The organism is Streptomyces sp. CWNU-52B (genome assembly GCF_047444975.1).
Taxonomy (GTDB): domain Bacteria; phylum Actinomycetota; class Actinomycetes; order Streptomycetales; family Streptomycetaceae; genus Streptomyces.
The window spans coordinates 225,808-340,076 of record NZ_JBLFJV010000011.1; the positions used below are offsets into that span (position 1 = coordinate 225,808).

The following is a 114,269-nucleotide window of genomic DNA, read 5'->3' on the forward strand; positions in this document are numbered from 1 at the left end:
TGGGCATCGGCGAGCTCGCCGCGCGGACGGGGACCACGGTCAAGACGGTCCGCTTCTACTCCGACCAGGGCCTGCTGCCCGAGGCCGGGCGCAGCGGCGGCGGCCACCGCAGGTACGGCCCCGAAGCGGTGGCCCGGCTGCGCACGATCCGCGCACTGCGCTCGCTCGGCGTGCCCGTCCCCGAGATCGGGCCGGTACTCGACCGCGAGGACGACGGCGGGGAGGGCTTGGAGGCCGTCGTGGCACGCCGCCTGGACGGCCTCGGCACCGAGCTCGCCGCCCTGCGCTGGCGCGAGGCCGCGCTGCGGGCGCTCCAGGACGGCGCACCGGAACAGCGCGCGGAGCGCCTGGAGGTGATCGGGGCGGTCGGTGTGCCGCCCAGCACCGCCGCCCTCGCGCACTACTGGCGCCGCGTCCTGCCGGTGCGGCTGTCCGCCCGCGTCCGCGGCGCCGTCATCGAGGCGGCCGTCCCGCAGCCCCCGGCCGACCCGACCGCGGACCACGTCCTCGCGTTCGCCCGCCTCCACGCCCTGGCCACGGCCGCCACGGACCACTGCCTGGTGTCCCACCGGCCCGTCACCGCCGCACACCCGGACCTGCTCTACGACGGTCTGCACGAGGCGTACCTGCTGGCGGACGCCGCCCTGCGGGCCGACCGCGCCCCCGGTCCCGGTGAGGCCCTCGACTGCTACGTGGCCGCCCATGCCCGCGATCTCGGCACCCGCGACAGCCCCGCCTTCCGCCGCTCCCTAGCCGTGCGCCTCGCCGCGGCGGACCATCCGGTGATGTCCCGCTACTGGCGGCTGGCCGGGGAACTCACGCCCGGCACGACCCTCGGCGGAGCGGACGTGTGGCTCCGCGAGGCGCTGACCGGGAGCCTGGCGGCGGGCTGATCCCCGTACCGCGTCGCGGCGTCCCGGGCGCTACCGCGTCATGGGCGGTAGCGCAGGGGGTGGTCCGCCGGGACCTCGCAGACGACGATCTCGGTTCCGTCGGGATCAGCGAGCCACATCTCGATCAGCCCCCAGGGCTCCTGCACCGGCGGCCGGCGCACCTCGACCCCCGCGGCCAGGAGCTCCTCGTACGTCGCCGTCACGTCGGCCACCTGGAGCCACAGCTTGACGGCGGGGGAGGGCGACCGCTCGGCACGGCCGGAGAGTTCGAGGAAACCGCCACCGAGGAAGTAGACGGTGCCCCGCTCGGGGCCCGTGCCGAACTCGCGGTAGACGGGCAGCGCGAGCTGCTCGCCGTAGAAGGCCCGGGAACGCTCGGGGTCGGCGGGGCGGAGCAAGGTCCGGCTGCTCAGTACGTGCACCATGTGCCCCGAGCCTAGCGGGAGCGGCGGGAGCGTTACCCTCGGCTGTGCCCGAGCCGCGCCGAGACCGGAGAACCTCCATGCACACCGCCTCCGAGGGACTGACCTTCCGTGACGCCGTCGACACCGACGTGGACGCCCTCGTCGCGCTGATCGAGTCGGCCTACCGAGGTGACTCCAGCCGTGCCGGCTGGACCACCGAGGCGGACATCCTGGAAGGGCAGCGCACGGATCCCGAAGGCGTCCTCGCCGTCGTCGAGTCGCCCGACAGCCGTCTGCTGACCGTCGAGCGCGAGGGCGCGGTGGTCGCCTGCTGTCAGCTCGAACACCGTGGCGCGTACGCCTACTTCGGCATGTTCGCGGTCAGCCCCGCGCTCCAGGGAGCGGGCCTCGGCAAGGTGATCATCGCCGAGGCGGAGCGGCTGGCCCGGGAGACCTGGGGCGTCACGGAGATGCACATGACGGTGATCTCCGTGCGCGAGGACCTCATCGCCTGGTACGAGCGGCGCGGCTACCGCCGTACGGGAGAGACGACTCCCTTCCCGTACGGCGACGAGCGGTTCGGTGTTCCGCAACGCGACGACCTGCGGTTCGAGCTTCTGGTGAAGCCCCTTGCACAGTGAAGCCCCTGCACAGTCGGCACGCCGCCGGACACCGGGCCGGTGCCACGGTCAGGCGGTGAAGCGGCCGGTGCGTTTGATCTCCGGGTAGTCGGTGGTCGCGCCGTCCAGCTCCAGGGCGCGGACCAGCCGCAGGTGGTCCTGGGTGTTCACCACCCAGCCGATGATCCGCAGATCCGCCTTGCGCGCGCGCTCGACGACCTCCAGGGTCAGCCGCCGGATGTTCAGCACGAGCGTGGTGGCACCGACCGCGGTCGCCCGCTCCACGACATCGATGCCATAGCGGCTGGCGACCAGCGCCGTACGGACGCCGGGCACGAGCCGGGCGATCTCGGCGACGGCCTCGTCGTGGAAGGACAGCACCTCGACCCGGCCGACCAGGTCGCGCCGGTTCATCACCTCGGCGAGCGCCCGGGCCGCGGCCACGTCCTTGATCTCGGCCTGGAGGGGGGCCGTGACGGCGTCCAGGACCTCCTCGAACACCGGGACGCGCTCACCGCGTCCCGCGTCCAGCACCCGCAGCTCGGCGAGGGTCTTCTCGGCGATCGGCCCCGAACCGTCGGTCGTACGGTCCACGTCGGCGTCGTGCATGACGACGAGCGCGCCGTCCTTGCTCAGATGCAGATCCAGCTCGATCAGGTCGAGGCCCGCCTGCTGGGCGGCGGTGAAGGAACGAAGGGTGTTCTCGGGTTCGACACCCATGATCCCGCGATGACCGATGGTGAGGAAGTTCAAGGGTTGTCTCCGCTTCCGTCGACGGCGGCTCGGCTGCCGCGCGCTGCGGTCCCGTGCCCACGCGGCAGGCCGCAGCTTAATGGCCCCGAACGGCGTTGGACCCGCCCCGGTGGCCGGGAATGAGGCCTGTCGGCCCCGCGAACGGGCTCTGTCGCACCGGTCCGGCTCACCCCCTCGTGGGCGAGTCCCCCAGCGGGTTGACCAGGCCCCGGCAGAGGGCGGGACGGGCTTCGGGGGAGAGGCGGCCGAAAGTCGACGACTTCCCGGAGAACGGCGGAAGTAACCGATCTCACGGTGTCACACAGGAAAAAACGCGGTGAAGTCGAGAGATGGCGGGACGATCTCCCGGGTCTCCACTTGTGGCGGAGAGTCTCCCATGCATACGGTGTTCGGACGCGAGGTTCTCCCGTGGAGGATGGGTCATGACGGAAATTCTTGTGCAGGTGGGTGCGGAGGAGCAGGTTCCTCCCAGGAGCAGGGTGGTGAGCCACCAGGCCTGGCCCGTGCTCAAGGATGCCGTGGAGCGGATTCGGCCATGGCAGTCCAAGGACGGGTCGATCGACTTCGACGCCGAGAGGGCCCCCGATCCGGCCGACATCGATCTGGCGGTGCGCCGGATCATGGACGCCGTACAGGAGCTGTCGCCGCTCGCCCCGCACGACGCGGAGTACCACACCGCGCTCGTCAACGACCTGCGACGCTGGGCCGACGGCGGCTTCCGGGTGCCCGACTTCCTCGACTCGCTGCTGGCCTTCCAGCCCGCGGCACACCGCGAGGACGGCCTCGAACACCTGGTCCTCTTCCCGATGTACACGCAGAACGGCAATCCGGACCGCAACTTCGAAGCGGTCGTCCTGCGCATGGTCTGGCCCGACTGGCTGGCCGAGCTGGAGCGCACCCGTTACGACAACCCGCTGTTCTGCGGCATCACCTTCGTGGACTTCACGGCCGGTTACGACACCAACTCGGCCGTGCTCTTCCCGGAGACCATCGCCGTGCGCGAGGCCCCGGAGCGGTTCAGCTGGGGCGGTATCTTCTGCGACCGCGAGGCCGCGCGCTTCCGCAGGGTCACCGAGGCCGCCGTCGACACGCTCGGTGTCGAACTGCCCGACGACATCCGCGAGATGATCGGCGACCAGGCGCGCTGCGAGCAGGCCTTCGTCCTGTGGGACATGGTCCACGACCGCACCCACAGCCACGGCGACCTGCCGTTCGACCCCTTCATGATCAAGCAGCGCCAGCCGTTCTGGATGTACGGCCTGGAGGAGCTGCGCTGCGACCTCACCGCCTTCAGGGAGGCCGTGAAGCTGGAGGCCGACGGCTTCCCGCAGGGCCGCGACGTCCAGTACGCGGTGCTGTTCGACCGGATGTTCCGCTTCCCGGTGACCGGGGACCGCGTCCGCAACTACGACGGCCTCGGCGGCCAGCTGCTCTTCGCCTACCTGCACCAGCACGATGTCGTCCGCTGGACCGACAACAAGCTGTTCATCGACTGGCAGCGCGCCCCGCAGGTCACCAACGAGCTGTGCGCCGAGATCGAGAAGCTGTACCGCGACGGCATCGACCGTCCGAAGCTGGTCCACTGGTTCGCCGCGTACGACATGGTGTCCCGGTACCTCGCCCCGCACCCGGGATCCCGCTGGGCCAAGGGCCCCGACGCCCTGGACGTGACGCAGCCGCCCCGGAAACTGGTGGACGACGTGCTTCCGGACGAGTTTCCCCTGAGCATGTTCTATGAGGCACTCTCCAAGAAGCTGAAGATGGTGATCGCCTCGACCCGGGGCATCACCGCCGCGAGTGCCGAGCGGGTGGCCGCGTGAGCGACCGCGTCCGGGACACTGCTCAGGAGGCAAGGACCATGGGGAACGGTAACGGCGGGGCACTGGGCGGAGCGGTGATCGCGGTGGCCGGCGCGGGTGGGCCGGTGGGCCGGGCGACCCTGCTGAGGCTCGCGGAGGCGGGGGCCGTGGTCGTCGGCTCCGACAACGATCCGGAGCGACTGGCGGAGGCCGTGGACGCGGCCCGCTACGCGCACGGCGGCGCCACCGTCGTCGGCGACACGGTCGACCTGCTGGACCGGGACTCGGCGAAGGAGTGGGCGGTCCGCGTCGAGAAGGACTTCGGGCGCGTCGACGGCCTGGTCCACCTCGTAGGCGGCTGGCGCGGCAGCGAGACCTTCACCAAGACCAGTCTCGACGACTGGGACCTGCTGGAGATGCTGCTCATCCGCACCGTGCAGCACACCTCCCTGGCCTTCCACGAGGCGCTCCAGCGCAGCGAGCGCGGCCGGTACGTCCTGATCAGCGCCGCGGGCGCCGGCAAACCCACCGCGGGCAACGCGGCGTACGCCGCCGCCAAGGCCGCCGCCGAGGCGTGGACGCTGGCCATGGCCGACTTCTTCCGCAAGGCGGGCATCTCCGAGGGCGCCGAGGGCCCCACCTCCGCGGCCGCCATCCTGGTCGTGAAGGCGCTGGTGCACGACGCGATGCGCGCGGAGCGCCCGAACGCGAAGTTCGCGGGCTTCACCGACGTCAAGGACCTGGCCGAGGCCATCGCGGGCGTCTGGGACCGGTCCGCCCCCGAAGTGAACGGAAAGCGTCTGTGGCTGACCGAGAAGCCGTGAACCCGCCGAAGACGGACGCCCGGCGCCGCCACGACCCGCAGGTGCGCGGCTTCGCCAGCGACAACTACGCGGGGGCCCACCCCGAGGTGCTCGCCGCGCTGGCCCTCGCCAACGGCGGGCACCAGATCTCGTACGGCGAGGACGACTACACCGGCCACCTTCAGCAGTTGATGCGCGGTCACTTCGGCGCGGGCGCCGAGGCGTTCCCCGTCTTCAACGGTACGGGCGCCAACGTGGTGGCCCTGCAGGCGCTCACCGACCGCTGGGGCGCGGTGATCTGCGCGGAGAGCGCACACATCCACGTCGACGAGGGCGGCGCTCCCGAGCGCATGGGCGGGCTCAAGCTGCTCACGGTGCCCACGCCCGACGGCAAGCTCACACCCGAGCTGATCGACCGGCAGGCGTACGGCTGGGACGACGAGCACCGGGCGATGCCGCAGGTCGTGTCGATCACGCAGAACACCGAACTGGGCACCGTCTACACACCCGACGAGGTCCGCGCGATCTGTGACCACGCCCACGGGCACGGCATGAAGGTGCACCTCGACGGGGCCCGGATAGCCAACGCGGCCGCCTCCCTCGACGTACCGATGCGGGCGTTCACCAACGCGGTCGGCGTGGACGTCCTGTCCTTCGGCGGCACCAAGAACGGCGCGCTGTTCGGCGAGGCCGTCGTCGTCCTGAACCAGGACGCGGCCGGCCACATGAAGCATCTGCGCAAGCTGTCGATGCAGCTCGCCTCCAAGATGCGCTTCGTGTCGGTGCAGTTGGAGGCCCTGCTCGCCAAGGACCTGTGGCTGCGCAACGCCCGCCACGCCAACGAGATGGCCCAGCGCCTCGCGGAGGGGGTGCGCGCGGTCCACGGGGTGGAGATCCTCTACCCGGTGCAGGCCAACGCGGTCTTCGCCCGGCTGCCCCACGACGTGACCGAGCGCCTGCAGAAGCGGTACCGCTTCTACTTCTGGGACGAGACGGCCGGGGACGTCCGCTGGATGTGCGCCTTCGACACGACGGAGGACGACGTCGACGGCTTCCTGGCGGCGCTCAAGGAGGAGATGGCCCGCTAGCGGCCTCTGCATAGATATACGATCGCCTGAAAAGTCATTGACTCTCGGGTGATCGTATTTCTATGCTCTGTCGGCATGGAGCTGATCCAGCAGAACTCCGACCTGTCCGCCTATCTGGCCGCCGACGACGTCATCGACCATCACCATTCGGCGGTGCGCGAGGTCGCCGCGCGTCTCGCGGGCCAGGTCGCCGACTCGTATGCCTATGCGCAGGCCGCGTTCGAATTCGTGCGTGACGCCATCCCGCACTCCCAGGACTCCGGTGACCTGCGCGTCACCTGGCGCGCCTCCGACGTGCTGGAGCGGGGTACCGGCATCTGTCACGCCAAGGCCCACGCCCTGGCGGCCCTGCTGCGGGCGGAGGACATCCCCACGGGGTTCTGCTATCAGAAGTTCGACGTGGTGCACGGGCTCGTCGCCGTCCGGTTCCACGGCGCCTGGCACCGGCAGGACCCCCGGGGCAACAAGCCGGGTGTGGACGCCCGGTTCTCCCTCGAAGGCGAGCGGCTGGCGTTCACGCCCGACCCGAAGTCCAATGAGCTGGACTATCCAGTGTTGTACGCTGAACCGCACCCGGCCGTTCTCAGCGCCCTCAAGGCCGCTCCCGACCGGCCGCGTCTGGGAGATTCGCTCCCCACCGCACTCTGACCGAGGCAGACAGGCAGGCCATGACTCTCCCGTTCACCGTCACCGTGTCCGAGGACGTGCGCGCTCTGGCGCCCGGCTTCCGGTACGTCACCGTCGAGGCGCACGGACTCGTCAACGGGCCCAGTACGGACGGCACCGCGCGGCTCCTTGACGACGCGGCCCGCCGTCTCGCCGTACGGCTCCGGGGGAGCGCGCCGCACGAGGATCCGCACATGGCCGCCTGGCGGAGCGTGTACACGGCGTTCGGCGCCAAGCCGTCGCGGACCCGCAACTCGGCGGAGGCGCTGGCCAGGCGGGCGCTCTCGGACGCCGGACTGCCGCGGATCAACCTGCTCGTGGACGTCTACAACGCGGTCAGCGTCGCCCGGCTGATCCCGGTCGGCGGCGAGGACCTCGACCGGGTCCGGGGCGGGATGCGGCTCGTGCGGGCCACGGGTGACGAGGAGTTCGTGACCGTCGCGGGCGGCGAGGAGGCTGTCGAGCACCCGGATGCCGGCGAGGTCGTGTGGTGTGACGACACGGGCGTGACCTGCCGCCGCTGGAACTGGCGCCAGGGGCCGCGCACCCGGCTGACGGAGGAGTCGACCTCGGCGGTCTTCCTGCTGGAGGGCATGGCCCCGATGCCGGTGCCCGACGTCGAGGACGCGGGTGGCGAACTCGCCGAGCTGCTGGAGAAGTTCAGCCCCGGGGCACGGGTCACCGTGCGGGCTTCCCGGTAGTGGTTCAGCGAGCCTCGGCGGCCTTGACCTCTTCGGGGGTCGGGGCCGTGCCGCCCAGGTGCGCCGGCATCCACCAGGTGTCGTCCGGGCCCTTGGGGCGTACCGGATAGGCGCGCTGCGCGGCTTCCAGGAGCTCCTGCACGCGCTCGCGCAGCTGCCGAGTGATGGCGCCCGCGTACTTGTCGCGCGAGGCCTCGATCGCCTCGCCGACGCGGATGGTGATCGGGGTGTGGCTGCGCTTGAAGTTGCGCGGGTGGCCCTTGGTCCACAGCCGCTGCGTGCCCCACACGGCCATCGGGATCAGCGGGACGCCCGCCTCCTGGGCCATGCGGGCGGCGCCCGACTTGAAGCTCTTCAGCGTGAACGACTGGGAGATCGTGGCCTCGGGGAAGACGCCGACGATCTCACCGGAGCGGAGCGAGTCCAGCGCGTGCGCGTACGCCGTCTCGCCCTGCTTGCGGTCCACGGGGATGTGCTTCATGTTGCGCATCAGCGGGCCGGAGACCTTGTGGCGGAACACGGACTCCTTCGCCATGAAGCGGACCAGTCGCTTCTGCGGCAGCGCGGTGAGGCCGTCGAAGATGAAGTCGAGATAGCTGATGTGGTTGCTCACCAGCACCGCACCGCCCGAGCGCGGGATGTTCTCCGTCCCCTTGAGGTCGATCTTCAGGTCCCAGGCCTTGAACAACGTCTGGGCGAGACCGATGGCGGGACGGTAGACAAGCTCAGCCATGGACGGAGTGGACCCTTCTTACTGGTCTGCCTGGGAAGGGGGGCTCCCGGCGGGAAACTTACGCTGCCGTAGGTTTACGGCATTGCGCAGATCGTGCCCCAAGAACGGACGAGTGACCAGTCCTGGTGCCGGAGATTGGCGAGATTCTCGTCACGTCAACCCTTGATCCACCTCGGCGTTTTACGCCGCCTTTACTCCGCGCGAACCGCGACTCGCCGTACGAGCAGGTACATCTCGCATCCGAGGCAGTACCCGAAGGCCGCGTTGAGGAACGCCGCCGCCAGGGCCGCCCCGGTCGCCGCGAGCCCGAGCCACTCGGGGCCCGCCGCGAAGCCGACGAGACCTACCGCCGCGAACACGAGCCCGACCGCCTGCGCGAACCGAGGCGGCTCGGGAGCCTCGAACTCCGTCGGCGCCCCGATCCGCGGCCGCACGACGTGCCGGAACAGCAGGCCGTACGGGGAGCGGCCGACGCCCAGGGCCGCGCCGAGCGCGAACGCCAGTGTCTGCCAGGCCAGCAGCCAGGCGCTGCCGGTGATCAGTACGGCTGCCAGGATCACGGTGGTCACGGCCGCTCCGAAGCGCGGCCCTCTCGCGTCGATGTTCATAAGTGAAGCCTTCCGTATGGAGATCTTTTCGGGAGTCCGGGAATCTTTGCATTCTTGTGAACGCTGAAGCGCACGATGACCGGACTCGTGGTGTGTGTGGCGGTGCTCGCGGCGGCGAGCGCCTACGGAGTGCTGAACCGACGTCGGAGCGGGAGAGTCAGAGTGCGCGGGCGTGACGACGGAAAGCGGCTGAGCGCGGCCGAGTTGGGCGAGGACCTCGGCGAGCGGGCCACGCTCGTCCAGTTCTCCAGCGCCTTCTGCGCCCCCTGCCGGGCGACCCGCAGGGTGCTCGACGAGGTGGCCAGGATGGTCCCGGGCGTACGGCACGTGGAGATCGACGCCGAGGAGCGCCTCGGCCTCGTCCGTGAACTGGACATCCTCAAGACGCCGACCGTGCTCGTCCTGGACGCCGGCGGTCACGTCGTGCGCCGCGCGACCGGTCAGCCACGCACGGCGGACGTCATCGCCGCCCTCGGCGAGGCGGTCGGAACACCCTGATCGATCGGAACCCCCTGATCATGAGGCTGGAGGCCCTCGGTGACGCAGCTCCCAGATACCGGGACGCACTTGACTGCATCCACCACCTATCGTCAGTGTGACCGTATGCCCATGGAACTCCTTCCCGTCGAGCGTGCACGGTTTCGGGCCGCGACGGCCCTCGTCCGCAGTGCGCGCGGGCGCTGTCCGGGCGCCTGAGCAGCAACAGGACCCTCCCCGCGCCCGGTCTCGCTCCGGCGGGGGCCCATGTCGTCTCGCGCAGAAGGACAACTCCATGACGGCCACACCCGATCTCCGTACCTCCCGACTCGCCTCCCCGGACCTGCTCCGCTCCGCCTTCCGGCAGCACGCCGCCGGTGTCGCCGTGATCACCGCGCGGGGCGACGACGGGCCCGTGGGCTTCACCGCCACCTCGCTGGCCTCGGTGTCCGCCGAGCCCCCGCTGGTCTCCTTCGGCATCGGCACCGGAGCCTCCAGCTGGCCCGCGGTCTCCCGTACGGACCACGTGGGCGTCCATGTCCTCGGCGAGCATCAGCGGGAGCTGGCCGCCACCTTCGCCCGCAGCGGGGCCGACCGCTTCGGCGAGCCCACCGCCTGGCGGGAGGGCCCCGAGGGCGTTCCCGTGCTCGACGACGTCCTGGCCTGGCTCGTGTGCCGGATCGTCACCCGGGTTCCGGCCGGGGACCACCGCATCGTGCTGGCCGAGGTGCTGCTCGGGGACCCGGCGGGTGCGGGGCGCCCTCTCCTGTACCACCAGGGGCGCTTCAACGGGCTGCGGGAATGATCACGTACCGGGCCGGCCGGGTCCCCCGCTGCGGGATCCCCGAGTTCCGATTACGCTGCGTTGCGAAGGTCACAGTTCAAAGCGCTTGCTTAGAGGGAACCAGCTACGGGAGCGTAGAAGCGCGTACTGGCGAGTAATATTTCGCTCGGAGCGCGGGTCGCCCCCACCGGGAACGGCCGCTTCAGGCGCCTATGCTGCCCATGAGCAGGCAGCCCAGAAAAGACGATGCAGTAGGAGAGCCGGCGTGAGCTTGAGGATCGTTGTCACTGTGAAGTACGTGCCCGACGCCACTGGCGACCGGCACTTCGCCGAGGACCTGACCGTCGACCGTGACGACGTGGACGGCCTGCTGTCGGAGCTCGACGAGTACGCGGTGGAGCAGGCCCTGCAGATCGCCGCCGAGGCGGACGACGCGGAGATCACCGTGCTGACCGTCGGCCCCGATGACGCCAAGGACGCGCTGCGCAAGGCGCTGTCCATGGGCGCGGACAAGGCCGTCCACGTCGAGGACGACGATCTGCACGGCACCGACGCCATCGGCACGTCGCTCGTGCTGGCCAAGGCCATCGAGAAGGCCGGCTACGACCTGGTCATCTCCGGCATGGCCTCCACCGACGGCACCATGGGCGTCGTCCCGGCCCTGCTCGCCGAGCGTCTGGGTGTGCCGCAGGTCACGCTGCTCTCCGAGGTCTCCGTCGCGGACGGCGTCGTCAAGGGCCGCCGTGACGGTGACACCGCCTCCGAGCAGCTGGAGGCCTCGCTGCCCGCGGTCGTGTCGGTCACCGACCAGTCGGGCGAGGCGCGTTACCCGTCCTTCAAGGGCATCATGGCGGCCAAGAAGAAGCCGGTTCAGTCCTGGGACCTCGAAGACCTGGAGATCGAGCCGGCCGAGATCGGTCTCAAGGGCTCCTGGACCAAGGTCGACGCGGCCACCGAGCGTCCGGCGCGCACCGCGGGCACGATCGTCAAGGACGAGGGCGAGGGCGGCAAGCAGCTCGCCGAGTTCCTCGCGGGCCAGAAGTTCATCTAGGACGCGGGCCCGCCGCGGGCTCCCTGACCGTCCCTCATCTTTCGCAAGCAGGAGAGAAGAAGTCCCATGGCTGAAGTTCTCGTCTACGTCGACCACGTGGACGGCGCCGTCCGCAAGCCCACCCTCGAACTGCTGACGCTGGCCCGCCGCATCGGCGAGCCCGTCGCCGTCGCGCTCGGCAACGGCGCCGCGGACACCGCCGCCGCGCTCGCCGAGCACGGCGCGGTCAAGGTCCTCACGCACGAGGCCGCCGAGTACGCCGACTACCTCGTGGTACCGAAGGTGGACGCGCTGCAGGCCGCGTACGAGGCCGTCTCCCCGGCCGCCGTGCTCGTCCCGTCGTCCGCCGAGGGCAAGGAGATCGCCGCCCGCCTCGCGGTCCGTGTCGGCTCCGGCATCATCACCGACGCCGTCGACCTGGAGGCCGGCGACGAGGGCCCGGTGGCCACGCAGTCCGCGTTCGCCGCCTCCTTCACCACGAAGACCCGGGTCTCCAAGGGCACCCCGGTCATCACGGTCAAGCCGAACTCGGCCGCCGTGGAGGCCGCCCCGGCGGCCGGCGCCGTCGAGGCGCTGTCCGTCACGTTCTCCGCGCAGGCGACCGGCACCAAGGTCACCGGCCGTACCCCGCGCGAGTCGACCGGGCGTCCGGAGCTGACCGAGGCCGCGATCGTGGTCTCCGGCGGCCGTGGCGTCAACGGCAGCGAGAACTTCGGAATCATCGAGGCGCTCGCCGACTCCCTCGGCGCGGCCGTCGGCGCCTCGCGCGCCGCGGTGGACGCCGGCTGGTACCCGCACACCAACCAGGTGGGCCAGACCGGCAAGAGCGTGTCCCCGCAGCTCTACATCGCCAACGGCATCTCCGGCGCGATCCAGCACCGCGCCGGCATGCAGACCTCGAAGACGATCGTGGCGGTCAACAAGGACGCCGAGGCCCCGATCTTCGACCTGGTCGACTACGGCGTGGTCGGCGACCTCTTCGAGGTCGTCCCGCAGCTCACCGAGGAGATCAACACCCGCAAGGGCTGAGCGCTCTCCGCAGGACGAGGCCCCCGCGACCGGTACGCCGAGTACGGTCGCGGGGGTCTCGCCGTGCCGGAAGCCCGCTCGCACCCCCACGCCTTCAGGCCGCCACGCCCTCACGCCAGGGTCAGTGACGCCTGTACGGGCAGGTGGTCGCTCGGGAACTGCCCGTCCACGGAGAAGGTGTTGACCGACGCCCGGTGCGTGCGCACGCCGGGCGAGGAGAAGATCCAGTCGATGCGGTCGCCGTCCGGGGTCAGCGGCCGGTAGCCGTGGAACGTGGCGTACAGCCTGCTCCGCTCGGCCGCCGTCTCCCAGGTGTCGGCGAGTCCGGCGCCGAGCATCGTGTCGTAGACCGGGTTCTGGTGGGCGGCGACGTTGAAGTCGCCGGTCACCAGCAGGGGCAGTGACCGGTCGAGCCCCGCGATCCGCTCGGCGATCAGGGCGGCGGCACGCGCGCGTGCGTTCTGGCTCGCGTTGTCGAGGTGGGTGTTGAGGAAGTGGAACTCCCGCTGCCCGTCCCGCAGATCACGGAAGCGGACCCAGGTCACCATGCGTATGGACCCGCCGCCCCAGGTGTTCGAGCCGATCACGTCGGGTGTGTCGGAGAGCCAGAAGTGGTCGTACTCGACCGGTGCGAGTCTGCGGGTGTCGTAGAAGACCGTCATGAACTCGTCCCGGCTGCCGCCCGCGCGGCCTGTGCCGATCCAGTCGTAGTGCGCGCCGAGGTCCGTCGCGATGTCGCGCACCTGCTGGTAGAGGCCCTCCTGGGTGCCGATCACGTGGAGCCGCTCCCGGCGGAGCAGTTCACGGGTGACGGGACGGCGGACGGTCCAGCTGTTGGGTTCGGCGGTGCTCGCGTAGCGCAGGTTGAACGACATGACCTCCAGCCGGCCGGGCCGGTCCGCCGCCGAGGCGGGCGACTTGGGGAGGGCTGCGGCGGCCAGGGGGAGGGCGACCGCGGCGGTGAGTGCGGCCTTCAGACCCACGCGGCGCGTGACTCGGCTGTGATGGGGCACGGGATGCTCCTTCTGTGGCGTGTGCCGGTTCTGCGGCGGATGCCGGTCGAGTCGTGCGTCTCGAAGTCTCAAAGTTGGGCGTGAACATGTCGAGATATCGGGATGGACCGCGAGGGAAGTCCGCGCGTGCGCCGCGCGGGGCCCGGGGAACTCCGGGAGGGTGTTGACCGGCCGGAAGGTCCATGGATAACTTCGTTCAACGGATTGTTGATTCCGTGGAGCGGAAAACGGGAGGGTACTCAATGGGTCAGGGTCAGGGCCAGGGTCGGCAGGAGAAGGTGGCGACGAGTCTCGCGGGCGCGGTCGGCGAGGAGATCAGCGCCTCCCTCGCCCCGGTCGACGCCGAGTTGGAGCGCCGCTACCCCGGAGACCCCGGAACCCGTCAGCCCGTCCACACCGTGTACGTCCCCGGCGACACCTTCGCCGCCGGCACCGTCCGCTCCTGGGGCGACCAGGCCCTCGCCGCCCTCGACCGGCACGCGCCCGACGCCGCGGCCTTCGCCGCCGTCCTCGGCCTCGCCGACGACCTCGCGGTGCCCGTGTACGACCGCGTACGCGCCAAGCTGGAGCGCGAGCCCGTGGAAGACCTGCGCGTCGACTTCGAGGACGGCTACGGACCGCGCCCCGACGCCGAGGAGGACGAGGCGGCCGCCCGCGCGGCCCGGCTGATCGCGGAGGCCTACGAGGACGGCACGGCCGCCCCGTACATGGGGATCCGGATGAAGTGCATGGAGGCGCCGGTCCGCGACCGGGGCATCCGCACGCTCGACATCTTCCTCACCGGTCTGATGGTGGCCGGCGTACTGCCCGCCGGGCTGGTGCTGACCCTGCCGAAGGTGACGTACGCGGAGCAGGTCACCGCGATGGTGCGGCTCCTGGCGGAGTTCGAGAAGGCACACGGACTGGACCAGGGCCGCATCGGGTTCGAGATCCAGATCGAGACCAGCCAGTCCATCCTCGCCACCGACGGCACGGCGACCGTGGCCCGGATGATCCAGGCCGCCGAGGGCCGCGCCACCGGACTGCACTACGGGACCTTCGACTACAGCGCCTGTCTCGGCGTGTCCGCCGCGTACCAGGCCAGTGACCACCCGGCCGCCGACCACGCCAAGGCGATCATGCAGGTCGCGGCCGCGGGCACGGGGGTGCGCGTCTCGGACGGCTCCACGAACGTGCTGCCGGTCGGCCCGACGCCGAAGGTCCACGACGCCTGGCGCCTGCACCACGGCCTCACTCGCCGCGCGCTCGCCCGTGCCTACTACCAGGGCTGGGACATGCACCCCGGGCACCTTCCGACCCGGTACGCGGCCGTGTTCGCCTTCTACCGTGAGGGGTTCGAGCAGGCCGCGGCGCGGCTCGTCGCGTACGCCAACCGCGTCGACGGCGATGTGATGGACGAGCCGGCCACCGCCAAGGCACTCAGCGGTCACCTGCTGCGGGGCCTGGACTGCGGCGCCCTGGACATCGCGGAGGTGGCACGGGCCACCGGACTCACGCGCGCCGATCTGGAGGGCTTCGCGGCACCGCGCCGGGCGGACCTCACTGTCTCGGCCAAGTAGCGGCCCTGCCACGGCCGTTGTCGGCGGCGCGCGCCGTCACCCGACCTGACGGAGGACCAGAAGCCCACAGGAGAGGGCGAGGAGAGGAAGTTCCCTTCACCGAGCGGCAACCCGGACCGCACCGAGGGCACCGAGCCGAAGCGCCGGGCCCGGGAGCCCTCGCCCGAACCCGTCGACGGCCGTACGACAGGCGGGAGTTCGGGCGTCGGCGACGGGCGAGAGGGCACGTCGGGCGAGGCCTCCGGGCAGTGGGCGAACACCTGGTGGGCGAAGGCCGACGACGATAGCGGGAACACCGGCGTCCACGTCAGCGACGTCTACATCGCGGGCGGCGACAACGACGCGCCCGCGCCGGGACTGCCCGTCTGCTGACCGTGTACGTGATCCGTCGCCCGCGCGGTCGGTACGTACTGCTCAAGGCCGGAAGCCGTCGTGCGCCCCTCCCGGGCGAAGAGCCGGGTCCCCTCGGCCGCGAGCCGCGGGTCGGCGCGTGTCCGGGAGCAGAACTCCTCGGGCGTGGACCCGAACAGCTTCCTCAACCCCGGTGACTCCGCCAGCAGTTCGGTGAGCAGCCGCCGTTCCCCGGGATGCCGGCGCGCGGCCCCGGTGCCGTCGTGGAGGACGCCATGGCGGTTCACGTACAGCTGGGCGTCGTCGAGCGGTTCGCCCGACTCCAGCTCGACCCGGAAGCCGGTGGCGGGCAGCGGCACACGATCGTAGGCGCCCGACGGCCTGGTGACTCCCTCGCTCTCGTCGACCGCGGCCAGCTGCGCCGCGTCCAGCCAGGTGACGAACAGGTCGCGGGTGTGCCCGGGTGCGCCGAAGGGCGACGCGGACACGTAGCCCATGGTGCTGACGTGCGCCGACACGCCGATCTCCAGCCCCGTGACGCGCGCCTTCACCAGCGGGAGCCGGGACGACGACAGTCCGTACTGCCGCAGCTTGAGGCGGAGTTGGGCGGGGGAGGCGTTGGAGCCGACCGCGAGGACGGGGACCCGGTCGGTGAAGGTGAGGCGGGTCAGCGGCAGCAGCCGGTCCCCGTCGAGGACCCCCGACTCCGCGGGCCAGACGCCGGGATAGACCAGGGGCCGGTCGAGCGGCGCCACGGCCAGGCCGAGGGCTTCGAGGGTGCGGTCGGCGGTGTCGTCCCGGGGATCCATGTACTTCCGTATATCAGCCGGGGTGTCAGCCCGTGGTCAGACGGAGGGCGGCAGTTCGCCCGAGCCGCGAGTGATCAGACGCGTCGGGAGCTCGATGCGTTCGGGCATGAGGAGGGAGCCCTCCAGCTGGCGGAAGAGGCGGTCGGCGGCCGTGCGGCCCAGCTGGGCGGCGTCCTGGGCGACGACGGTGACCCCGGGCTGGAGCAGGTCGGCGAGCTCGATGTCGTCGAAGCCGACCAGGGCCACGGGACGGGCGAGCTCGGCGATGACGCGGACGACGGTGACCGTCACGCGGTTGTTGCCCGCGAAGACCGCGGTCACGGGGGACGGACCCGAGAGCATGGTCTCCGCGGCCCGGCGGACCCGAACCGGGTCGGTGACGCCCAGGGACATCCAGCTGTCCTCCGCCTGGATACCGGCGTCCTCCAGAGCGGTGCGATAGCCGCGCAGACGCTCGGCGGCGGTGTGGATACGGGGCATGTCCCCGATGAACCCGATCCGGCGGTGGCCGTGCGCGACGAGGTGCGCCACACCGTCGCGCGCGCCGCCGAAGCTGTCGGAGAGCACGACGTCCGCGTCGATCTGCCCGGCGGGGCGGTCCACGAACACGGTGGCGACGCCCGCCTTTATCTCGGGCTCCAGATAGCGGTGGTCGTCACCCGCAGGAATGATGACCAGCCCGTCCACGCGGCGTGCGCACAGCGCGAGGACCAGCTCCTGCTCGCGGTCCGGGTCCTCGGCGCTGGAGCCGTTGATCAGCAGGGCGCCGTGGGAGCGGGCCACCTCCTCCACCGCCCGGCTCAGCGGGCCGTAGAACGGGTCCGCCAGATCCTCCAGGACCAGGCCGACGCTGGCGGTACGGCCCTTGCGGAGCACCCGCGCGCTGTCGTTGCGCCGGAAGCCCAGCGCGTCGATGGCCTCCTGCACCCGGCGCTCGGTGTCCGGGGTGACGCCGGGCTCACCGTTGACTACGCGCGATACCGTCTTCAGTCCGACCCCGGCACGCGCGGCGACGTCCTTCATCGTCGGGCGGTTGCCGTAGCGGCTCTCGGTTCGGCGGGCGGGCTCGGCCACGATGCGCTGTCCTGTCCTGTAGTCCATGGGGCTGGGTCGGTCCTGACGGGCTCGGTGAGCAGCCGGATCAGGATGTGGCGTCGAGCATAGAGCCTGGACAACGTTGTCAGATGCGGGAGAGGATGCGAGAAGGACTGTCCATCGCATTCTTCGGCCCGCCCACCCCGCACCGCGCGACCGGCCTGCCCTTTCCTCATGGTCCACATCGGGATCCGATCGGGAGAACTCACACTGATGCACACCGACCTCGTGGCCGCGCTCGACATCGGCGGCACCAAGATCGCCGGAGCGCTGGTGGACGGCCACGGCCGGATCCTGCTGCGCGCCCAGCGGCCGACGCCCGCGCAGGAGAACGGCGACGTCGTCATACGGGCCGTGGAGGCCGTACTCGGCGAACTGACCGCCTCACCCCTGTGGAGCAGGGCCGCGGCGGTCGGTATCGGCAGCGCCGGTCCCGTGGACGCCTCGGCGGGCACTGTGAGTCCGGTGAACGTTCCCGGCTGGCGCGACTACCCCCTCGTCGAACGGGTCCGTGCCGTGACGGACGAACTGCCCGTCGAGCTGATCGGCGACGGCGTGGCGATCACCGCGGCCGAACACTGGCAGGGGGCGGCGCGCGGGCACGACAACGCGCTCTGCATGGTCGTGTCGACGGGTGTCGGCGGCGGCCTGGTCCTCGGCGGACAGCTGCACCCCGGTCCCACCGGCAACTCCGGTCACATCGGCCACATCAGCGTGGATCTCGACGGTGACCTGTGCCCGTGCGGGTCCCGCGGGTGCGTCGAGCGCATCGCCAGCGGACCGAACATCGCGCGCCGCGCCATCGAGGGCGGCTGGCGGCCGGGCCCGGAGGGGGACACCTCGGCGGCCGCCGTGGCGGCCGCCGCCCGGGCCGGGGACCCGGTCGCGACGGCCTCCTTCGAGCGTGCCGCGCAGGCCCTGGCGGCGGGCATCGCGGCGACCGCGACCCTCGTGGAGATCGACATCGCGGTGATCGGCGGGGGAGTGGGCAAGGCGGGCGAGGTCCTGTTCGCGCCCCTGCGAGCCGCCCTGCGCGACTACGCCACGCTGTCGTTCGTGCAGCGCCTCACGGTGACGCCCGCTCAGATGGGTACGGACGCCGGTCTGGTGGGCGCCGCGGCGGCCGCGCTCAGCCGCAGGTCGAACACGCGGGCGGCGGGTGTGGTCGGCTGAGGTGCCGCGGTCATGAGGCGGTGCAGGCTGACGGGGTGACGGGGTGACGGGGTGACGGGGTGACGGGGTGACGGGTTGAAGGGTGACGGGGCGAAGGGGTGAGGCGTTGCGGCGGCCCGGCGTCGAAGCGCTGTTCGGGGCTTCCCGGTGGTCCGGCCGTGACCCAAGAGCGTGTCGGCAGTTGAACCGGGCATGAAGAAGCGCAGCATGCTCGCGATCGCGTCCCTCGCCGCCGGTTTCGTGGTGGCGGCCGTCACCCCGTCCCACTCCCTCGACGGTGACGCCCTCGGCAATCTCGATCTGCAGGACACCATCAGCGCCGTCGACCGGACGGTCAGCGACGGCAGCCTGGCGATGGAGGACACGCCGCAGGGGCAGCAGGGCTGACCGCCCGGCGGACCCGCCCTTACCGGTCCTGACCCGTTCTGACCTGTTCCGACCCACGAGCCCGGCCTGTCGAAGGCCGGGCTTTCGTGCGTGTTCGGCCCGTCGAACGCGACCTCATCAGGACCTGGTTTCCGTGGCAGTGTGGAGCGGGCAAGCCTCAGGGGGCCAACAGCAGAGGGGGGAACCGTGATCGTCTGGATCAACGGTGCGTTCGGTGCGGGGAAGACCACCACCGCACGGGAACTGATCGACCTGATCCCGAACAGCACACTCTTCGACCCCGAGCTCATCGGTGCCGGGCTGGCGCAACTGCTGCCCGCCAAGCGCCTCGCCGAGGTCGGCGACTTCCAGGACCTGCCGATCTGGCGGCGGCTCGTGGTGGACACCGCGGCCGCCATGCTCTCCGAACTGGACGGTGTGCTCGTGGTCCCCATGACACTGCTCCGCCAGGACTACCGCGACGAGATCTTCGGGGGGCTCGCGTCCCGCAGGATCGAGGTACGCCATGTGCTCCTCGCCCCGGCGGAAACGATCCTGCGCGAGCGGATAGCCTGCCGGGAGGTTTTGCCGGACCTTCCCGACGGGGAGATACGGGTGCGCCAGTGGTCGTACGACCAGATCGAGCCCTACCGCGCCGCCCTCGCCGGCTGGCTGACGGTGGACGCCCACCCCGTCGACAACAGCACGCTCACCCCGTACGAGACCGCCGTACGGGTCGCCGAGGCCGTGAGCGACGGATCCGTGCCGGTCTGCGACATCGTGCAGACCCCGGAGCCCACGTCGGAGACCGTCGCGGCGGGCGTGCTCCTCTTCGACGAGCAGGACCGGGTGCTGCTCGTCGACCCGACGTACAAGGCCGGCTGGGAGTTCCCCGGCGGGGTCGTCGAATCCGGGGAGGCGCCGGCGCGGGCGGGTATCCGCGAGGTGGCCGAGGAGACCGGCATCCAGCTCGCGGACGTGCCCCACTTGCTGGTCGTGGACTGGGAGCCTCCCGCGCCCCCTGGTTACGGCGGGCTGCGTCTGCTCTACGACGGCGGCCGGCTCGACGGCGGGGAGGCGGGGCGGTTGCTGCTGCCGGGGCCCGAACTGCGGGACTGGCGGTTCGTCACGGAGGAGGAGGCGGCTGTGCTGCTGCCGCCGATCCGTTTCGAGCGGCTGCGGTGGGCGTTGCGGGCGCGGGAGGGGGGCGCGGCCCTGTATCTGGAGGCTGGTGTGCCGAGGGGGTAGGGGTAGCGCCGGGGGTTTGAGTTCGTGCGCTGTCTGCGGGTGGGTGGGGGCTGGGCGCGCAGTTCCTCGCGCCCCTTGGGCGGGGCTGCGCCCGCGCCTCTTGGGTTGGCTGTCGGGTGCGGGTGGGTGGGGGTTGAGCGCGCAGTTCCTCGCGCCCCTTGGGGGCGGGGCTGCGCCTGCCCGTATTGCTCAGCCCTGTCGGTCAGTTCGTTGCGTAGTTCTGGAGGAACAGGGCCTCCGTGACGGCGAGGCGTTCCAGTTCGTCGGGGGACACGCTCTCGTTCACGGCGTGGATCTGTGCCTCCGGCTCGCTGAGGCCGATCAGGAGGATCTCCGCCCGCGGGTACAGGGACGCGAGGGTGTTGCACAGCGGGATGGAGCCGCCCTGTCCCGCGTACTGCATCGGCGCTCCGTCGTACGCGACACCCATCGCCTCCGCCATCGCCGCGTACGCGGGGCTCGTGGTGTCGGCGCGGAAGGGCTGGCCCTGGCCGATCTGCTCGGTGCTGACCCGCGCCCCCCACGGGGTGTGCGCCTCCAGGTGGGCCTCCAGCAGCTTGGTCGCCTCGACGGTGTCCACGCCCGGCGGCACCCGCAGGCTGATCAGCGCACGGGCACCGGCCTGCACGGACGGCGTGGCGCCGACCACCGGCGGGCAGTCGATGCCCAGCACGGTCACGGCGGGCCGCGCCCAGATGCGGTCCGCGACCGTGCCCGACCCGATCAGCTCCACACCGTCGAGCACCTTGGCGTCCTTGCGGAACTGCGCCTCGTCGTACTGCAGCCCGTCCCACCGTGAGGTGTTCGTGAGCCCGTCGACCGTCGTCGAGCCGTCCTCGGCGCGCAGTGAGTCCAGTACGCGGACGAGGGCGCTCAGCGCGTCGGGCGCCGCGCCGCCGAACTGCCCGGAGTGCAGGTTGCCTTCGAGGGTGTCCACCCGGATGCGGACCAGCGTCATGCCGCGCAGCGCGGTGGTGACCGTCGGCACCCCGACCCGGAAGTTGCCGGAGTCGCCGATGACTATGGTGTCGGCCGTCAGCAGTTCGGGGTGCTCCTCGGCGTACCGCTCCAGGCCGCCCGTGCCCTGCTCCTCGGAACCCTCCGCGATCACCTTGACGCTCACCGGGATCCCGCCGTTCGCCTTGAGGGCGCGCAGCGCCAGCAGGTGCATGAGCACGCCGCCCTTGCAGTCGGCGGCCCCGCGTCCGTACCAGCGGCCGTCCCGCTCGGTCAGCTCGAACGGCGGAGTCCGCCAGCCGTCCTCGTCGAGCGGCGGCTGCACGTCGTAGTGCGCGTACAGGAGAACGGTCTTCGCGCCCTCGGGGCCGGGCAGATGGCCGTACACCGACTGTGTGCCGTCGGGGGTGTCGAGCAGCGCGACGTCCTGGAAGCCCTCGGCGCGCAGCGCGTCGGCCACCCAGTTCGCGGCGCCCTCGCTCTCGCTCCTGGGGAACTGCTCGAAGTCCGCCACCGACTTGAAGGCCACCAGCTCGGTGAGCTCCGCCTTCGCCCTGGGCATCAATGAGGCGACGGTCTCGGCGACCGGATTCGACGACATGGGCACGCTCCTCGTGGGTGCGACGTTGTACGGGTGGGTACGGGCGCGAATGCACGCGCCGTACGGATGTGCGCGCTGCATACGCTGCCGATCCTCCCACAGCGGTCTTCACCGGACGTCGCCGTAGGATGCGTGGAGCAGGTGCGGCAGGCGGCTGGATCGGAGCAGCAGACCATCGTGAGCAGCAACAACTCTTCAGACGACGCAGAACAGGTATGGGACGTCGTCGTGGTCGGCGCGGGGCCGGCAGGCGCCTCGGCCGCCTATGCGGCAGCGGTCGCGGGGCGCCGCGTCCTGCTACTGGAGAAAGCCGAGCTGCCCCGTTACAAAACGTGCGGCGGCGGCATCATCGGACCGACCCGTGACGCACTGCCGCCGGGTTTCGAGCTGCCATTCCGGGACCGGGTCCACGCGATCACGTTCTCGCTGGGCGGAAAGTTCACGCGGACCCGGCGTTCCAAGCAGATGCTCTTCGGGCTCATCAACCGCCCGGAGTTCGACCAGCAGCTCGTCGAGCACGCGCAGAAGGCGGGCGCCGAGCTGCGTACGGGGGTCACGGTCTCGCGGGTGGAACAGCACGGCTCGGCGGTCCCCGACCGGCGCTCGGTGGCCGTCGTCCTCCAGGACGGCGAGACGCTGCTGGCGCGGGCGGTGGTCGGCGCGGACGGCAGTGCCAGCCGGATAGGGGCCCACGTCGGGGTGAAGCTCGACCAGGTCGACCTCGGCCTGGAGGCGGAGATCCCCGTGCCGGAGACGGTCGCGGAGGACTGGAAGGGACGGGTCCTCATCGACTGGGGTCCCCTTCCCGGCAGTTACGGCTGGGTGTTCCCCAAGGGCGACACCCTCACGGTCGGCGTGATCTCGGCGCGCGGCGAAGGCGCGGCCACCAAGCGGTATTTGGAGGACTTCGTCGCCCGGCTGGGCCTCGCCGGGTTCGAGCCCAGCATCTCGTCGGGACACCTGACGCGCTGCCGCGCCGACGACTCACCGCTGTCGCGCGGGCGGGTGCTGGTGTGCGGGGACGCGGCGGGGCTTCTGGAGCCGTGGACCCGCGAGGGCATCTCCTTCGCGCTGCGGTCCGGGCGGCTCGCGGGCGAGTGGGCGGTGCGCATCGCGGAGGCCCACGACGCCGTGGACACCCGGCGGCAGGCGCTGAACTACGCCTTCGCGATCAAGGCGGGCCTGGGGGTGGAGATGAGCATCGGCAAGCGCATGCTCGCCATTTTCGAGCGCAGGCCCGGGGTGTTCCATGCCGCGCTCACCGGCTTCCGGCCCGCGTGGAAGGCGTTCGCGGGCATCACCCGCGGCTCCACCACGCTGGGCGAGATGGTGCGGTCGCATCCGATGGCGGAGCGGGCCCTGACCAAGATCGACCGCTGATCGTCCGAGAGCGCTGAGTGTTCGAGACCGCTGGTCGTGCGAGACCGCTGGGTGTCGGGACAGGTGGTCGTCGGGACGGGCGGGCGGCGGCGGGGTCTTGGCGTCGGGTCCGTCGCTGTCGCCATCGCCGATGTCGGCTCCGTCGTACGGGGCGGGCGCCGCGCCGGGACATGGCTCGCGGGCCCCGGGCCCCGGGCCCCGGGTCACACCTGGGCACGGCTCGGCTCGGCCCGCCCGCCCGACCGGTCCGCGGGTCCGGAAGGGCGTGGGCCCGGCCGGTGCGTACAGCTGAGCGCGTACCCCGGAGCGGGTACCCCCGCGGCGCGTACTCCGCCGGGAGTACGAGTGATCACCACACTCGGCTGACGCCCCCGGCGGCCCGTGCCGTCTAGCGTGGCGGGCATGGACGAGCAGCACACACGCCGACGCGGCGGCCACCCTTCGCGCAGGGGCCGTCCACCACGGAGCCGGCGGCACGGGCCGCCGTGGTGGGTCCACCGCGACGAGGACGACGAGGGCGGCCGCCGCTCTCGTCGGCCGTGGCGTACGACGCTGCTGCTCACCGTGTTCGTCCTCGTCGGCAGCAACTTCGCGGCGGAGAACCAGCCGAACCGGGAGCAGCTCGACGTCCTCGCGCGCGCCCTGCTCCTCGCGGGCGGTCTCCTGCTCCTGTGGCGGCAGCGGCACCCGGTGCTCGTGCTGTGGGGCGTCGCGGCCTCGGCACTCGTCTACTTCGGCGCGGGATACCCGTACGGGCCGGTCTTCCTCACGGTCGCGCTCGCCTGCTTCAGCGCGATCGTCGCGGGGCACCGGCCGGCGGCCTGGGCCGCGCTCGGCACGTTGTGGGCGGGCCATCTCCTGGTGGGGCACTGGCTCTACCGGTGGCTGCCGCCGCGGGGCGACCAGGCCTCCCCCTGGGACGACGAGATCGCCGTCGCCGTCTGGGTGGTGGCGATCCTCGCGGTCTCCGAACTCACCCGCGTCCGCCGTGAGCAGGTGAACCGGGACCGGGCGGAGCGCCGGCAGGCGGCCAGGCGGCGTGCCGACGAGGAACGGCTGCGCATCGCCCGCGAACTGCACGACGTCCTGGCGCACAGCATCTCGGTCATCAACGTACAGGCGGGGGTGGGCCTCGCACTGCTCGACTCCGACCGGGAGCAGGCACGTGCCGCGCTGACCACCATCAAGGCCGCGAGCAAGGAGGCGCTGGGAGAGGTGCGTCAGGTGCTCGACACGCTCCGCGCGCCCGGTGACGCGCCGCGCGCGCCGGCGCCCGGCCTCGACCGTCTCCCCGAACTCGTGGAACAGGCCGCAGCCGCCGGACTGACCGTCGACGTGGAGAACCCGGGCGGCGGCAGGAACCTGGCGCCGGGCGCCGATCTCGCCGCCTTCCGCATCGTCCAGGAGGCGCTGACCAACGTCGTACGGCACTCCGGCTCACGGCACGCGCGCGTGCGGGTCGACCGGACCGGCGACGCCCTGCGGCTCCGTATCGACGACGACGGCCCGGCGACCGGTGAGGACGCGGGCGGCAGTGGCAACGGACTGGCCGGAATGCGGGAGCGGGCCGCGGCCCTGGGTGGCAGGATCGAGGCCGGGCCACGCGAGGACGGCGGTTTCCGGGTGCTGGCCGTGCTTCCGCTGAGGAACGCGCTCGGGGTGCCGGGGGCGTCGTCGGCCGAGGAGCCTTCCGCGTTCGAGGAACCGTCCGTGTCCGACACGTTCCGCCCCTTCAAGGAGGACCGGTGATCCGCGTACTGCTCGCCGACGACCAGTCACTGGTCCGCGCAGGCTTCAAGGCGCTGCTCGACGCCCAGCCGGACATCGAGGTGGCCGGGGAGGCCGCGGACGGGGTGGAAGCACTGCGAGGGGTACGCGAACTGGGGCCCGACGTCGTCCTGATGGACATCCGCATGCCGGTGCTCGACGGCCTCGCCGCGACCCGTCGCATCACCGACGACCCGGACCTGCGGGAGGTCAAGGTCGTCATGCTCACCACCTTCGAACTCGACGAGTACGTCTTCGAGGCGATCCGTTCCGGGGCGTCCGGCTTCCTCGTCAAGGACACCGAACCCGAGGAACTCCTGCGGGCCGTCAGGGCGGTCGTCGAGGGCGACGCGCTGCTCTCGCCGGGAGTGACACGGCGCCTGATCGCCGAGTTCGCGGCCCGCTCGAAGGAACCGGAGGCCGCGGACGCGCTCGCCGAACTCACCGAGCGGGAGCGGGAGGTGATGGCGCTGGTCGGCATGGGGCTGTCGAACGACGAGATCGCGCGGCGCCTCGTGGTCAGCCCCCTGACGGCCAAGACCCATGTGAGCCGCACCATGGTGAAGCTAGGCGCCCGCGACCGGGCCCAACTGGTCGTGCTGGCCTACGAGTCCGGGCTGGTACGGCCGGGCTGGCTGGGCTGAGGACCCGGTCGGAACCGCACCAGCACCGAGACCACCCGCAGGAGGAAGAGGACCCCGGCGAGGGCCTTCCCCGCGGCGAGCAGCACCATTTCGACCGTTCCCGGCAGATCGAAGAGCAGCGCGGGACCGGCGAGGGCTCCGAACAGCAGCGCCCCGGCGAACACGGCGCTGGCCAGTGCGTACATGATCTCCACGGTGATCGCGTCCCGCTCGGACTGACTCCGTCGCCCCCTGGCGTGTCCCATAGGGGGAGTGTCACAGCTGTGCGCCCGGCGGGGCAAGGGAGCCCGCCGGGCGCACGCCGCCGCTGCGGGGGACCGGTCGTGGACCACCGCGCGCCCCTCCTCCTGCCCTCTCGTCGGGCCGGGCCGGTAGTAGGGTGCGGCCATGGCGGCGGTGGAGAGGGCCGGGACGGCCGAGCAGGGGCTCGTGGACCAGTGGCGCGGCATCCTCGCGGTGCACGCGCGCACCCAGTGCGAACTCGACCGTGCGCTGCACCGACACGGCCTGGGCGCCAGCGACTTCGAGGTCCTCGACATCCTGGTCACGGGCGTGCCCGCGGACGGCGGACCCGCCCGTCGGGTGCAGGAGATCAGTGAGCGCGTGCATCTGAGCCAGAGCGCGCTGTCGCGGCTGATCGGGCGGCTGGAGAAGGACGGCCTCGTGGAGCGCTGCATGTGCGCGGAGGACCGGCGGGGCGTACGCGTGTCCCTCACGGACAAGGGCCGCGCCCTGCACGGCGAGGTGCTGCCGCTGCAACGGGCCGTGCTGGAGCGGATGCTGGCGGGCGCGGCGCAGGACCGGCCGGGTGCCCGCCCGGCGCGTCCGCTCAGGTCCAGCTGATCCCGGACCGCTCCCGCCACAGCGTCGCGAGTGACGCGTCGCCCGTCACGCCCGGGGCGGTCCCGCGGTTCCACAACGCCAGGTAGAGCTGCACGGCCGTACCCGTCAACTCGCAGTCGGCGTCCGCCGCTTCACCTCGCTCGGTGACGGGCCGTCCGGGCGACAGGCGCACGGTCCACCGGGCGTCCGAGTCCGAGGCCCGCACCCGGAGCACACGCGGCTCGTCCGTCCGCACTCTGCTCCTGCCGCGCGCGTGGAAGCCGAGCAGCAGTTCGTCGATGCCGTCGACCGCGAAGTCCACGGAGATCGAGCCCGGCCGACCGCCGCGTGCGGACTCGGCGCCGGGCGCGGAGCCGCCGCTGAGCGCGGACTCGGCGTCGATCCGGTGCACGGTCGTCTCGTGGGCCTGCCGGCGTGCCCAGAACGCGAGCGGCGACGCGGCGGGCAGGAAGCTCCAGCAGTCCACGTCGGGCGGCGCGGTGGCGAGTGTGTCGACGAGCCGCCGGTGCCCGTGCCGGAACCAGGCCAGCAACTCGGCGCCGTCGAGGTCCGGCAGACCGCCGTCCGGGTGGTACGACGTGTGCCCCTCGGCGACGAACGCCGTGGCCCAGCGGTGCACCATGCCGGTGTGCCGCACCAGGTCCCGCACCCGCCAGTCCGGGCAGGTCCGCACCTCGGCCCCGGCCCCTGCCTCCTCAGCGGCCCCGGCCAGCGCCCGGCCTTCCCGGTCCAGGGTCCGGATGAACTCGGCAATCTCCATGTGGGGGAGTGTGCCGGACGGAGGGGGCTGTGCGGGAGGAGGCCGGGTGCCTCCGCGGACACCGGAGTCCGGGTACGTGCCGGTGGCTCAGCTCCCGGCGTTCTCGTCGGGGTCGAAGCTCGCGAAGTAGGCGGCGGCCATGTCCTCGTCGCCGTGGCCCTGCGCGGCGGCGCGGGCGAAGCGTTCGGCGCTCGCGGCCGCGACGTCGAGGCGGATCCCGTGCTGCTCGCCGGCCTCGACGATCAGGCGGGCGTCCTTGGCGGCGGTGGACACGGCGAACGAGGCGGGCGACAGCCGGTCCTCCAGGATGAGGGCGCTCTTGGCGTGCAGGTATCCCATGTCCAGCGGACCGTCGGCGATGGCGTCGAAGAAGCTCCCCGGGTCCACACCCAGCACCTTGGCCAGGGCGAGGGTCTCGCCGGTGGCGCTGGTGGCGGCGACGACCCAGCTGTTGGCCACGAGCTTGAGCCGGGTGGCACCGGCCGCCGCCCCGTCCTCGCCCGTCCACACGGTACGGGCCCCGACCGCGTCGAAGACCGGCGTCACGGCGTCCCGGCGGTCGGCCGGCCCGGCGGCGAGCACGAGCAACTGCCCTGCCTCGGCGGGCTGTCGGGTGCCGAGGACGGGCGCGTCGTAGAAGACCAGCCCCTGCTCACGGGCGAAGCCGGCCAGCTCGCCGACGGAGGCGATCCCCGCGGTCGTCGACTGCACCCACGGGGTACCCGCGCGCAGGGCCGGCGCGGCCTGGCGCATCACGTCGAGCACGGCGGGGCCGTCGTACAGCATGGTCAGGACGACGTCGGCGCCCTCGACCGCCTCGGCGGGCGTGGCGGCGATGTGCGCGCCGTCGGCGGCGAGCGGCTCGGCCTTGTCGCGGCTGCGGTTCCAGGCCCGGACGGTGTGTCCGGCGCGGGCGAGGTTGCGGGCCATCGCGGCGCCCATGATCCCGGTGCCCAGGACACTGACAGTGAGCTTGTCGGTCATGACATCAACTTCCTGATCCGTTCGGTGCGGTGGACACGACTGTGCCGTGTGCGGCGGCGCGACGCAGGTACAGGCGCCGACGGGTTCAGGGACGGGCGGTCACGAAACGCCCTGGGGCTCCGTCGCCCGCCGTGTCCCGTACCCGATGGCGGCGGCCAGCGCCGCCAGCACGGCCACACTGGTGAGGGCCACCGACAGGGAGAACCAGTCCGCCATGAACCCGATCGCGGGCGGCCCGAGGAGCATGCCGCCGTAGCCGAGGGTGGAGGCGGTCGCGACACCGCTGGGGCCCGCCAGCGCCCCGGCGCGTTCGATGGCGATCGGGAAGATGTTCGCGAGTCCGAGCCCGGTGACGGCGAAGCCGAGCAGGGCCGCCCACACCGAGGGGGAGAGGGAACCGAGCAGCATCCCGGCGGCCGCCGTGACGCCGCCCGCGACCACGGTCCGGCTTCTGCCGAGCCGTTCGATGAGCGCGGTTCCGGTGAGCCGGCCGATCGTCATGGCGAGCGCGAAACAGGAGTAGCCCGCCGCCGCGACGCCCGGGTGGGCGTTAAGGTCCTGCTCCAGGTGCAGCGCTCCCCAGTCGGCCAGGGCGCCTTCCCCGTAGGCCGTGCAGAGGGCGATCAGGCCGAGGACGACGACCAGGCGGCGGTTGCGGGCTGCCGGGTTCCCCGAGGCCGGCTCCTCGCGTGGCGGGCGCGCCCCGGGCTCCTCGCGGTCCGGCGGAACCGGCGCCCCGTACCGGAGCAGGACGCGTCCCGCGACGGCGGTCACCAGCAGGCCGATCACCGTCAGGCCCAGCAGATGCCTGGTGGGTGACAGCGACCCGGCCACCAGTCCGCCGAGGCCCGCACCGGCCATGCCGCCCAGACTGAAGGCGGCGTGGAACGTCGGCATGATCGGACGCCGCAGCACGGCCACGAGGTCGACGGCGGCGCTGTTGAAGGCGACGTTGATGCTCCCGTAGGCGGCCCCGAAGACCAGCAGCACGGCGCCGAGTGCCAGGGCCGAGTGAGTGAGCGGCGGCAGCGCGACGCTGAGGGAGAGCAGGACGCCGCACAGGACGGTGACGCGGTGGCTGCCGTAGCGGTGGCAGAGCCGGCCGGTGAGCATCATCGTGACGACGGCTCCGGCGGAGACCCCGAGGAGGGCCAGGCCCAGGGTGCCGGCGGAGGCGTCGGTCTGCTCCTTGATCGCCGGGATACGGACGACCCAGCCGGCGAAGACGAAGCCGTCCAGAGCGAAGAAGACCGTGAGGGCGGTACGGAGCCGGGTGAGGCCGTGGTTCGGCGGGGCGGCGCGCGTCCGGGCTTTGTTTATTAGCGGCACAAAATCAGGCTAGGTGGGGGTCGGTTGCCGGGCAAGGGAGTTGGCGTTGGTCGGGGGTGAGGGTGGGACCTTGCCATCCGTGTCACTTGGTGACGGTGGTGCTGAGTGGCAGTGGGAGGGCCGGACCTCGTCGCACTCAGCTGCTGATGGGGTCTCCCACCGCTCCGCCGGTGGCTCTGCGGACGGCGCGCGCGATGCGTTCGGGGGCGTCGATGTAGTCCCGCGGATCGGCACCCCCGAGGATGGCGGCGCCGATGTCCTCGCTGATGACCCGCAGCGCCGCCGCGGCCGCCGCGGCGTGCAGGCGTACGTCCAGGTCGTCGGCCGGGAGCGCGAGCCGGGGGCCGATGATCTCGGTCATCTCGCGTTCCATCTGGTCGCACGCCATCAGCCAGGCGGTGCGGATGGCCGGCTCCTTGTCGGCCAGCAGGATCATCTTCATCGCGAGGGTGTTGTCGGCCACCTCGACGGCACTGGCCTCACGGCCGTACTTACGGGTCTCCGCGGCGAAGTGCTCCTCCAGGGAGAGGGCCGGCGGCCAGCTGCGCAACGTGGACATCTCCCAGTCCAGGCCGCGCGTCACGATGGGCTCGGCGCAGCTCTCCTTGCTGCGGAAGTGACGCCAGATGGTGCGCGTCGACAGACCGACGGCCTCGGCGATCTGGTCGCCGCTGGTCGCGTCCACGCCCTGCTCCCAGAAGAGACGGGAGGCCTCACGCGAGATCTCCAGACGCAGGCGGTAGCGGCGCTGGTCGCTCATTCCGCCTCCGCCGCGCTTCATCGATGCCGTGTCGGCCATCTCGCCGCTCCCCACGTCCGGTGGCTCATCGAGTGTCATAATGGCACTTAGTGACGCCGAATGCCAGCTCGGTGATCACGCCGTGGATTCCCCTGCCGCCTCGGTTGATGACGCGCAGGGCGCCCGTCCGGTGCGGGTGTGTGGGGCCGGTCGCGCAGTTCCCCGCGCCCCTGGAAGCGGTTGCGGCCTCCGGGGCCCGAAGGTGAGGGCCCGAGGCGGCCGGCGCGTTCCGTCCGGGCGCATGCCGGACGGCGGTGTGTCAGGCCTTCGCCGTGCGCCCGCGCCTCACGAGCCCGCGCAGCAGTGGCCAGAGCAGGATCAGAGCCGTCACCGCGTACACCGTCACCGAGAAGGGCGTGTTGACCAGCCCCTTGACGCTGCCGTCGCTGATCTGCAGGGCGCGGCGGAGCTGTTGCTCGGCGTTGGGGCCCAGGATGACCCCGATGACGGCGGGCAGCACCGGCAGTCCGTAACGCCGCATGCCGAAGCCGATCAGGCCGATGACCAGGAGGATCACCAGGTCGATGACCTCGCCGCCGACCGCGTACGCGCCGACCGCCGCGAAGAACAGGATTCCCGCGTACAGGTACGGACGGGGGATGCGCAGCAGCTTCGCCCACACCGGTGCCAGCGGCAGGTTGAGGGCCAGCAGCAGCACCATGCCGACGAACAGGGAGGCGATCAGGCCCCACACCAGGTCGGGCTCGCGCTCGAAGAGGAGCGGACCCGGCTGGATGCCGTACTGCTGGAAGGCCGCGAGCATGACGGCCGCGACCGCCGTCGTCGGCAGGCCCAGGGTCAGCATGGACACCAGGGTGCCCGCCGCGGAGGCCGACGCCGCCGACTCGGGTCCCGCCACCCCCTCGATGGCGCCCTTGCCCCAGTCCTCCTTGTGCTTCGACAGGCGCTTCTCCGCGGCGTACGAGAGGAAGGTGGGGATCTCGGCACCACCGGCCGGGATCGCGCCGAACGGGAAGCCGATGAGCGGCCCGCGCAGCCACGACTTCCAGGTCCGCTTGAGGTCGGCACGGCCCAGCCAGGGACGGCCCACCGGGATCGGCTCTCCCGGCAGACGCCGCAGGTGCGCCGCCACCCACAGGGCCTCGCCGATCGCGAACAGGCCGACCGCCACGATCACCACGTCGATGCCGTCGGCGAGTTGGAGGGAGCCGAAGGTGAGCCGCTGCTGGCCGGTCATCTGGTCCAGGCCGACGAGGCCGATGGTCAGCCCGATGAGCAGGGACGCGAGGCCCCTGATCCGTGACGAGCCCAGCACCGACGTCACGGCGATGAACGCCAGCACCATGATGGCGAAGTAGTCCGGCGCGCCGATGTCCACCGCCAGGTCGGCGACCGTCGGGGCGAGCGCGACGAGCAGGATCGTGCCGATCAGACCGCCCGCGAAGTGGCCGACGGCGGCGGCCGCGAGCGCCTGTGCGCCGCGCCCCGCCTTGGCCATCGGATTGCCCTCCATGGCCGCGACCACGGCGGCGCTCTCACCGGGGGTGTTCAGCAGGATCGAGGTGGTCGAACCGCCGAACATCGCACCGTAGTAGATCCCGGCGAACATGATGAACGCGCCGACCGGCTCCAGCCCGTACGTCACCGGGAGCAGGAGCGCGACCGCCATCGCGGGCCCGATGCCGGGCAGTACGCCGATCGCGGTGCCGAGCAGCACACCGAGGGCGGCCCACAGGAGATTGACCGGGGTGAGGGCCGTACCGAAGCCGTCCATCAGGGAGTTGAAGGCGTTCATGTCACAGCACTCCCATCAGCGGGCCGCCGGGCAGCGGCACGCCGAGCAGGTTGTTGAAGACGGCGTAGGTGGCGAGGGAGAGGACGGCCGCGATGAGCGGGTCCCGGTCGATCCTGCGGCTGCCGAGGGTGAAGGCGGCTCCCCAGAAGAGGAGCGCGCCCGCGACGGGGAAACCGAGCGGTTCGATGAGGACCGCCGAGCCGAGGAACACCCCGGTGAGCAGCAGCACCGTGCGCCAGTCGGCCGGTTCGGACAGGTCGATGTCCTCGCCGCCCTCGACCTCGCCCCGGCCGCCGCGCAGCACGTCGACGGCGAGCAGCGCGGCGATCACCAGGAGCCCGATGCCGACCACGACCGGTACGGTCTTCGGTCCGACCGGCCCGCGCTGGGTGATGTCGACGTCCATGGTGAGCGCGTCGGTGAGGACCAGCACACCGAGTGCCAACAGCATGACGCAGACACCGAGTTCGGAGTGCTCCCGCAGCCATGAGCGCCGCGTTCCGGTGGGCGTCGGGGGGAGGTCGGTGGTCGGCGTCGTCACAGTCCCAGCTCCTTCAGCACCGAAATCACGCGCTCGTCCTGCTCGTCCAGGAAGACGCCGAACTCGTCGCCGGTCAGGAAGGCGTCGTCCCAGCCGTTCTGCTCCATGGACTTCTGCCACTGCGGGGAGTCGTGCAGTTCCTCGATGAGGCGTACGAGCTTGTCGCGTTCGGCGTCGGACAGGCCCGGCGGGGCCACGATGCCGCGCCAGTTCGTGAAGTCCACGTCGTAGCCGGACTCCTTGAGGGTGGGCGCGTCCAGTTCGTCGACCCGCTCGGGGCCGGTGACGGCGAGCACCCGCAGCTCGCCCGCCTTGATCTGGTCGAGGTACTCACCGACACCGGACACCCCGAAGCTGACCTTGTTGCCGAGGATCGACGCGAGCAGCTCGCCGCCGCCGTCGAAGGGGATGTAGTTGACGTCCTTCGGGGCGATCCCCGCGGCCCGCGCCATCAGCATGGGGGCGAGGTGGTCGGGCCCGCCGGGCGAGGAACCGCCGCCCACCGGGAGCTTGCCCGGGTTCGCCTTCCAGGCGTCCACGAGCTGGTCGACCGTCTTGTACGGGGAGTCCTTGCCGACCACCACGACGTCCTGCTCCTCGGTGAGCCTGGCGATCGGGGTGGTGTCGGCGAGCGTCTTGGGGGAGTCGTTGGAGTGCACGGCGCCCACGACCCCGAGCCCCATCGACATGGCGAGCTTGCCGTTGCCGTGCTCGCTCACCAGCCGGCTCAGCCCGACCGTGCCGCCGGCTCCGGGGAGGTTGAACACCTCGATGTTGTGCGTGAGGTCGGCGTCCTCGGCGTTCTTCGCGGCCGTACGGGCGGTGATGTCGTAACCGCCGCCGGGTGTGTTGGGGACCATGAAGCGCAGGCCGGGGATCTGTGTGCCGGTCTCGGATCCGCTGCCCGTCGTCAGGAGCGGAGGCCCCACGAACACGAGCACGGCAGCCCCGAGCAGGGCGAGGGGAGTGCTCAGGCGCACCGGTTCCACCACCTGTCGTCGGTACGTCGATGAGCTGGGGGGAGGGGCGTCTCCGTACGAGGGGGGCGGGGGAAGTACGGGGACGCCCCTGGGGGGGGAGGTGACGTGCGCCACATGTTGCCCGTGTGTTCGCTGCCTGTCTCTCTTCCGGAACCAACGGAGGTTGTGGTCTTTGTGTCAGCCGCCACCACGCCGCACTCCTGACTCGTGCCTCTCGTGCCTCTCGTGCCTGTCGTGTCGGCACTGTTCTGTCGTCACTGTCCTGTGGTCGTTCCTGTCGCTTCCCTTTTCCCGGCCACGGGCGCGGGCCATGATGGTGCGACCCGGCAGCCGAGCCGTTCGACGCCGTGTCGCACGAGAGATTGAGTCCGTAGTGGTCGCCGCTTTCCGTCGCCAGACCCTCGCGGGCGAGATGCTGGTGCTGCAGCTCGCCATCGTCGTGGTGGTGCTGCTGGCCGTCGCGGGCGTCTCCCTGGCGCAGTCGGAGGCGACCTTCAACCGGGTCGAGGGCCGCCGGGTCATGGCGCTCGCCGAGCAGTTGGCGGCCAACCCCCTGACTCGCAGCCAGCTCGTGCGGCCCGCACCGCAGCAGGCCCTCGCCCCGCTGGTGAACTCCACCTGGACACAGTCCAGGGTCACGTCCGTGACGGTGGCCGACGCCGACGGCCGGATCGTCAGTTCCACCAACCCCACGGCGATCGGGGCCCCGCTGCCCCTCGGCGAGGGCGCCGAACCGACGCGGGGCTGGTCCGGCCCGCTGACACTGGAGGGCAGCCGCGAACTCGTCGCCCAGGTGCCGGTGCTCGGTGCCACGCAGGCCGACCTCGGACAGCACCTGGGTACGGTGATGATCGGCGAGGCGGATCCGACGGTGTGGCAGCGGCTGAGCGGGGCGTCCTCGTACCTCCTCGCCTATCTGGGCATCGCCAGCGGGCTCGGCCTGGTCGGCTCCTGGCTGCTGGCCCGCCGCGTCAAACGGCAGACCCTCGGCCTGGAACCCCGCGAGATCGCCGGACTCGCCGAGCACCGGGAGGCCATGCTGTACGGGATCGCCGAGGGCGTGATCGCCCTGGACCCGCAGCATCGGCTCACCCTGGCCAACGACATGGGCCGCCGGCTGCTCGACCTGCCGGAGGACTGCGTGGGCCGGAGCCTGACCGAACTCGGCATTGAGGGGCGGCTGCGGGACGTCCTTGCGGGAGCGGGAGCGGGAGACAGGGCCGGCGTGGGCGGCGGAGGGGGCGAGCACGGTGCGGCCGGTGAACGGGACGAGGTCGTCGTCCGGCACGGCCGGGTGCTGGTGATGAACCGGATGACCGTCGTCAAGGAGGGCCGCCTGCTCGGCTCGGTCACCACGCTGCGGGACCGCACCGAACTGGCCCGGCTGGAACGGGAGATCGGGTCCTTCCGGAGCTCCTCCGAGCTGCTGCGCGCGCAGGCCCATGAGTTCGCCAACCAGCTGCACACCATCTCGGGTCTGATCCAGATCGGTGAACAGGACGAAGTCGTGCGCTACATCCGCGCGTTGAACCAGCGCCGCCAGTCGCTTGACGTCACCCTCAGCCGACGTGTCCGCGACACCGCGGTCGCCGCCCTGCTGATGGCGAAGTCGTCCCTGGCGGCCGAACGGAAGGTCAGCCTGCGCATCTCCGACGCGACCGCCCTCGACCGGCTCACCCCCGAGGACGCCGCCGATGTAGCGACGGTGGTCGGCAACCTCGTCGACAACGCGGTGGACGCCGCGTCCGCGGGGGCGGCGTCCACCGCGGCCGCCGGTGAGCCCGAAGGACACGAGGCCTGGGTGGAGGTCGAACTGCGGCAGGACGCCTCCAGCGTGGAGATCGTGGTCCGCGACTCCGGCCCCGGTGTCGCGCCCGAACTCGCCCGCGAGGTGTTCTCGCACGGCTTCACCACGAAGGCCGCCCAGGAGGGCGAGCGCGGGATCGGCCTGGCGCTCACGCGACTGGTCTGCGAGCGTCACGGTGGGGAGATCTCGGTGACCAACACCCCCGACGGGGCCATGTTCACCGCACGCATGACCGTCAGCCACCTCACCGACGCGGTGGCGGAAGGAGCGACACGATGAACGGGCCGCCCGGTACGGCGGATTCGGCCGCCACGACGAGCAGGGCCGCGACGGCCGGTACCTCCGGCACGGCTGATACGGCCGATACAGCAGCGACGGCCGGTGGAGCCGGCACGATCGACGTGCTCGTGGTCGACGACGACTTCATGGTGGCCCGGGTCCACCGCGCCTTCGTCGACCGTGTCGAGCCGTTCCGGGTCGTGGGGGTCGCCAGCACCGGCGAGCAGGCCACCCGCGCCGTCGACGAACTGCACCCGGACCTCGTCCTGCTCGACCTGTATCTGCCGGACCTCTTCGGGCTGGACGTCATCCCCCGGCTGCGCACCGCCGGGCACGACTGCGACGTCATGGTGATCAGCGCCGCACGGGAGGCCGACACGGTCCGTGGCGCCGTCCGCCACGGCGTCGTCGACTACCTGCTCAAACCGTTCGAGTTCGAGGACCTGCGCGTCCGGCTGGAGCGTTACGCCGCCCAGCGCGGCCGTCTGCTCGCCACCGTCGTGAACGGCCAGGCCGACGTGGACCGGGTGCTGGCCGGGGCGGCCTCGGCGACCTCGGCCGCCGCCACACTGCCCAAGGGCATGAGCGTGGAGACGGCCGCGCTGATCGAACGCACGCTCCGCACCGCGGAGGACACCCTGTCCGCGGCCGAGTGCGCGGCCCTGGCCGGCATCTCGCGGGTCAGCGCCCGCCGCTACCTGGAACACTTCCACGCCACCGGCCGCGCCGAGGTGACCCTGCGCTACGGAGCGGCGGGCCGTCCCGAGCGCCGCTACCGGTTCCGCGGCCACCCGAAGGCACACCGGCGGTCCGGAGACGGGGCCCGTGCCTAAGGGGTGTCCGGGGCCGGTGCGGCCGCCGGTGATGAGGCGTCGTGTGGCGGCAGGGGGATCGTCCAGGTTGCTGTGACGATGACGGTGACGGTGACGGTGACGGTGACCGGGTGCGGGTGCGGGTGCGGGTCCGGGGACGTGGCAGGGCAAGTCGGGGGTCGGGAGACCGGGAGATCGTGCAGGTGGGGGAGGCGGGGAGGCTGAGGGTGGCGGCCCGGTGGTGGACCAGGCAGCCGTCCTTGACGCCGCTGCGGGTGCGAACGGGCGATCGGTTCCGGCGCGCGAGGACGGCCCCGGCGCTCCTCAGCCCGCGGGGGTGTTGTAGTTGACGATCCCCTCCACCATGAGGGCGACCGCACCGGCCAATGGGCTGGCCGTCCCCTGTCCCACGACGTCGGGCAGCCGGTGCGCCTCCTCCTCGGTGGCTGCCACCATGCCCCAGAACGCGTTGTAGCCCGAAGGGTCCGTCGGCTTGTCGGTGGCCGCCCCCACGGACATGACACCGCCCTCCTCGGCCACGGCCAGCGCGCCCATCTGCCGCAGCGTGTCGGGATCCCGCTCCTCGGCGGCCACGACGCTCCAGCCCGTCACCTCTGTCTGCCTCAACGCGGCGAGGAGCGCGCCGGCCGCGTCCGAGCCGGTGATAACGATGTCAGGCAGCACGAGGGCCACCGGTCCCCGCGTCATCGGCAGGGCGGAGCGGATGGCTCCGTCCAGACCAGGTCCGTACGACTCGTCCTGGTAGACGAAGACCATGTGAAAGGTCTCGGCGTAGCGCGCGAGATGCCGCACCGTGTCCAGCTTGTGCGTCCCGAACACGACGACCAGACGCACGTCGAGTCCGCTCTTGGCCAGTTCGACGACGGCTTCCAGGCTGCGGTCCAGCACGGTGACCCCAGGAGCCAGGCAGTGCAGCTCCTTCGGGTAGGGGGACCCGAAACGTGTGCCGATTCCGGCGCAGGGCAGGATGACCGAAACATCAGGGACGGCCATGGACGAACTGTGCATCGCGTCGCTCTCCGGTGGTGTTGACGATCGGGGACCTCGCGCACCTCGCTCGGCGCGGGCAGCCCACAACAGGCCGTTGCCGCACCGTCGGCCCCGAAGGCACGCCGGCGCTCACCGTAGCCACTGAGGACGCCTCCCAGGAGAAGATCTCCCAGGAGAAAATGCGGCGTTGACCGGCCGGGGCGTCAGCGAGGCGGTCCGGCGCGTGTACGCCGTTCTTCCCCAGGTATAAGTCTGTGCCGGTACAGCCGAGTTGAATCATGGTGGATACGAAAGTCGTCGCCTCCCGGTGTGTCGGTCTCCTGGGCCGTCGTTCGCGAGGCCCCAAGTGGGTAGGGATCACCGTCGAGTTCCGCACCACCCGACCTACACTGCTGCCGCATGCTCGCGACGACCGACGACCGAGGCATCGCCGTGATCGGGCGCCGCTCGAAGCCTGAGCGGAACCGGACCGAAACGCACGGATGACACAACGCGAGATGACACGACGCAGGACGACACGACGAAAGAGGACGCGGAATGCGGGTGCTGTTGTCCACGTACGGGACACGTGGCGATGTCGAGCCGCTGGTGGCACTCGCGGTGCGGCTGCGGGCGCTCGGTGCGGAGGTACGGATGTGCGCCCCGCCGGACGAGGAGTTCGCCGCGAGACTCGCCGGTATCGGGGTGGAACTGGTCCCGGTCGGGCCACCGGTGCGGGAGTTGATGCGCGGGACGACCCTTCCGTCGGCGGCGGACCTGTCCCGGTACCGGAGCGAGATGGTCGAGGCGCAGTTCGACCTCTTCCCCTCGGCGGTCGAGGGCTGTGACGTGCTGGTGGCGGCCGGCCTGGCCCAGATCGCCGCGCGGTCCGTCGCCGAGGCCGCGGGCGTCCGCTACGTGTACGCGAGCTACGCGGCGGTCCACCTGCCTTCGCCGCACCACGCGCCACCACCGCGGCCGGGCTGGCCGGAGCCGGAGGCGGCCGACAACCGGACCCTGTGGGAGCTGGACGCCCACCAGGTGAACGCGCAGTTCGGCGACGCGCTCAACGGTCATCGGGCGGCGATCGGTCTGCCACCGGTGGACAACGTCCGCGACCACGTCCTCACCGACAAGCCGTGGCTGGCGGCGGACCCGGTCCTGGGGCCGTGGCGGGAGACCCCGGGCCTGGACGTCGTACACACGGGTGCGTGGACCCTGGCGGACGAACGCCCGCTCCCGGCCGACCTGGTGGAGTTCCTGGACGCGGGCGCGCCGCCGGTCTACGTGGGCTTCGGCAGCATGCGTCCTTCGCCGGGCATCGGCCGCTCGGCCGTCGAGGCGGTCCGCGCGCAGGGTCACCGCGTGCTCGTCTCCCGGGGCTGGGCGGACCTGGACCTGGTCGACGGGCGGGACGACTGCTTCGCCATCGGCGAGGCCAACCACCAGCGCCTGTTCGGCAGGGTGGCCGCCGTGGTGCACCACGGCGGCGCGGGTACGACGCTGACCGCCGCCCGAGCGGGCACACCGCAGGTGGTGATACCCCTTCAGCTGTCGGACAACCCGTACTGGGCCGGTCAGGTGGCGGACCTGGACCTCGGGGCGGCACTCGACACTCCGACCCCGACCGACGAGACCCTGGCCGTCGCGTTCAAGGCGGCCCTGACACCCGAGACCCGGGCACGGGCGCGGGCCCTGGGCAGCCGGATGCGTACCGACGGAGCGGAGGTGGCGGCGAACCTGCTGGTCGCGGAGGCCCGATGAGCGAGGCGCCGCTGATCACGTCACGACCGGCGCCCGTGGGCGACTGCTAGCGTGCGGGCGCATGGAAGACGGCGTGTACGTAGGCAATGCGGGCAAGGACGCGACGATGGACCGGGGTTGGCTGCTCGGCCACTTCAAGGAGCACGGCGATCCTCGCCACAGCCACGCCGTCGAGGTCAAGTGGGGTGTCCACCCGCAGGGTGAGGAGCGAGCCCAGTGGGTGAAGGGCGAGGTGCGGACCGCTCTCCTGGTTCTCGTCACGGGCCGCTTCCGCATGGAGTTTCCCGGCCGCAGCGTGCTGTTGGAGGAACAGGGCGACTACGTCGTCTGGGGCCAGGGAGTGGACCACTCCTGGGTCGCCGAGGCCGATTCCGTGGTACTCACCGTGCGATGGCCCTCCGTGTCCGGGTACGCGGTGCCTCGGGCGGAGGGCACGGCGTACCCGGAGTAGCGATCTGGGATGCGGCGGTCCGGCGAGGGCGCTGCCTGGCGAAAAGGTGTGTCACGGGTCACTGTTGACCGTTCAATCGGCGCGCATTTAATATCGGCGGAAATGAGCCACCGCAGGGGTGACCGGAAAAGACGAGCGCTTCCTTCAAACCTCTTCCATGCGTATCCGACGTGATTTTACGGAGTTCTGGTAAAGAAATGGCGACAGCCGGAAGCGCGCGCGAGATGCCGCTGTGTCCGTGAGGGCGTCGGCTCGGGGCCGGGATGGTCCGCCGCACTGTTCATCCAGCGGCTTCGCAAGGGAAACGACCACGTCGGACCGCCGATCGCCCCGCCGCGAGCCCATCGAAAAGCCGCCGCTCCGCGCATTGTTTTCAAAGCGAACATTCCGGGCGTCGGTCTGAATCGCTTGAAAATGGCCATGCCGGGCATACCTGCGCACGATTGCGGGAACCGTTGATCCTCGGAAACGCAGGATCCGATTTCCGCCACGTTTTCTTCTCGTGAAGGGTAATCCGTGTCTTCTCCCCGAATCGCAGTCACCCATCGCTCCGGCGAGGGAACACCTCCCGCGCCCCTGTCGCTGGCGCAGGAGCGGCTGTGGGTCATGGCGCGCATGGACGGAGACGCCAGCGCCGCCTACAACGAGCCGATGCCCTTCGACATCCGGGGGGAGCTGGACCGGGACCTGCTCATCCGGTCGCTGCGGCTGCTCTCGGTCCGCCACGAGGGCCTGCGCACCCGGCTGGTGCCCTCCGGCGGGTCGGCGCTCCAGGTCGTCGATCCGCCGGAGACCGGGTTCCCGGTGGTCTTCGAGGATCTGACGGGACTGCCGGACGCGGCCGAGCGGTTCACGCGGATACGGCGGGAGGTGGAAGGCACCCCGTTCCGGCTGGGCGAGGAGTCCATGGCGCGCGGCTGCCTGGTGGCACTTGAACCGGACCACCACGTACTGATCCTGACGGCCCATCACATCGTGTTCGACGGCTGGTCCCGTTCCCTGCTGCTGCGAGAGCTGGGCCAGGTGTACACCGCGCTCCAGCAGGGTCAGGACGCGGCGCTGCCGGAACTGACCTGGCAGTACAGCGACTACACCCGCTGGCAGTGGGACTGGATGTCGGGGGAGGAGCCCGCCGAGCACGCCGACTACTGGGCCGCCGCGCTCGCCGACGCCCCGGCCGTGCTCTCCCTGCCCACCGACCGGCCTCGCCCGCCCGAACAGGACTTCCGCGGCGACCGGCTGCCCGTGACCGTGGACGAGGACCTGACGCAGGCTCTGCGCGACCTCGCCGCGGACCACGACGTCTCCCTGTACGCGACCGTTCTGACCGGCTGGTCGGTGCTGTTGTCCTTGCTCTCCGGGCAGGACGACATCGTTGTCGGCGCCCCCACGTCGAACCGCCGCCGCGGGGACGTCGAGGGTCTGATCGGGTTCTTCGTCAACACCCTCGCCCTGCGCGCGGACCTGTCCGGCTCCCGCAGCGTCGGTGACGCCCTGAAGCAGGTGAACCAGCGGATCCGCGAGGCCCTCAAACACGTCGATCTGCCCTTCGAGCGGGTCGTGGAAGTGGTCAACCCGCCACGAAGCCCTGCCTGCACGGCACTGTTCCAGACCATGTTCGCCTGGGTCCCCTCCATGCGGAGGGAGCTCGAACTCCCGCACCTGAAGGTCGCGTTGCGCGAGGACGCCGCCCATGTCCCCGCGAAGTTCGACCTGGTCCTTGCCCTGGCCGACGAGGGCGGTCGGCTCACCGGGGAGATCGACTACGCGGTGGCGCTCTTCGACCGGGCGACGGTCGAGCGGTACGTACGCCAGTTCCTCCGCGTGCTGCGGCTGATGACCGAACGCCCCGAGGCCGAGATCGCCGACCTGACGCTGCTGGACGAGGACGAGCAGCGGGAAATCCTCGCCACCTTCAGCGAGGGGCCCAGCGCGGGCCGGCCGGGCGACCCGGCACCGGCGGGCCTGCTGGAGCGGTTCGCGGCGCAGGTGCGCGCACGGCCGCGGCAGCCGGCGGTGGTGGCCGACGACGTGGCACTGGACTACGCGACCTTGGACCGCCGGGCCAACCGGCTCGCCGACGCGCTGATCGCCCGCGGCGCCGGGCCCGACCGTGTGGTGGGCCTGCACGCCGGGCGTACGGCCGACCTCGTCGTCGGTGTGCTCGGCATCCTCAAGGCCGGCGCCGCCTACCTGCCCTTCGACCCAGGACAGCCCGCGGAACGGCTCACCGCCATGGTGAGCGACGCCGCACCGGTCCTCGTACTGACCGACCGGGCGGACACCGAGGGCGAGGACCGGCAGCTGTGGGAGAACCTGGCGAAGGTCGAGGCCGAGGGGACGCGCGAGGCGGCACCGGCCGTCGACGCGGACCCCGCCCGGCTCGCCTACGTCATCTACACCTCGGGATCGACCGGCCGCCCCAAGGGCGTGGCGGTGACGCACGGCAGCGTCGTCAATCTCTTCGACCACTGGCGCGAACTCATGACAGACGCCCCCGGTGAGGCGTCGTCGGCCTGGTCGAGCATCGGCTTCGACGCGTCGGTGCACGAACTCCTCATGCCGCTGACCACCGGGGCGGTGCTCCACCTCGTTCCCGACGAACTCCGTGGCGACCCCGGGGCGCTGATGGGCTGGCTGCGCGAACACGAGGTCACCCAGGCGTTCCTGCCGCCGTCCTACGTCCTGTGGATCGGCGAGGACCCGGTCACGCGACTGGCCGGGCTGAGTCTGCGTCACCTCCTCACCGGAGTGGAGTCCCTGCCCGAGAGCACCCTGCACCGCATGCGGGAACTGCTGCCGGGCCTGCGCATCTGCTTCGGCTACGGCCCGACCGAGGCGACGCTCTACTCCACCGCCTACACCGACCCGCAGCCGTACGAGCGGTCGTGCCCCATCGGACGGCCCCTGCGCGGCACCCGTCTGTACCTGCTCGACGACCGCATGCGCCCGGTGCCGGTGGGGATGCCGGGTGAGGTGTACGTCGGCGGAGCGAGCCTGGCCCGCGGCTATCTGAACCGGCCCGACCTCACCGACGAGCTGTTCGTGCCCGACCCGTTCGTGCCCGGCGAACGCGTCTACCGCACCGGAGACCTGGCGCGCTGGCTGCCGGACGGCAACGCCGAGTACGTCGGCCGCCGCGACGACCAGCTCAAGCTGCGCGGCTTCCGTATCGAACCCGGCGAGGTCGAGGCGGCGCTGCTTGCGGTGCCCGGTGTGCGGGAGGCGGTGGTGCTGGCCGACCGCGACACGCCGGGCGGCCCCCACCTGGTCGCCGGCGTGGGATGCGACGCCGGAGCCACCCGGACCGCCTACGAGTGGCGCGCGGCCCTCCAGGACCGGCTCCCGGACTACATGATCCCCGTCGTGGTGGCCGAGTTCCCGCGGCTGCCGCTGAACCGCAGCGGCAAGGTGGACCGGACGGAAGTGCTGCGCGCCACGGCGGGAGCCCGCTCGGGTCAGGTCAACACGGCCGCGCCCCGCGACCACGTCGAGATGGAGTTGTACCGGATCTGGCGGCAGGTACTGCTCCACCCGGACGTCGGAATCGGCGACAACTTCTTCGAGCTCGGCGGCACGTCGATCTCGGCGATCAAGATGGCGTCCGCCGTCCAGGAACGGCTCGGCGTGACGCTGCCGGTCCGGGACGTCATGCTGCACCCGACCATCGAGGCGCTCGCCGAACGGGTCCGCGGCAACGGAGCCGACGCAGCGCGGTCCGCGGAACTCAGCAGCCTGGTGGAGTTCCGCGCCGGTGCGGGCCGTCGGCGCGTGGTGTGCGTGCATCCCGCGGGCGGCACCGCGTTCTGCTATCTGCCGCTGTCCACGGCACTGCCCGACGACGTCGGCGTGGTGGGACTCCAGGCGCCCGGGATCAACCCCGGCGAAGCCGTCCTGCCCGGGGTCGAGGCGATGGCCCAGGAGTATCTGCGGCTGGTCGCGCCCCGCCCGGACGAGGCACTGGTGCTGTGCGGGCTCTCCTACGGCGGTCTGATCGCGTACGAGATGGGCCGCCTGCTGGTGGCGGCCGGACACGAGAGGGTGAGCGTGGTCCTGCTCGACACCCATGGCGCGCAGGACGGAGAGCGGCGCGCCGCGACGGCGCCGGTCGGCATGGCGGAGTTCCGGGAGAAGCTGGTGCGCTTCAACGGCATGTACCCGGGCATCGACGACGACCAGGTGGCCCGCTACCTGACCGTCTACAACCATCATCGCGAGACGGGGCTCGACTACGTCGTACCCGAATCGCCGGCCCGTGTCGTGCTGATGCAGGCGACAGCCGTCGAGGACGAGGACGGCGACGGCGCCGGTGCGGCCGCCCGGCTGCGCGCGTTCTGGCAGCGCCGCGTGCGGGGCCGCTTCCTGGTCGAGCCGGTGGCCTGTGGGCACTGGGACATGTTGGAGAGCGACGAACTGCCACGCGTCGCGGCCGTCCTCGCCGCCGAACTGGACGGCCTGACGACCGGTCCGGCCGGTACCGGCCCGGTCGCTGCCGGGACGGCACACACGTCACTTTCCGGTACGTCGGAGGCACGATGAAACCGCGCGTCGAAACCTTCCCCGCCGACCCGGCCGGGGACCTGGGCGCACCCGACGGGCTCGCCCAGGAGATCCACCGCCAGGCCCTGCGCTCACCCCGGGCGGAGGCGGTCGCCGACGGCGACGTACGGCTGGACTACGCGACCCTGAACGCGGCGGCGGCCGCCGTGGCCCAGGCACTGGACCGCCGGGGCGTGACCGCCGGGCAGGCCGTGGCGGTCGCGCTGCCGCGCTCGTGGCGGCTGGTCTGCGTGATGCTGGGCATCCTGCGGCTGGGCGCAAAAGTGGTGCCGCTCGACACCCAGAGCCCCGCCGAACGCCGCCTCTTCATCCTGCGGGACTCCGGCGCGGCCGCCCTGGTCCACGCCGGACCCGAGAGCGTCACCGGGCTCCCGCAGGACATGAAGCCGCTCGCCGTGGACACCCTGCTGCCCGGACTCCCGGACGCCGGGACCACCGTGCAGGAGCCGCCCGCCGCGGGCGAGGTGTCCTTCCTGTTCTACACCTCGGGAACGACCGGCCGGCCCAAGGGCGTCGAGGTCCGCGACGCCGGAGTCCTGCGGCTGGCACGCCCCGGCTACATCCGCGTCGAGCCGGGTCTGCGCTACTCCTGGCTGGCGAACCCGGCGTTCGACGCGCTGAGCTTCGAGGTGTGGGTGCCCCTGCTGACCGGTGGCTGCTGCGTGGTGCTGGGCGACCGGGACGCGCAGACCCCCGAGCGGCTCGCCGAGGCCCTGCGGCGCGAGCGGGTGGACACCGTCTTCATCACCACCGCGCTGTTCAACGCGGTGGCCACGGCCGTGCCCGACTGCTTCGCCGCGGCCGGCCAGGTCCTGGTGGGCGGTGAGCAGCTCAACTCCCGGGTGATGCGCCGCTGGTACCGGGACAACGCCGACAGCGACACCCGGCTGTTCAACATCTACGGGCCGACGGAGTCCAGCACCTTCGCCCTGTGCCATCCGATCCCGCGGGACTTCGACGGCGACGTGGTGCCGATCGGCCGGCCCCTGCCGCAGACCGGCGCCGTCCTGGTCGTGCCGGACCAGGAGAGGACCGCCGCGCCCGGCGAGGTCGCCGAACTCCTGCTGAGCGGCGCCGGACTCGCGGCCGGGTACCGCAACCTGCCCGAGGAGACCGAGCGGCGCTTCGTGCGGCTCGCCTGGCTCGACGGCGGCGAGGTGCGCCACTACCGCACCGGTGACCTCGTACGGGCCGACGCGCAGGGCCGGGTGGAGTACGTCGGGCGAACCGACCGCCAGGTCAAGGTCCGTGGCTTCCGGATCGAGCCCGGCGAGGTGGAACGGCGCGTCCTCGCCCACCCGGCGGTCCGGCGGGCCCACGTGTGCACACGCCGCGCGGACCAGGAGGGGCCGAACGAACTGCTGGCGTTCGTCGTCCTGCGACAGGAGCTGTCCTACGAGGAGTTCGACGGCTACCTCGCGGCCCACCTGCCCGCGTACATGCGCCCGCACCAGATCCATCTCGTGGAGGAGCTGCCGCTCAACGTCAACGGCAAGGTCGACCAGGCCGCGCTGCTGCGGCGGGCCGACCGGCCCTGGCGCCCGGCCGCCTCCGACGGGCCGGCCGCGACGCGGACGGAGCGCGAGGTGATCGAGCTGGCCGAGGAGATCCTGGCCACCACCGGCCTCGGGCTCGGTGACCGGTGGATCGCCAGTGGCGGCGACTCGTTGAAGGCGCTGCGGTTCTGCTTCGCCGTCCGGCAGCGGTGGGGCCGCGACCTGGCCCAGGCGGACGTCCTCCACGCAGACCTGGCCACCATCGCTCGGGCCGTCACCACGGCCGGCCCCGGCGGGGACAGTGCCTGCCCGGCACCGGTGGCCGCGGGCGCGCGCTCGGCACCGGCCACCAGTGAGCAGCAGCGGCTGTGGCTGCTGCAGCGCCGCACACCGGGCTCCCTGGCGTACTCCGTCAACCAGGCCTTCCGCGTGGACGGACCCGTGGACACCGCCGCGCTCCGGCGGGCGCTGCGGACCCTGGTGGCACGCCACGCGGCACTGCGGACGGGCTTCGACCTCGGGCCGCAGGGCCTGCGGCAGACGGTGGGCGAACCGTACGACCCCTGGCACGAGCCCGGCACCCAGCGGGCGGGGGAGCGCGGAGGGGACGAGGAGGAAGCGCACGCCCACGCCGACGCCTTCTTCGCCGAGCCCTTCGACCTCGCCGTCCCCCGTATGCTCCGGGCCTGCTGGCTGCCCCGTGACGGCGGCGGAACACTTCTGCTGCACCTGCACCACATCGCCGTCGACGGCTGGTCGCTGAGCATTCTGCTGCGGGACCTGTCCGCCGCCTACGCCGAGACCACCACCACCGAGACCGGCGCCGATGCCGACACCGAGACCGACGCCGAAACCGGCCGGAACCCGGCGCAGGTTCCGACCCCGCTGGACTTCGCCGCCTGGCAGAGCGACTGGTTCGAGAGCGCGCCCTACCGGACACAGCGCGACGAACTCCTCGCGTACTACCGGGAACTGGAGGAGCCCCAGGAACCGCTGCCCGTACAGGACGCGGATCCGGCACCGCGGGCACGACTGCTGCACACCTCGCTCGACGTCGTACGCCGCGCCCAGGTGGACCAGCTCTGCGCCGAGTTCGGGCTGACCCGCTTCCAGGTGCTGCTGAGCGTGTTCTCCTGGAGCCTGTACGGCGTGAGCGGCCTGGTCCGCCCGCGCATCGCCGCCCCGGTCGCCAACCGCCCGGTACGCGAGTTCGAGGACAGCGTGGGCATGCTGGCGAACACCGTGCTGCTGCCCGTGACCGTCGTGCCGGGGGAGGACCTGCGCGCGCACCTCGCCCGTACGAAGACCGGCACGGGGCAGGTGCTGCGCCGCCAGGACGTGGCGCTCGCGGACGTCCTCACCGGCTGGCAGGCCGTCGGCGACGGCACCCCGTTCGATCTCCTGTTCGTCCTGGAGAACACCGACTTCGGCGGGCTGCGGCTGCCCGGCTGCGTCCAGCGCCCCCTGTGGTGGGCCGCGCCGGAGGCCAAGTGCCCGATGACGGTCTCCGTGGTCGAGCATCCCGACGGACTCGACCTGCTGTGGGAGTACGCCGAGGACCGGTTCACCGGCGAGGCCGTCGAGGCGATGGCCGAGCTGTTCCGGCGGGGCGTGGACGCGCTCGCGGCCGGCGGCCGCTCCACCGCTCGGGAACTGGTCGCGCCCTACCGGCGGTCCCTGCCGGAGTACGGGCGCGGGCCCGTCCCGGAACCGGGCTTCACCACGATCGCCGAGGGCTTCGCACGGCAGGTCGCCCGCACCCCGGACGCCCCCGCGGTGCTCACCGCGGACGGGAGCGCCCTGAGCTACGCGGCGCTCGACGCCCGCGCCGCGGCCCTCGCCACGGAACTGGCCGACCGCTACCCGGTCCCGGCCGACGGCAGCCCCTGCCGGGCGGCCCTGTACCTGGACCCGTCCGCCGAGCACGTGGTGGCCCTGCTGGCACTGGCGCGGCTCAACGTCACCGCCGTCCCCCTCGACCCCGCCTACCCCGTCGAGGCGCTGCGCCGCGTCCTGGAACGGGTCGATCCGCTGTGCGTCCTGGTCACGCCCGACCGCGAACCGGCCCTGGACACCCTGCTCCCGGACGGCGTCGTACGCCACCTCGTCACCCCGGCGGACCGCGCGCCGCAGACCGGCGACGGCGCGAGCGCTCCGTACGACGGGCGCACGCACGCCGGCACCCGCCCCCTCTACACCCTGTTCACCTCCGGCTCCACCGGTGTCCCCAAGGGTGTCCAGATCTTCGACCGCACGCTGTGCGACCTGATCCGGTGGCAGTCAGGACCCGGCGGCCTGACCGCCCCGGCGGCCACCCAGCAGTTCTCGATGCTGGCGTTCGACGTGTCGTTCCAGGAGATCTTCGGGACGCTGTGCACCGGCGGCAGCCTCCAGCTCGTACGCCCCGAGTGGCGCCAGGACGCCCCCGCGCTCCTGGCGCGGCTGGAGTCCGCAGGGACCGAGCGGATCTTCATGCCCTACGTGGCCCTGCAACTGCTCGCCGAGTACGGGGTGGCTCTGGGCAGGTTCCCCTCCCGGCTGCGCGAGGTGGTCACCGCGGGCGAGCAACTGGTGTGCACCGACACCGTCCGCCGCTGGTTCGCGGGACTGCCCGGCGCCCGCCTGTTCAACCACTACGGGCCGACCGAGACACACGTGGTCAGCGCCCTGTGCCTGGACGGCGACCCGGCGCGGTGGCCCGAACGGCCCGCCATCGGACGCCCGGTGGCCGGCGCCGACCTGCGCGTGGTGGACGCCCAGGGCGACCCGGTTCCGGACCGGTGCACCGGTGAGCTGCTGATCGGCGGCACCATGACCACCCGCTGCTACCTCGACGAACCCGCCCTCGACGACACCCGCTTCGTCGAGGTGCCCGGTGCGGGCCTGTTCTACCGCAGCGGCGACCGGGCGTGGTTCGACCAGGAGGGACTGCTGCACTACGCGGGCCGCGACGACCAGCAGATCAAACTGAGCGGACACCGGCTGGAACTCGGCTCCGTCGAAGCCGCCCTGCTACGCCACCCGGCGGTGGCCAACGCCGTCGTCGCGCGGGACGGCGACCGGCTGACGGCCTGCCTGGAGATCCGTGGCGGATCCCCGTCCGCCGACGACCTGGCCGCGCACCTGTCCGCCCTGCTGCCCTCCTACGTCCGCGTGGACCGCTTCCGCAGCCTGCGGACGCTGCCGCGCACCCCCAGCGGCAAGCTGGACCGGCAGGCGGCGCTTCGGGCACCGGGCGAGGAGCTGCGCCGTTCGGCCGTCGCCCGCACCGGTCTCTCGGCCGAGGAGGAACAGCTCACCGCCGCCTTCGAGGAGGTCACCGGGGCGGTGATCGGACCGGACCAGACCTTCTTCGAGGCGGGTGCCTCCAGCCTCGCGCTCATGCGCTTCCATCTGCGCTGCACCACGACACTCGGGCTGCGCTTCGGCGTCGCGGACCTGTTCGAGCACGTCACCGTCCGCTCCCTGGCCCGCCACCTCGACGCCGGCCGGCTCCCCGGCCCCCGGACACCCGCCGCACCGGCCAGGAAGGACGAGGGGACCCCGGCCCCCGGCGAGCCGATCGCGGTCGTCGGCATGGCGGTACGGGTGCCCGGCGCCCCCGACCTGGCGGCCTTCTGGGACCTGGTGGTCTCCGGCGGCACCGGAATCCGCCCCGTCGACGCCCCGGACGGCGTCATCGGCGTCCACAGCACGCTCGACGGGATGCTCGACTTCGACCCGGGCCACTTCGGCATCAGCCCCCAGGAAGCGCGCCTGATGGACCCTCAGCAGCGGCATCTGCTGATGGCCTGCGTGCAGGCACTGGCCCACGCCGGAGTCGCCGACACGTCGGCCGTGCGGGTGGGCATGGTGGCCGGTGCCGGGGAGAACACCTACTTCCAGTCCCTGCTGCGCGAGGCGGACCCCGACCGGCTGCCCGACGGCTTCCAGCTGGCCCTGCACCACGAGAAGGACTTCCTGGCCACCAAGGTGGCCTACCACCTCGGGCTGACCGGCCCCGCCTTCAGCGCCCAGACGGCGTGCTCCAGCTCCCTGGTCGCCGTGCACCTCGCGGCCGGCCTGCTCCGGCAGGGCGACGCCGACGTGATGCTCGTCGGGGGAGTGCTCGTCGATCCCGGGCTGACCGGCGGCTACCGCTACCGCCCGCAGCACATCTTCTCCGCGGACGGTGACTGCCGGCCCTTCAGCGACGACGCGACCGGGACGGTCGGCGCGAGCGGCGTCGGCGTCGTGGTCCTCAAACCACTGCGGCAGGCACGGCGCGACGGCGACACCGTCTACGCGCTCGTCACCGGCTCCGCGGTCAACAACGACGGCGCGGCGAAGATGAGTTACACCGCGCCGTCCCTGGCCGGGCAGCGCGAGGTGATCAGGACCGCCCTGGACCGCGCCGGACGCACGGGTGCCGACCTCGGCTACGTGGAAGGCCATGGAACCGGTACCCGGCTCGGCGACCCGATCGAAGTGGCCGCGCTCCGCCAGGCGTTCGACGTGAGCGAGTCCGGTCGCTGCGCGCTCAGCTCGGTCAAGAGCCAGCTGGGCCACCTGGGAGCGGCCGCCGGTGTGGTGGGCCTCGTGCGCGCCGTCCTCGCCGTACACCACGGGAGCATCCCGCCCAACATCAACTTCCGTGCCCTCAACCCGGAGATCGGCCCCGACCCCACCCCCTTCCACGTCCCGTCCAGGGCCACGCCCTGGCCCCAGGGACGCGACCGGGTGGCCGCGGTGAGCAGCTTCGGGATCGGCGGCACCAACGCCCATGTCATCGTGGAACAGGACACCGCGGCCGCCCCCGCCGCGACCGGCACGGTACCGAAGTGCCTGGTGCTGTCCGCCTCCGGCGCGGACGCCCTGGCCGCCGACGCCGCCCGGATCGCCGACTACCTCCGGCTGCGGCCCGAGCGCTACGACTCCGTGCTGCGCCATCTGCAGACCGGACGCCCCGCCCGCCGGCTGCGGACCGCGGCAGCCCTCGATGACGCCGACGCCGCCACGCGCTGGCTGCGCGCCGTGGCCGCGGGAGAGGTCCCCTACGGCACCGCCGACCCGGACGCCGCGCCGGTCGCCGCCGTGGGCCGCACGGCCCACGACATCGCCGCCGACTGGACCGCCGGACGACCCGTCGACTGGCAGCGGGCCCCCGCCCCGGCACCCTGGGACTTCCCGCCCCCGTCCTTCGCGCTCGCCGCGTACGACTTCGACCGTACGGTCAAGGCCCCGGCCCCGGCCGCGGAACCCCTGCGGCTGCCCCGGGCCGACTGGCTGCACCAGCCGCACTGGGTCCGGCTGCGCCGCGCCACCGCGGAGGGCACCGCCGCGGACGCCGTCGCACCGGCCGACCGCGCGTCCGCCGTGGTCGTCGTGGCCTCCGGGAGCACGCCGCAGGCGGCGTTCGCGCCGTTCCGGGCCATGGCGTCACGGGTGGTACGGGTGCACCCGGCCGGCGCCTTCGCCCGCAGAGGACCCGACACCTTCGACGCCGACCCGGCCGACCCGGCGTCCCTGCGCCTGCTGCTCGACGCGCTGTCCGGGGGCGGCACCGACGGCGCCGTGGACCTGGCCGACGTGGAGTGGGTGCACGCGCTGCCCCTGGACGTGACGGGGCCGGTCGGTCCCGAGACGCTGGAACACGCCCGCCACGCCTGCCTGGACACCACGGCGGCACTGGCCCAGGCACTGGCCGGACGGTCCGGCTCCCCGCGCGTGTGGTGGCTGTCCCACGGCGCCAGGCCCGTGACCGGGACGGTGGACAGGCCCGAACTGGCGCTCCTGGCCGGGCCGGTCGAGGTCGCCCCCCAGGAGGGCGCCCTGGACGGCCACTGGCTGGACCTCCCCGACGGCGACCTCACCCGCTGGGCCGGACACGTCGCCTCGGTCGCCGCCGGGACGCGCCGGGCCGGGCGTACCGGCGGCCCGGCTCTGCCCCGCCAGGTCGCGCTGCGGCAGGGCCACTGGTGGCGACCGGGCACCACACCCGTACCGGCGCCGGCCGGCCCGGAGCCCCTCCTGCCGTCCGGTGAGGACACGGTCCACCTGATACTCGGCGGCACGGGTGGCATCGGCCGCGCCATCGCCGCCTGGCTGCTGGAGCACACCGGCGGCCGGGTCCTGCTGCTGTCGAGGAATCCCCGGCTGCCCGCGGAACTGACCCGCTGGGCCGACCGGGTCGGCCTCGTCCCGGCGGATCTGGCAGCCATGTCCGTGCGCGAGGTCGCGGCGGCCGTCGCCGGGCACACACCGCGCCTCGACGGTGTGATCCACGCGGCCGGCCTCGGGTTCGGGTCGCTGCTGGTACGACGCGACGCCACCGCGATGCGCGACGCCGCCACGGCCCGGGAGAGGGGCGCGCTCGTCGTGGAGCACCTGATCGGGACCTACCGGCCGCAGATCGCGGTGTACTGCTCCTCGATGTCCGCCCTGCTCGGCGGCGTCGGCCAGAGCGACTACGCGGCCGGCGCGAGCCTCCTCGACGGCTTCGCCCACCACCGAGCCACCGAGACGGAGACGACCCACCGGATCGGCATCGACTGGGACATCTGGCGCGAGACCGGGATGGCGACCCGGGTCCTGGCCGCGGACAGCCGCCATCAGGCCCACCTGGCGGTCGGTCTGACGGTCGAGGAGGGCCAGGCGGTCTTCGCCCACGCCCTGGCCCTGGGACTGCCCCAGCTCCTCGTCTCCACCACCGGCATCGAGGACTCCCGCGCCTTCTACGCCCCCTCGGCCGCCGCTGCCCCGACCGCCGACCGGGCCGCCGCCGACCGCGCGGAACCGTCCACCCCGCGGCCCGGTCCCACGCACCGCACGGACGACGCGGCCGGTTCCCCGGACCCGGGCAGCGCCGGGGAACGGGCGGCCGCGACGGCCCGCGTGATCCAGGACCTGCTGGGCGTGGACCGACTGGACCCGGACGACTCCCTGTACGACCTCGGCGCCGACTCGCTGACCCTGATCAGCCTGATCGCGCAGATCGAGGACGACCACGGAGTCGAACTCGACCTGGGCGCCTTCAGCCACCGGGTCGGCCTCACCGAGATCCTCAAACACATCGAGGCGGCCCTCGGTTCCGCCGAGCCCACCGCCGGAGCGGCAGACGACACGGCTTCCCGGGTCGTCCTCGACGTGTGGCAGGAGGGCACGGGCCCGGCCGTCCTGTGCCTGGTGCACCCCGTGGGCGGAGACATCCAGGCCTACCGGTCCCTGGTGGCGGCCCTCGGGCCCGCGCCGACCGTGTGCCTCATCGCCGACCCGGCACTGCGCGACGCGAAGACCCCCGCGTGGTCGCTGACCGAACGTGCCCGGCACTACGACACGCAACTCCGTGACCGCTTCGGCGGCTCCGCGTACCGCCTCCACCTGGCCGGGTGGTCCTACGGCGCCCGGGTGGCCATGGAGATGGCCGCCCTGGCGGAGGCGGCCGGGCAGCCGCCGGAGGCGCTCCACCTGCTGGACCCGCCGCCGCCGGAGGCGGACGCGCTGGTCGCCGCCTACGACGAGACCCACCTGGAGAAGGTGTTCGCCGCCGAACTCGGCACCGGCGCCTCGTCGCTGTCGACGGAACACGCGCAGGCGTACGCCGAACGGCTGGCCCGCTGCTGCCGGGCGAACCTGCGCAGCCTGGGCGAGCACCGGGTGCGGCCGCTCGCCCTCACCCCCACGTTCCTGTGGCTGGCCGAACAGCCCACGGCGGGGATGCCCGCGCCCGGCGACCCCCAGGACACGGACCGGCAGTGGAGTGCCTGCCTGCCCCCCTCCGCCGTACGGAGGTCCCTGCCCACCGACCACTACGGCATCGTGGCGGCACCCCATGTGCACACGGTGGCCGAGACCATCACAGCCACGCTGACGGCCCCGGAGCACACCCGTGGCGCCGTACCGCTCGACCGAGGCCTGTAACCCCACCCCCCTCTGGAGGACGTCATGGAGTCATACGAACGCGAAGCACTGGAAGCGGTGACGACGCGCCCCGTGCACCCCTACCGCACGCTCACGGTCGAACGGATCACCCCCGTGCTGGGCGCGGAGGTCTCAGGTGTCGACCTGTCGACGCAGATCCCGGCGGAGCAACTGGACGAGATACGCACCGCGTTCCGCGACCACCACGTCCTCGTCTTCCGCGACCAGACGATCAGCGTCGAGGACCACACGCGGTTCGCCGCCGCCTTCGGTGAGCTGCGGCCCGTCAACCCGCCGCCGCCCGAGGGAAATCCGTACATCCTGGAGATCCGTACGACGTCGGCCGCGGCGGACGTGGCGGGCAACGGCTGGCACGCCGACGGCACCGCCGACGCCGAACCGTCGCTGGGGTCGATGCTCTACATCACCGAGATCCCCGAGCCGGGCTGCGGCGGCGACACCCTCTTCGCCAACATGCACCTGGCCTACGACATGCTCTCGCCGGCCATGCGCTCCCTGCTGGACCCGCTCACCGCCGTGCACGACGGTGCCCAGGCCCTCGCGGGGTACACCCCGCCCGCGGACTACGTGATCCCCAAGAGCGAGCACCCGCTCGTCGCCCGGCACCCCGAGACCGACCGCAAGCTGCTCTACGTCAACAAGGCCTACACCAGCCGCATCCCGCAGCTCTCCGCCCAGGAGAGCCAGGCCCTGCTCGACCTGCTCTTCGACACCGTCGCCCGCAGGCCGATCCTGCACTGCCGCGTCCGCTGGACCCCCGGCACCCTCGTCTTCTGGGACAACCGGTGCGTCCAGCACCACGCGACCTACGACTACTACCCCTACGCCCGCTACGGCCAGCGCGTCGCGATCAACGGCGGCCCCGTCAAGGGCTGACCGCGCCACCGCGGGAGGCGTCGCGCACGGACCACGGGGGCCCGTGTACGACGCCTCACCGGTCACAGGCCCGCAGCCGTGACTCAGGGCTGCGTGCCGTCCCCGGACTGCTTGACGGCCTTCAGCACCACGAACTTCGCGTCGCTCGCCACCAGTTCGCTGTTGCCGAAGAGGCGCCGCAGCTTCACGTGGTAGCCGAGGTGACGGTTGCCGACCACCCACAGCTCGCCGCCCGGCCGCAGCGCGCGACGCGCCCCGCTGAACATCCGCCACGCGGTGGCGTCGGTCGTCGCCTGGTGCGAGTGGAAGGGCGGATTGCTCAGCACCAGGTCGACGCTCGCGTCCGGGACACCGTTCAGGCCGTCGTCGACGCGGAACTCCGCCTTGCCGTACTCCGCCGCGCCCTGGTCCGCCGAGCCGTCGGTGTTCACCCGGTACGTCGCCTCCGCCGAGGCCACCGCCTGGTACGACTCGTCCACGAACAGCACCTCGGCCGCCGGATGCGCGAGCGCCACCGCGGTGCCGACCACGCCGTTTCCGCAGCCCAGGTCCACGACGCGGCCCGCGTCGTGCCCGTACGGCAGATGCTGGAGGAAGAACCGGGTGCCGATGTCCAGGCGCTCGGCGCAGAAGACACCTGCCTCGTTGACGACGGTGCGGCCGGAGACGGGGCCGACGCCGTCCGGCAGGGTGTAGCTGTGCGGCCAGGGGTTGGCCGACCTCACGAGCCCCGGGTTGGGCGTGCAGAAGACGAGCCGGGCCTTCTTCTCGGCCAGCGACGTCCGGGTCGGTCCCAGGATCCGCTCGAACAGCTTGAGCGTCGAGGTGTGGATCTCCTTGACCATCCCCGTGCCGACGACGACCGTCCCCTCGTGCACGGAGGGCGCCAGACGCTGCAGCTGGTCCTCCAGGAGCGCGAGGCTCTTGGGTACGCGCACCAGCAGCACGTCGACCCGCTCGGGCACCGTGTCCCGGGTGGTGAGAAGACGTACGGATCCCTGGTCGGAGCCGTTGCGCGCCAGGTTCGCCCGGGTCGCCTCCCGGGTGAGGAACGAGTCGGTGATCTGCACCGGCCCGTGCTCCCGGAGGGCCGTGGTGAGGGCGCCCCAGCGGTCCCCGACCACGACGACCGTGCCGTCGAGCGCCTGGCCGCTGTCCGCGAGATGCTTCAGCAGGTACTCGTCGGAGGCATCCCACGCACGGAGCTGGTCACGGGAGTCCTCGGGGAAGCGCGCCAGCATCAGCTCGGCCGAGGGGGTCGTCATACGGTCGGTCATTGGGTCCAGGCTAACTGAGGCGCAGATCAGGGACTCCCGGCGCCCACGTCGGCGCGAGCACCCGGGGTGCGGGCGCACCGCGCGGGCGAGCCGCGCGAGGATGGTGGCATGGACGCCGAACTGTTTCCCAGGAGCCGGACACAGGTCGCGCCGGGAGCCGTGCACCTGCCGGACTGGCTGCCGCCCGAGCGCCAGAACGGCCTCCTGGCGGCCTGCCGCGACTGGGCCCGCCCGCCCGCGGGGCTGCGCACGGTCCGTACGCCCGGCGGCGGCACGATGACCTCCCGGCAGGTCTGCCTCGGCCGGCACTGGTATCCGTACGGGTACGCGACCACGGCCGTCGACGGGGACGGGGCACCCGTGAAGGAGTTCCCCGCCTGGCTGGGGGAGCTGGGGCGGCGCGCGGTACGGGACGCCTTCGGAGGGGAGGCCGGGGAGGCTCCGGCAGGAACACCCGCGTACGACGTCGCGTCGGCCTACGACATCGCGCTGGTCAACTTCTACGACGCCGACGCCCGGATGGGTATGCACCGCGACAGCGACGAGAAGTCGGACGCCCCGGTGGTGTCGCTGAGCCTCGGTGACACCTGCGTCTTCCGGTTCGGCAACACCGGGTCGAGGGGGCGCCCGTACACGGACGTGGAACTGCGCAGCGGCGACCTGTTCGTGTTCGGCGGCGCGTCCCGGCTCGCGTACCACGGCGTGCCGCGCGTCCACGCGGGCACGGCGCCGCCCGAGTTGGGACTGACCGGCCGTCTGAACATCACGCTGCGGGTGAGCGGCCTCCCGGACGTCTGACCGGTCACGGGGCGACCGGATCATGGGAGACTCGCCCTCATGAGCGGCGAAGCGGCCCCCGGAGCGGTGGGAGAAGGAAGCCCGAGGACACGGCTGGACCGGGGGCGGGGTGCGCTCGGGCCCGCGCTGGAACTCGTGCACACCGGGCGCGCGCCGACCCGGGCCGTGCTCACCGCGGAGCTCGGCGTCACCCGCGCCACGGCGGGCGCGGTCGCCGCGGAGCTGGAGGCGCTCGGCCTGATCCGCGTCGACGCCCGCCCGGGTGCCGCCGCCGGCTCGCAGGGCCGCCCCTCGCACCGCCTGGAGGTCGCCGAGGACGGCCCCGTCGCCCTGGCCGCCCAGGTGCACGCCGACGGCTTCCGCGCCGCCCTGGTCGGCCTCGGGGGCCGGATCGTGGCGACCGCCCCCGGTTGCGAGACCGTGGACGCCGACCCGGCGAAGGTGCTCGGCTCGGTCGTCGAGGCGGGCGCCGAACTGCTCCGGGAGACCGGGCGCCGCTGTGTGGGCGCCGGGGTCGCCGTGCCGTCGGCCGTCGCCGAACCCGAGGGCACCGCGCTCAACCCGCTCCATCTGGCCTGGCCGGCCGGCGCGCCCGTGCGGGAGATCTTCGCGGAGTGCGTCCGCGCGGCCGGGATCACCGGTCCGGCGTTCGCCGCCAACGACGTCAACCTCGCCGCGCTCGCCGAGCACCGGCACGGTGCGGGCCGGGGCGCCCGCGATCTGCTGTGCGTGGCGACCGGGCACCGGGGCGTCGGCGGCGCGCTGGTGCTCGACGGGCGTCTGCACACAGGCAGTTCGGGCCTCGCGCTCGAAGTCGGCCACCTCACGGTCAGCCCGGAGGGCCGCCCCTGCCACTGCGGCAGCCGGGGCTGCCTGGACGTCGAGGCGGACCCCCTGGCGTTCCTCACGGCGGCCGGCCGCGACCCCGGCCCCGAGGTGTCGCTGCTCCAGCAGGCCAACGAGCTGATCCGCGACCGGTACGCCGACCCGACCGTGCGCACCGCCGTCGAGGCACTGATCGACCGGCTGGGCCTGGGCCTCGCGGGGCTGGTCAACATCCTCAACCCGGACCGCATCATCCTCGGCGGCCTGCACCGCAGCCTCCTCGACGCCGACCCGGAGAGGCTGCGGGCGGTCGTGGCCGACCGCAGCCTGTGGGGACAGAGCGGGGGAGTCCCCATCCTGGCCTGCACGCTGGACCACAACAGCCTGGTGGGGGCGGCCGAGCTGGCGTGGCAGCCGGTCCTCGACGACCCGATCACGGCCCTGGCCCGCGCCTGATCCCCGCACCCGCTCCCGTCCTTCCTGTCCTTCCCGTCCTTCGGTCGTGGCCGGGGAGCAGCTGAAGCGCGCGTTCCTACTCCCGGGGAGGTACGCGCGCTGCCGCTGGCCGTACGACGACCCGGACCCCCTCGCGGCGCGAGTCTCGAAGCATCACCGGAACATCCGAGGAGATGACTTCAGATGCAGACCCTGGCGAACTGGGACGGCGGGCCCGGCCCGTGGATCCTTCTCTTCCCGCTGATCTGGGCCGCCGTCGTGGTCGGTGCCGTGGCCGTGCTGCGCCGCACGGTGTGGCACGGCCGCCGTGGCCCCTGGCGCGGCCCGCAGCGCACCCGCCCGTCCGGCGACTCGCCGATCGCGGTGCTCGGCCGGCGCTTCGCCTCCGGCGAGATCGACGAGGACGAGTACTGGCGCCGGCTGTCCGTCCTGGACGAGCAGTTCGGCGGCCCGGACGTGGACGAGCGCTTCGGGCGTACGGGCAAGGGCGGTGCGGCATGAACACCGCGACCGCCACGCGGACCACGCGGACCGCGGCGCGCGTCGCCGAGGCCGTGAAGGTGTACGGCGACGGCGACACCGCCGTCCGCGCCCTGGACGGAGTGAGCATCACCTTCCCGGCCGGACGCTTCACCGCGATCATGGGGCCCTCGGGTTCCGGCAAGTCCACCCTGATGCACTGCGCGGCGGGCCTGGACACCCTCACCTCGGGCGCCGCCTTCATCGGCGACATCGAGCTGAGCACCCTCGACGACCGCCGCCTCACCCTGCTGCGGCGCGACCGGGTCGGATTCGTCTTCCAGGCCTTCAACCTGGTGCCGACCCTGACCGTCGCGGAGAACATCACCCTGCCCATGGACCTCTGGGGACGCAGGGGCGACCGCTCCTCGCGCGAGTGGACCGACGCCCTCGTGGACATCGTCGGCCTGCGCGACCGGCTGCACCACCGGCCGGCCGAGCTCTCCGGAGGTCAGCAGCAACGCGTCGCCGTGGCACGGGCGTTCGCCGCCCGGCCCGAGGTCGTCTTCGCCGACGAACCCACCGGCAACCTCGACTCGCGCTCCGGCGAGGAGGTCCTGAACCTGCTGGGCCGGGCCGTGCACCAGATGGACCGCACCGTCGTCATGGTCACCCACGACCCGGTCGCCGCCGCACACGCCGACGAGGTCGTCTTCCTCGCCGACGGGCGTCTCGTGGACCGCATGGAGTCCCCGACGGCCGACCGGGTCCTGGACCGGCTGAAGGCCTTCGACAGCAAGGGGGCCCCGTCGTGAACGCCACGGCACGGATCAGTGTCTCCTCCCTGCGGGCCCACAAGCGGCGCTTCGCGGGGACCTTCCTGGCGGTCCTGCTCGGTGTCGCCTTCCTGGCGGGCACGCTCGTCATGGGCGACACCCTGCGGGCCAGCTTCGACACCATGTTCGGCAACGCCACGAGCGGCACCGACGCCGTGGTCCGCAGCGCCGACACCATCACCACACCGGGCGAGAGCCAGGGCGTGCGGCAGCCCGTCGACACCGATCTGGTGGCGGCCGTCGAGAAGACCCCGGGTGTGGCCGCGGCCGCGCCCGACATCCAGGGCGCGGGCCAGCTGGTCGGCGCGAACGGTGACCCCGTCGGCGGCCAGGGCCCGCCCACCCTCGCGGGCAACTGGATCGACGACCCCGAGCTCAACGCCTACCGGCTGGCCGAGGGCCGCGCCCCGGCGAAGTCCGGCGAGGTCGTCGTCAACCGGGGCGCGGCCGAGAAGGGCGACCTGCGGATCGGCGACACGACGATCCTGCGGACGCCCGACCCGGTCGAGGTGACGATCGTGGGTCTGGCGACCTTCGGCGGCGCGGACGGCATGGCGCAGGTCACCTTCACCGGCATGACCCGCTCCGACGCCGAGAAGTACCTGACCGCCAGGCCCGGCGAGGCCGCGAGCATCCTGGTGCGGGCCGGGCCCGGCACCGGTCAGCGGGAACTCGTCGACGCCCTGACTCCCGTACTGCCCGAGGGGATCGAGGCGATCACCGGCCAGGAGCTGGCCGAGGAGAACACCGACGCGATCTCCGGTCAGTTCCTGACGCTCTTCACCACCTTCCTGCTGGTGTTCTCCGGTGTGGCACTGCTGGTCGCGACCTTCTCCATCCACAACACCTTCGCGATCGTCGTCGCCCAACGCACCCGCGAGAACGCCCTGTTGCGCGCCATCGGCGCCTCCCGCCGCCAGGTCGCCGCGTCGACCCTCATGGAGGCGAGCGTGGTCGCCGTGGCCGCCTCCGCGGCCGGTCTCGCGGGCGGCATCGGTATCGCCGCGGGGCTGCAGGCGCTGTTCCCGGCGATCGGATTCCCGTTCCCCGAGGGCGACCTGGTCGTCAGCGTGCTCTCCATGGTCCTGCCGCTGGTGGTCGGCGTCGTGGTCTGCCTGGGCTCCGCGCTGCTGCCCGCCGTACGCGCCGGGCGCACCGCACCCCTGGCGGCGCTCCGGGAGACGTCCGTCGACCGCTCCGGGGCCTCCCGGACCCGCGCGGCCGTGGGCGGTGGACTCGTGGCACTGGCGATCGCCCTCACCCTGACCGGCGTCGTCGTCAGCCCGTCCCTGTGGCTCGCGGGCGCGGGCGCGTTCCTGGCACTCGTGGCCTTCGTGGTGCTCGGCCCGGTCGCCTCCACCACCGCCGTACGGGTCCTGGGGAGCCCGCTGGACCGGTTGCGCGGTGTCACCGGCCGACTGGCCAGGCGCAACGCCCTGCGCAGCCCCAAGCGCACGGCGGCCACCGCCAGTGCCCTGATGATCGGCGTCGCCGTCGTCTCGCTGTTCACGGTCTTCGGCGCCTCGCTGAAGGCCACCATGGACCAGACGGTGTCCCGGTCCTTCGCCGGCGACGTCGTGGTGAGCACGCCGTCGTTCGGCGCGGGCGGCAGCGGACTGAGCCCCGCGCTCGCCGGTGCCGTCGCCGAACGGCCCGAGGTCGACACGGCGGTCGGACTCGGCCGGGGGGTGGCCGAAGTCGACGGCAGGGGAAGGGCGTTGACGGTCACGGACCCGGTCGCCCTGCAACGCACCTTCGACCTGGGCGACGTACGGGGCTCGATGAGCGGCCTCGGCGCGGACGGCATCGCCGTCACCGAGGACGAGGCGGACAAGCAAGGCCTCAGGACGGGCGACACCACCCGGCTCGCCTTCACCGACGGCAAGCAGGAGACCTTCACCGTCCGCGCGGTCTACGACCGCTCGGAACTCGCCGGCGACTACGTCATCACCCGCGAGGCCTGGGCCCCGCACCGCACCCAGGACTCCGACACGGTCGTCGCCGTGAGTTTCCGGGACGGCGTGGGCGCGGCCGAGGGCAAGGCGGCGGTCGAGAAGGTCGCGGCGGCGTACGGCGATCCCGAGGTGCAGACCTGTGACGAGTACGCGCGGTCCGCGGCCGGAGCCATCGACATGATGCTCACCCTGGTCTACGCGCTGCTCGCGCTCGCGGTGCTCATCGCGCTGCTCGGCATCGCCAACACGCTGACCCTCGCGGTCCACGAACGCACCCGCGAACTGGGCCTGCTGAGGGCCGTCGGGCAGTCCAGGGCGCAGCTGCGCGCCATGGTCCGCTGGGAGTCGGTGCTGGTGGCCGCGTTCGGCACGGTGGGCGGACTGGTGCTCGGCGGGTTCCTCGGCTGGGTGCTCGTCGCGGCGTCCGACGGGGCGTCGAGCAGCGACTTCGCCTTCGCGGTGCCGCCGGGCCGGCTCCTCGTGGTCGCCGCGGTGGGCCTGGCGGCGGGAGCCTTCGCGGGCTGGCGCCCGGCCCGGCGTGCCTCCCGGCTCGACGTGCTGCGGGCGATCGCCACGGAGTGAACACCCTCAGGCGCCGGGCGGACCGGGACACCCGGACCGTCCGACGTTCGAGGACCGTGGATCCCTGCCCGGGGGCCCCGCCCGTGGGTCCCCGCCCCTGGGGACTCCGCTCCCAGACCCCGGCATCGGCCTGAACGGCCTCGTCCTCGAACGCCGGACGGACCGGGGTGCCGGCCCCGGCCGGCGCCATTCCTTCAGCCCGCCAGGCGTTCGCGGACCGGGGGTTCGGGGGGCGGAGCCCCCGAGGCCGGGACGGGCAGGGGCGGCGGGGGCGAGAACAGCGCGGAGCCCCGCCCACCCACGGCCGCGACCGACCGCCGCGCCGCGGAGGACACTGTCACCGCCCGGTCAGCCGGCAACGGCCGACCGGGCGGGAGCGTGTCCGCCCTGGAGCGCGCCGGCGGCGTGCTCCACCTCCGCGAAACTGCGGGAGGGCGATTCGGCGGCCGCGGCGTACGGCGGGCACAACGGCAGCTCCGGCGTGGCGGCGGAAGGGGCCGTCAGGGTGAACCACACGACCTTGCCCGACTCCCCGTTCGGCCGCACACCCCAGCTCTCGCTCACCGCGGCGACCATCGAGAGGCCTCGTCCGCAGGTCGCCAAGGAGTTGGCGTCCCGCACCTCGGGGAGGTGGGGGTCGCGGTCGTGCACCGAGACCGTGAGCTGGTCGAGCAGCAGCTCGATCTCGACGGTGCACAGCTTGTCGGGCCGGGCGTGCAGGTGCACGTTGGTCAAGAGCTCGGTCACACCGAGCGCGGCCCGGTCGATCAACGGATCCAGATGCCAGTAGCGCAATTGCGCAGATACGATTCTGCGGACCTGGCCGATCCGCGACGGCAGAGCCTGGAGCTCCACCGTGCAATGCCTGCTTGGCTGGCTGATCACGGCTGCGACTCCCCGAATTGAGGTCCGGAAGAAGACGAGTGCGGATCCAGCGGGCTGCCTGCGCGCGCCGACCGCCTGCTGTCGGTGGCCGGCGGGCTGGTTCGCAGCGTTGTCGCCGGTAAACCCAGAGTGACGTGACAACAGCGTGGCTCAGGAGGCGCGCCCCCGCAACTCGCGGAGATCTCGGCCGCGGCCGCGGGGCGCACGGCGGCTCGGGCGGGTCTCAGTGCCTGCGCCCCGCAGCGTTGCGCACGGCCTCGATGAACCGGCGGGCGGCCGGCGGGCCGGGTTCGCCGGGGGCCGGGTCGTGGTCGCCCAGGGTGAGCAGATAGCGGGTGCCGTTGACGTCGGCCAACGCCCGGTCCTCGGGGGCGAACCAGGGCTTCGACGCCCGGACCGCCTGCACCGGCGCGCTGTCGATCTCGCTGCCGTAACTGGTGAGCAACTCCAGCCTGCCGTCGCTGATCCGGACCTGCCCGGCCCGGGTGAGCGAACGCAGCCTCTTGCCGATCCGCACGCCTGTGGCTGTGAACTCCGGCTCCGCCATGTGCCCCGCCCCCTTGTGCGCTTCGGTCGTGCGTTTCGGTCGAGCCTCGTCGGGGATCCTGCGCGGATCCCGGTTCCAGTATCCGTCCGTGGTCCCGTCCAGGGTCTCGCCCCGGGTTGCGTCCCGTCCGGCCCGGCTCCGGCGTCCCCTGCGAGCAGTCTGCCTGCGTCAGGCATCGAGCACCAGTGCGCATCGCGGCGCGGCACATGCCCTTCGGCGCACTCGCGTGAATGCGCCCCCTGGCCGCCGTGCGACCGGCGGTACCAGTGGTTCTCTTTGGGTTGCTCAAAGGAGTGTTTATGCAGGTGGGAACGGTACGGAAGGTGCCTATGATCGAGGCGTCCGACCACGTGACCCGGCGTCGGCGCAACCCGAAGGAGCCCCGCCGTGACCACCCCGCAGCAGGCCCGCCCCCATGAGCCGACGGCCACACTCGATGTCGACCACAGCGACGCGGAGTACCGGCACTGGCTCAAAGAAGCCGTACGGAAGGTCCAGGCCGACGCCAACAGATCGGCCGACACGCATCTGCTGCGCTTCCCGCTGCCCGAGCGCTGGGGCATCGACCTGTATCTCAAGGACGAGTCCACCCACCCCACCGGCAGTCTCAAGCACCGGCTGGCCCGCTCCCTCTTCCTCTACGGCCTGTGCAACGGCTGGATCCGGCAGGGCCGCCCCGTCATCGAGGCGTCCAGCGGCTCGACGGCCGTCTCCGAGGCGTACTTCGCGAGCCTGATCGGTGTGCCGTTCATCGCCGTCATGCCCCGCACCACGAGCCCCGAGAAGTGCCGTCTGATCGAATTCCACGGCGGACAGTGCCACTTCGTCGACGACCCCCGGACGATGTACGAGGAGTCGGCGGCCCTCGCGGCCGAGTCCGGCGGTCACTTCATGGACCAGTTCACCTATGCCGAGCGGGCCACGGACTGGCGCGGCAACAACAACATCGCCGAATCGATCTACCGCCAGCTGGAGTTGGAGCGCTACCCCGAGCCCACCTGGATCGTGGCCACCGCGGGGACCGGCGGCACCTCGGCGACCATCGCCCGCTACGTGCACTACATGCAGTTCAACACCCGTATCTGTGTGGCCGATCCGGAGAACTCCTGTTTCTTCGAGGGCTGGACCACGGGCGACACGCAGGTCACCACCGACTGCGGCTCGCGCATCGAGGGCATCGGCCGGCCGCGCATGGAGCCCAGCTTCGTGCCGGGAGCCGTCGACCGGATGATGAAGGTGCCGGACGCGGCGAGCGTGGCGGCCGTGCGGGCGCTGGAACGGGCCATCGGGCGCAAGGCGGGCGGCTCGACCGGCACGGGCCTGTGGAGCGCGCTGCGGATCGTCGCCGAGATGGCGGCGGCGGGGCGTACCGGGAGCGTGGTGACGCTGCTGTGCGATCCCGGGGACCGCTACCTGGACAAGTACTACTCGGACGACTGGCTGGCCGGCCAGGGGCTGGACATCGCGCCGTACGCGGCCACGATCGACTCGCTGCTGGCCACCGGGGTCTGGCCGGCCTGAGCGCCGGGACCACCGGGCCCACGGGTCAGGGCGCGGCCGTCGAGGCCAGTCTCCGGTCCAGCCGCGTCACCGCGTCGCGGAACGCCCGGCCCAGGCCCGAGCGGCCCAGCCGCAGCCCGAGACGGAACGCGGCCGTGCCGTCGGCGGCCCAGGTCCACCGCACCCGCGTACCGGAGCCGTCCGGCGCGAGCCGCCACTCCTCGACGAGGGCGCGCAGGCCGGGAGCGTTCGTCACGTCGACGCGATACGCGTACACCTCGTTCGGCTCGGCCGCGACGACCGTCTCCTCGAACCGGGTGCCGCCCTTGAGCCGGATCCGCCGCCCGGAGCCGCCGTCGGTCGAGCGTGCCGACGACACGGCTGGGAACCACTGCGGCCAGCCGTCCACGTCCTCGGCCAGCGCGCGGTAGACGGCTTCGGGGGACGCGGTCAGCTCTCTCGCGAACACCAGACGCACAGGAGCGGTCTCGACGAAGTCGAGGTCCACAGGGCGCAGTCGGTGAGCCATGCGCGCAACCCCCTCGCGGGTACGGACAAGGACAAGACGGGCGCTGACAAGACAAGCGCTGGCAAGGCGGGGTGCTCACCGGAGCAGTCCGCGACGCGGCCCCGCGGCACGGCGGCCAGCGAGGCACCGTCACCATAGCTGGCGGTACGTCAGATGTCTGTACCGCCAAGTGCCGCCCCGATCCGCCGTCGTCAGCCGTCCGTGGCGTCCGCCGCGTCCGCCGTGTCCTCGATCTCGGGTTCGCCCGCCACCACCAGGCGACGCAGGTGCTCGGAGACCTCCGTGCGAGCCTCGGCGGGCAGCCCGCCGTCCGTCACCAGGGTGTCGACCTGCTCCAGCGCGGCGAACGAACTCAGTCCCACGGTGCCCCACTTGGTGTGGTCCGCGACCACGACGACGCGCCGCGCGGACTGCACGAGACGCCGGTTCGTCTCCGCCTCCGCCAGGTTCGGCGTCGACAGACCCGCCTCCACCGATATGCCGTGCACCCCGAGGAAGAGCAGGTCGAAGTGGAGCGCCTCGATCGCCTGGTCCGCGACGGGACCCACCAGCGAGTCGGACGGAGTGCGCACCCCGCCGGTCAGGACGACCGTCGCCGCGCCCTGCCGCTGCCCCGACGTGCGCTGCGCCGCGTGGAAGACGTCGGCCACCCGCACCGAGTTGGTCACCACGGTCAGGTCCGGCACGTCGAGGAGCCGGTGGGCGAGCGCGTAGGTCGTCGTACCGCCGGACAGGGCGATCGCCGTGCCCGGGGCCACCAGCGTCGCGGCCGCCCGCGCGATGTCCTCCTTGGCGGTGAGCTCCAGACCCGACTTGGCCTCGAAACCCGGCTCGTGCGTACTCGCCTCGACCACCGGGACGGCGCCGCCGTGCACCTTCTCCACGACACCCTGGCGGGCGAGCGCGTCCAGGTCGCGCCGGACCGTCATGTCGGACACACCGAGTTTCCTGGTGAGTTCGTTGACGCGGACGCCGCCGCGGCGGCGGACCTCGTCCAGGATCAGGGCGCGCCGCTGCTCCGCGAGGAGGTTCTGATTCTCGCTCACGTCCGCTCCGGTTCCCTTCGCCTCGACCTGTTCGACATGTGCCCGCACCCCTTTTGACAAGGACGTTCTCCTACCTCCGGACCACGGGACGACCCATCCTCGCACGGGTCGCCGCAGGTCGCGCCACTGCCCGTGGCGGTGCGCACACGTCACGCTGCCATCCGGTGTCCGGCACTGTCACACGGATCGGGGAGATTCCGTGACGAGCGGTGCGCCCAGGGGCGGCAGGGGAGATCCTTGTATCTGGACATGACACATGCCGTACGGGCAGCACGGGGGAAACACCACAGTGGAACGTCTGCAGAGGCACGGCACGATGAGCGAGGCGAACGGTAACGAGCGGCGGCCGGCAGCCGACACCGCACTCGAACTCCTGGTCCATGGTGTCGGAGGCACGACGCCCCAGGAAATGCTGAACGACCCGCGCACGGTGCGGATCACGGGCGACGACACCGCCGCGGTCTTCCGCCGGGCCGACGACGTCGACGCGGAGAAGGACCCGGAGCGGCGGCCGGAGGGACGCCGGGGCGAACCGGTCCCCGAGGCGTACGTCTGGTGCAACCTCACCTCGGGCAACGGCTCCAGAGCCCTGTGGCTGCTCCTCCTGCCGTTCATGGTGGTCAACCTCGCCCACTGGATGCGGCCCACGGTGAGCGACAACCGCAAGCGGGCGGTGCGCTTCTACGGCCTGCTCGTGCGCCTCACCGGACTGACCCTCACGGTGCTCCTGGTCGCCGCGGCCTGCGAGGTCGCCCTCGACCTCGCCGCGTGGCAGTGCGCGGGGACGCGGACGTGCGCCGAGGAGCACTCCTGGCTCGGCTTCCTGTCCCCGGCGGTCTCGGACGACGGCTGGTGGAGCCAGCCGGGCCGCCGCCTCGCCCTCGCCTCCCTGGTGCCCGCCGCCCTCACCGGCCTCCTCTGGTACCTCGCGCACCGCACCTGGAGCGCGTACGAGTCCCAGCGGCCGATGCCCCGCGAGACCGAGCCGGAGGAGGAGGGCAACAGGGCCGGGCTCGGGCGCCCCGGCTTCTGGTACGGACGCCGGCTGGTCGCCCGGCTGCGGGTGGCCCACACCGCGGCGGGGCTGCTGACGGTCGCCGCCGCGGTCGGCACCTCGGCCGCCCGCTACGACCGCGCCGGTGGCGGCCCCGTCGTCCTGGAGGTGTTCGGCAGGCTCCTGGACGCGGCGTTCGTGGTGGGGGCGGCCGTCGTGCTGTGGGTGGTCTGCCGCCGGGGCCGCAGCGAGCGACGCCTCGACCGGCGCCTGGACGCCGCCCTGGTACGCAGGCTGCCGGTCGGCTCGGTCGCCGTGCTCGTCCTCACCCTCGTCTACGCCGGCTGGTCGCGCCCCGGCTGGCGGTCGGAGCACCGGCTGCACGGCGACGCCACCTTCGGCACCATCGCGCTGTTCGAGGGCCTGCTCGTGATCGCCCTCGGCGTCGTGGCCCACCTCCTCTACCGGGCCCAGCCGGATCCGCGTACCGCGATGCGGGGCCTGGCCGGACCCGCCGTCGCGATGCTGGCCTGCGCCCTGGGCGGGGTGATGTCCGGGGGAGTGTCCCAGCGCGTCGCCGACTGGCTGGACGGCACCGGCGGCACCATCGAGGGACCGCCCGTGCTGCTGACCTGGCAGGCGTCCGTCATCCCGCCCCTGCTGCTGGTCGTGCTCGTCCTCGTCGGCTGGCTGGCCCGGCGCACCGTGCTGCTGCGCCGCGTCGAGACGGCGGCGGTGGAGCTCACCTACGAGGACGAGGCCCAGGACGACGTCCGCACCCGCCGGATCGCGAGCACACGCGCGATGGCCGCCCTCACCGACCGGGCGCCCCGGATCCTCGGCATCACCTCCGTCGTGACGCTGGTCCTGGGCGGCCTGGCCCTCGCGGGCGCCATGGCCACCGGTGAGACCCCGGGGGAGTCGGCCCACGGCGGCTACGCCGTCGTGCGGGGCGCGGCCGAGACGGCGCAGGCGCTCGGCTCCTGGCTGATAGGGGTCGGCTTCATACTGTTCGTCACCTGGGGCCGCCGCGCCTACAAGGACCAGAGTGCCCGCCGCACCATCGGCATCCTCTGGGACGTCGGTACGTTCTGGCCGCGCGCCGCGCACCCCTTCGCGCCCCCGTGCTACGCCGAGCGTGCCGTACCCGACCTGACCTGGCGGATCGCCGGCTGGACCCGGGCCACCGGGGGCCGCCTCGTCCTCTCGGGACACTCCCAGGGCAGCGTCCTCGCCGCCGCCGCGGCCTGGCAGCTCAAGCCGTCGGTGCGCAAGCGGGTCGCGCTGCTGACGTACGGCTCACCGCTGGAGCGGCTCTACGGGCGCTGGTTCCCCGCCCACTTCGGGCCCGCCGCGCTCAGCAGCCTGCACGAGGACGTCGACTGCTGGCGCAACCTGTACCGGGCCACCGACCCCATCGGCGGCCCCATGCGGCTGCCCGGCGACTGCGGCCCCCAGGTCGACCGGGAGGTGCTGGAGGACCCGCTCGCGTACGGCAGGACCGAGGAGCACCCCCTGCCCGCGCCGATCCTCGGGCACTCCGACTACCAGGCGGATCCCGTCTTCGCCGAGGAGCGGGAGAAGCTGCTCGCCCGGCTCAGGCCGGACGTCCCGGGCCCCCGGCCGGGCGGCGGGTCCGAGGAGCCGTCGACTTCCCGGCCGGGCCCGCCGGCCGCGTAGGTCCGGCCGGTCCGGGGCTCAGGGGAGCTCCGGGAGGTCCTCCGCGTACAGCAGGGTGAGGTCGTCCGTGCTCGTCTCGGCGAGCTGGGCGACCCGCCCCGCGTGCCGCTCCACCATCGCCTCGAAGGTCTGCCGCGCGGTACGGCCGTTGCCGAACGCGGGGCCCTTCGGGATCGCCGTGAAGTACTTGACGAGCGCCTCGGCCGCACCGGGCGCCAGCCGGTACTCGTGCTCGTCGGCCTGCTGCTCCACGATCCGCAGCAGTTCCTCGGCGCCGTAGTCGTTGAAGGTGATGGTCCGTGAGAAGCGGGACGCCACACCGGGGTTGACCGACAGGAACCGCTCCATCTCGGCCGTGTAGCCCGCGACGATCACCACCACGGCCTCCCGGTGGTCCTCCATGAGCTTCACCAGGGTGTCGATCGCCTCGCGGCCGAAGTCGCGCCCGGAGTCCTCGGGGGACAGCGCGTACGCCTCGTCGATGAACAGGACACCGCCGCGCGCCTTGTCGAAGGCCTCCTGCGTACGGATGGCGGTGGAGCCGATGTGCTCGCCGACCAGGTCGACGCGGGACACCTCGACGAGGTGGCCCTTCTCCAGGACACCGAGCGAGGCCAGGATCTCGCCGTACAGCCGCGCGACCGTCGTCTTGCCGGTGCCGGGTGAGCCGGTGAAGACCAGGTGGCGCCGGGCGGAGGCCGCCTTGAGGCCCGCCTCCTGGCGCCGGCGCCCCACCTCGATCATGTCGGTGAGCGCCCGCACCTCGCGCTTGACGCTGTCGAGGCCCACCAGGGTGTCCAGCTCGCCGAGCACCGCCTCCGAGGAGCGCGAGGGCTGCTCCGGCTCGGCCGCCGCGAGCAGCGGCTCCTGCTCGGTGACGCGCTGGCCCGGGATCGCCCCCAGCAGGCCGGTGGTCCGGCCGGTGGTGGCCTGTACGACGGTCTCCTGCGCCGGGGGCCGCGCGTGGGCGCTCTCGTCGCTCGTGCAGTCCTCGACCAGCGGCCCGGTGCCCGCCCCGTCGCCTCCGGCGTCGGCGAACTCGTACCCACCGCGCGCGCACCGCTCCGTACGGCACTTCTTCAGCGTCGCGCGGCAGCCGTCGATCACATGGAAGCCGTAGCCGCCGCTGCCGGTCACCCGGCAGCCGTGGAAACTGCCGCGACCGCCCGCGGACACGTAGAAACCGGCCTCCGCGGGCGAGGTGACGGTGCACCGGTCGATCGTGGGATCGGCGCCCTTGGTGACGATGACACCCGTCTGCGTACCGTCGATCGTGCAGCCGGAGAGCGTGCCGCCGCTGCCGTGGTCACGGAACCAGGCACCCGTCGCGGCCTCCCGGATCCGGCAGTCGTCGAGCTGCGCGGTGGCGCCGTCGCTCACCGACACGGCGGTGTTGCGCACCTGCGAGATGTCGCTGTCGACGACGTCCGCGCGCGAACCGCGGTCCAGCACGAACAGCGCGTCCGGCACGTCGTGCACCCGGCAGGAGTCCAGGACGACCGTCGCGCCGTCGCTGACCCACACCGCGGGGTAGTCGCCCGTACTGTCGTGGATCTCGCACTGGTTGGCGTCCACGCGGGTGCCGGGATCCCAGACGGAGAGGCCGTTGCGCCCGAACTGGCGCACGGTGGACCGGGTCATGGTGAGGACCGAGCGGGACCGCAGGTCGACCGCGTTCTCCGGGATGTCGTGGATGCGGCAGTCGGCGAGCGTCAGCACGGCGTCCGTGTCGAGCGTGACACCGTCCGACGTCGTACGGTGCACGTCGCAGTCGGTGAGATGTGCCGTGGCCCGCGCGGAGATCTGTACGCCGCTGCCCCTGACCTCGTAGACCTCGCAGCCCACCGCTTCGAGGGCGGACTGCTCGCCGGTGACCGACAGACCCACCCCCGCGGTGTGGTGGACCCGGCAGCGCTCAAGGCGCGGATGGGCACCGCCGCGCACCGAGACGCCCGACTGGCCGGCCGCCACGACCTCGCACTCCTCGAACACCCCGCCCCCGCCGTCGAGTACGGAGATGCCGACGCCGCCGGGATTGTCCACCGTGCAGCGCCGCACCGTCGGCCGGGCGCCGCCGCGCACCTCTATGCCGGCCGCGGAGCGGGTGACGACGCGTATGTCCAGGAGCTCCGGGGTGCCCTCCTCGACGAGCAGCGCGGGCGCGGCCGAGTCCTGGCCCTCCACGAGCAGGTCCTGCACCACGGCCGAGGCGCGCACGGTGAGCGGCACCCCGTCGACGGGAGCGATGCGCACGGAACCGGCCGAACCCTCGGGGCCGCGCAGCGTCACCGCCCGCTGGATCACGAGGTTCTCCCGGTAGGTCCCGGCAGCGACGGTGAGCACGTCACCGTCGGCCGCGGCCTCCAGGGCGGCGGCGAGCGATGCGTACTCACCTGTGCGGCGCCGCCACCGTGACGTGCCGGTGTGCGTCACCTGGACCGTGCCCTGTGCCATGGCGCTGCTGTGCCCCCACCTCGTCTACGCGGGTCCTGAGAAGCGGTGTTCCCGGCACCCGGCCGTGTCAACTCGGCTCGCGGGGAACGGGAAACAGCTTCTCACGACGGTGCCGAACACCTCGGCCGGTCCACCGTAGCGTGATCGGAGCCGCGTGGTTGACCGGAGTGGCCTACGGAACGCGGAGGCCGTCAGCTGCCCGTGCCCGTCCTGCCCCAGTCCGGACCGACCCGGGACCAGGCCTGGTCCCAGCGCTCGTACCTGCGCCGCACCATGTGCCAGACCAGCAGACGCCGGGCGCCCTCGACGACGCCCGCGCAGGCGGCGGCCGTGCCGAATCCGGCCAGGACGGCATGAGTCGCCGCGGTCGCGGTGTCCAGCGGCCTGCCCACTATTCGGCCCTGCTCGTCCGTCCACACCGTGAAGTGGTCGCCACGCTGCGGGGATCCGAGGGCCGCCATGGCCTTGCCGTGCCGCGCGGTACCGTCCGGTGCCTTCCAGTGGGCGTACACCCGGCTGTGGGAGTCCCGTCCGGAGGCCGTCTCGGGGTCGAGGTCGAGCGGAGCGAGGTCCGCCTTCCTGATCACGGTCGCGACCACCGGACGGCGGTGGTCGCGCTGCTCGCGCACGGACTGCTGGAGGGCGCCCTCGGCGACCTGGCCGACCAGGAGGCCGACCAGGGGCGCGGCCACGAGGATCAGCAGCAGTGCCCCCAGCGCCAGCCATGCCTCGGCAAGGTCCGTCGGTCGCCGCAGCGGGTTGTGCCGCCAGCGCCAGAGTCCCCTGATTGCCCGCACCGCTCCGCACCCCCTTCCGCGTCCGTGATAACCCCGACCGGAGCCGTTCACGCGCGGGACCGGGCAGGAGAGAGCGAAATCACCTCTCCCGCCGGTCTCTCATGAACTTCTCACACAGGTTCAACGGCCGTGCCGGGCGTCGGTGTTCCCCGGGCGAAGGCCTATTCGAGGATCCGCACGGGGTCGCCCACACGGACCGAGCCGGGGGATTCCGGTACGAGATTCTGCCCGAAGACCAGCTTGTCGCCGAAACGGCGGTGGCGCGCGAGGGTGCGCAGCGGTTCCCTGCCGCGCTCGGCCGTGCTCTGGTCGGTGGTGGTCACGACGCAGCGCCCGCACATCGTGGCGACCCGGAAGACGACCTGCCCGACCGAGATCCGTGACCAGTCGTCCTCGGCCCAGGCGGCGGTGCCCGTGACCACCAGGTTCGGCCGGAAGCGGTCCATGGGCAGCGGGCCCTCCGCGGGCCGGTCGCCCCGCGCGATCAGCGTGTTGAGGGCGTCGAGCGAGGCGAGGGAGGTGATCAGCAGGGGGTAGCCGTCCGCGAAACTGACGGTCTCACCCGGCCGTGCGAACCGCGGATCGATGGGCCGGCGGATGGCCGGGTCGTTGAGGTGCACGAGCCGCACGGCGGCGCCGAGCCAGTCGCTGAACCAGGCGTCGGCGGAGACTCCGGCGGGGACCCCCTCCACCTTGTCGTGCCAGATCTCCACCGCCGTCGTGCCGCCGCCCGGCGCGGGCACGGGGACGGTCAGTGGCTCGCGGCCGGGCGCGGACAACCGGACCGCGCCGTCCGTCGACCGCTCTACCAGCACCAACGCCATGCGCGGGTGCTGGCGTTGGGTGATGACCCTGTCCCGCTCGTCGACGAGCACCCACCGTCGGTCGCCCGCCAGCCCCCATGGCTCCACGACGGCCTCGCGCGGGGCGTGCCCGGCGGCGGCCTTCAGCGGGTAGACGTGGATCGAGTGCAGTACCGGCTTCGACATGAGGCCATCCTGCCGGAGGGCACGGACGGCCTCCGCCGGTTCGCCTCAGTAGCCGCGGTACTGCTGGTTGTTGTACGGGTCCTGGTACGACGGCGCCGGGGCCGGGCGCGGCGCCGCCGGACGGGGCGCGGCCGGGCGCATCGCCTCGTAGCCCGTGCCGGGCATGGGGCGCTGCTGCTGGGGAGCCTGCTGCCCCGGGTAGCCGCGCTGCGCGCCGTTCTGCTGCGGGATGTACGGCGCGGCGGCCTGCTGCAACGGAGCGGGTTGCTGGGCCTGCTGGTAGCCGTACGAAGGAGCCTGCTGGGAGGGTCCGGCGGGCAGGGCCGGCAGCGCCGACGGAAGCGCGGGCAGATTGCCGCCCGTGTCGTAAGCCGCGGGGACCCGGATCGGGGCGATCTGCGGGGTTCCCCGCTCGGCCACGAGAGAGTCGTAGATCGGAGTGTCCGGGAAGGAGGCGGAGTAGTAACCGCCGCCATAGGTGGAGCGGGGGGAGGTCATGGCACATAAGTTAAGCCCACGATGTGCTGGTTGGGGAGACCGATAAGAGGGTTGTTTTCCGTGTCGGCAGTGACGCGGGACCCCCAATGCGAGCGAATTTGGCGAAAAAGGACGGCGCCGAGAGCACAGATCGTGTAAAGGCCGAGTTCCGGGCGGGTTACCGGCCGGTCGGCCGCGATCTGCCCGGCGTGGTCATGGGCGTTCGCCGCGCGGGGGAATAGGTTGGGCAGAACGACAGAAACGTAACGAGGGCGCGGTCTTCACGGACACCCGATGGGGGCGGACATGTCAATGCCTAAAGGATCGAACGTTCCGGTGCCGACGGCCGGGCTCCGGGTCGAGCTGGGCTGGCAAGCCGGCCCCGGGGTGCCCGACGCGGACGCCTCGGCGCTGCTGCTGGCGACCGGGAAGGTGCGCTCCGACGCCGACTTCGTTTTCTACAACCAGCCGTCGCACGCCTCCGGCGCGGTGCGCCACGAGGGCAAGCGCGACACGGGCGGCCAGGTGAGCGACACCCTGTTCGTCGACCTCGCGCGCGTGGAGCCCGCGATCGAGACGGTGGTGCTCGCCGCCTCATCGGACGGCGGCACGTTCGGCAGGATCCCCGGGCTCTACATCCGCGTCCTGGACGCCGGGCAGGGCACGGAGGTCGCGCGCTTCGACAGCGAGGGCGCGAGCGTGGAGACCGCGTTCGTGCTCGGCGAGTTCTACCGCAGGCAGGGCGCCTGGAAGTTCCGCGCCGTCGGACAGGGGTACGACAGCGGACTCGAGGGCCTGGCCACGGACTTCGGCATCTCGGTCGACGAACCGCAGCGGGCGGCGCCGCCCGCCCCCGCGGCCCCGCCCCCGCCTCCCGCCGCCCCACCGGTCACGGCCGCCCGCCCGGTGATGCCGCCGCCGGTGCCGCCGACCCCGCCACCGGCCCCGGTACGCCTCACCAAGGTCACCCTCACGAAGGAGGCCCCGTCCGTCTCGCTGACCAAGCAGGGCGGCACCTCCGGAGTCATGCGGGTGAACCTCAACTGGACGGTGCACAAGCAGTTCTCGGGCTGGCAGGCCAAACTGGGCCGGGCGGTCGCCATGCACGCGGACCTCGACCTCGACCTGTGCGCCCTCTACGAGCTGTCCGACGGGAGCAAGGGTGTCGTCCAGGCCCTCGGCAACGCCTTCGGAGCGCTGCACCAGCCCCCGTTCATCCAGCTCGACGGCGACGACCGCACCGGCGCGGTGTCGACCGGCGAGAACCTCAGCGTCAACCTGGACCACATCCGGGACTTCCGCCGCATCCTCATCTTCGTGACCATCTACGCGGGCGCGCGTTCCTTCGCCGACCTGGACGCCTCGGTGACCCTCCAGCCGCTGCACGGCGCACCCGTCGACTTCTCGCTCGGCGAGTGCACCGTGCCCTCGACCGTGTGCGCGCTCGCCCTCATCACGAACACCGGCAGCGACCTCGTCGTCCAGCGCGAGGCACGCTTCCTCGTCCCCGACCGCGGCGTGAGCCCGCAGCGCACCGTGGACCACACCTACGGGTGGGGCATGAACTGGACCCCGGGCAGGAAGTGAACCCCGCGGGAAGCCAGACCCGTACCCCCGCTCAGCCCTCCTCGGCCGCCGCGTCGGGCGCCCCGTCCGGGCGGGCATAGGTACGGCCCTTCCAGGCCGCGCCGCGCCCCCTGTAGTGCCGCACCGCCGAATCCACCGTCATGAGGAGGTACAGCAGCGCGGTGACCGGCAGCAGCGGGGCGAGCAGGAACGGCTGACGGTAGTAGCGGAGCATCGGCAGATACGTACCCGTCATCACCAGCCACGCGAGGCCGCCCGCCAGCGCGGCCGTGCGGTGGCCCGTCGCGAGTCCCGCGACCAGGGCCACCGGAGGCACCAGGTACACCACGGCGAGGCCCGCCACGGTGCCGGCCAGCACCAGCGGGTTGTGCCGCAGCTGGGCGTACGCGCTGCGCGAGACCATCCGCCACAGGTCGTGCAGCCGCGGATACGGACGCACGCTGTCCACCCGTTCGGCGAGTCCGAGCCAGATGTGCCCTCCGGAGCCCTTCACCGCCCTCGCCGTCGCCACGTCGTCGATGACGGCCTGCCCGACGGCGTCCGGAATCCGGGCCCGCTCGGCGGCGGTGGTCCGCAGCAGGACACAACCGCCGGCCGCGGCGGCGGTCCGCGAGCCGCGCACCCCGATCCACCGGAACGGATACAGTTGCGCGAAGAAGTACACGAACGCGGGCACCACGAGCCGTTCCCAGACGCTCTCCACCCGCAGCCGGGCCATCTGGGAGACGAGGTCGAAGTCGCCGGTGACGGCCGAGGCCACCAACTCCCGCAGGCTGTCCGGCGCATGGGTGATGTCCGCGTCCGTGAGCAGCAGGAACTCGGGCGCACGCGCGCGTGCCAGGCCGATGCCGTGCCGCACGGCCCAGAGCTTGCCCGTCCAGCCCGCGGGCGGCTCCCCGGGCGAGTCGACGGTGAGCGGCAACCCACCGTGCCCGCGCCCCAGTTCACGGGCCAGTTCGCCGGTGCCGTCCGAACTGCCGTCGTCGACGAGGAAGATCTCCGCCCGCCCCGGATACCGCTGAGCGAGCAGTGACGGCAGGCTCTCGGACAGCACGGCGGCCTCGTCACGCGCCGGTACGACCACACACACGGACGGCCAGCTCTCCGGGTCCCGGCGAGGCGGCAGCCGCACGTCCGTACGCCAGAAGAAGCCCTGGCCGAGAAGCAGCCACAGCCAGGCGGCCAGCGATCCGACGGCGGTCCACACAAGGGCGCTCACCCGCCGCAGTCTGCCCCACCACGGTGGCCCGCACAGGCCGATCGACTATGGTGACCGGGTGAAGATCGCGCTCATGGACTCCGGAATCGGACTGCTCGCCGCGGCCGCCGCGGTACGTCGACTGCGCCCCGACGCGGAGCTCGTTCTCTCCTCGGACCCCGGCAGCATGCCGTGGGGGCCCCGTACGCCCGAGGACGTGACCGCGCGCGCCCTCGCCGTCGCGGAGGCCGCCGCCGCGTACCGGCCCGACGCGCTGATCGTCGCCTGCAACACCGCTTCCGTGACCGCGCTGCCCGCCCTGCGGGCCCGCCTGGAACCGGCCGTGCCCGTCATCGGCACCGTACCGGCGATCAAGCCGGCCGCGGCGGGCGGCGGACCCGTCGCGATCTGGGCCACGCCCGCCACCACCGGCAGCCCCTACCAGCGCGGGCTCATCCGTGAGTTCGCCGACGGAGTGAGTGTCACCGAGGTGCCCTGCCCCGGACTGGCGGACGCCGTCGAACACGCCGACCAGGCGGCCATCGACGCCGCCATCGCCGTGGCCGCGGCGCGCACACCCGACGATGTAAGGGCCGTCGTCCTGGGCTGCACCCATTACGAACTGGTCGCCGAGCGCATCCGCGCCGCCGTGCGGCGGCCCGGCGCCGCGCCCCTCGTCCTGCACGGCTCCGCCGGCGCCGTGGCCGCCCAGGCACTGCGCCGGACGGGTGAGATCCCCGCCCCGCAGGCGCCTGACCGGGGCACGCTCACGGTGCTGCTCGGCGGACACGGGGGCACGCTCCCCGCGACCGCGCTGACCTACGACGAGGGCCGACTGCTCCAGGCGCTGAGCCCCGCCCGCTGACCCGCCGCGCACCGGGTGGAAGCCCCGCGTCCGCCCGGAGCACCAACGGCCCGCAACCCGGTGCCCGCCTCGCGGAACATGAGTACGCTCATAGACATGAGGGACCACCCCCACGGCGAACAGGGCGCTGCCGACGCCCCGCATCCCGAGGTCTGGCACGGCAGGGCCTCGAACCGCGTGCAGTGGCTGCTCGCGTGCAGCGGCGCCGCGTGCCTGGCGCTGGGCATCCAGCTGGCCGTCGACTCCGCCTGGACGTCGGGCATCGCTCCGCTGGCCATGGCCGTGGTCGGCTGCATCGCGGCGGGGCTTCTGGTTCTCTTCGGCACGCTCGCCTTCGTGCATGTCGCCGTGAAGGTCGACAAGGACTGCCTCGAAGTGCGCTGCGGCCACATGGGGCTGCCGCGCCGCCGCATCCCGCTGTCGCACATCACGGGCGCCGAGTTCGCGCCCCGGGTCACCCCACGCCAGTGGGGCGGCTGGGGTTACCGCTGGCGGCCGGAGCAGGGGACCGCCGTGGTCGTCCGGCGCGGCGAGGGCCTGGTGCTCCGGCTGGGCGACGGGCACACGTTCACGATCACGGTGGACAACGCGGAGGCGGCCGTGCGGGTGATCCGGCGCCGGCTGAGGGCCGCCGCGGCGGGCCCGACCCGCTGACACCCCGCCGATCCGCAGCGGTCGCCCGGGGACCGTCGTCGGCCTCAGAGGGGCTCGGCGGACGAGGGGCGTGCGGTGGCCAGGCCCGCGAGCAGGCCCGCTCCGGCGGTGACCGTCGTGAAGCTCAACGCGTTGCCGACCGCGGCCATCGCCGCCAGCGCCGTCAGGGCGGCGCCCGCGGTGAGCACGACCGGGGTGGGACGCGGCGACCTCCACAGGGCGTACAGGACCCAGCCGAACACCGCGGCGAGCAGGACGACCCCGAGCACACCCTGCTCGGCGGCCTGCTGGAACGGCGCCGAGTGGGGCTTCCCGTCGGGCGGCAGCGACTGCGCGACCGTCGGGCTCAGCTCGGAGAAGCGCCCGGGGCCGACACCGAGACCCGGTTCCCGGAGAGTCATGTCGAGCGCGTCGTGCCACAGCAGCACCCGGTGCTCGGTGAGCTGCCCCTCCAAGGACGAGGTCAGACCGTCCGGCAGCGCGTCCTCGGCGATCGCCCAGATCGCCCCGGTCACCAGGGCCACGGCCAGGGCGAGACCGCCGAGCCCCACGGCACGGCGGCGCATCCGGTCCGCGGCCAGCGAGCAGAGCAGCACTCCCAGACAGGCCACGAAGCCCGACGTCGACCCCAGGGCGGCCGCGGTGGCCGCGATGCCGGCGGCCAGCAGCCGCAGGGCGAGCCGCAGACCCGGGGGCCGGGCCGCCCATGCCGCGCAGCACGCGGCACCCGCGGCGAGGGTGAGCAGCGCGGCGGTCGCGCCGGTCTGGCCGAGCGGGGAGGTCGCCTGGGTGCCCGGACTGAGGTGCGGGGCGGCCACGGCCAGTGCGAGCCCGGCCAGCGCGCCGGCGCAGGGAGCGGCGACCGGCAGGAGTTCGCCGCAGATCCGCCCCGCGGCGTAGCCGGCGGCCACGGCGAGCACCGCGAGCAGTACCCCTTCGGGACGGCCCCCGTGCGCCGCGGCGGTGATCAGGGACCAGACCGCGCAGGCTCCGAGCACGGCGAACCCGGTCGCGTCCGACGCGCCGCGTCTCTCGTGTGCCGACGCCTGACCGGCCGCCGAAGTCATCCCCGTGGACCCCACCCCGACGCCCCCCGACCTGTGACGGGCCTCGACGGCCCGGCCGGAAACGGCCCGTTCGCCAAAGGCTCCGGCATACCGTAACGGGTGATGCGCCGGTTTGTGGACGAGTTGCGCAGAAACGATGCGGCACGTGAGGGGAACACCCGGTCGGGCGCCGCGTACCCCGGTATGGCTCAGGTGATCCACAGGGGGACGGCCGAGCTGTCGGCGCCCCGGTCACGCGCCGTACACTCCCCGAGTGACCGTCACCGCGACCTCCGTAGACGAGCCGGATCAGCTCGAACCGCAGTCCCGGCCCGTCCCACGCGTGGCTCGCCTGGCGCGGCGGCTCGCTCCGGCCGCCGCCGCGGCACTCTCCGGGGTGCTCCTGTACGTCAGTTTCCCGCCGCGCACCCTGTGGTGGCTCGCGGTGCCGGCCTTCGCGGTCTTCGGCTGGTGTCTGCACGGCCGCACCTGGAAGGCGGCCCTGGGCCTCGGGTACCTGTTCGGCCTCGGCTTCCTGCTGCCGCTGCTCGTGTGGACCGGCGTGGAGGTCGGCCCCGGACCGTGGCTGGCGCTCGTCGCCATCGAGGCGCTCTACGTGGCCCTCGTCGGCGCCGGTATCGCGGCCGTGGCGAAGCTCCCCGCCCGGCCGGTGTGGGCGGCCGCCCTGTGGATCGCGGCGGAGGCGGCACGCGCGCGCGTGCCGTTCGGCGGCTTCCCCTGGGGCAAGATCGCCTTCGGCCAGGCGGACGGGATCTTCCTGCCGCTCGCGGCGGTGGGCGGCACCCCCGTACTCGGTTTCGCGGTCGCCCTGTGCGGCTTCGGCCTGTACGAGACCGTCCGGCTGGGCCTCGAAGCGCGGCGCACCCGCGTGGTGCGCCGGGGGGCCGCCGCGGTGGCCCTGGTCGCCCTCGTCCTGCCCGTGGCGGGCGCCCTCGCCGCCCGCGCCCTGGTCAGCGACCGGGCCGAGGACGGCACCGCGACCGTCGCCGTCATCCAGGGCAACGTGCCGCGCGCGGGACTCGACTTCAACTCCCAGCGACGCGCCGTCCTCGACCACCACGCGCGGGAGACCGAGCGCCTCGCCGCCCAGGTGAAGGCGGGCAAGGTCGCCCAGCCCGACTTCGTGCTGTGGCCGGAGAACTCCTCCGACATCGACCCCTTCCGCAACCCCGACGCCTACGCGGTGATCGACCGGGCCGCCAGGGCCATCGGCGCGCCCGTCTCGGTCGGCGCCGTGGTGACGAAGAAGGACGGCAAGCTCTACAACGAGCAGGTCCTGTGGGACCCGGCGAAGGGACCGGGCGCCATCTACGACAAGCGGCAGGTCCAGCCGTTCGGCGAGTACCTCCCGATGCGCTCGCTCATCGGCGCCCTCAACGAGAACTGGACGTCCATGGTCGGCCAGGACTTCAGCCGGGGCGACAAGCCGGGTGTGTTCACCATGGCGGGCACCGAGGTCGGCCTCGCGACCTGCTACGAGGCCGCCTTCGACTGGGCCGTGCGCGACACCGTCACCCACGGCGCCCAGCTGATCTCCGTGCCGAGCAACAACGCCACGTTCGACCGCAGCGAGATGACCTACCAGCAGCTCGCCATGTCCCGTATCCGTGCCGTCGAGCACAGCCGCACCGTCACCGTCCCGGTGACCAGCGGTGTCAGCGCCGTGATCATGCCGGACGGCAGGATCACCCAGCGGACCGGCATGTTCGTGGCGGACTCCCTCGTCCAGAAGGTGCCGCTGCGTTCCTCCGAGACCCCCGCCACGAAGCTGGGGATCGCGCCCGAGATGCTGCTGGTCCTGATCGCGGCGGGCGGGCTCGGCTGGGCGGCGGCCACCGCGGTGCGCGGGCGCCGCGCGGGTGGCGGGCGGACGCACACCGAGTAGGTGTGCGCGGAACGGCCGCCGGGTGGCGGAACCGGCCCGTTAGGGTCGGTCCATGGCTACTCCTGACTTCATCCATACGATCCGGGCCAGCGCCGGCCGGCAGTTGCTCTGGCTTCCCGGAGTCACCGCTGTCGTCCTCGACGACGAGGGCAGGGTCCTGCTCGGGCGCCGGGTCGACACCGGCGAGTGGGCCGTCACCGCCGGAATGCCGGATCCGGGGGAGCAGCCCGCGGCCTGCGCGGTCCGTGAGGTGTACGAGGAGACGGGCGTACGGTGCGTCGCCGAGCGCGTCGTCCTCGTACAGGCCCTGAAGCCGAACACGTACCCCAACGGCGACATCTGCCAGTTCATGGACATCACCATCCGGTGCCGGGCCGTCGGCGGTGAGGCCCGGGTCAACGACGACGAGTCGCTGGAGGTCGGCTGGTTCGCCGTGGACGCGCTGCCGGAGCTGGACGAGCACGGGATGTCCCGGATCAAGCAGGCACTGTCCGACGGCCCCACTTGGTTCGACCCGGCCACCTGAGGGCGCACCTCCTGTCCGGTGAGGTCCCATCACGAGATATCTTGATGTCGAGCAATGTTGCAGACGTGGAGCGGAGTACCCGGTGACTGACTCGACCATCATCTACACGCACACTGACGAGGCCCCGGCCCTGGCAACGTATTCGTTCTTGCCGGTGGTCCAGGCGTACGCGTCGCAGGCCGGTGTCACTGTGGAGACCCGTGACATCTCGCTGGCCGGGCGGATCATCGCCCTCTTCCCCGAGTTCCTGGAGGAAGGACAGCGCACCCCCGACGCCCTCGCCGAGCTCGGTGACCTGGCCAAGACGCCCGAGGCCAACATCATCAAGCTGCCGAACATCTCGGCCTCGATCCCGCAGCTGAAGGCCGCGGTCGCCGAGCTGCAGGCGCAGGGCTACGCGCTCCCTGCCTACCCGGACGACCCGAAGACCGACGAGGAGCGCGACATCCGCGCCCGCTACGACAAGGTCAAGGGCAGCGCCGTGAACCCGGTGCTGCGCGAGGGCAACTCCGACCGCCGGGCCCCCGCGTCGGTCAAGAACTACGCCAAGGCCCACCCGCACCGCATGGGTGCCTGGAGCCCCGAGTCGAAGACCAACGTCGTGACCATGGGCGCCGACGACTTCCGGTCCACCGAGAAGTCCGCGGTGATCTCCGAGGCCGGTTCCCTGCGCATCGAGCTGGCCGGCGACGACGGCTCCACCACGGTCCTGCGCGAGTCGGTACCCGTCCTGGCGGGCGAGGTCGTCGACGCCTCCGTGCTGCGGGTGGCCGCGCTGCGCGAGTTCCTCACGGCGCAGATCGCCAAGGCCAAGGCCGAGGGCGTGCTGTTCTCCGTGCACCTCAAGGCCACGATGATGAAGGTCTCCGACCCGATCATCTTCGGTCACGTGGTGCGCGCCTTCTTCCCGAAGACGTTCGCGCGCTACGGCGAGACCCTCGCCACCGCCGGACTGTCCCCGAACGACGGCCTCGGCGGCATCTACAAGGGCCTCGAGTCCCTGCCCGAGGGCGCCGAGATCAAGGCGTCCTTCGACGCCGAGCTCGCCGAGGGCCCGGAGCTGGCGATGGTCGACTCCGACAAGGGCATCAGCAACCTGCACGTCCCCTCCGACGTCATCGTCGACGCCTCCATGCCGGCGATGATCCGCACATCCGGCCACATGTGGGGCCCGGACGGTGGCGAGGCCGACACCCTCGCGGTCCTCCCGGACAGCAGCTACTCCGGTGTCTACCAGGTCGTCCTCGACGACTGCCGCGCCCACGGCGCCTTCGACCCGTCGACGATGGGCACCGTCCCGAACGTCGGTCTGATGGCGCAGAAGGCCGAGGAGTACGGCAGCCACGACAAGACCTTCGAGATCCCGGTCACCGGCACGGTCCGCCTCGTCGACCAGGCCGGGAACGTCGTCCTGCAGCAGGCGGTCTCCGCCGGAGACATCTTCCGCGCCTGCCAGACCAAGGACGCCCCGATCAGGGACTGGGTCAAGCTGGCCGTCACCCGCGCCCGCGCCACCGGCGAGCCGACCGTGTTCTGGCTGGACGAGAGCCGCGCCCACGACGCGCAGCTCATCGCGAAGGTCAACGCGTACCTGCCGGAGCACGACACCGAGGGCCTGGACATCCGCATCCTGTCGCCCGTCGAGGCGACCGAGCTCTCCGTGGAGCGCATCCGCCGCGGCGAGAACACCATCTCGGTCACCGGCAACGTCCTGCGCGACTACCTCACGGACCTGTTCCCGATCTTGGAGCTGGGCACCAGCGCCAAGATGCTCTCGATCGTCCCGCTGATGAACGGCGGCGGCCTCTTCGAGACGGGCGCCGGCGGCTCCGCGCCGAAGCACGTGCAGCAGCTCGTCAAGGAGGACTACCTGCGCTGGGACAGCCTGGGCGAGTTCCTCGCGCTGGCGTCCAGCTTCGAGCACCTCGCGCAGACCACGGACAACGCGCGCGCCCAGGTCCTCGCCGACACCCTCGACCGCGCGACGGCCACCTTCCTGGAGAACGACAAGTCGCCGAGCCGTCGCGTCGGTGGCATCGACAACCGCGGCAGCCACTTCTACCTCGCCCTGTACTGGGCGCAGGAGCTGGCCGGGCAGACCGACGACGCGGAGCTCGCCAAGGTGATCGCGCCGCTCGCCGAGACGCTCGGCGCGCAGGAGGAGACGATCGTCGCCGAGCTGATCGCGGTACAGGGGTCGCCGGCCGAGATCGGCGGCTACTACCGGCCCGACCCGGCGAAGGCCGAGGCCGTGATGCGTCCGTCCGCGACGCTGAACGAGGCGCTCGCCGCCCTCGCGTGAGTGCTCCGCCCGGCCCACGGCTCTGAATCCGCCGAATCCGAAGGCGCTGTTCAGAGCCGCGGGCCGGGCGGGGGAACCACCCGGTCAGAGGCGGCCCTTGCCCGTGTAGAGGTCCAGTTCTCCGTCCAGTTCCACGGCCAGGACCGTCGCCCGGTCGTCCAGGTCCGCCGGTGCGGGGGCGTCGATCCAGGTCACCCCCGGCACCGTGTCGAGGCCGCCCGTGACGTGGTGGCCCAGTTCCGTGCCCGTGCCGAGCACCGTGACGCGCCGTACGCGGTTGCGCAGACCCCGTACCGAGACGGTGTCACGCGGAGCGTCGAAGCACACCAGATAGAGCGTGCGCCGGTCGGCCGACAGGGTGCTGGGCCCGTAGTGGTGCCCGGCGGGCAGCCCCGCGACCGTGTCGTACACGGCGTCGGTGTGGCGGGCGATCCACGCGCCGAGCCCCTCCAGACGCTCGGTCTGTTCCTCGGGGATCGTCCCGTCCGCGCGCGGGGCGGCGGCCAGCAGCAGGTTTCCGCCCATGCCGATGGTCTCGGTGAAGTACCGCACCAGCTGGCGCACCGACTTGAAGTCACGGTCCTGCGGCCGGTGGCTCCATGAGCCGTTGATCGTCAGGCACAGCTCCCACGGGCCGTCCGGTGCCTGGAGCGGGGTGCCCTGCTCCGGTGTCGCGTAGTCGCCGTGGCCGAGCATCCGGCCGTTGAGGACGGTGTCCGGGTTGCCCGCGAGGATCCGGTCGGCGAGCCGGCCCATCCGCCACTGCTCCTCCGTACGCTCCCACTCGCCGTCGAACCAGAGGATGTCGGGCCGGAAACGCTCGACGAGTTCCCCCACCTGGCCGTCGCGGTACGCGAGATAGCGCGCCCAGGCCCGCGGGTCCTCCTGGCCGGGCTCGGCCTGCGAGTACGCGTTGAGCGGCACGACGTACGGACCGGGGTGCCGCTCGGTGGCGTAGTCCGGGTGGTTCCAGTCGGAGTGCGAGTAGTAGAGGCCGACCTTGAGGTCCCGCGCGCGCAGTGCCTGGACGAACCCGGTGACGAGGTCGCGGCCGGCCGGGGTGTCCCGGACCACGTCGAGATTGCGGTGGGCGGTGTCCCACAGGGCGATGCCGTCGTGGTGCCGGGTGGTGAGCACCGCGTACCGCGCGCCGGCGCGGGCGAACAGGTCGGCCCAGGCGTCCGGGTCGTAGCGCGACGCGGTGAAGCCTGCGAGCTGTTCCATGTACCGCTCGTGTGTCGTCTCGCCCGTGTAGAAGGACCAGGACTCGGCGACGCCGTCCACGGTGTAGACGCCGTAGTGGATGAAGATGCCCAGCTTGGCACCGGGAAACCAGGGTTGCATCGGCATACGTCCAGGCTAGGCGCACGCTCCGGCGGTCCAGGGGGTGTGGGGGCCGACCCGCGCGCTCCCAGGTCGCTCCCGTGTCACCTCCGTCCCCGGCCCACTTGGCGTCATCCGATGGGTACAGGAGGCGGTGGGCACGTGTTCAATCACGGGTACCGCGTCACGTACGGCCCGCCCCGCCCAGTCAGGAGGCACCGTGATCGCCGCTCCCGAGCCCGGACTGACCGAACGCGAACTCATCGACCGGGCCGTCGCCCTGCGGCCCGCGCTGCTCGAACGGCAGGCGGAGACCGAGAGGCTGACGCGTTATCCGCAGGAGACCCACGACGACTTCCTGCGGGCCGGTTTCTACCGGACGCTCCAGCCGCGCCGCTACGGCGGACACGAGTTCGGGCTGCCGGTCTTCTTCCGTGTGGTCACCGAGATCGCCCGCGGCTGCCCCTCCACCGGCTGGGCCCTGTGCCTGACCGGCGCCCATGTGCTCCAGGTCGCCGCGCAGTTCGGGGAGCGGGCCCAGGACGAGATCTTCGGTTCGGACGGCGAGTTCCGCGCCGCGTCCACGGTCGCGCCCGTCGGGGTCGCCCGGCCGGACGGTGACGGCTGGGTCGTCCTGGACGGCACCTGGCCGTACTCCTCCGGCTCCCCGTACTCCACGCACTACCTCGGGCAGACCCTGCGCGCCCCGAAGAAGCCGGGCGACCCGCCGGGACCGCCGGTGCTGTTCGTCACCCCGCGCTCGGCATGGACCCTGCTCGACGACTGGCACGGCGTCCTCGGGCTGCGCGGCAGCGGCTCCAACAGCGTGCGACTGGACCAGGTCCGTGTCCCCGCTCACCTCACCCGGGAGGTGAGCCTGCTCGACCTGCCGGTGGAGGGCGGCACCCCCGGGTCGAAGCTGCACGGCAACCCCCTGTACGCGGGACGCGCGCCCAGCGTCTACCACGGGGAACTGGCGGCCGTCATGACCGGCGTGGGGTACGCCGCCGCCGACGAGTACGCCCGAGTCCTCGCCGGCCGGCCGCTGACCCTGGAACCGGACCGCACCCGCGCGGAACTCCACGACTACCAACGCCACCTCGGCGAGGCACTCGGCACGCTCCACACCGCCGAGGCCGCCCTCCAGCGCGCCGCCGAGGACTACATGGAGGCCTGCCGCCGCAATGTCTCGGGCGAGGCACCCTTCACCATGGCCGACGACAACCTCCTCGCGTCGGTCTTCCTCAACGCCGGCCGGATGGCCTGGGACGCCGTACAGAACATCCTCTTCCGCACGGCAGGCTCCCGCCACGCCCGGGACGGCCAGCGCATGCAGCGCTACTTCCGGGACGCCGCCACGTACTGGACGCACATCGGTCCCAGCATGGCCGAGCCGCTGGCCCGGCGGGTCGGCCGGGACCGGCTGGGGCTGCCCTCGCACGACATCCCGCTCGTTCCGTGACGCCCGCGACGCCCGCTGTGTTCGCGACGTCCGTGACCGTCGGGTGAGATGCGTGACGGATGCGTGGAGGGGGCATGGCGCCTCTCAGGACGGGTACGCGATCAGCCGCGCCCGAGTCGGAGACCGACACGGGCGGCCTGTTTTCGCCACTACGTCTGGATGTGCCATGGAGATTTCCTCGAACGACAGCGCCACGGTGGAGGCCCAGCGCGCGCTGAGCGCGCTGGCCGAGAACGCCGAGGACAGCGCCGCGCTGGACACACTGGCCGCCAGTGACGTGCTGGTCCCGGTACCCGACGACGCCGCCGACACGGCCGCCGACCCCACGGTCGTGGCCCTGCCCGTCCTCGAACAGCCGGGGGAGGACCCGCTCGTCCCGGTGTTCACCTCGGAGGTGACCATGGCAGAGCTGCTGCCGTCGGTGTCGCGCTACCGCCTCGTACCCCTGGGGACGCTCGCCGCCCAGTGGCCCGCCAGCGACCTGCGCCTGACCATCGACGCCAGTACGCCGCACGGTCTGACGCTCGACTCCCAGGGCGTACGCACCCTGCTGGCGCGGCCGACCGCCTGAGGCCCACGGGGCGCGGACGGGTTCGGGCCCGGCCACCTGACGGAGGGGGAGCGGCCGGGCCCTGGGGGCGCGGGCCTGCTCGTGCTCCCGCTCCCGCGCCCTGGTTCCCGGGACCTGACGGTCCTGGCCGGGCAGGGATGAACGGCGCCGACTCCGTTCATCCCCGGCGCACGGGCGCCGGGACAACGGTAGGGCGTCACCGTGCCGGAATCGCTCCGCAAAGCGCGGTGTCTGTCCGGGATGCGCGGTGATCCCGGTCACCCGGAGCGCAGCGTCTGCGCGGGCGACTGCCCGAACCGGGCCCGGTAGCGCTGCGCGAAGCGCCCGAGATGCGCGAACCCCCACCGGTAGGCCACCTCCGTGACCGTCGCGGGTTCGGCCGTGCGCAACTGCTCGTGCACCCGCTGGAGGCGGACCTCGGTGAGATAGGCGGTGGGGGTCATCCCCAGGTGTTTGCGGAAGGCCTCCTGGAGAGCGCGGACCCCGACCTGGGACAGGGCGGCCAGCCGTGCCGCGTCGTAGTGCTCGTCCGGCCGCTCCTCGATGGCCTCCATGACCCGCCTGACCGTCGCGGGCCGGGTGGCCGGCACGGGCGCCGCCAGCGCCTCGCGGTAGGAGTGGCCTGACGCGAGGAGCAGCCCCTCCAGCAGCGTCTGCTCCATCCGGGCCCGGATCAGGGGCCGGCTCAGCAGCCCGCCCGGAGTGTCCTTCTCCAGCAGGCACCACAGCGCGAGATCCGCCCAACCGCGCCCCGCCCCACGGGAGATGTCGATGTACGGCTCGAAGCGCGGCGCACGCCGCACAGACCTGCCGAGCAGGACCTCGAGCCGCTGGTGCAGGGCCGGCATGTCTATCTTCACGCTGAGGGCATGGCAGTCGGCCGGCCAGTCGTCCACCCGGATGCCGCGTTCCGGCTGGAGGAGCACGGCACGCTCGGGAACGGCGTACGTCGTCGGCCCGTGTCCCTGCCTGCAGCGGAAGCGGCCGGTGATCGGCACGGTCACGTGGTACACCTGCGGCTGCGCGAAGCCGATCGTCACCTCGGTGCCGAAACTGACGTCCCCGACGGTCAGTGTGCCGAGGTCGAGGACGCTGAGCCGGGTGAGGAAGTCCTGTTCCCTGCCCGGTACTTCGAGGCGGAGGTCGTAGTAGTGCTCCGCGATGACGTCCTGGGACTCGTCCACGCACCGTGTCTCGTACCTGCTGACCCCGGCGTCCCGTTCTTCGTCTCCGGTCACTGTGATGCCCCCTGACACAGCACGCGCCGTCCTTCGCACGGCGCCCTTGATCGTGATCGCAGCGGGGCGTCCGTGGTGGCCTCACACGGGTGCACGGCCGTCGCTCGGATGTGCACCCCGCGGCGGTCACGGCGACATAGGAGACGGTACGGGATATGCCGGGCCCCCAGGGGCGGTTCAGCCCGCGTCGACGAGGACGCGGGTCAGGGCGGCCCGCTGGAGCGGGAGTACCCGGGTGTGCAGGTCGCGGCCCTTGTGGGTGAGGGCGACCCAGATGCCGCGACGGTCCTCCAGGCAGATGCTCCGCTCCACCAGGCCCTCCTTCTCCAGGCGTGCGATGAGCCGGGAGAGGGCGCTCTGGCTGAGGTGGATCCGGTCGGCGATGTTCTGGACACGGCACTGCTCGACATGTCCGTCAGGTCCGTCGTGGCCCGTACTGTCGCCCGCGCCCGACGCGAGCATGTCGAGCACCTCGAAGTCGCTGGCGCCCAGGCCGTGCGGATGCAGCGCGCGGTCGATCTCGCACATGGTGCGGGCGTGCACCGACAGGATGTCCCGCCACTGGTCTTCCAGCCGGGGAGCGGCCTTCTCTGCTGCCATGCCCGCACGCTAACAGAGAAGGGGCTCCTCATTGAGTGTGCAACTAGTGCATCTGCATGCGGTTGCTCGTCCCGCTCGTCCCGCTCATCCCTGGGCGAGGCCGACCGCGTTGCCGTCCGCGTCCTTCACGGACGCGATCCGCATGCCGCCTCCGACGTCCTGGACGTCCTGGACGACCTCGGCGCCCGCGCCGACGAGAGCGGCCAGGCTCGCCTCGATGTCGGCGACGTGCCAGTAGGGGACAGGTCCGGTCAGACCCTTGGCGTGACCGTTCGGGTCGAGTCCGATCTCCGGCTGTCCGGGGGCCCGGTAACCCACGTAGTACGCCTCGTCCACGTACGGCTCGACGCCCAGCAGCGCGCCGAACAGCGCCTTGGCCCGGGTGAGGTCCTTGACGGGGTAGGTGATGGTCTTGAGTCCTTCGGGCATGGCGGGCTCCTCCGCAGTGGCGACGATGTGTGACGGCACCGGCGGTCTTTCGCCGGGTTCTCGCCGTTTCCCACCGGTTTCTCACCGGTGCCATCACGCTACGGCCATGAGGCGGGGGTCCGCTTCTCCGATCCTGACCGGTCCGATCCTGACCGGTCGCCGGAAGGACGGGCGGGCCGTCAGCCGGCGAAGATCTCCACCACCGACCAGACGGCGAGTCCCAGCATGCAGATCCCGCCGATCCGCTGCACGGTCTTCAGCGGCACGCGCTTGGCGATGAAGCGCCCGGCCAGCAGGGCGAGCGCGGAGACCGACATGAGGGCCGCCGCCGAACCGATGGCGACGGACGCCACTCCGTTGGTGGCGGCGAGGTTGGCGGTCGTGATCTGTGTCAGATCGCCCCACTCGCTGATGAAGACGGCCATGAAGGCGGTCGTGTAGACGGGCCAGAAGCCGGTGACGGTCCGGCCGCCGGCATCCTCCTCGTCGTCGTCCCCGCTGCCACGCAGCAGCATGAACGCGCCGAACGCGAAGAGCGCGGCCGAGACCGACTTGACGCTCCAGTCGGGCAGCAGGCCGATGAGGCTTCCGGCGCCGACCGCGATCGCGACATGGACCACGAACGCGGTGGACGTGCCGAGCCACACATAGAGCGGCCGCATACGGGTGCCCATGGCAAGCGACGCGAACATCGTCTTGTCGGGCAGCTCGGCGAGGAAGATCAGCCCGAAGGCGGTGAGGATCGCCAGAGGGTCGAGATGCATTCCGGTGGCTTTCTGTAGGGACCGGGCCCCCGGATCTTCGCGAAGCGCCCTCGACTGGGGCGACGGGAGAACCGATCGGCCCGGCATGTCGGGTGCGCCGCGGGATCGCGGGCACATCGATGCCTGGCCGAAGGTCTCGTCCACCCGTGTGATCACACGGGCCCGGCCACCGGGAACCCGAGGGTTCCAGTGTGTCGACGACCGGTTCGCAGGACTACTCCCCTTCGCAGTCACTCAGTGTACAGGCCACCTGAATGTGCGGCTTCATGTGCGGCCTCCCGGCAGGCTCGTACGGACTGCGGGGAGGCCGTGAGCGGCGTCGTACGGGAGGGGCATGGCCCATCCGGGCAAGCACGCACTGGCCGGATGGGGCCGCTGCCCGCGAGGCGGGCGGTGTCGCCCCGGCGGCAGACGAGGGGGGACCGGAGTCACGGACGCGGCGTACGCGTTCTTCGCGAGCTCGGCCTCGGCGGCGGGGCCTCGACGCCGAGCCGCACGGCGGTGGCACCGGTCACGGGGCGGGTGGCGGGCGCCGTCGACCGTGCGGTGTGCCGTCGCAGGCTCAGGGCCACCGGTCCGAGCAGCCCGGACGGCGGGCGGGCACCGCGACGACGACGTCGGCCACCGCGCACCCGCCCCGCGGCATCAGGTCGACTGGCGCTTCACGAGTTCCGTCGGCAGGATCACCGCCGCCGGGTCGTCCCCGCCGATCTGTGCGAGCAGCACCCGGACCATCTCGGAACTGATGCGGTCGTAGGGCTGGCGGATCGTGGTGAGCTCGGGGCTCGACGCGAGCGCCGCGGAGGAGTCGTCGAAGCCGCCCACCGCGACGTCCCCGGGAACGCTCCGGCCCGCCCGGTGCAGCGTGCTCAGCACGCCCTGCGCCATCAGGTCGGAGGCCACGAAGACGGCGTCCATGTCGGGAGCCCGCTCCAGCAGGAGCTCGGCGCCCGCCTCACCGCTGGCCCGGCTGTAGTCGCCGGACACGACGAGACGCTCGTCCAGCTCGATGCCCGACTCGGTGAGCACCTCCCGGTAGCCGGCCAGCCGCTCGACACCGCCGGGGGTGTCCAGCGGCCCGGTCACCATGCCCACCCGGCGCCGGCCGAGCGACACCAGATGGCGCACCATGTCACGGGCGCCGTCCCGGTCGTCCGCGGCCACGTAACTGATCTTGGAGCCGACCCCGATGGGCTTGCCGCACAGGACCAGCGGCACCCCCGCGTCGCGCAGCTGCTCGGCCACCGGGTCGCCGGAGTGGCTGGAGACCAGCAGCACCCCGTCCACATGCCCCGCGGTGATGTACCGCGTGATGCGGCGCCGCTCGTCCTCGGTGCCCGCCAGCATCAGCAGCAACGGGATGTCGTGCGCCGCGAGCGCCTGCGTACAACCGCGCAGCAGGACATTGAAGTTGGGGTCCTCGAAGAACCGCTCCTGGGGCTCGGTGAGCAGGAAGCCGATGGAGTCCGAGCGTCCGGTGATCAGCGAGCGGGCGTGCCGGTTCACGACGTAACCCGTCCTGCGGATGGCGGCGTTGACCGCCTCCTGGGCACCGGGACTCACATAGTGGCCGCCGTTGAGGACGCGCGACACGGTCCCTCGGGAGACTCCCGCCTCGCGCGCGACATCGTGAATGGTCGGCGGCCGGCGTCGGCCCCCCGATTGACTCATGGTCACGACTTTACGGCTCCCGAGAGAAGATCGAGACTCCAGAACCGCTGGATGACCAGGAAGAGCGCGACGAGCGGGATCACCGCGAGCAGCGCGCCGGTGATCACCAGCGTGTAGAGGGCCGGGGTGTTGGAGCCCTGTTCGAGGAGGGTGAACAACCCCAGGGTGATCGGGAACTTCTCGTCGTCGCTGAGCATGATGTACGGCAGCAGGAAGTTGTTCCACACCGCCACGAACTGGAACAGGAAGACCGTGACCAGGCCGGGCACCATCATCGGCAGCGCGATCCGGGTGAAGATCCGCAACTCGCTCGCCCCGTCCATCCGGCCCGCCTCGACGACGTCGGTGGGCACGGCCGCGGCGGCGTAGATCCGCGCGAGGTACACACCGTACGGGGACAGGATCAGCGGCAGCAGCACGGACGCGTAGGAATCCGTGAGGTCGGCCTTGGCCATCAGGAGGTACTGCGGGATCGCGAGGATCACCGGCGGCATCAGCACGCCCGCCATCAGGATGTTGAAGACGCTCTCACGGCCGCGGAAGCGGTAGATGGCGAGGGCGTATCCGCTGAACGCCGAGACGACCGTCGACAGCAGGGCGCCGAGACCCGCGTAGAGCGCGGAGTTGCCCATCCACTTCCAGTACACGCCGTCGCGGTAGGCGTTGAGGTCGGAGACGTTCTGGGTGAAGCCCGAACCCGGCAGGAACGTGAACGTCGAGAACAGCTCGCTGCCGGACTTGGTCGCCGCGATCACCACCCAGGCCACCGGGAGCAGACAGTAGACCGCGCCGATCAGCAGGGTCAGGGTCGGGACGAGGGCGATCCGGCGGCGCGGCGGCGGCCCCTGGGCGGTGCCGGGCGTGGTGCCGGCCGCCGGGTCCGCCCTGCGGACGGCAAGAGAACTCATCGTGCTGCCTCCTGCTTGGTACGGGAGTTCGCGGCGCGCAGGAAGCCGAAGGACAGGGCCAGTGTGACGAGGGCGATGAGCACCGCGGTCGCCGCCGCCGAGTGGATGTCGCCCTTGCCGAAGGCGTCCTGGTACACCTTCATCAGCGGACTCCAGGTCGTGGAGACGGAGTTGGTGAGGGGCTTGAGAGTCGTCGGCTCGCTGAACACCTGGAGCGTCGCGATGATCGAGAAGAAGAAGGTGAGCACCAGCGAGGGCGCCACCATCGGGATCTTGATCCTGATCGCGGTCTGCAGCGGGGTGGCGCCGTCCAGCTTCGCCGCCTCGTACACCTCGGCCGGGATGGACTGCAGCGCGGTGTAGATGACGATCATGTTGAACCCGGTGCCGCCCCACACCGCGATGTTGGACAGCGCGCCGTACAGCGGCCCGCCGTCCAGCAGGTCCGGCTGCGGCAGGCCCAGCTTGTCGAGGACGAAGTAGAAGGGGCTGACGTCCGGCAGGTAGAGGAAGCCCCAGAGCATCGCCGCGACGACACCGGGGACGGCGTACGGCAGGAAGATCGCGAGGCGGGTGAACGGCGCGAGGCGGACCCGGTCGGTGTCGAGCATCAGAGCGAAGAGCAGCGCGAGTCCGAGCATCACCGGGACCACGATGGCGCCGTACCCGAGCACGCGCAGTGCCCCGTCGAGCAGTTCGGAGTCGGTGAGGGAGTCGGTGTAGTTCTCCAGCCCCGCCCAGACCTCCTTACGGGCTCCGGTACCGAGTCCCAGCCCTTTGACCTGGACCTTGTGCAGGCTGAGCCAGACCGCGTAGCCGATGGGCAGCGCGAAGAAGAGCGCGAACAGGACGGTCGCGGGGAGGAGGAAGGCGTACGGGGCGCCCTTGACCCCGTAAGCCTTCCGGCGTGCGCTTGTCACTCCGCGACCTCGAAGCCCTGCTTCTGGAGGTCGGCGACGGTGTCGTCCTGCATCTTCTTCAGGGCGTCGCCGAAGTCCGACTTGTTCTTGGCGGCAGACCCGAAGGCGTCCTTGAACGTGGTGTACGCGACGTTCACGTTCGGACCCCACGCGGAGGGCGCGGCGGTCTTCGCGATGGCGGCGGCCCGGGTGTAGAAGTCCGGCTGGTTCGCGAAGTACGCCGGCGGCTCGGCGAAGGCGCCGCTGGTCTGCGCGGTCGTGGCCGCCGGGTAGATGCCGCCCTCCTTCGCGAGCGCGGTCAGCGCCTGGGGGTCCGTGTTCAGCCAGGTGGCGAACTTCGCGGCGGCCGACTTGTGCGAGGAGTCCGTGGTGACGGCGGTGGACGAACCGCCCCAGCTGCCCGTGACATCGTCCGTGGCGGACCACTGCGGCAGCGGGGCCATCGCCCACTTGCCCTCGGTGTCGGGCGCGGCGGTGGTGAGGGTGCCCGGCGCCCAGACCGCGCTCACCCAGGCGATCTGCTTGCCGGTGTTCAGCGCCTTGTTCCAGGCGGGCGTGTACATCGGCTGGTTGTCGATCGCGCCCTCCTCGACGAGACCGCCCCAGAAGTCGGCGACCTTCCGCGACGCCGCGTCGTCGATGCCGACCTTCCACCGGTCGCCTTCGGTGGTCCACCACTTGGCACCGGCCTGCTGAGCGAGACCGGCGAAGAGCCCGGAGTCGTTGGCGGAGAAGGTGGTCAGGTCCGTGTCCGGCGACTTCTTCTTCAGCGCGCGGGCGGTCTCGGCGAACTGCTCCCATGTCTGGGGGACTTCGAGGCCGTACTTCTTGAACAGGTCCTCGCGGTAGTAGAACATCATCGGCCCGGAGTCCTGCGGGATCGCGTACACCGCGTCCGAACCCAGGGTGGTCTGCTGCCAGACGCCCTCGGCGAACTTGTCCTTCACCCCGTCGACGTCGCCGGCTATGTCGGCGAGCGCGTCATTGCTGACCAGCGTCGGCAGGGCCTGGTACTCGGCCTGGACCAGGTCCGGGGCCTTCTTGGCCTTGTGCGCGGTGAGGATCTTGGTGACCAGGGTGTCGCCGGAGGCCTGCTTCTTGACCGTGACCGTGATCTGGTCCTTCTTGCCCTGGCCCTTGTTCCACAGGTCGGCGACCTTGTCCATGCCCGGCGTCCAGGACCAGTACGTCAGCGAGACCGGTCCCGAGCCGGCCTCGTCGTCCTTGCCGGAGTCGTCGGAGGACCCGCAGGCTGCGAGTGCGCCGGCGCCGAGCGTGACGGCGACCGCGAGGGTCACGAGGCGGCGCTGCTTCGTTTGTGGCATGGATGTATCTCCCTGACCGTGGTCCCCGCCTGCTGCGGAGGCCTGCCATGCTTCTGTGAGCGTTCACAGTAGAGAAACATCCTGGACACTTGTCAATGGTTGTTGCTCTGCGGTTATGTTGGCCTCGCACCGCTGGCAATGTGTGTGCACGTTCCCATATGTTCGACCGACCGGGAGACAATCCATGCCGGAGTCCACGCCGGACACCACCCCCGAGGGCCTCACCGGGCTCGCCTTCGGTGGGGACTACAACCCCGAGCAGTGGCCGCAGGAGGTCTGGCACGAGGACGTCCGGCTGATGCGCGAGGCCGGCGTCACGATGGTCAGCGTCGGCATCTTCTCCTGGGCCCTCCTGGAGCCCTCACCGGGCACCTACGACTTCGGCTGGCTCGACCGGGTCCTGGACCTGCTGCACGAGAACGGGATACGTGCCGACCTCGGCACCCCGACCGTGGCGCCCCCCGCCTGGTTCTACCGCGCGCACCCCGAGGCGCTGCCGGTGGCCGCCGACGGCACCCGCTACGAGTTCGGCTCGCGCGGCGCCATCTGCCACAGCGACCCGCACTACCGGTCGGCCGCCGCGAACATCACCACGCAGCTCGCCACCCGGTACGCCGCACACCCCGCGCTCGCCCTGTGGCACGTCCACAACGAGTACGGCGTCCCGGTCTCGGCCTGCTACTGCGAGAACTGCGCCGCGCACTTCCGGCGCTGGCTCGCCGGGACGTACGGGACGGTCGACGCGGTCAACGAGGCCTGGGGCACGGCGTTCTGGGGCCAGCGGTACGCGGACCTCGACCAGATCAACCCGCCCCGGTCGGCGCCGACGGTCGGCAATCCGGCCCAGGCACTCGACTACAAGCGGTTCGCCGACGCCACCATGCGCGAGAACTTCGTGGCCGAGCGGGACATCCTGCACCGCCTGGCGCCGGGCATCCCGGTCACCACGAACTTCATGACCGCCCTCAGCCAGTGCGACTCCGTCGACTACTGGGCCTGGGGCCGCGAGGTCGACCTGGTCAGCAACGACCACTACCTGATCACCGACGGGCGCCGTACGCAGGTGAACCTCGCGATGGCCGCCGACCTCACCCGCTCCGTGGCGGGCGGCGCCCCCTGGCTGCTGCTCGAACACTCCACGTCGGGGGTCAACTGGCAGGCCCGCAACCCCGCGAAGGCGCCGGGACAGATGGCCCGCAACTCCCTCGCCCATGTGGCCCGGGGTTCCGACGGCGCGATGTTCTTCCAGTGGCGGCAGTCGCGGCGTGGCGCGGAGAAGTTCCACTCCGCGATGCTGCCGCACGCCGGCACGGACTCGCGTGTCTGGCGTGAAGTGGTCGAACTCGGCGCGTCCCTCGGCGCGTTGAGTCCGGTCCGCGGCACCCGCACCCGGGCCGACGCCGCCGTCCTGTGGGACTGGCACTCCTGGTGGGCGCAGAACCTCCAGTGGCGGCCCAGCGAGGACCACGACCCGCGTGAGCGCGCCGACGCCTTCTACGAGGCCCTCTACGACCGCCATCTCACGGTCGACTTCGCCCACCCGGAGGCCGACCTGTCGGCCTACCCCCTGGTCGTCGTACCGGCCCTCTACCTGATGACGGAGGCCGCCGGGCGGAACCTGGAGCGGTACGTCGAAGGCGGCGGCACGCTCGTCGTCTCCTACTTCTCCGGCATCGTGGACGAGCACGACGCCGTGCACGACGGCCCGTACCCCGGACCGCTGCGCGACGTACTCGGCCTGACCGTCGAGGAGTTCTCGCCGCTGCTGGCCGGAGAGCGGGTGCGCATCACCGGCCCCGACGGGTCCGAACTCGCCGGTGACGTGTGGAGCGAGTTCGTGGTGCCGCGCGGTGCCGAGACCGTGTGGACGTACGCCGACGGGCTCGCCGCCGGCCGTCCGGCGGTCACCCGGCACGGTCTGGGGGAGGGCAGCGCGTGGTACGTGTCCACGCGGCTCGGGGGCCAGGGGCTCGACGCGTTGATCGGGTGGGCGGCCGACGACGCGGGGATCGCGTCGCGGGGGGATCTGCCGCGGGACGTCGAAGTGGTGCGGCGGGTGGGGGAGTCGGGTTCGTTCCTCTTCGCGATCAACCACTCCGGTGCCGAGGTCAAGGTGCCGCTCGACGCGCACGGCACGGAGTTGCTGACCGGGGAGCGGGCCGCGGGGCGGCTGGCGGTGCCCGCGGGGGCCGTGCGGGTCGTGCGGCTCGACGACTGACTCGGGGGCTCCGCCCCCGAACCCCCGTTGCGCAGTTCCCCGCGCCCCTGGGCGTGCCTACCTCAAGGGGCGCGGGGAACTGCGCAATCTTTTGGCGGGGGTCTGGGGGCGCAGCCCCCAGGGACGGACGGGAAGGGGCGGCGGGGCGAAATCCCCCAGCCCCGACCCGGGGCACACATCCACCATCACGACCACGTCGAAGGGACAACGGACGACGATGTTCCATCCCAGACGCACACTCAAGGCCCTGCTGCTGCCGCTGGCAGCCGGCCTCGCCCTCACCCTGCTGCCCGCGCCGAGCGCAACCGCGGCAAGCACCCTCACCAACCCCGGCTTCGAGTCGGACGGCACCGGCACGGCGACCCCGGCCGGCTGGTCGACCTACTCGGCGGGCGGCCAGAACGCCGCCTCGTTCACCGAGTCCGGTGGCCGCACCGGGAGTTACCGGCTGACGCACTACTCCGCCGCCGCGTACAAGGTGGAGACGTACCAGTACCTCTCCGGCCTCACCAACGGCACCTACAAGCTCACCGCCTGGGTCCGGTCGGGCGGCGGCCAGAACGCCGCGTACCTCGCGCTCAAGAACTGCGGGAGCGCGGAACAGCGCACGGACCTCCCCGTCGAGTCCACCGGGTGGATCCGGATCGTCACCTCCGTCGCGGTGACCGGCAACCAGTGCACGATCAGCGTCAACTCCGACGCCAGGGCGGGCAACTGGATCAACGTCGACGACCTGACCTTCGCGCCCGGCTCGACAGGGCTGTCCGTCAAGGGTTCTGATGTGTCGTCACTCGCCAAGAGCGAGGCCAAGGGCGGGGTCTACCGGAACAGCTCCGGCACGACCGGCGACGCCCTCGCCATTCTCCGGTCCGCGGGGCAGAACTACGCCCGCCTCAAGGTGTGGGTGAACCCCGCCGACGGCTACAACGACAAGGCGCACGTCCTCGCCGTCGCCAAGCGCGTCAAGGCGCAGGGCATGAAGCTCCTCGTCGACTTCCACTACTCGGACACCTGGGCCGACCCGGGCGCCCAGGGCAAGCCGGCCGCCTGGGCCGGACACTCCTACAGCCAGCTCAGGACAGACGTCTACAACCACACGTACGACGTGCTGAACGCCCTGAAGGCCCAGGGCACCACGGCCGACATGGTGCAGGTCGGCAACGAGATCAACGGCGGCATGCTCTGGAACGAGGGCTCCACCTCGAACTGGTCGCAGCTCGCCGGGCTGCTCAACTCGGGCTACGACGCGGTCAAGGCCGTCAACTCGGGTACGAGCGTGGCGCTGCACCTCGCCGAGGGCGGTGACCTCGCGGGCACCCGCTGGTGGTTCGACAACGCGGTCTCGAACGGGGTGAGGTTCGACGTCGTCGGCCTGTCGTACTACGGCTACTGGCACGGCACGCTCGCCGAGTTCCAGACCACCCTGGACGACGCGGCGTCCCGCTACGGCAAGCCCGTGTACCTCGCCGAGACGGCCTACCCCTTCCGGCTGGACAGCGAGGACCCGACCGAGAACATCATCGACCTGTCCGGTGAACTCGTCCCCGGCTATGCCGCCTCGACGGCGGGCCAGACACAGTGGATGAAGGACGTGGCGAGCATCGTGGAGGCCGTTCCGAACGGCCGCGGCCTCGGCGTCTTCTACTGGGAGTCCACCTGGACCGCGGTGACCGGCAACGGCTGGGACCCGACGGACCCCTCGTCCGGCAACGGCTGGGAGAACCAGGCGCTGTTCGGCTACGACGACAGGGCGCTGCCGGCGATGGCGTGGTTCAGCCACCGGTGACGGACTGAGGGCGCCCTGCGGACGCACTCAGGACGCCCGAGGTGAGGTGTGCCGGAAGCGACCCGGCTTCCGGCACACCGCACACCCTTCGGTACGGCCCTGTCGGTCACTCCCGCCAGAACGGCTCGCGCAGCTTGAACTTCTGCAGCTTCCCGGTCGCCGTACGCGGCAGCGACTCCACGAAGTCGACCCGCTTGGGCGTCTTGAACCCGGCGAGCCGCGTACGGCAGTGGGCGATCAGCTCCTCGGCGGTGACCCCGGATCCGTCCGCCACCACGAGCGCGGTCACCAGCTCGCCCCACCTGGCGTCCGGAATGCCGATCACCGCCACCTCGCGCACCGCCGGATGCGAGGTGAGCACGTCCTCCACCTCGATCGACGAGACGTTCTCGCCGCCGGAGATGATGACGTCCTTCTTGCGGTCGGAGATCACCAGGTAGCCGTCGTCGTCGAGGTATCCGCCGTCCCCGGTGTGGAACCAGTTCCCCGCCTGCGCCTCGGCCGTCTCCTCGGGCTGCTCCCAGTAACCGTCGAGGTTGTGGTTCGACGCGGTCAGCACCTCCCCGTCGACGTCCACCTCGACACGTACGCCGAGCGCGGGCACCCCCGCCCGCCCGAGCCTGCGGGCGCGCTCGGCGGGCTCCAGGCCGTCCCACTCCGCGCGGTGGCGGTTGACCGTGACGAGCGGTGAGGTCTCGGTGAGCCCGTAGATCTGGATGAACTCCCAGCCCAGTTCGGCCATCACGCGCTCGATCGTGCGGGTCGGGGGCGGTGCGCCCGCGCAGACGATACGGACCCGGTCGCGGCCGGGGACCTCGCCCTCCCAGGCGGCGGCCGCGTCGAGCACGGCGTTCAGGACGGCGGGCGCCGCGCACATCAGGGTGACGCCGTGCCGCTCGACACGGCGCAGGATCTCGGCCCCGTCGATCTGGCGGAGCACGATGTGCCGGGCGCCGACCCCGGTGACGCCGTACGGCATGCCCCAGCCGTTGGCGTGGAACATCGGGAGGGTGTGCAGATAGACGTCACGGTCGCTGATCGTGGTGTGCAGTGCGAACACGGTCGAGTTCAGCCACAGATTGCGGTGGGTGAGCTGAACTCCCTTGGGGCGGGCGGTCGTTCCGGACGTGTAGTTGATGCTGGCCGTCGCGCCCTCGTCCGGGTCGGCCCACTCCCGGGGCTCGGCGCCGGGCAGGAAGAGGTCCTCGTCGTTCGCGCCGAGGACGAACTTGTGCTTGACGTCGAGCGTGTCGAGCACGTCCGCGCAGGAGGCGTCCGCGTAGACGACGGAGGCGCCGGAGTGCCGGACGATGTAGTCGATCTCCGCCCCGGTGAGCCGGAAGTTCACCGGGACCAGGACGCGCCCCCAGCCGGAGACGCCGAAGAAGGAGGTCAGCAGCCGTGCCGAGTTCTGCGAGATCACCGCGACCCGGCCGCCCACCGGGACGTCCAGCTCGTCGAGCCTGGCCGCCTGGGCGCGGGCGAGCGCGGCGAGTTGCCGGTAGGTCGGTTCGCCGAGGCTCGGCCCCGGCTGTTCCGGTTCGTCGACGACGGCGACGCGGTCCGGATACGCGTGGGCGGCACGGTCGAGGAAGTCACGGACGGTCAGCGGGTAGTACACGACAGCACCTCCGGGTCGGTGACTCCTTCCTACCTCGCCGGACTCCCTCCGTACCCCCTCCTGCGTACCCCCTTCCGTACCCGTTGCGGATCGGCGCGGTCGCGGAGTACTGTCGGACGCACCTAATCAACATGTTGAGTATGAGTCAGAGAGATCAAGAGGTGGATGATGCACCCCTTCCGCAAGGCGGTCGAGGACGGCGACCACGCGGCCGTCGTCGACCTGCTCTCCGAGGATGTCGTGTTCACCAGCCCGGTGGTCTTCAAGCCGTACGCCGGAAAGGCGATCACCTCGGCGATCCTGGGCGCCGTCATCGAAGTGTTCGAGGACTTCCGCTACGTCCGGGAGATCGCCGACCCCGGCGGGCGTGACCTGGCCCTCGTCTTCGAGGCCCGGGTGGGGGACCGTGCCATCCAGGGCTGCGACTTCCTGCGCTTCGACGAGAGCGGCCTGATCGACGACTTCACCGTCATGGTCCGCCCGCTGTCGGCGGCCAACGCGCTCCAGGCGGCGATGGCGGCCCGCTTCGACGCCGTCACCGAGGAGGCGTCGGGCGCGTCCTGACCGCCGGGAGTTAGCCTGTCCTCCTGCCCCGACCAGGAGACATGAGCCCCATGACCAGCCCCCACTCGGAGCCGGCGGACGAACCCGCGGAACTCCTCGCGCCCGCCGGACCGTCGCCGGCCCGACAGGGGCAGTGGCGGGGGCAGGGGCCGGTCGTGACGGTGGTCGCGGTGGGCGGCGCGGCCGGAGCGTCGGCGCGCTACGGGGCCGCGCTGCTCTGGCCCGCCCAGGCGGGCGGCTTCCCGTGGACCACGTTCTGGGTCAATGTCGTCGGGTGCTTCGCCATCGGTGTCCTCATGGTCGTGATCACCGACGTGTGGGCGGCCCACCGGCTGGTCCGCCCCTTCTTCGGCACCGGGGTGCTCGGCGGCTTCACCACCTTCTCGACGTACGCCGTCGACATCGAGAGGCTGATCGGCGACGGCCGCCCCCGCACCGCTCTCGCCTACCTCGCCCTCACCCTCGTGGCGGCGCTCGCCGCGGTGTCCCTGGCGGTCGCGCTGACGCGCCGGGTGTCGGTCCGGTGGAGCCGATGACGGCCGAGGGGAGCAGCAAGTGAACTGGCTGCTGGTGATCGCCGGGGGCATGGTCGGCGCACCCCTGCGCTATCTCACCGACCGCGCGGTGCAGTCCCGGCACGACTCGGCCTTCCCCTGGGGCACCTTCACCGTGAACGTCGTCGGCTGCCTGGTCCTGGGCACGCTGACCGGCGCGGCCGTGGCGGGGGCGGCGTCGTCACACCTCCAACTGCTGCTCGGCACGGGCCTGTGCGGGGCGCTCACCACGTACTCGACGTTCTCGTACGAGACCTTGCGGCTGGCCGAGGGCGGCGCCCGGCTCCAGGCCGCCCTCAACGCGACCGCGAGCGTCCTCGCGGGGCTCGGGGCGGCGTTCGCGGGGGTCGCGCTGGCCGAGGCGATCTGGGCGTAGCCGGGGCCCGGGAGGCCCGTCTTGACTTTCCTTCCCGGTACCCCGCACGATCAACTATGTGAACCTGTCAGACAGCCAGACAGCTGACTCGCGGCCGAGGCGTGTCAGTGCCATGGAAGCCGTGCTCGGGCACCTCCGTGGTGCCATCGAGCGCGGTGAGTACGCCGTGGGGGACAAGCTGCCCTCCGAGGCGGAGCTGTGCCGACGGCTGGAGGTCAGCCGGCCCGTGCTGCGGGAGGCTCTGCGCGCCCTGCAGACGATGGGGCTCACCGTGTCCCGGACCGGAAAGGGCACGTTCGTCGTGTCGGCCGGAACCGTCGAGGACCCCACGTTCGGCGACTACACGGCCAGTGACCTGATGGAGGTCCGCCGGCACGTGGAGATCCCGGTGGCCGGATACGCGGCGGTGCGCCGGACGCCCGAGGACCTGGACCGGCTGACCCAGCTCCTCGACCGGATGGAGCGCGAGCGGGACACCATGGCGTGGGTGGCCATGGACACGCTCTTCCACCTCGCCGTGGCGCAGGCCGCCCGGAACCCGGTCTTCCGCCGCGTGATCGAGGAGATCCGGGACGCGCTGGCCCGACAGTCGGCGTTCCTCACCGAACTGGGCGGCCGCCGCGAGCAGTCCAACCGTGAACACCGCGCGATCGTCGACGCCCTCGTCGGCGGCAGCGCGCACGACGCGACCGAGGCGATGACACACCACCTCGACCGCGTCGGGACGACCCTCACCGAGATCGTGCGCCCGGAACGCACCGACCATGCGGACACCCCCACAGAAGGCGGAACCCAGGCGTGAACGAGCAGTCTCTCGACGAACAGGCAGGACAGCAGGGTCAGGCGGGACGGACAGGCCGGGTGGGGCGGGGCGAGCCGGTCGGTCCGGACGCCCCTGCCGGGTACGAGAGTTCACTCGCCGCCGCGCCCTCCGTCCGGGAGCCCCTGCACGCGCCGGTCGCCCATCTCGTGCGCGGAGGTGTCATCGAGGGCATCCACTACGGCTCGGTGGTCGTGCTGGCCGCCGACGGGAGCGTGGAACTGCAGATAGGTGACATCGAGGCGGCCTTCTACCCGCGTTCGGCGCTCAAGCCGGTGCAGGCGGTGGCCATGGTGCGGGCCGGACTGCCGCTCGAAGGCGACCTGCTCTCCCTGGCCGCCGCCAGCCACTCCGGCGAGGAGCGCCATCTCGCCGGTACCCGGCGGATCCTGGAACTCGCCGGGCTCACCGAGGACGACCTGCGCAACGTCCCCGACCTGCCCTACGACCCGGTCGTCCGGGAGAACTGGATCCGGGCGGGGCGGCTGCCGTCGAGGCTCGCGCAGAACTGCTCGGGCAAGCACGCCGCGATGCTCTACGCCGCGCGGCTCGGGGGCTGGCCGCTCGACGACTACCTCGACCCCGCGCATCCCCTCCAGCAGGCGATCGCGGAGATCGTCGAGGACCTGACGGGCCAGGCGGTCGCACAGGTCACGGTCGACGGCTGCGGCGCCCCGCTGTTCGCCGTCTCGCTGCACGGCCTCGCGCGCGCCGCGGCCCGGATCACCACCGCCCCGCCCGGTACGCCCGAGGCACGGGTGGCCGACGCGATGCGCGAGCACGCCGAGATGGCGTCCGGCTCCGGCCGGGACGTCGCCGCGCTGATGCGTGCCGTACCCGGGCTGCTGACCAAGGACGGCTTCGAGGGCGTACAGGTCGCGGCGCTGCCGGACGGCCGGGCCGTCGCGGTGAAGATCGCCGACGGCGCGGACCGCGCACGCATACCGGTCACCGCGGCGGCCCTGTCCCGCTGCGGTGTGGACCCCGCAGCCCTGACGGAGTTCGCCGGCGCACCACTCCTGGGAGGCGGCAAGGTGGTAGGCCACATCCGCCCGACCAGAGCCCTGGACCCCCTACAGCCCCCAGCCCCCACAAGCTGACGACACCCCCACCCACCCGGGGGCGCGGGGAACGGCGTGCTCGGCCGTAGCGAACCCGCACTGCGACGACATCCCGCATCCCCACTCACCCGGGGGCGCGGGGAACGGCGTGCTCGGCCGTAGCGAACCCGCACTGCGACGACATCCCGCACCCCCACTCACTCAGGGGCGCGGGGAACTGCGCGCCCAGCCCCCACCCACCCGCACCCACTCACCCACGAGCCACCCACCCCACCTCACCCCACCTCATCCCACCGCGCCCCCGCGAAGCGCCCCGCAGAATGGGGATCATGAGCTCGCCCCTCACCTTCCAGCCCGTCCTCGACCGCATCGCCGCCGAGATCGAGAAAACCCCCACCCGCGGCCGCCCCGCCGACTACATCCCGGCACTCGCGGCTTGCGACCCCCAGCGGTTCGGCATGGCCGTCGCGGAACTGGACGGCACGGTGTACGGCGTCGGCGACTGGCGCCGGCCCTTCTCGGCACAGTCCATCACCAAGGTCTTCACCCTCGCCCTGGACCTGGCCCGCGAGGCCGACGAACTCTGGGAACACGTCGGCCGCGAACCCTCGGGCAACCCCTTCAACTCCCTGGTCCAGCTGGAGTACGAGAACGGCATCCCCCGCAACCCCTTCATCAACGCCGGCGCCCTCGTCGTCACCGACCGCCTCCACTCCCGTACCGGCGACGCATCCGGCACCCTCCTCGACTTCCTGCGCGCGGAGAGCGGCAACGACCACCTCGCCGTCAACGAGGACGTCGCCGCCTCCGAGTCCGCCCACGGCGACCGCAACGCCGCGCTGGGCCACTTCATGGCGGCGTACGGGAACATCGGCAACCCGGTCCCGGTCCTCCTCGGCGAGTACTTCCGCCAGTGCTCCGTCGAGGCGTCCTGCGCCGACCTCGCCCTCGCCACCGGCTTCCTCGCCCGCCACGGCATCCGGGCCGACGGCACCCGCCTCCTGACGATGAGCCAGGCCAAGCAGGTCAACGCGATCATGCTCACCTGCGGCACGTACGACGCGGCCGGCGAGTTCGCCTACCGCGTGGGCCTGCCCGGCAAGAGCGGCGTGGGCGGCGGTGTCATCGCCGTCGTCCCGGGCCGCTGCACGATCTGCGCGTGGAGCCCCGGCCTCGACGAACACGGCAACTCGGTGGCCGCGGTCACCGCCCTGGACCGCTTCACGACCATCACGGGCCTGTCGGTGTTCTGAGAGCCCCCGAACCAACCGGAGAAGGCCGACGGAGCCGACGGAGTCGACAGGCGGTCATGCTGCGGCTGCCGCCAAGAGACAGGCGCGTCGCCTTCCGGCCACCCCGCGTCGACACACTTGCCGCGTGCCGGCCAAAGGGTTCACCGTCGATCTGCGCCGCTGTCAGCTGCTCGGGCTCGCGGGCTCGGTCGTCCTCGCGGCGGGCGGCGAGAGCGCCGGCGCCCTGCCCGTACGGGAACTGCCGTCGCTCGCCTCCGGACAGGCGGCGCTCGGCCTGGTCGGCGTGTACTTCGGCGTGGTCCTGCTCATCGCCGCCTGGGCCCTGCTGGGCCGGGTGATCCGGAGACCCGAGCCGCCCACCCCACGAGCCCTGCTGGCCGTACTCGCCGTGTGGGCGCTCCCGTTGCTGCTCGCGCCGCCCCTGTTCAGCCGCGACGTCTACAGCTATCTGGCCCAGGGCGCGATGGTCGACGCGCACATGGACGTGTACACGCACGGCCCCGCGGTGCTCGGCGGGCCGCTCGCCGACGAGGTGGCCCCGGTGTGGCGGCAGACCGCGACCCCGTACGGGCCGGTGTTCCTCGCCGTCGCCTCCGCGCTGTCCGGTCTGACGCGCGGCGAAGTACCCGCGGGTCTGGTCGGGATGCGGGTCGTCGCGCTGCTCGGTGTGGCACTGATGGCGGCGGCCCTGCCCAGGCTCGCCCGGCACAGCGGCGCCGACCCCGCCGCCGCGCTGTGGCTCGGCGCGCTCAACCCGCTCGTGCTGCTGCACCTGGTGGCCGGGGCGCACAACGACGCCATCATGCTCGGTCTGCTCGGCGCCGGCCTGGTGGCCGCCCTCGGCCGGTGGCCCGTCCTGGGCGCGGTCCTCGTCACCCTGGCCGCGCTGGTCAAGGCCCCCGCCGCGCTCGGCCTGGTGGCCGTCGTCGCCCTCCAGGTACACGCCGGGCGGGGCCTGCTGAAGTCCACGGTCACCGCCGCGGCCGCCGCGCTGGCCACCACCGTCGCCGCGACGGCCGCGGCCGGTACGGGGTACGGGTGGATCGGCGCGCTGAAGACCCCCGTGTCCCCGCACAACTGGTCGCCCACCAGCGTCCTGGGCCGGGCCACCGGCGCCCTCCTCGACCGGGCGGGCAGTGATCTCGCCCCGCTCGCCGTCCCCGCCTGGCACGCGCTGGGTCTCGTACTCACCGCCGTCGTCATCGCCGTCATCTGTCTGCGCCGCCCCCGCGTCAGCCCGGTCTACGCGCTGGGCCTCAGCCTGGCCGCGGTGGCCGTGTTCGGCCCGGCGATCCGGCCCTGGTACGCGCTGTGGGGCCTGTTCCTCATCGCGGCGGCCGCGCCCAGCACCTCCGTACGCCACCGGGTGGCCGCCGTGACCGGGGCCCTCGCGCTGGCCGTGCTGCCCAGCGGCGCGCCGCCCGACAGCGACCAGCTGGCTCTGGCGGTGTCGGGCGGGATGCTCGCCCTGGTCGTCCTGTGGCAGGCACGCCAGACGGCGAGCGCCCCCGTCCTGGGGCACACCGCATGAGACTGCCGCGCAGCGACCGGGGGCGGATCCTGTTCGTCCTCGTCCTGGCCACCTCCGTGGTCCTCTTCACCGCGACCGTGCCGCTGCTGCGGGACTGGTTCGACCTGCGCGTCTACCACGGGGCCGTCGACGCCTGGATCCACCACGGCGGCCACCTCTACGACTACCGGGTGCCGGGGACGGCGTACGGCTTCACGTATCCGCCGTTCGCGGCGGTCGGCATGCTGCCGATGGCCCTGCTCGGACTGCGTGCCGCGATCGTCGTGGGCCTGCTGCTCAACCTTGCCGCGACGGCCTTCGTCCTGCACGTCCTGTACGTCCTGACCGGGCGAAGGCTGCGCCGGTACGGCCGCTTCGGGCTCGCCGTGGGCGTCTGCCTGCTCGCCCTCCTCGAACCGGTCCGCGACACCTTCAGCTTCGGGCAGGTCAACCTCCTGCTGCTGGCCCTCGTCCTGGCCGACGCCCGGCTGACGGCCGGCGGACGGAGCCGCTGGGCGGGCGTCGGGATCGGTCTCGCCGCGGCGGTCAAACTCACGCCCGCGATCTTCATCGTCCTGCTGCTGCTCGCCAGACGCCCGCGCGCCGCGGGCACGGCGACGGGGGTCGCGGTGGCCGCCACCGCGTTCGCGGCGTGCGTCGCTCCCGAGGCCTCCCGCTTCTACTGGACCGAGGCGGTCTGGGACACGAGCCGTATCGGCCGGCTCGCCTATGTCTCCAACCAGTCGCTGCAAGGCGTACTGGCGCGCCTCGCCGACCCGGCCGAACCGAGCCGCGCCGTCTGGGCCCTCATGGCGCTGGCCGTCCTCGGGGTGTGGGTGTGGCGCGCCCGCCGGGCACTCGCCGTGGGGGACGTCCTGGGCGCCTTCGCGCTCACCGGCCTCGTCGCCTGCCTCATCAGCCCCATCACCTGGGTGCATCACCTCGTCTGGCTGCTGCCCTCGCTGGTGATCCTCGTCGAGGCGGGCCTGCGCCGCGGACGGCTGCTGTGGCTCGCCGGGGGCCTGTACGTCCTGCTGTGCAGCAGCGTCGTATGGCTGTGGTTCGACGACGCGTCGGGCGTCGACGGCTTCGTCGGCAGCAACACCTACGTGTGGATCACCCTGGGCCTGCTGCTCGGGCTGCCCGTGGGCCGGTCCACCGGTCAGCCCTGGGGGGACCGGCCGCCACGGACGCGCAGGAACAGGGCCACGGCGCCCGCGCCGAGTCCGGCGGCGCCGGCCAGCGTCCCCGCCACCACCAGCCAGGCACGGGAACCCGCGGCGTCGTCGGCGGCCCGGTCCGCGGGCGGTGCCACGGTCGGTGCCACGGGGCCGGCCTCCGGCGCGGCCGTCGTACCGGAGCCCGGCCCCGCCGCGGCCGCCGGTCCCGCGGCGCCCCGGGACACGGCACGCGGCAGGAGCGAACCGACCGGATCGACCCGTCCCGCGGCCTCGAAGCCCCAGTCGAGCAGCGAGCGCGCCTCCTCGTACACGGCGAGCCCGCCGCCCTCCTGAGGGTTCATCACCGTGACGACGAGAGTGTGTCCGCCCCGGCGCGCGGCGGCGACGAGGGTGCTGCCCGCCTGGGAGGTGTAACCGTTCTTGATGCCGATGAGCCCCGGATAGGGCTCGACCCCGTCGGCGCCGGTCAGCAGCCGGTTGGTGTTCTGGATGTCGTACGCCGAGCCGTCGCCGGGGAACAGGGCGTGGGCGGTGGCGCAGTAGCGCGCGAAGTCCGCGTTCCGGAGCCCCGCGCGCCCGAAGACGGCCAGGTCGAACGCGGACGACACCTGTCCGGGCATGTCGTAGCCGTCGGGTGAGACGACCCGGGTGTCACGGGCGCCCAGGGCCCGCGCCTTGGCCTGCATCTGGGTCGCGGTGCTGTGCCAGCCGCCGTTCATCCGGGCGAGTACGCGCACGGCGTCGTTGCCCGAGTTGAGGAAGACCCCGCGCCACAGGTCGGACGCGCGGTAGGTGTGACCCGCGCGGACGCCCACCAGGCTGCTGCCGGCGCCGATGCCGGCCAGGTCCGCCTCGGTGACGGTGTGCCGGACGGCCGGGGGCAGCACCGGGAGCACGGTCACCGCGAAGAGGGTCTTGAGCGTGCTGGCGGGCGGAAGGGCGACATGCGCGTCCTGTGCGGCGAGCACCTCGCCGGTGTCGGCGTCGGCCACCAGCCAGGACCGCGCGGAGAGGTCCCGCGGTACGCCGGGCGCCCCGGCCCGGGGCCGGACCTGCGTGCCGGGTCGGTCGAGTGTCGACGGTGACGGCGGTGACGGTGGTTCGGCGGCGTTCGGCGCGGGCCCGGTGTGCGCGCTGCCCGTTCCGGCGAAGGAACCGGTGGCGTCCGTGTGCGCCCCGCTGAGGACCACGGCCGGGCCCGGTGCCAGGGCGAGCGCCCCGACGACGCAGAGGGCGGAGCAGGAGACGGCAGTGCGGGCGCGGAATCCGATCGTCATACCGCAAACGTAGGAACGCCCAGGTCGCACGGCCTGCTGCCCCGGCCGAACGGAGCTGTCGAACACCCGGATGCCGCAGCGGACACCGGAGTCCGGCAGGATTCACTGGCTCCCCGGGACCGTCTGCTGGACCTGCCGGAGGAACGTGGCGTTGTCCGGGGTCGCCCGCATCCGCTCCAGCAGGGTCTCCAGGCCGGCCTGGCCGTCCCCGCGGGAGTGCAGGGCACGCCGCAGACCGCGCAGGGCCGTCAGTTCGGCGGCCGGGACCAGGAGTTCCTCCCGGCGGGTGCCGGACGGGGTGATGTCCACGGCGGGGAACACCCGCCGGGACGCGAGGGCGCGGTCCAGCCGCAGCTCCATGTTGCCGGTGCTCTTGAGCTCCTCGAAGTAGAAGTCGTCGGCGCGCGAACCGGTGTCCACGAGCGCCGTGGCGAGGATGGTGAGCGAACCGCCCTCCTCGGTGAGACGCGCGGCGCCGAAGAGCCGCTTGGGCCCGTGCAGGGACGCCGCGTCGACGCCGCCGCTGAGGGTGCGGCCACCCGCGGCGGCCGCGTTGTTGTGCGCCCGGCACAGCCGGGTGAGCGAGTCGAGGAGGATCACGACGTCCTGGCCCTCCTCCACGAGCCGCTTGGCCCGTTCGACGGCCAGGTCGGCGAGCGCGATGTGCTGCTTGGGGGTCTGGTCGAAGGTGGAGGCGAGCACCTCACCGCGTACGGAGCGGCGCATGTCGGTGACTTCCTCGGGACGTTCGTCGAGGAGCACCACCATCAGATGGGCCTCGGGGTGGTTGCCGGCGACGGCGGCGGCCAGTTGCTGGATCAGCACCGTCTTGCCGGTCTTGGGCGGGGCGACGATCAGGCCGCGCTGGCCCTTGCCGATCGGCGCCACCAGGTCGACGAGGCGGGTGGTCAGACCGCCCGCGGGGTGTTCCAGCCGCAGCCGCTCGCGCGGGTGCAGCGGGGTCAGATCGCGGAAGTGCGGACGGCCGCGTGCCTCGTCGGCGGGGCGGCCGTTGATCCGCTCGATCTCGGTGAGGGCGCGCTGCCGGCCGCGTACGCCGTCGACGCGGTCGCCCTTGCGCAGGCCGTACCGGCGGATCAGCGCGGTGGAGACCTGGAGGTCGCCCGCTCCGGGGAGCAGGCTCTCGGCGCGCAGGTGGCCCTGCCCGTTCGAGGTGATGTCGAGTACGCCGGTGGCCTGCTCCTGTGTGACGGGAGTGGGCGGGCGTTCGAGTGTGGTGGTCATGAGGGGTGTCCTTTCGTGGACGGTTTCGCGTTCATGGGGTCATGGGGGTGGGGGAGAGGCCGGAGCAGGGGCGGTGTCGGCTCGCCCTGCCGGGCGGGAAGCGTCATCTCTCGCGCCGGGTACCGCCGGGGACGGGCCCACGGCGGTACCACTCGTGCGATCCGTGGGGCGAGACGCACGAACGTCCCGAGGACGTACGTGACCTGTGTGCCGTACGGAGAGAGGTGGTGCTGAGAAGCTGCGGCGCCGGTCGGTAATCGACGGGCGGAACAGCTGGATGAGGTGAATCGGCACCGGCGCCTGAAGCAGGCGTACACAAGTGCTGATGACACTGTAGCACCATCCCGTCCGGTGCGGGTCGACCGGACCGATCCCCGATATGTTGACAGGGGTGGCACCTCGCGCCACGGTGGTCGGCATGGCCGATGCCGGGATCGTCGAACGGGTAAGGGAACTACGGCCGTTGATCAGGCGCAACGCGCTGCGCGCCGAGCAGGAACGGCGGGTGCCGGACGAGGTCGTCGCCGCGCTGACGGGCACCGGTGTGAACCGGATGAACGTCCCTGAGCGGTACGGCGGTTACCGCACTCCGCTGCACACCCAGATCGACGTGTTCGCCGAGATCGCCGTCGAGTGCGCCTCCACGGCGTGGGTGACACTCGGTCATGCGGGGGTCTCGTACATCGCGGCGCTCTTCTCCGACGAGGCGCAGGACGACTTCTTCACCGGGCCGAGCGGTCCGGACGTCAGGATCGGCGGCACGCTCGTCCCCGGCGCCACGGCGGTGCCGTACGACGGGGGCTATCGGGTGAACGGCGCCTCGGGCTTCGCCACCGGCTGTCACCACGCCGCCTGGCATCTGCTGACGGCCGCGGCGACCCGGGCCGACGGACAGCCCCAGGAGGGGCCGCCCGAGATGCTGTGGGTCGCGGTGCCGATGTCCGAGCTGGAGATCCTGGACGACTGGGACGTCACAGGTCTCGCCGGTACCGGGAGCAACACCGTCGTGGCCCGGAACATTCCCGTGCCCGCGCACCGGGTGGTGCCGGTGGGGCCGCTGCTCGCCGGGCTGATCCCGTCGAAGACCAACGCGGACGACCCGTTCTACCGCATGCCGGTGCTGCCCCTGTTCTGCGCCTGGGCGGCGTCGGCGGCGCTGGGCCTGGGGCGGGCGGCGCTGACGGAGTTCGAGGAGCGCATCCACCGGCGCGGCATCACGTACACCTTCTACGAGCGGCAGAACGAGGCCACCGTCACCCATCTGCAGGCCGCCGAGGCGCAGATGAGGATCTCCGCCGCCGAACTGGTGGCCGCCCGGCTGATCGCCGAGATCGAGACCAAGGCCCGCGACGGCGACGCGTACACGCCGCGGGAGCGGGCCAGGATCCGGGCCGAGAGCGGCTATCTCACCCGGCTCTGCAAGGAGGCCGTGGATCTGCTCGCCTCGGCGGCCGGCGCCTCCTCCCTCCGGCGGGACGTGCCCATGCAGCGCATCGCCCGCGACATCCAGGCCCTGAGCCTGCACTCCTTCGTGAACCCGACCACCAATCTGGAGATCTACGGGCGTGTGCTCTCGGGCGTCGACCCGGGCACCCCGTTCCTGTGACGGCCGCCCTCCCGGAAGCCGGTCGGTCTAAGCTGGGCGGCGATGTTCACCCCGCAAGGTCCCACGGTCCGCGAACTCGCCGTGCAGGCGCTGTCGTCCGTCGAGCACGGCTACGACCTGCTCGCGCCGAAGTTCGACCACACCCCGTTCCGTACGCCGGACTCGTTCCTGCGGTCCACCGCGCGAACCCTTGAGGGCATCGGGCCGTTCGAGAGCGGCCTCGACCTGTGCTGCGGCACCGGCGCGGGCATGGACGTGCTGGCAGCGGTGTGCCGGGAGCGGGTCACCGGCCTCGACCTCAGCGCGGGCATGCTCGACGTGGCGAGGCGCCGTGAGCGGGCCGGCGGGCCGCCCGCCACCTGGGTGCGCGGTGACGCCCGCGCCCTGCCGTTCGGCCCGGCCTTCGACCTGGTGGTGAGCTTCGGGGCGTTCGGCCACTTCCTGCCCCGTGAGCTGCCGGGGCTGTTCACCCAGGTCCGTTCGGTGCTGCGGCCCGGCGGGCGGTTCGCCTTCCCGATCGTGGCGCCGGCCCGCCCGGGTTCGCGCGGCTACTGGGCCATGCTCGGCTTCGACGGGGCGATGAAGGTGCGCAACGCGCTGTGGCGTCCCCCGTTCGTCATGTACTACCGCGAGTTCCGGCTCGGTGACGTACAGCGGGAACTGTCCCGCGCGGGCTTCACGGCCGAGCTGTACGCCCTGCCCGAGTTCGGCCGCAGGGACGACGGCAGCCCGCGCTGCCGCCTGGTCGTGGCCACCGGGCAGGGACAGCCGGCCTAGCCCGGCCCGCTGAGGCCCGCCGCACCCCGCTCACGCACGGACGCGCTGGTCCGCGGGCTGTGGCCGCCGCTCGGCCCCCGTGCGTATGAGTGCCGTCAAGAGCGCCCGGAGCGGAGTCAGGGAGCCGTCAACGGACGCGGCGAACGGTCCCGGCGGATGTTTGCTCAGAAGGTCAACGCGTTCCCCGGTGCCCGACGCGGTCGGTCAGGACACCGGGATCGCATCCCGACCCTCATCCAGGAGCTCACGATGGCCGATGTGGCCTTCGTCGTCATCACGATCGCGGTCTTCGCGCTGGTGGCCCTCGTCGCCAAGGGGGTGACGAAGCTGTGACCGCCGAGAACATCGTCGGCCTGGTCGTGGCCGTCGCCCTGCTGGGCTATCTCGTCCTCGCCCTTGTGTTCCCCGAGAGGTTCTGAGCGCCGACATGAGCCCCGTACTCGCCGGCGTCCTCCAGCTGCTGGCACTCACAGCGGCGCTGGCGCTCGCCCACCGCCCCCTCGGCGACCACATGGCCAGGGTCTACTCCTCGGACCGGCATCTGCGGGTCGAGAAGTGGATCTACAAGGGCATCGGCGCCGACCCGGACACCGGGATGCGCTGGCCCGCCTATCTGCGCGGCGTCCTCGCCTTCTCCGCCGCCGGTGTGCTCTTCCTGTATCTGCTGCAGCGCCTGCAAGGGGTGCTGCCCGGTTCGCTGGGCTTCGCGTCGATCGATCCGGACCAGGCGTTCAACACCGCCGCCTCCTTCGTCACGAACACCAACTGGCAGTCGTACTACGGCGAACAGGCCATGGGCCACGTCGTGCAGACCGCCGGTCTCGCCGTGCAGAACTTCGTCTCCGCGGCCGTCGGCATGGCGGTCGCCGTCGCCCTGGTGCGTGGCTTCTGCCGTTCGCGCACCGGCGAACTGGGCAACTTCTGGGCGGACCTGGTCCGCGGTGTCGTCCGCGTCCTCGTACCGCTGGCCGTGGTCGCCGCTCTCGTCCTGGCCGCCTGCGGGGTGATCCAGAACTTCTCCGGCATCCACGAGGTCGGCCAGTTCTCGGGCGGCCCGCAGCAGTGGAACGGCGGCGCGGTCGCCTCCCAGGAAGCCATCAAGGAGCTGGGCACCAACGGCGGCGGCTACTTCAACGCCAACAGCGCCCACCCCTTCGAGAACCCCACCCCGTTCTCGAACCTCTTCGAGATCTTCCTGCTCCTGGTCGTCCCGTTCTCGCTGACCCGCACCTTCGGCCGCATGGTCGGCAGCCTCCGGCAGGGATACGCGATCCTCGCCACCATGGCCACCATCTGGGCCGGCTTCGTGGCCCTGATGATGTGGACCGAGTTCGCCCACCACGGCCCGGCCTTCGACCTGGCGGGCGGCGCGCTGGAGGGCAAGGAGACCCGGTTCGGCGTCGGCGCCTCGTCGATCTTCGCGGTGTCCACCACCCTGACCTCGACCGGCGCGGTGGACTCGTTCCACTCCTCGTTCACCGGGCTCGGCGGCGGCATCACCCTGCTGGGCATGCAACTGGGCGAGATCGCGCCCGGCGGTACCGGCTCCGGGCTGTACGGCATGCTGATCATGGCGGTCATCACGGTGTTCATCGCCGGTCTGATGGTCGGCCGCACACCCGAGTACCTGGGCAGGAAGATCGGCACCCGCGAGATCAAGTTCGCCGCCCTGTACATCCTCGTCACCCCGGCCTTGGTCCTCGTCCTCACCGCCGCGGCC

The 114,269-nt window shown here is 72.2% G+C and carries 95 protein-coding genes and 1 pseudogene (2 of these 96 only partly in view); 56 read left to right on the plus strand and 40 right to left on the minus strand.

The genetic code is table 11. The features are described from left to right. Positions 1-893 carry the 3' portion of a MerR family transcriptional regulator gene (locus ACLVWQ_RS14105; RefSeq protein WP_414108898.1) on the plus strand. 19 nt of this gene lie to the left of the window's left edge, so 893 of the gene's 912 nt are visible here — the last part of the coding sequence; its start codon lies beyond the left edge, outside the window; it ends in the stop codon at positions 891-893. Between the two features lie 38 nt (positions 894-931). Here ACLVWQ_RS14105 and ACLVWQ_RS14110 read toward each other — a convergent pair whose 3' ends face one another. After that, positions 932-1,318 carry a VOC family protein gene (locus tag ACLVWQ_RS14110; RefSeq protein WP_414108900.1) on the minus strand — a complete coding sequence of 129 codons (387 nt, stop codon included), beginning with the start codon at positions 1,316-1,318 and terminating at the stop codon, positions 932-934. A 77-nt stretch (positions 1,319-1,395) separates the two neighbouring features. On the opposite strand from ACLVWQ_RS14110, the gene ACLVWQ_RS14115 reads away from it, so the two are divergent. Beyond that, positions 1,396-1,938, plus strand: a complete 543-nt coding sequence (locus tag ACLVWQ_RS14115) for a GNAT family N-acetyltransferase (RefSeq protein ID WP_414108901.1) — start codon at positions 1,396-1,398, stop codon at positions 1,936-1,938. Positions 1,939-1,986: 48 nt separating this feature from the next. Here the strand turns inward: ACLVWQ_RS14115 and ACLVWQ_RS14120 are convergent, their stop codons facing one another. Next, positions 1,987-2,670 (minus strand): glycerophosphodiester phosphodiesterase, encoded by a 684-nt coding sequence (locus ACLVWQ_RS14120; protein WP_189773929.1) that lies wholly within the window; start codon positions 2,668-2,670, stop codon positions 1,987-1,989. Between the two features lie 422 nt (positions 2,671-3,092). On the opposite strand from ACLVWQ_RS14120, the gene ACLVWQ_RS14125 reads away from it, so the two are divergent. From ACLVWQ_RS14125 to ACLVWQ_RS14145, 5 genes are all read left to right on the plus strand, one after another. Next, entirely contained in the window at positions 3,093-4,490 is a 1,398-nt protein-coding gene (locus tag ACLVWQ_RS14125) for a DUF6421 family protein (protein WP_414108903.1), read from the plus strand. A 38-nt stretch (positions 4,491-4,528) separates the two neighbouring features. After that, a complete protein-coding gene (locus ACLVWQ_RS14130; RefSeq protein WP_414108904.1) occupies positions 4,529-5,293 on the plus strand; it encodes an SDR family oxidoreductase in 765 nt (254 codons plus the stop codon). After that, complete coding sequence (locus tag ACLVWQ_RS14135; RefSeq protein WP_414109060.1) at positions 5,290-6,360, plus strand: threonine aldolase family protein; 1,071 nt, start codon at positions 5,290-5,292, stop codon at positions 6,358-6,360. Before ACLVWQ_RS14130 ends, ACLVWQ_RS14135 begins: the two co-directional genes overlap by 4 nt. A 75-nt stretch (positions 6,361-6,435) precedes the next feature. Continuing rightward, the gene (locus ACLVWQ_RS14140; RefSeq protein ID WP_414108906.1) at positions 6,436-7,008 is read left to right on the plus strand and encodes a transglutaminase domain-containing protein; all 573 of its coding nucleotides are present in this window, start codon (positions 6,436-6,438) and stop codon (positions 7,006-7,008) included. Between the two features lie 20 nt (positions 7,009-7,028). Beyond that, positions 7,029-7,727, plus strand: a complete 699-nt coding sequence (locus ACLVWQ_RS14145; protein ID WP_414108907.1) for a B3/4 domain-containing protein — start codon at positions 7,029-7,031, stop codon at positions 7,725-7,727. A 4-nt stretch (positions 7,728-7,731) separates the two neighbouring features. On the opposite strand, the gene ACLVWQ_RS14150 is transcribed toward ACLVWQ_RS14145, so the two are convergent. After that, complete coding sequence (locus ACLVWQ_RS14150; protein WP_414108908.1) at positions 7,732-8,460, minus strand: lysophospholipid acyltransferase family protein; 729 nt, start codon at positions 8,458-8,460, stop codon at positions 7,732-7,734. 191 nt (positions 8,461-8,651) lie between these two features. Next, positions 8,652-9,068, minus strand: a complete 417-nt coding sequence (locus ACLVWQ_RS14155) for a DUF4395 domain-containing protein (RefSeq protein WP_414108910.1) — start codon at positions 9,066-9,068, stop codon at positions 8,652-8,654. 75 nt (positions 9,069-9,143) lie between these two features. Here ACLVWQ_RS14155 and ACLVWQ_RS14160 point away from each other — a divergent pair, with 75 nt between their 5' ends. From ACLVWQ_RS14160 to ACLVWQ_RS14175, 4 genes are all read left to right on the plus strand, one after another. Beyond that, complete coding sequence (locus ACLVWQ_RS14160; protein WP_414108912.1) at positions 9,144-9,566, plus strand: TlpA family protein disulfide reductase; 423 nt, start codon at positions 9,144-9,146, stop codon at positions 9,564-9,566. Positions 9,567-9,840: 274 nt separating this feature from the next. After that, positions 9,841-10,350, plus strand: coding sequence for a flavin reductase family protein (locus ACLVWQ_RS14165; protein WP_414108914.1), 510 nt, complete (start codon positions 9,841-9,843; stop codon positions 10,348-10,350). A gap of 244 nt (positions 10,351-10,594) precedes the next feature. Next, positions 10,595-11,380 carry an electron transfer flavoprotein subunit beta/FixA family protein gene (locus ACLVWQ_RS14170; RefSeq protein WP_414108915.1) on the plus strand — a complete coding sequence of 262 codons (786 nt, stop codon included), beginning with the start codon at positions 10,595-10,597 and terminating at the stop codon, positions 11,378-11,380. Positions 11,381-11,446: 66 nt separating this feature from the next. Next, positions 11,447-12,409 (plus strand): electron transfer flavoprotein subunit alpha/FixB family protein, encoded by a 963-nt coding sequence (locus ACLVWQ_RS14175; protein ID WP_414108916.1) that lies wholly within the window; start codon positions 11,447-11,449, stop codon positions 12,407-12,409. 110 nt (positions 12,410-12,519) lie between these two features. Here ACLVWQ_RS14175 and ACLVWQ_RS14180 read toward each other — a convergent pair whose 3' ends face one another. Further along, positions 12,520-13,422, minus strand: a complete 903-nt coding sequence (locus ACLVWQ_RS14180) for an endonuclease/exonuclease/phosphatase family protein (protein WP_414108917.1) — start codon at positions 13,420-13,422, stop codon at positions 12,520-12,522. Positions 13,423-13,664: 242 nt separating this feature from the next. Between ACLVWQ_RS14180 and ACLVWQ_RS14185 the strand changes: the two genes are divergently transcribed. Then, entirely contained in the window at positions 13,665-14,981 is a 1,317-nt protein-coding gene (locus tag ACLVWQ_RS14185; RefSeq protein WP_414108918.1) for a DUF6986 family protein, read from the plus strand. Positions 14,982-15,298: 317 nt separating this feature from the next. Here ACLVWQ_RS14185 and ACLVWQ_RS14190 read toward each other — a convergent pair whose 3' ends face one another. Then, on the minus strand, positions 15,299-16,141 hold the full coding sequence (locus tag ACLVWQ_RS14190; protein ID WP_414108920.1) for a hypothetical protein: 843 nt from the start codon (positions 16,139-16,141) through the stop codon (positions 15,299-15,301). Positions 16,142-16,177: 36 nt separating this feature from the next. Next, positions 16,178-17,242, minus strand: a complete 1,065-nt coding sequence (locus ACLVWQ_RS14195; RefSeq protein ID WP_414108922.1) for a LacI family DNA-binding transcriptional regulator — start codon at positions 17,240-17,242, stop codon at positions 16,178-16,180. 207 nt (positions 17,243-17,449) lie between these two features. On the opposite strand from ACLVWQ_RS14195, the gene ACLVWQ_RS14200 reads away from it, so the two are divergent. The 3 genes from ACLVWQ_RS14200 to ACLVWQ_RS14210 all read left to right on the plus strand — a co-directional run bounded on the left by ACLVWQ_RS14200 (position 17,450) and on the right by ACLVWQ_RS14210 (position 20,023). After that, the gene (locus tag ACLVWQ_RS14200) at positions 17,450-18,409 is read left to right on the plus strand and encodes an ROK family protein (RefSeq protein ID WP_414108923.1); all 960 of its coding nucleotides are present in this window, start codon (positions 17,450-17,452) and stop codon (positions 18,407-18,409) included. A 192-nt stretch (positions 18,410-18,601) separates the two neighbouring features. Beyond that, positions 18,602-18,796 (plus strand): hypothetical protein, encoded by a 195-nt coding sequence (locus ACLVWQ_RS14205; protein ID WP_414108924.1) that lies wholly within the window; start codon positions 18,602-18,604, stop codon positions 18,794-18,796. 186 nt (positions 18,797-18,982) lie between these two features. Continuing rightward, positions 18,983-20,023 carry an NUDIX domain-containing protein gene (locus tag ACLVWQ_RS14210; RefSeq protein WP_414108926.1) on the plus strand — a complete coding sequence of 347 codons (1,041 nt, stop codon included), beginning with the start codon at positions 18,983-18,985 and terminating at the stop codon, positions 20,021-20,023. Between the two features lie 202 nt (positions 20,024-20,225). On the opposite strand, the gene ACLVWQ_RS14215 is transcribed toward ACLVWQ_RS14210, so the two are convergent. Further along, on the minus strand, positions 20,226-21,581 hold the full coding sequence (locus ACLVWQ_RS14215; RefSeq protein WP_414108927.1) for a dipeptidase: 1,356 nt from the start codon (positions 21,579-21,581) through the stop codon (positions 20,226-20,228). A gap of 174 nt (positions 21,582-21,755) precedes the next feature. Here ACLVWQ_RS14215 and ACLVWQ_RS14220 point away from each other — a divergent pair, with 174 nt between their 5' ends. From ACLVWQ_RS14220 to ACLVWQ_RS14230, 3 genes are all read left to right on the plus strand, one after another. Beyond that, a complete protein-coding gene (locus tag ACLVWQ_RS14220) occupies positions 21,756-22,961 on the plus strand; it encodes a geranylgeranyl reductase family protein (protein WP_414109062.1) in 1,206 nt (401 codons plus the stop codon). A 402-nt stretch (positions 22,962-23,363) separates the two neighbouring features. Further along, positions 23,364-24,710: a sensor histidine kinase gene (locus ACLVWQ_RS14225; protein ID WP_414108929.1), complete on the plus strand. Its 1,347-nt coding sequence runs from the start codon at positions 23,364-23,366 to the stop codon at positions 24,708-24,710. Beyond that, positions 24,707-25,372, plus strand: coding sequence for a response regulator (locus ACLVWQ_RS14230; RefSeq protein ID WP_414108930.1), 666 nt, complete (start codon positions 24,707-24,709; stop codon positions 25,370-25,372). The genes ACLVWQ_RS14225 and ACLVWQ_RS14230 overlap by 4 nt, the downstream gene beginning before the upstream one ends. Here ACLVWQ_RS14230 and ACLVWQ_RS14235 read toward each other — a convergent pair. Continuing rightward, a complete protein-coding gene (locus tag ACLVWQ_RS14235) occupies positions 25,333-25,617 on the minus strand; it encodes a DUF6332 family protein (RefSeq protein WP_414108931.1) in 285 nt (94 codons plus the stop codon). The two genes, ACLVWQ_RS14230 and ACLVWQ_RS14235, sit on opposite strands and share 40 nt — an antisense overlap. 142 nt (positions 25,618-25,759) lie before the next feature. Between ACLVWQ_RS14235 and ACLVWQ_RS14240 the strand changes: the two genes are divergently transcribed. Then, positions 25,760-26,215: a MarR family winged helix-turn-helix transcriptional regulator gene (locus tag ACLVWQ_RS14240; protein ID WP_414108932.1), complete on the plus strand. Its 456-nt coding sequence runs from the start codon at positions 25,760-25,762 to the stop codon at positions 26,213-26,215. On the opposite strand, the gene ACLVWQ_RS14245 is transcribed toward ACLVWQ_RS14240, so the two are convergent. From ACLVWQ_RS14245 to ACLVWQ_RS14275, 7 genes are all read right to left on the minus strand, one after another. After that, entirely contained in the window at positions 26,202-26,975 is a 774-nt protein-coding gene (locus ACLVWQ_RS14245) for a maleylpyruvate isomerase family mycothiol-dependent enzyme (protein WP_414108934.1), read from the minus strand. The genes ACLVWQ_RS14240 and ACLVWQ_RS14245 overlap by 14 nt on opposite strands. A gap of 87 nt (positions 26,976-27,062) precedes the next feature. Further along, positions 27,063-27,959 carry an NAD(P)-dependent oxidoreductase gene (locus ACLVWQ_RS14250; protein ID WP_414108935.1) on the minus strand — a complete coding sequence of 299 codons (897 nt, stop codon included), beginning with the start codon at positions 27,957-27,959 and terminating at the stop codon, positions 27,063-27,065. 99 nt (positions 27,960-28,058) lie between these two features. Next, positions 28,059-29,288, minus strand: coding sequence for an MFS transporter (locus tag ACLVWQ_RS14255; RefSeq protein WP_414108937.1), 1,230 nt, complete (start codon positions 29,286-29,288; stop codon positions 28,059-28,061). A gap of 136 nt (positions 29,289-29,424) precedes the next feature. Beyond that, positions 29,425-30,087: a TetR/AcrR family transcriptional regulator gene (locus tag ACLVWQ_RS14260; RefSeq protein WP_414108938.1), complete on the minus strand. Its 663-nt coding sequence runs from the start codon at positions 30,085-30,087 to the stop codon at positions 29,425-29,427. Positions 30,088-30,346: 259 nt separating this feature from the next. After that, positions 30,347-31,843, minus strand: a complete 1,497-nt coding sequence (locus tag ACLVWQ_RS14265; RefSeq protein WP_414108939.1) for a tripartite tricarboxylate transporter permease — start codon at positions 31,841-31,843, stop codon at positions 30,347-30,349. A gap of 1 nt (position 31,844) precedes the next feature. Beyond that, positions 31,845-32,384 carry a tripartite tricarboxylate transporter TctB family protein gene (locus ACLVWQ_RS14270; RefSeq protein ID WP_414108940.1) on the minus strand — a complete coding sequence of 180 codons (540 nt, stop codon included), beginning with the start codon at positions 32,382-32,384 and terminating at the stop codon, positions 31,845-31,847. Continuing rightward, positions 32,381-33,364, minus strand: a complete 984-nt coding sequence (locus ACLVWQ_RS14275; RefSeq protein ID WP_414109064.1) for a Bug family tripartite tricarboxylate transporter substrate binding protein — start codon at positions 33,362-33,364, stop codon at positions 32,381-32,383. The genes ACLVWQ_RS14270 and ACLVWQ_RS14275 overlap by 4 nt, the downstream gene beginning before the upstream one ends. A gap of 373 nt (positions 33,365-33,737) precedes the next feature. Here ACLVWQ_RS14275 and ACLVWQ_RS14280 point away from each other — a divergent pair, with 373 nt between their 5' ends. Beyond that, the gene (locus ACLVWQ_RS14280) at positions 33,738-35,450 is read left to right on the plus strand and encodes an ATP-binding protein (protein ID WP_414108941.1); all 1,713 of its coding nucleotides are present in this window, start codon (positions 33,738-33,740) and stop codon (positions 35,448-35,450) included. Next, entirely contained in the window at positions 35,447-36,283 is an 837-nt protein-coding gene (locus ACLVWQ_RS14285) for a response regulator (RefSeq protein WP_414108942.1), read from the plus strand. Before ACLVWQ_RS14280 ends, ACLVWQ_RS14285 begins: the two co-directional genes overlap by 4 nt. Before the next feature lie 303 nt (positions 36,284-36,586). Here ACLVWQ_RS14285 and ACLVWQ_RS14290 read toward each other — a convergent pair whose 3' ends face one another. Beyond that, positions 36,587-37,276 (minus strand): hypothetical protein, encoded by a 690-nt coding sequence (locus tag ACLVWQ_RS14290; protein ID WP_414108944.1) that lies wholly within the window; start codon positions 37,274-37,276, stop codon positions 36,587-36,589. Positions 37,277-37,810: 534 nt separating this feature from the next. Here ACLVWQ_RS14290 and ACLVWQ_RS14295 point away from each other — a divergent pair. The 5 genes from ACLVWQ_RS14295 to ACLVWQ_RS14315 all read left to right on the plus strand — a co-directional run bounded on the left by ACLVWQ_RS14295 (position 37,811) and on the right by ACLVWQ_RS14315 (position 54,319). Next, complete coding sequence (locus tag ACLVWQ_RS14295) at positions 37,811-39,016, plus strand: glycosyltransferase (protein WP_414108945.1); 1,206 nt, start codon at positions 37,811-37,813, stop codon at positions 39,014-39,016. 61 nt (positions 39,017-39,077) lie between these two features. Further along, on the plus strand, positions 39,078-39,467 hold the full coding sequence (locus tag ACLVWQ_RS14300) for a signal peptidase I (RefSeq protein WP_414108946.1): 390 nt from the start codon (positions 39,078-39,080) through the stop codon (positions 39,465-39,467). Between the two features lie 516 nt (positions 39,468-39,983). Then, positions 39,984-44,006 (plus strand): non-ribosomal peptide synthetase, encoded by a 4,023-nt coding sequence (locus ACLVWQ_RS14305; RefSeq protein ID WP_414108947.1) that lies wholly within the window; start codon positions 39,984-39,986, stop codon positions 44,004-44,006. After that, a complete protein-coding gene (locus ACLVWQ_RS14310; RefSeq protein ID WP_414108948.1) occupies positions 44,003-53,422 on the plus strand; it encodes an amino acid adenylation domain-containing protein in 9,420 nt (3,139 codons plus the stop codon). The genes ACLVWQ_RS14305 and ACLVWQ_RS14310 overlap by 4 nt, the downstream gene beginning before the upstream one ends. 24 nt (positions 53,423-53,446) lie before the next feature. Further along, positions 53,447-54,319 (plus strand): TauD/TfdA dioxygenase family protein, encoded by an 873-nt coding sequence (locus ACLVWQ_RS14315; RefSeq protein ID WP_414108949.1) that lies wholly within the window; start codon positions 53,447-53,449, stop codon positions 54,317-54,319. An 83-nt stretch (positions 54,320-54,402) separates the two neighbouring features. Here the strand turns inward: ACLVWQ_RS14315 and ACLVWQ_RS14320 are convergent, their stop codons facing one another. Beyond that, positions 54,403-55,584 (minus strand): methyltransferase, encoded by a 1,182-nt coding sequence (locus ACLVWQ_RS14320; RefSeq protein ID WP_414109066.1) that lies wholly within the window; start codon positions 55,582-55,584, stop codon positions 54,403-54,405. A 120-nt stretch (positions 55,585-55,704) separates the two neighbouring features. Between ACLVWQ_RS14320 and ACLVWQ_RS14325 the strand changes: the two genes are divergently transcribed. From ACLVWQ_RS14325 to ACLVWQ_RS14345, 5 genes are all read left to right on the plus strand, one after another. After that, positions 55,705-56,394, plus strand: a complete 690-nt coding sequence (locus tag ACLVWQ_RS14325; protein ID WP_414108950.1) for an alpha-ketoglutarate-dependent dioxygenase AlkB family protein — start codon at positions 55,705-55,707, stop codon at positions 56,392-56,394. Between the two features lie 39 nt (positions 56,395-56,433). Further along, on the plus strand, positions 56,434-57,675 hold the full coding sequence (locus tag ACLVWQ_RS14330; protein WP_414108951.1) for an ROK family protein: 1,242 nt from the start codon (positions 56,434-56,436) through the stop codon (positions 57,673-57,675). Positions 57,676-57,858: 183 nt separating this feature from the next. Beyond that, complete coding sequence (locus tag ACLVWQ_RS14335) at positions 57,859-58,176, plus strand: SHOCT domain-containing protein (protein WP_414108952.1); 318 nt, start codon at positions 57,859-57,861, stop codon at positions 58,174-58,176. After that, the gene (locus tag ACLVWQ_RS14340) at positions 58,173-58,949 is read left to right on the plus strand and encodes an ABC transporter ATP-binding protein (protein WP_414108953.1); all 777 of its coding nucleotides are present in this window, start codon (positions 58,173-58,175) and stop codon (positions 58,947-58,949) included. Before ACLVWQ_RS14335 ends, ACLVWQ_RS14340 begins: the two co-directional genes overlap by 4 nt. Then, on the plus strand, positions 58,946-61,507 hold the full coding sequence (locus tag ACLVWQ_RS14345; RefSeq protein ID WP_414108954.1) for an FtsX-like permease family protein: 2,562 nt from the start codon (positions 58,946-58,948) through the stop codon (positions 61,505-61,507). The genes ACLVWQ_RS14340 and ACLVWQ_RS14345 overlap by 4 nt, the downstream gene beginning before the upstream one ends. A gap of 348 nt (positions 61,508-61,855) precedes the next feature. Here the strand turns inward: ACLVWQ_RS14345 and ACLVWQ_RS14350 are convergent, their stop codons facing one another. Together ACLVWQ_RS14350 and ACLVWQ_RS14355 are read right to left on the minus strand one after the other, a co-directional pair. Further along, on the minus strand, positions 61,856-62,392 hold the full coding sequence (locus ACLVWQ_RS14350; protein ID WP_414108956.1) for an ATP-binding protein: 537 nt from the start codon (positions 62,390-62,392) through the stop codon (positions 61,856-61,858). A gap of 223 nt (positions 62,393-62,615) precedes the next feature. After that, positions 62,616-62,939 carry a hypothetical protein gene (locus ACLVWQ_RS14355; protein WP_414108957.1) on the minus strand — a complete coding sequence of 108 codons (324 nt, stop codon included), beginning with the start codon at positions 62,937-62,939 and terminating at the stop codon, positions 62,616-62,618. A gap of 387 nt (positions 62,940-63,326) precedes the next feature. Here ACLVWQ_RS14355 and ACLVWQ_RS14360 point away from each other — a divergent pair, with 387 nt between their 5' ends. Further along, entirely contained in the window at positions 63,327-64,460 is a 1,134-nt protein-coding gene (locus ACLVWQ_RS14360; protein ID WP_414108958.1) for a PLP-dependent cysteine synthase family protein, read from the plus strand. A 25-nt stretch (positions 64,461-64,485) separates the two neighbouring features. Here the strand turns inward: ACLVWQ_RS14360 and ACLVWQ_RS14365 are convergent, their stop codons facing one another. After that, positions 64,486-64,968, minus strand: a complete 483-nt coding sequence (locus ACLVWQ_RS14365; protein WP_414108959.1) for an SRPBCC family protein — start codon at positions 64,966-64,968, stop codon at positions 64,486-64,488. 191 nt (positions 64,969-65,159) lie between these two features. Next, positions 65,160-66,014: a DeoR/GlpR family DNA-binding transcription regulator gene (locus ACLVWQ_RS14370; protein ID WP_414108961.1), complete on the minus strand. Its 855-nt coding sequence runs from the start codon at positions 66,012-66,014 to the stop codon at positions 65,160-65,162. A gap of 316 nt (positions 66,015-66,330) precedes the next feature. Between ACLVWQ_RS14370 and ACLVWQ_RS14375 the strand changes: the two genes are divergently transcribed. Then, positions 66,331-68,688 carry a hypothetical protein gene (locus ACLVWQ_RS14375; protein ID WP_414108962.1) on the plus strand — a complete coding sequence of 786 codons (2,358 nt, stop codon included), beginning with the start codon at positions 66,331-66,333 and terminating at the stop codon, positions 68,686-68,688. A gap of 18 nt (positions 68,689-68,706) precedes the next feature. On the opposite strand, the gene ACLVWQ_RS14380 is transcribed toward ACLVWQ_RS14375, so the two are convergent. From ACLVWQ_RS14380 to ACLVWQ_RS14395, 4 genes are all read right to left on the minus strand, one after another. Further along, entirely contained in the window at positions 68,707-71,142 is a 2,436-nt protein-coding gene (locus ACLVWQ_RS14380; protein ID WP_414108963.1) for a right-handed parallel beta-helix repeat-containing protein, read from the minus strand. A 191-nt stretch (positions 71,143-71,333) separates the two neighbouring features. Further along, positions 71,334-71,939 (minus strand): hypothetical protein, encoded by a 606-nt coding sequence (locus ACLVWQ_RS14385; RefSeq protein ID WP_414108964.1) that lies wholly within the window; start codon positions 71,937-71,939, stop codon positions 71,334-71,336. Positions 71,940-72,100: 161 nt separating this feature from the next. Then, complete coding sequence (locus tag ACLVWQ_RS14390) at positions 72,101-72,928, minus strand: MOSC domain-containing protein (protein WP_414108966.1); 828 nt, start codon at positions 72,926-72,928, stop codon at positions 72,101-72,103. A gap of 45 nt (positions 72,929-72,973) precedes the next feature. Beyond that, entirely contained in the window at positions 72,974-73,426 is a 453-nt protein-coding gene (locus ACLVWQ_RS14395; RefSeq protein ID WP_414108967.1) for a DUF6643 family protein, read from the minus strand. A 291-nt stretch (positions 73,427-73,717) separates the two neighbouring features. Here ACLVWQ_RS14395 and ACLVWQ_RS14400 point away from each other — a divergent pair, with 291 nt between their 5' ends. Next, complete coding sequence (locus ACLVWQ_RS14400; protein ID WP_414108969.1) at positions 73,718-74,992, plus strand: TerD family protein; 1,275 nt, start codon at positions 73,718-73,720, stop codon at positions 74,990-74,992. 31 nt (positions 74,993-75,023) lie between these two features. Here the strand turns inward: ACLVWQ_RS14400 and ACLVWQ_RS14405 are convergent, their stop codons facing one another. Next, positions 75,024-76,211, minus strand: a complete 1,188-nt coding sequence (locus ACLVWQ_RS14405) for a glycosyltransferase (protein WP_414108970.1) — start codon at positions 76,209-76,211, stop codon at positions 75,024-75,026. Positions 76,212-76,269: 58 nt separating this feature from the next. Here ACLVWQ_RS14405 and ACLVWQ_RS14410 point away from each other — a divergent pair, with 58 nt between their 5' ends. Further along, complete coding sequence (locus ACLVWQ_RS14410; RefSeq protein ID WP_414108971.1) at positions 76,270-77,055, plus strand: glutamate racemase; 786 nt, start codon at positions 76,270-76,272, stop codon at positions 77,053-77,055. Positions 77,056-77,151: 96 nt separating this feature from the next. Then, positions 77,152-77,709, plus strand: coding sequence for a hypothetical protein (locus ACLVWQ_RS14415; protein WP_414108972.1), 558 nt, complete (start codon positions 77,152-77,154; stop codon positions 77,707-77,709). Positions 77,710-77,753: 44 nt separating this feature from the next. Here the strand turns inward: ACLVWQ_RS14415 and ACLVWQ_RS14420 are convergent, their stop codons facing one another. Continuing rightward, positions 77,754-78,776: an O-antigen ligase family protein gene (locus ACLVWQ_RS14420; protein ID WP_414108973.1), complete on the minus strand. Its 1,023-nt coding sequence runs from the start codon at positions 78,774-78,776 to the stop codon at positions 77,754-77,756. Positions 78,777-79,029: 253 nt separating this feature from the next. Here ACLVWQ_RS14420 and lnt point away from each other — a divergent pair, with 253 nt between their 5' ends. The 3 genes from lnt to ACLVWQ_RS14435 all read left to right on the plus strand — a co-directional run bounded on the left by lnt (position 79,030) and on the right by ACLVWQ_RS14435 (position 83,489). Next, positions 79,030-80,661 (plus strand): apolipoprotein N-acyltransferase, encoded by a 1,632-nt coding sequence (gene lnt, locus ACLVWQ_RS14425; protein ID WP_414108975.1) that lies wholly within the window; start codon positions 79,030-79,032, stop codon positions 80,659-80,661. A 52-nt stretch (positions 80,662-80,713) separates the two neighbouring features. Then, positions 80,714-81,187, plus strand: a complete 474-nt coding sequence (locus tag ACLVWQ_RS14430; RefSeq protein ID WP_414108976.1) for an NUDIX hydrolase — start codon at positions 80,714-80,716, stop codon at positions 81,185-81,187. Positions 81,188-81,269: 82 nt separating this feature from the next. Then, the gene (locus ACLVWQ_RS14435; protein ID WP_414108978.1) at positions 81,270-83,489 is read left to right on the plus strand and encodes an NADP-dependent isocitrate dehydrogenase; all 2,220 of its coding nucleotides are present in this window, start codon (positions 81,270-81,272) and stop codon (positions 83,487-83,489) included. A gap of 84 nt (positions 83,490-83,573) precedes the next feature. Here the strand turns inward: ACLVWQ_RS14435 and ACLVWQ_RS14440 are convergent, their stop codons facing one another. Continuing rightward, a complete protein-coding gene (locus tag ACLVWQ_RS14440) occupies positions 83,574-84,839 on the minus strand; it encodes an alpha-L-fucosidase (RefSeq protein ID WP_414108979.1) in 1,266 nt (421 codons plus the stop codon). 193 nt (positions 84,840-85,032) lie between these two features. On the opposite strand from ACLVWQ_RS14440, the gene ACLVWQ_RS14445 reads away from it, so the two are divergent. After that, complete coding sequence (locus ACLVWQ_RS14445; protein ID WP_414108980.1) at positions 85,033-86,274, plus strand: acyl-CoA dehydrogenase family protein; 1,242 nt, start codon at positions 85,033-85,035, stop codon at positions 86,272-86,274. A 166-nt stretch (positions 86,275-86,440) separates the two neighbouring features. Beyond that, positions 86,441-86,845: an SseB family protein gene (locus ACLVWQ_RS14450; RefSeq protein WP_414108981.1), complete on the plus strand. Its 405-nt coding sequence runs from the start codon at positions 86,441-86,443 to the stop codon at positions 86,843-86,845. A gap of 257 nt (positions 86,846-87,102) precedes the next feature. Here ACLVWQ_RS14450 and ACLVWQ_RS14455 read toward each other — a convergent pair whose 3' ends face one another. From ACLVWQ_RS14455 to ACLVWQ_RS14490, 8 genes are all read right to left on the minus strand, one after another. Continuing rightward, positions 87,103-88,083 (minus strand): AraC family transcriptional regulator, encoded by a 981-nt coding sequence (locus ACLVWQ_RS14455; protein WP_414108983.1) that lies wholly within the window; start codon positions 88,081-88,083, stop codon positions 87,103-87,105. A gap of 177 nt (positions 88,084-88,260) precedes the next feature. Beyond that, entirely contained in the window at positions 88,261-88,683 is a 423-nt protein-coding gene (locus tag ACLVWQ_RS14460) for a MarR family winged helix-turn-helix transcriptional regulator (RefSeq protein ID WP_414108984.1), read from the minus strand. Positions 88,684-88,767: 84 nt separating this feature from the next. Continuing rightward, positions 88,768-89,112 carry a VOC family protein gene (locus ACLVWQ_RS14465; protein WP_414108986.1) on the minus strand — a complete coding sequence of 115 codons (345 nt, stop codon included), beginning with the start codon at positions 89,110-89,112 and terminating at the stop codon, positions 88,768-88,770. A gap of 179 nt (positions 89,113-89,291) precedes the next feature. After that, on the minus strand, positions 89,292-89,876 hold the full coding sequence (locus tag ACLVWQ_RS14470) for a TMEM165/GDT1 family protein (protein WP_414108988.1): 585 nt from the start codon (positions 89,874-89,876) through the stop codon (positions 89,292-89,294). A 645-nt stretch (positions 89,877-90,521) separates the two neighbouring features. Continuing rightward, a complete protein-coding gene (locus ACLVWQ_RS14475; protein WP_414108989.1) occupies positions 90,522-91,553 on the minus strand; it encodes a LacI family DNA-binding transcriptional regulator in 1,032 nt (343 codons plus the stop codon). Further along, on the minus strand, positions 91,550-92,455 hold the full coding sequence (locus tag ACLVWQ_RS14480; RefSeq protein WP_414108991.1) for a carbohydrate ABC transporter permease: 906 nt from the start codon (positions 92,453-92,455) through the stop codon (positions 91,550-91,552). Before ACLVWQ_RS14480 ends, ACLVWQ_RS14475 begins: the two co-directional genes overlap by 4 nt. Further along, positions 92,452-93,375 (minus strand): carbohydrate ABC transporter permease, encoded by a 924-nt coding sequence (locus ACLVWQ_RS14485; RefSeq protein ID WP_414108992.1) that lies wholly within the window; start codon positions 93,373-93,375, stop codon positions 92,452-92,454. The genes ACLVWQ_RS14480 and ACLVWQ_RS14485 overlap by 4 nt, the downstream gene beginning before the upstream one ends. Beyond that, positions 93,372-94,700 (minus strand): ABC transporter substrate-binding protein, encoded by a 1,329-nt coding sequence (locus ACLVWQ_RS14490; protein WP_414108993.1) that lies wholly within the window; start codon positions 94,698-94,700, stop codon positions 93,372-93,374. Before ACLVWQ_RS14490 ends, ACLVWQ_RS14485 begins: the two co-directional genes overlap by 4 nt. A gap of 184 nt (positions 94,701-94,884) precedes the next feature. Here ACLVWQ_RS14490 and ACLVWQ_RS14495 point away from each other — a divergent pair, with 184 nt between their 5' ends. Both ACLVWQ_RS14495 and ACLVWQ_RS14500 read left to right on the plus strand, forming a co-directional pair. Next, positions 94,885-96,918: a beta-galactosidase gene (locus tag ACLVWQ_RS14495; protein ID WP_414108994.1), complete on the plus strand. Its 2,034-nt coding sequence runs from the start codon at positions 94,885-94,887 to the stop codon at positions 96,916-96,918. 217 nt (positions 96,919-97,135) lie between these two features. Continuing rightward, positions 97,136-98,704, plus strand: coding sequence for an arabinogalactan endo-beta-1,4-galactanase (locus ACLVWQ_RS14500; protein WP_414108995.1), 1,569 nt, complete (start codon positions 97,136-97,138; stop codon positions 98,702-98,704). Between the two features lie 106 nt (positions 98,705-98,810). On the opposite strand, the gene ACLVWQ_RS14505 is transcribed toward ACLVWQ_RS14500, so the two are convergent. Continuing rightward, positions 98,811-100,325: an AMP-binding protein gene (locus ACLVWQ_RS14505; RefSeq protein ID WP_414108996.1), complete on the minus strand. Its 1,515-nt coding sequence runs from the start codon at positions 100,323-100,325 to the stop codon at positions 98,811-98,813. 168 nt (positions 100,326-100,493) lie between these two features. Between ACLVWQ_RS14505 and ACLVWQ_RS14510 the strand changes: the two genes are divergently transcribed. From ACLVWQ_RS14510 to ACLVWQ_RS14545, 8 genes are all read left to right on the plus strand, one after another. Continuing rightward, positions 100,494-100,889 carry a nuclear transport factor 2 family protein gene (locus ACLVWQ_RS14510; RefSeq protein WP_414109067.1) on the plus strand — a complete coding sequence of 132 codons (396 nt, stop codon included), beginning with the start codon at positions 100,494-100,496 and terminating at the stop codon, positions 100,887-100,889. Positions 100,890-100,939: 50 nt separating this feature from the next. Continuing rightward, positions 100,940-101,425, plus strand: a complete 486-nt coding sequence (crcB, locus tag ACLVWQ_RS14515) for a fluoride efflux transporter CrcB (RefSeq protein WP_414108997.1) — start codon at positions 100,940-100,942, stop codon at positions 101,423-101,425. A gap of 19 nt (positions 101,426-101,444) precedes the next feature. After that, positions 101,445-101,819, plus strand: a complete 375-nt coding sequence (gene crcB / locus ACLVWQ_RS14520) for a fluoride efflux transporter CrcB (protein WP_414108998.1) — start codon at positions 101,445-101,447, stop codon at positions 101,817-101,819. Between the two features lie 58 nt (positions 101,820-101,877). Then, complete coding sequence (locus ACLVWQ_RS14525; RefSeq protein ID WP_414108999.1) at positions 101,878-102,621, plus strand: FadR/GntR family transcriptional regulator; 744 nt, start codon at positions 101,878-101,880, stop codon at positions 102,619-102,621. A gap of 59 nt (positions 102,622-102,680) precedes the next feature. Then, positions 102,681-103,739, plus strand: a complete 1,059-nt coding sequence (locus tag ACLVWQ_RS14530) for an asparaginase (RefSeq protein ID WP_414109068.1) — start codon at positions 102,681-102,683, stop codon at positions 103,737-103,739. Between the two features lie 281 nt (positions 103,740-104,020). Beyond that, entirely contained in the window at positions 104,021-104,953 is a 933-nt protein-coding gene (locus ACLVWQ_RS14535) for a glutaminase (protein WP_414109000.1), read from the plus strand. 124 nt (positions 104,954-105,077) lie between these two features. After that, positions 105,078-106,484, plus strand: a complete 1,407-nt coding sequence (gene mptB / locus ACLVWQ_RS14540) for a polyprenol phosphomannose-dependent alpha 1,6 mannosyltransferase MptB (RefSeq protein WP_414109002.1) — start codon at positions 105,078-105,080, stop codon at positions 106,482-106,484. Further along, positions 106,481-107,977 carry a glycosyltransferase 87 family protein gene (locus tag ACLVWQ_RS14545; RefSeq protein WP_414109003.1) on the plus strand — a complete coding sequence of 499 codons (1,497 nt, stop codon included), beginning with the start codon at positions 106,481-106,483 and terminating at the stop codon, positions 107,975-107,977. Before mptB ends, ACLVWQ_RS14545 begins: the two co-directional genes overlap by 4 nt. An 11-nt stretch (positions 107,978-107,988) precedes the next feature. Here ACLVWQ_RS14545 and ACLVWQ_RS14550 read toward each other — a convergent pair. Both ACLVWQ_RS14550 and rho read right to left on the minus strand, forming a co-directional pair. Continuing rightward, positions 107,989-108,921, minus strand: a pseudogene (locus ACLVWQ_RS14550) (D-alanyl-D-alanine carboxypeptidase family protein); the annotation flags it as partial. 102 nt (positions 108,922-109,023) lie between these two features. Further along, positions 109,024-110,166: a transcription termination factor Rho gene (gene rho / locus ACLVWQ_RS14555; RefSeq protein ID WP_414109005.1), complete on the minus strand. Its 1,143-nt coding sequence runs from the start codon at positions 110,164-110,166 to the stop codon at positions 109,024-109,026. A 391-nt stretch (positions 110,167-110,557) separates the two neighbouring features. Here rho and ACLVWQ_RS14560 point away from each other — a divergent pair, with 391 nt between their 5' ends. The 5 genes from ACLVWQ_RS14560 to kdpA all read left to right on the plus strand — a co-directional run. Next, positions 110,558-111,772 (plus strand): flavin-dependent monooxygenase, encoded by a 1,215-nt coding sequence (locus tag ACLVWQ_RS14560; protein WP_414109007.1) that lies wholly within the window; start codon positions 110,558-110,560, stop codon positions 111,770-111,772. A gap of 42 nt (positions 111,773-111,814) precedes the next feature. Next, positions 111,815-112,549 (plus strand): class I SAM-dependent methyltransferase, encoded by a 735-nt coding sequence (locus ACLVWQ_RS14565; protein WP_414109008.1) that lies wholly within the window; start codon positions 111,815-111,817, stop codon positions 112,547-112,549. 156 nt (positions 112,550-112,705) lie between these two features. Continuing rightward, positions 112,706-112,882 (plus strand): hypothetical protein, encoded by a 177-nt coding sequence (locus ACLVWQ_RS14570; RefSeq protein ID WP_414109009.1) that lies wholly within the window; start codon positions 112,706-112,708, stop codon positions 112,880-112,882. After that, positions 112,879-112,968 carry a K(+)-transporting ATPase subunit F gene (gene kdpF / locus ACLVWQ_RS14575; protein ID WP_033264828.1) on the plus strand — a complete coding sequence of 30 codons (90 nt, stop codon included), beginning with the start codon at positions 112,879-112,881 and terminating at the stop codon, positions 112,966-112,968. The genes ACLVWQ_RS14570 and kdpF overlap by 4 nt, the downstream gene beginning before the upstream one ends. Positions 112,969-112,976: 8 nt before the next feature. After that, positions 112,977-114,269 carry the 5' portion of a potassium-transporting ATPase subunit KdpA gene (gene kdpA, locus ACLVWQ_RS14580; protein ID WP_414109010.1) on the plus strand. 372 nt of this gene lie beyond the right edge of the window, so only the first 1,293 of its 1,665 coding nucleotides appear in the window; it begins with the start codon at positions 112,977-112,979; the stop codon falls past the right edge of the window.

Bases quoted from the DNA above. Each gene is read 5' to 3' on its own strand.
- ACLVWQ_RS14440 (WP_414108979.1), bottom strand. From the start codon at position 84,839: ATGCCGATGCAACCCTGGTTTCCCGGTGCCAAGCTGGGCATCTTCATC.
- ACLVWQ_RS14395 (WP_414108967.1), bottom strand. From the start codon at position 73,426: ATGACCTCCCCCCGCTCCACCTATGGCGGCGGTTACTACTCCGCCTCC.
- ACLVWQ_RS14300 (WP_414108946.1), top strand. From the start codon at position 39,078: ATGGAAGACGGCGTGTACGTAGGCAATGCGGGCAAGGACGCGACGATG.
- ACLVWQ_RS14290 (WP_414108944.1), bottom strand. From the start codon at position 37,276: ATGGCCGTCCCTGATGTTTCGGTCATCCTGCCCTGCGCCGGAATCGGC.
- ACLVWQ_RS14325 (WP_414108950.1), top strand. From the start codon at position 55,705: ATGGACGCCGAACTGTTTCCCAGGAGCCGGACACAGGTCGCGCCGGGA.
- ACLVWQ_RS14245 (WP_414108934.1), bottom strand. From the start codon at position 26,975: ATGGAGATTGCCGAGTTCATCCGGACCCTGGACCGGGAAGGCCGGGCG.
- ACLVWQ_RS14415 (WP_414108972.1), top strand. From the start codon at position 77,152: ATGAGGGACCACCCCCACGGCGAACAGGGCGCTGCCGACGCCCCGCAT.
- ACLVWQ_RS14340 (WP_414108953.1), top strand. From the start codon at position 58,173: ATGAACACCGCGACCGCCACGCGGACCACGCGGACCGCGGCGCGCGTC.
- ACLVWQ_RS14310 (WP_414108948.1), top strand. From the start codon at position 44,003: ATGAAACCGCGCGTCGAAACCTTCCCCGCCGACCCGGCCGGGGACCTG.
- ACLVWQ_RS14200 (WP_414108923.1), top strand. From the start codon at position 17,450: ATGCACACCGACCTCGTGGCCGCGCTCGACATCGGCGGCACCAAGATC.
- ACLVWQ_RS14570 (WP_414109009.1), top strand. From the start codon at position 112,706: ATGTTTGCTCAGAAGGTCAACGCGTTCCCCGGTGCCCGACGCGGTCGG.
- ACLVWQ_RS14240 (WP_414108932.1), top strand. From the start codon at position 25,760: ATGGCGGCGGTGGAGAGGGCCGGGACGGCCGAGCAGGGGCTCGTGGAC.
- ACLVWQ_RS14400 (WP_414108969.1), top strand. From the start codon at position 73,718: ATGCCTAAAGGATCGAACGTTCCGGTGCCGACGGCCGGGCTCCGGGTC.
- ACLVWQ_RS14195 (WP_414108922.1), bottom strand. From the start codon at position 17,242: ATGGACTACAGGACAGGACAGCGCATCGTGGCCGAGCCCGCCCGCCGA.
- ACLVWQ_RS14285 (WP_414108942.1), top strand. From the start codon at position 35,447: ATGAACGGGCCGCCCGGTACGGCGGATTCGGCCGCCACGACGAGCAGG.
- ACLVWQ_RS14355 (WP_414108957.1), bottom strand. From the start codon at position 62,939: ATGGCGGAGCCGGAGTTCACAGCCACAGGCGTGCGGATCGGCAAGAGG.
- ACLVWQ_RS14330 (WP_414108951.1), top strand. From the start codon at position 56,434: ATGAGCGGCGAAGCGGCCCCCGGAGCGGTGGGAGAAGGAAGCCCGAGG.
- ACLVWQ_RS14165 (WP_414108914.1), top strand. From the start codon at position 9,841: ATGACGGCCACACCCGATCTCCGTACCTCCCGACTCGCCTCCCCGGAC.
- ACLVWQ_RS14265 (WP_414108939.1), bottom strand. From the start codon at position 31,843: ATGAACGCCTTCAACTCCCTGATGGACGGCTTCGGTACGGCCCTCACC.
- ACLVWQ_RS14260 (WP_414108938.1), bottom strand. From the start codon at position 30,087: ATGGCCGACACGGCATCGATGAAGCGCGGCGGAGGCGGAATGAGCGAC.
- ACLVWQ_RS14175 (WP_414108916.1), top strand. From the start codon at position 11,447: ATGGCTGAAGTTCTCGTCTACGTCGACCACGTGGACGGCGCCGTCCGC.
- ACLVWQ_RS14460 (WP_414108984.1), bottom strand. From the start codon at position 88,683: ATGGCAGCAGAGAAGGCCGCTCCCCGGCTGGAAGACCAGTGGCGGGAC.
- ACLVWQ_RS14315 (WP_414108949.1), top strand. From the start codon at position 53,447: ATGGAGTCATACGAACGCGAAGCACTGGAAGCGGTGACGACGCGCCCC.
- ACLVWQ_RS14225 (WP_414108929.1), top strand. From the start codon at position 23,364: ATGGACGAGCAGCACACACGCCGACGCGGCGGCCACCCTTCGCGCAGG.
- ACLVWQ_RS14465 (WP_414108986.1), bottom strand. From the start codon at position 89,112: ATGCCCGAAGGACTCAAGACCATCACCTACCCCGTCAAGGACCTCACC.
- ACLVWQ_RS14145 (WP_414108907.1), top strand. From the start codon at position 7,029: ATGACTCTCCCGTTCACCGTCACCGTGTCCGAGGACGTGCGCGCTCTG.
- ACLVWQ_RS14140 (WP_414108906.1), top strand. From the start codon at position 6,436: ATGGAGCTGATCCAGCAGAACTCCGACCTGTCCGCCTATCTGGCCGCC.
- ACLVWQ_RS14545 (WP_414109003.1), top strand. From the start codon at position 106,481: ATGAGACTGCCGCGCAGCGACCGGGGGCGGATCCTGTTCGTCCTCGTC.
- ACLVWQ_RS14235 (WP_414108931.1), bottom strand. From the start codon at position 25,617: ATGGGACACGCCAGGGGGCGACGGAGTCAGTCCGAGCGGGACGCGATC.
- crcB (WP_414108997.1), top strand. From the start codon at position 100,940: ATGACCAGCCCCCACTCGGAGCCGGCGGACGAACCCGCGGAACTCCTC.
- ACLVWQ_RS14565 (WP_414109008.1), top strand. From the start codon at position 111,815: ATGTTCACCCCGCAAGGTCCCACGGTCCGCGAACTCGCCGTGCAGGCG.
- ACLVWQ_RS14295 (WP_414108945.1), top strand. From the start codon at position 37,811: ATGCGGGTGCTGTTGTCCACGTACGGGACACGTGGCGATGTCGAGCCG.
- ACLVWQ_RS14470 (WP_414108988.1), bottom strand. From the start codon at position 89,876: ATGCATCTCGACCCTCTGGCGATCCTCACCGCCTTCGGGCTGATCTTC.
- ACLVWQ_RS14185 (WP_414108918.1), top strand. From the start codon at position 13,665: ATGGGTCAGGGTCAGGGCCAGGGTCGGCAGGAGAAGGTGGCGACGAGT.
- ACLVWQ_RS14390 (WP_414108966.1), bottom strand. From the start codon at position 72,928: ATGTCGAAGCCGGTACTGCACTCGATCCACGTCTACCCGCTGAAGGCC.
- ACLVWQ_RS14365 (WP_414108959.1), bottom strand. From the start codon at position 64,968: ATGGCTCACCGACTGCGCCCTGTGGACCTCGACTTCGTCGAGACCGCT.
- ACLVWQ_RS14510 (WP_414109067.1), top strand. From the start codon at position 100,494: ATGCACCCCTTCCGCAAGGCGGTCGAGGACGGCGACCACGCGGCCGTC.
- ACLVWQ_RS14155 (WP_414108910.1), bottom strand. From the start codon at position 9,068: ATGAACATCGACGCGAGAGGGCCGCGCTTCGGAGCGGCCGTGACCACC.
- ACLVWQ_RS14125 (WP_414108903.1), top strand. From the start codon at position 3,093: ATGACGGAAATTCTTGTGCAGGTGGGTGCGGAGGAGCAGGTTCCTCCC.
- ACLVWQ_RS14430 (WP_414108976.1), top strand. From the start codon at position 80,714: ATGGCTACTCCTGACTTCATCCATACGATCCGGGCCAGCGCCGGCCGG.
- rho (WP_414109005.1), bottom strand. From the start codon at position 110,166: ATGACCACCACACTCGAACGCCCGCCCACTCCCGTCACACAGGAGCAG.
- ACLVWQ_RS14150 (WP_414108908.1), bottom strand. From the start codon at position 8,460: ATGGCTGAGCTTGTCTACCGTCCCGCCATCGGTCTCGCCCAGACGTTG.
- ACLVWQ_RS14250 (WP_414108935.1), bottom strand. From the start codon at position 27,959: ATGACCGACAAGCTCACTGTCAGTGTCCTGGGCACCGGGATCATGGGC.
- ACLVWQ_RS14130 (WP_414108904.1), top strand. From the start codon at position 4,529: ATGGGGAACGGTAACGGCGGGGCACTGGGCGGAGCGGTGATCGCGGTG.
- ACLVWQ_RS14375 (WP_414108962.1), top strand. From the start codon at position 66,331: ATGAGCGAGGCGAACGGTAACGAGCGGCGGCCGGCAGCCGACACCGCA.
- ACLVWQ_RS14160 (WP_414108912.1), top strand. From the start codon at position 9,144: ATGACCGGACTCGTGGTGTGTGTGGCGGTGCTCGCGGCGGCGAGCGCC.
- ACLVWQ_RS14320 (WP_414109066.1), bottom strand. From the start codon at position 55,584: ATGACGACCCCCTCGGCCGAGCTGATGCTGGCGCGCTTCCCCGAGGAC.
- ACLVWQ_RS14380 (WP_414108963.1), bottom strand. From the start codon at position 71,142: ATGGCACAGGGCACGGTCCAGGTGACGCACACCGGCACGTCACGGTGG.
- ACLVWQ_RS14110 (WP_414108900.1), bottom strand. From the start codon at position 1,318: ATGGTGCACGTACTGAGCAGCCGGACCTTGCTCCGCCCCGCCGACCCC.
- ACLVWQ_RS14205 (WP_414108924.1), top strand. From the start codon at position 18,602: ATGAAGAAGCGCAGCATGCTCGCGATCGCGTCCCTCGCCGCCGGTTTC.
- ACLVWQ_RS14535 (WP_414109000.1), top strand. From the start codon at position 104,021: ATGGGGATCATGAGCTCGCCCCTCACCTTCCAGCCCGTCCTCGACCGC.
- ACLVWQ_RS14500 (WP_414108995.1), top strand. From the start codon at position 97,136: ATGTTCCATCCCAGACGCACACTCAAGGCCCTGCTGCTGCCGCTGGCA.
- ACLVWQ_RS14190 (WP_414108920.1), bottom strand. From the start codon at position 16,141: ATGGATCCCCGGGACGACACCGCCGACCGCACCCTCGAAGCCCTCGGC.
- ACLVWQ_RS14335 (WP_414108952.1), top strand. From the start codon at position 57,859: ATGCAGACCCTGGCGAACTGGGACGGCGGGCCCGGCCCGTGGATCCTT.
- ACLVWQ_RS14420 (WP_414108973.1), bottom strand. From the start codon at position 78,776: ATGACTTCGGCGGCCGGTCAGGCGTCGGCACACGAGAGACGCGGCGCG.
- ACLVWQ_RS14495 (WP_414108994.1), top strand. From the start codon at position 94,885: ATGCCGGAGTCCACGCCGGACACCACCCCCGAGGGCCTCACCGGGCTC.
- ACLVWQ_RS14450 (WP_414108981.1), top strand. From the start codon at position 86,441: ATGGAGATTTCCTCGAACGACAGCGCCACGGTGGAGGCCCAGCGCGCG.
- ACLVWQ_RS14215 (WP_414108927.1), bottom strand. From the start codon at position 21,581: ATGTCGTCGAATCCGGTCGCCGAGACCGTCGCCTCATTGATGCCCAGG.
- ACLVWQ_RS14490 (WP_414108993.1), bottom strand. From the start codon at position 94,700: ATGCCACAAACGAAGCAGCGCCGCCTCGTGACCCTCGCGGTCGCCGTC.
- ACLVWQ_RS14480 (WP_414108991.1), bottom strand. From the start codon at position 92,455: ATGAGTTCTCTTGCCGTCCGCAGGGCGGACCCGGCGGCCGGCACCACG.
- ACLVWQ_RS14115 (WP_414108901.1), top strand. From the start codon at position 1,396: ATGCACACCGCCTCCGAGGGACTGACCTTCCGTGACGCCGTCGACACC.